The organism is Aliikangiella sp. G2MR2-5 (genome assembly GCF_015687155.1).
In the GTDB taxonomy this organism is placed as follows: domain Bacteria; phylum Pseudomonadota; class Gammaproteobacteria; order Enterobacterales; family Kangiellaceae; genus Aliikangiella.
Genome location: NZ_JADPQF010000004.1, coordinates 288,357 through 403,699, shown reverse-complemented (window position 1 = coordinate 403,699; position 115,343 = coordinate 288,357). Strand labels below are relative to the sequence as shown.

107 protein-coding genes (2 of these 107 cut by a window edge) are annotated in these 115,343 nt (G+C 42.4%); 47 read left to right on the top strand and 60 right to left on the bottom strand.

Annotation, left to right across the window (positions count from 1 at the left end):
- On the top strand, positions 1-1,028 hold the 3' portion of the coding sequence (locus IYN84_RS14830; protein WP_196140019.1) for a hypothetical protein. It extends 40 nt beyond the left edge of the window; only the last 1,028 of its 1,068 coding nucleotides appear in the window; its start codon lies beyond the left edge, outside the window; it ends in the stop codon at positions 1,026-1,028.
- 12 nt (positions 1,029-1,040) lie between these two features.
- Here the strand turns inward: IYN84_RS14830 and IYN84_RS14825 are convergent, their stop codons facing one another.
- Positions 1,041-1,631 (bottom strand): GNAT family N-acetyltransferase, encoded by a 591-nt coding sequence (locus tag IYN84_RS14825; RefSeq protein WP_196140018.1) that lies wholly within the window; start codon positions 1,629-1,631, stop codon positions 1,041-1,043.
- A 58-nt stretch (positions 1,632-1,689) separates the two neighbouring features.
- Here IYN84_RS14825 and IYN84_RS14820 point away from each other — a divergent pair, with 58 nt between their 5' ends.
- The 6 genes from IYN84_RS14820 to accC all read left to right on the top strand — a co-directional run bounded on the left by IYN84_RS14820 (position 1,690) and on the right by accC (position 6,720).
- Positions 1,690-2,268: a TIGR02444 family protein gene (locus IYN84_RS14820; protein ID WP_196140017.1), complete on the top strand. Its 579-nt coding sequence runs from the start codon at positions 1,690-1,692 to the stop codon at positions 2,266-2,268.
- 65 nt (positions 2,269-2,333) lie between these two features.
- Positions 2,334-2,789, top strand: a complete 456-nt coding sequence (gene zntR / locus IYN84_RS14815; RefSeq protein ID WP_246722939.1) for a Zn(2+)-responsive transcriptional regulator — start codon at positions 2,334-2,336, stop codon at positions 2,787-2,789.
- A gap of 32 nt (positions 2,790-2,821) precedes the next feature.
- The gene (locus tag IYN84_RS14810) at positions 2,822-3,997 is read left to right on the top strand and encodes an SO_0444 family Cu/Zn efflux transporter (RefSeq protein WP_196140016.1); all 1,176 of its coding nucleotides are present in this window, start codon (positions 2,822-2,824) and stop codon (positions 3,995-3,997) included.
- Positions 3,998-4,351: 354 nt separating this feature from the next.
- Complete coding sequence (gene aroQ / locus IYN84_RS14805; RefSeq protein ID WP_196140015.1) at positions 4,352-4,789, top strand: type II 3-dehydroquinate dehydratase; 438 nt, start codon at positions 4,352-4,354, stop codon at positions 4,787-4,789.
- Between the two features lie 62 nt (positions 4,790-4,851).
- Positions 4,852-5,310 (top strand): acetyl-CoA carboxylase biotin carboxyl carrier protein, encoded by a 459-nt coding sequence (gene accB, locus IYN84_RS14800; protein WP_196140014.1) that lies wholly within the window; start codon positions 4,852-4,854, stop codon positions 5,308-5,310.
- A gap of 60 nt (positions 5,311-5,370) precedes the next feature.
- The gene (gene accC / locus IYN84_RS14795) at positions 5,371-6,720 is read left to right on the top strand and encodes an acetyl-CoA carboxylase biotin carboxylase subunit (protein WP_196140013.1); all 1,350 of its coding nucleotides are present in this window, start codon (positions 5,371-5,373) and stop codon (positions 6,718-6,720) included.
- A gap of 279 nt (positions 6,721-6,999) precedes the next feature.
- Here accC and IYN84_RS14790 read toward each other — a convergent pair whose 3' ends face one another.
- Both IYN84_RS14790 and glnA read right to left on the bottom strand, forming a co-directional pair.
- Entirely contained in the window at positions 7,000-7,563 is a 564-nt protein-coding gene (locus IYN84_RS14790; RefSeq protein WP_196140012.1) for a DUF4124 domain-containing protein, read from the bottom strand.
- 187 nt (positions 7,564-7,750) lie between these two features.
- Positions 7,751-9,160: a glutamate--ammonia ligase gene (glnA, locus tag IYN84_RS14785; protein WP_196140011.1), complete on the bottom strand. Its 1,410-nt coding sequence runs from the start codon at positions 9,158-9,160 to the stop codon at positions 7,751-7,753.
- A gap of 378 nt (positions 9,161-9,538) precedes the next feature.
- Between glnA and IYN84_RS14780 the strand changes: the two genes are divergently transcribed.
- Positions 9,539-10,597 carry a DMT family transporter gene (locus IYN84_RS14780; RefSeq protein WP_196140010.1) on the top strand — a complete coding sequence of 353 codons (1,059 nt, stop codon included), beginning with the start codon at positions 9,539-9,541 and terminating at the stop codon, positions 10,595-10,597.
- A 67-nt stretch (positions 10,598-10,664) separates the two neighbouring features.
- Here the strand turns inward: IYN84_RS14780 and IYN84_RS14775 are convergent, their stop codons facing one another.
- Positions 10,665-11,474, bottom strand: a complete 810-nt coding sequence (locus tag IYN84_RS14775) for an FKBP-type peptidyl-prolyl cis-trans isomerase (RefSeq protein ID WP_196140009.1) — start codon at positions 11,472-11,474, stop codon at positions 10,665-10,667.
- Between the two features lie 204 nt (positions 11,475-11,678).
- Here IYN84_RS14775 and IYN84_RS14770 point away from each other — a divergent pair, with 204 nt between their 5' ends.
- The 3 genes from IYN84_RS14770 (at position 11,679) to IYN84_RS14760 (ending at position 13,828) form a co-directional block, all read left to right on the top strand.
- A complete protein-coding gene (locus IYN84_RS14770) occupies positions 11,679-12,671 on the top strand; it encodes a WD40 repeat domain-containing protein (RefSeq protein ID WP_196140008.1) in 993 nt (330 codons plus the stop codon).
- A 198-nt stretch (positions 12,672-12,869) separates the two neighbouring features.
- Positions 12,870-13,562 carry an RNA polymerase sigma factor gene (locus tag IYN84_RS14765; protein WP_246722937.1) on the top strand — a complete coding sequence of 231 codons (693 nt, stop codon included), beginning with the start codon at positions 12,870-12,872 and terminating at the stop codon, positions 13,560-13,562.
- Positions 13,562-13,828 carry a hypothetical protein gene (locus IYN84_RS14760; RefSeq protein WP_196140006.1) on the top strand — a complete coding sequence of 89 codons (267 nt, stop codon included), beginning with the start codon at positions 13,562-13,564 and terminating at the stop codon, positions 13,826-13,828. Before IYN84_RS14765 ends, IYN84_RS14760 begins: the two co-directional genes overlap by 1 nt.
- 42 nt (positions 13,829-13,870) lie before the next feature.
- On the opposite strand, the gene IYN84_RS14755 is transcribed toward IYN84_RS14760, so the two are convergent.
- Positions 13,871-14,215, bottom strand: coding sequence for an outer membrane protein assembly factor BamE (locus IYN84_RS14755; RefSeq protein ID WP_196140005.1), 345 nt, complete (start codon positions 14,213-14,215; stop codon positions 13,871-13,873).
- A 234-nt stretch (positions 14,216-14,449) separates the two neighbouring features.
- On the opposite strand from IYN84_RS14755, the gene fur reads away from it, so the two are divergent.
- A complete protein-coding gene (fur, locus tag IYN84_RS14750; protein ID WP_210330546.1) occupies positions 14,450-14,851 on the top strand; it encodes a ferric iron uptake transcriptional regulator in 402 nt (133 codons plus the stop codon).
- 65 nt (positions 14,852-14,916) lie between these two features.
- Here the strand turns inward: fur and IYN84_RS14745 are convergent, their stop codons facing one another.
- On the bottom strand, positions 14,917-15,213 hold the full coding sequence (locus IYN84_RS14745) for an antibiotic biosynthesis monooxygenase (RefSeq protein WP_196140004.1): 297 nt from the start codon (positions 15,211-15,213) through the stop codon (positions 14,917-14,919).
- 108 nt (positions 15,214-15,321) lie between these two features.
- The gene (gene rsd, locus IYN84_RS14740; protein ID WP_196140003.1) at positions 15,322-15,816 is read right to left on the bottom strand and encodes a sigma D regulator; all 495 of its coding nucleotides are present in this window, start codon (positions 15,814-15,816) and stop codon (positions 15,322-15,324) included.
- Positions 15,817-16,053: 237 nt separating this feature from the next.
- Between rsd and IYN84_RS14735 the strand changes: the two genes are divergently transcribed.
- Complete coding sequence (locus IYN84_RS14735) at positions 16,054-18,012, top strand: PAS domain S-box protein (protein WP_196140002.1); 1,959 nt, start codon at positions 16,054-16,056, stop codon at positions 18,010-18,012.
- Here the strand turns inward: IYN84_RS14735 and IYN84_RS14730 are convergent.
- Together IYN84_RS14730 and IYN84_RS14725 are read right to left on the bottom strand one after the other, a co-directional pair.
- Positions 18,009-18,524 carry a disulfide bond formation protein B gene (locus IYN84_RS14730; RefSeq protein WP_196140001.1) on the bottom strand — a complete coding sequence of 172 codons (516 nt, stop codon included), beginning with the start codon at positions 18,522-18,524 and terminating at the stop codon, positions 18,009-18,011. The genes IYN84_RS14735 and IYN84_RS14730 overlap by 4 nt on opposite strands.
- Positions 18,525-18,870: 346 nt before the next feature.
- Complete coding sequence (locus tag IYN84_RS14725; RefSeq protein ID WP_196140000.1) at positions 18,871-21,183, bottom strand: Tex family protein; 2,313 nt, start codon at positions 21,181-21,183, stop codon at positions 18,871-18,873.
- Between the two features lie 425 nt (positions 21,184-21,608).
- On the opposite strand from IYN84_RS14725, the gene ompR reads away from it, so the two are divergent.
- From ompR to IYN84_RS14690, 7 genes are all read left to right on the top strand, one after another.
- Entirely contained in the window at positions 21,609-22,328 is a 720-nt protein-coding gene (ompR, locus tag IYN84_RS14720; RefSeq protein ID WP_196139999.1) for a two-component system response regulator OmpR, read from the top strand.
- A gap of 281 nt (positions 22,329-22,609) precedes the next feature.
- Positions 22,610-23,332 (top strand): DUF1538 domain-containing protein, encoded by a 723-nt coding sequence (locus tag IYN84_RS14715; protein ID WP_196139998.1) that lies wholly within the window; start codon positions 22,610-22,612, stop codon positions 23,330-23,332.
- On the top strand, positions 23,329-24,102 hold the full coding sequence (locus IYN84_RS14710) for a DUF1538 domain-containing protein (protein ID WP_196139997.1): 774 nt from the start codon (positions 23,329-23,331) through the stop codon (positions 24,100-24,102). The genes IYN84_RS14715 and IYN84_RS14710 overlap by 4 nt, the downstream gene beginning before the upstream one ends.
- 34 nt (positions 24,103-24,136) lie before the next feature.
- Complete coding sequence (locus tag IYN84_RS14705) at positions 24,137-24,487, top strand: P-II family nitrogen regulator (protein ID WP_196139996.1); 351 nt, start codon at positions 24,137-24,139, stop codon at positions 24,485-24,487.
- A complete protein-coding gene (locus IYN84_RS14700) occupies positions 24,484-24,891 on the top strand; it encodes a CBS domain-containing protein (protein ID WP_196139995.1) in 408 nt (135 codons plus the stop codon). The genes IYN84_RS14705 and IYN84_RS14700 overlap by 4 nt, the downstream gene beginning before the upstream one ends.
- A 2-nt stretch (positions 24,892-24,893) precedes the next feature.
- Positions 24,894-25,268, top strand: a complete 375-nt coding sequence (locus IYN84_RS14695; RefSeq protein ID WP_196139994.1) for a PH domain-containing protein — start codon at positions 24,894-24,896, stop codon at positions 25,266-25,268.
- A 5-nt stretch (positions 25,269-25,273) separates the two neighbouring features.
- Positions 25,274-26,170: a mechanosensitive ion channel family protein gene (locus tag IYN84_RS14690; RefSeq protein WP_196139993.1), complete on the top strand. Its 897-nt coding sequence runs from the start codon at positions 25,274-25,276 to the stop codon at positions 26,168-26,170.
- An 83-nt stretch (positions 26,171-26,253) separates the two neighbouring features.
- Here IYN84_RS14690 and IYN84_RS14685 read toward each other — a convergent pair whose 3' ends face one another.
- The 3 genes from IYN84_RS14685 to IYN84_RS14675 all read right to left on the bottom strand — a co-directional run bounded on the left by IYN84_RS14685 (position 26,254) and on the right by IYN84_RS14675 (position 27,914).
- A complete protein-coding gene (locus tag IYN84_RS14685; RefSeq protein WP_210330529.1) occupies positions 26,254-26,796 on the bottom strand; it encodes a hypothetical protein in 543 nt (180 codons plus the stop codon).
- 126 nt (positions 26,797-26,922) lie between these two features.
- A complete protein-coding gene (locus IYN84_RS14680) occupies positions 26,923-27,561 on the bottom strand; it encodes a 2-hydroxychromene-2-carboxylate isomerase (protein WP_196139992.1) in 639 nt (212 codons plus the stop codon).
- A gap of 50 nt (positions 27,562-27,611) precedes the next feature.
- A complete protein-coding gene (locus tag IYN84_RS14675; protein WP_196139991.1) occupies positions 27,612-27,914 on the bottom strand; it encodes a DUF1244 domain-containing protein in 303 nt (100 codons plus the stop codon).
- Between the two features lie 188 nt (positions 27,915-28,102).
- On the opposite strand from IYN84_RS14675, the gene ung reads away from it, so the two are divergent.
- Positions 28,103-28,765 (top strand): uracil-DNA glycosylase, encoded by a 663-nt coding sequence (gene ung, locus IYN84_RS14670; protein ID WP_196139990.1) that lies wholly within the window; start codon positions 28,103-28,105, stop codon positions 28,763-28,765.
- 21 nt (positions 28,766-28,786) lie between these two features.
- On the opposite strand, the gene IYN84_RS14665 is transcribed toward ung, so the two are convergent.
- Positions 28,787-31,651, bottom strand: coding sequence for a DUF349 domain-containing protein (locus IYN84_RS14665; RefSeq protein ID WP_196139989.1), 2,865 nt, complete (start codon positions 31,649-31,651; stop codon positions 28,787-28,789).
- A gap of 136 nt (positions 31,652-31,787) precedes the next feature.
- Positions 31,788-32,318 carry a GNAT family N-acetyltransferase gene (locus tag IYN84_RS14660; protein WP_210330520.1) on the bottom strand — a complete coding sequence of 177 codons (531 nt, stop codon included), beginning with the start codon at positions 32,316-32,318 and terminating at the stop codon, positions 31,788-31,790.
- A gap of 172 nt (positions 32,319-32,490) precedes the next feature.
- Here IYN84_RS14660 and IYN84_RS14655 point away from each other — a divergent pair, with 172 nt between their 5' ends.
- The 3 genes from IYN84_RS14655 to IYN84_RS14645 all read left to right on the top strand — a co-directional run bounded on the left by IYN84_RS14655 (position 32,491) and on the right by IYN84_RS14645 (position 36,024).
- Positions 32,491-34,797 carry an RND family transporter gene (locus tag IYN84_RS14655; protein ID WP_196139987.1) on the top strand — a complete coding sequence of 769 codons (2,307 nt, stop codon included), beginning with the start codon at positions 32,491-32,493 and terminating at the stop codon, positions 34,795-34,797.
- A gap of 159 nt (positions 34,798-34,956) precedes the next feature.
- Positions 34,957-35,424: a PAS domain-containing protein gene (locus IYN84_RS14650; protein ID WP_196139986.1), complete on the top strand. Its 468-nt coding sequence runs from the start codon at positions 34,957-34,959 to the stop codon at positions 35,422-35,424.
- A gap of 60 nt (positions 35,425-35,484) precedes the next feature.
- On the top strand, positions 35,485-36,024 hold the full coding sequence (locus IYN84_RS14645; protein ID WP_196139985.1) for a DUF924 family protein: 540 nt from the start codon (positions 35,485-35,487) through the stop codon (positions 36,022-36,024).
- Between the two features lie 76 nt (positions 36,025-36,100).
- Here the strand turns inward: IYN84_RS14645 and maoP are convergent, their stop codons facing one another.
- On the bottom strand, positions 36,101-36,442 hold the full coding sequence (maoP, locus tag IYN84_RS14640) for a DUF413 domain-containing protein (protein ID WP_196139984.1): 342 nt from the start codon (positions 36,440-36,442) through the stop codon (positions 36,101-36,103).
- 287 nt (positions 36,443-36,729) lie between these two features.
- Between maoP and IYN84_RS14635 the strand changes: the two genes are divergently transcribed.
- The 3 genes from IYN84_RS14635 to IYN84_RS14625 all read left to right on the top strand — a co-directional run bounded on the left by IYN84_RS14635 (position 36,730) and on the right by IYN84_RS14625 (position 38,757).
- A complete protein-coding gene (locus IYN84_RS14635) occupies positions 36,730-36,972 on the top strand; it encodes a hypothetical protein (RefSeq protein ID WP_196139983.1) in 243 nt (80 codons plus the stop codon).
- A gap of 247 nt (positions 36,973-37,219) precedes the next feature.
- Entirely contained in the window at positions 37,220-38,080 is an 861-nt protein-coding gene (locus tag IYN84_RS14630) for a LysR family transcriptional regulator (protein ID WP_196139982.1), read from the top strand.
- A 221-nt stretch (positions 38,081-38,301) separates the two neighbouring features.
- Positions 38,302-38,757, top strand: coding sequence for a GNAT family N-acetyltransferase (locus tag IYN84_RS14625; RefSeq protein ID WP_196139981.1), 456 nt, complete (start codon positions 38,302-38,304; stop codon positions 38,755-38,757).
- Between the two features lie 21 nt (positions 38,758-38,778).
- Here IYN84_RS14625 and IYN84_RS14620 read toward each other — a convergent pair whose 3' ends face one another.
- Positions 38,779-39,663 carry a D-hexose-6-phosphate mutarotase gene (locus IYN84_RS14620; RefSeq protein WP_196139980.1) on the bottom strand — a complete coding sequence of 295 codons (885 nt, stop codon included), beginning with the start codon at positions 39,661-39,663 and terminating at the stop codon, positions 38,779-38,781.
- A gap of 170 nt (positions 39,664-39,833) precedes the next feature.
- Between IYN84_RS14620 and IYN84_RS14615 the strand changes: the two genes are divergently transcribed.
- A complete protein-coding gene (locus tag IYN84_RS14615; protein WP_196139979.1) occupies positions 39,834-40,256 on the top strand; it encodes a GNAT family N-acetyltransferase in 423 nt (140 codons plus the stop codon).
- Between the two features lie 67 nt (positions 40,257-40,323).
- Here the strand turns inward: IYN84_RS14615 and IYN84_RS21585 are convergent, their stop codons facing one another.
- The 9 genes from IYN84_RS21585 to rppH form a co-directional block, all read right to left on the bottom strand.
- The gene (locus IYN84_RS21585) at positions 40,324-42,225 is read right to left on the bottom strand and encodes a proprotein convertase P-domain-containing protein (RefSeq protein ID WP_196139978.1); all 1,902 of its coding nucleotides are present in this window, start codon (positions 42,223-42,225) and stop codon (positions 40,324-40,326) included.
- A 347-nt stretch (positions 42,226-42,572) separates the two neighbouring features.
- Entirely contained in the window at positions 42,573-42,767 is a 195-nt protein-coding gene (locus tag IYN84_RS14605) for a hypothetical protein (RefSeq protein WP_196139977.1), read from the bottom strand.
- Positions 42,768-42,912: 145 nt separating this feature from the next.
- Positions 42,913-43,278, bottom strand: coding sequence for a hypothetical protein (locus IYN84_RS14600; RefSeq protein WP_196139976.1), 366 nt, complete (start codon positions 43,276-43,278; stop codon positions 42,913-42,915).
- A gap of 30 nt (positions 43,279-43,308) precedes the next feature.
- On the bottom strand, positions 43,309-43,806 hold the full coding sequence (gene folA / locus IYN84_RS14595) for a type 3 dihydrofolate reductase (protein ID WP_210330518.1): 498 nt from the start codon (positions 43,804-43,806) through the stop codon (positions 43,309-43,311).
- Positions 43,807-43,850: 44 nt separating this feature from the next.
- A complete protein-coding gene (locus IYN84_RS14590; RefSeq protein WP_196139975.1) occupies positions 43,851-44,702 on the bottom strand; it encodes a thymidylate synthase in 852 nt (283 codons plus the stop codon).
- A 21-nt stretch (positions 44,703-44,723) separates the two neighbouring features.
- Complete coding sequence (lgt, locus tag IYN84_RS14585; RefSeq protein WP_196139974.1) at positions 44,724-45,530, bottom strand: prolipoprotein diacylglyceryl transferase; 807 nt, start codon at positions 45,528-45,530, stop codon at positions 44,724-44,726.
- Positions 45,531-45,650: 120 nt separating this feature from the next.
- Positions 45,651-46,412, bottom strand: coding sequence for a sulfite exporter TauE/SafE family protein (locus IYN84_RS14580; protein ID WP_196139973.1), 762 nt, complete (start codon positions 46,410-46,412; stop codon positions 45,651-45,653).
- A gap of 134 nt (positions 46,413-46,546) precedes the next feature.
- Complete coding sequence (gene ptsP / locus IYN84_RS14575) at positions 46,547-48,817, bottom strand: phosphoenolpyruvate--protein phosphotransferase (RefSeq protein ID WP_196139972.1); 2,271 nt, start codon at positions 48,815-48,817, stop codon at positions 46,547-46,549.
- Between the two features lie 67 nt (positions 48,818-48,884).
- Positions 48,885-49,412, bottom strand: a complete 528-nt coding sequence (gene rppH / locus IYN84_RS14570; protein ID WP_196139971.1) for an RNA pyrophosphohydrolase — start codon at positions 49,410-49,412, stop codon at positions 48,885-48,887.
- Positions 49,413-49,547: 135 nt separating this feature from the next.
- On the opposite strand from rppH, the gene mutH reads away from it, so the two are divergent.
- Positions 49,548-50,228: a DNA mismatch repair endonuclease MutH gene (gene mutH, locus IYN84_RS14565; RefSeq protein ID WP_210330516.1), complete on the top strand. Its 681-nt coding sequence runs from the start codon at positions 49,548-49,550 to the stop codon at positions 50,226-50,228.
- Positions 50,229-50,253: 25 nt separating this feature from the next.
- On the opposite strand, the gene IYN84_RS14560 is transcribed toward mutH, so the two are convergent.
- From IYN84_RS14560 to IYN84_RS14545, 4 genes are all read right to left on the bottom strand, one after another.
- On the bottom strand, positions 50,254-51,240 hold the full coding sequence (locus IYN84_RS14560) for a hypothetical protein (RefSeq protein ID WP_196139970.1): 987 nt from the start codon (positions 51,238-51,240) through the stop codon (positions 50,254-50,256).
- Positions 51,233-51,619, bottom strand: coding sequence for a hypothetical protein (locus IYN84_RS14555; protein ID WP_196139969.1), 387 nt, complete (start codon positions 51,617-51,619; stop codon positions 51,233-51,235). Before IYN84_RS14555 ends, IYN84_RS14560 begins: the two co-directional genes overlap by 8 nt.
- Positions 51,612-52,079 (bottom strand): RNA polymerase sigma factor, encoded by a 468-nt coding sequence (locus IYN84_RS14550; RefSeq protein ID WP_196139968.1) that lies wholly within the window; start codon positions 52,077-52,079, stop codon positions 51,612-51,614. Before IYN84_RS14550 ends, IYN84_RS14555 begins: the two co-directional genes overlap by 8 nt.
- A 112-nt stretch (positions 52,080-52,191) precedes the next feature.
- Positions 52,192-53,478 carry a threonine/serine exporter ThrE family protein gene (locus tag IYN84_RS14545; protein WP_196139967.1) on the bottom strand — a complete coding sequence of 429 codons (1,287 nt, stop codon included), beginning with the start codon at positions 53,476-53,478 and terminating at the stop codon, positions 52,192-52,194.
- A gap of 201 nt (positions 53,479-53,679) precedes the next feature.
- On the opposite strand from IYN84_RS14545, the gene IYN84_RS14540 reads away from it, so the two are divergent.
- A complete protein-coding gene (locus IYN84_RS14540) occupies positions 53,680-58,095 on the top strand; it encodes a two-component regulator propeller domain-containing protein (protein WP_196139966.1) in 4,416 nt (1,471 codons plus the stop codon).
- A 78-nt stretch (positions 58,096-58,173) separates the two neighbouring features.
- Entirely contained in the window at positions 58,174-58,719 is a 546-nt protein-coding gene (locus tag IYN84_RS14535; RefSeq protein WP_196139965.1) for a hypothetical protein, read from the top strand.
- A gap of 490 nt (positions 58,720-59,209) precedes the next feature.
- Here the strand turns inward: IYN84_RS14535 and IYN84_RS14530 are convergent, their stop codons facing one another.
- From IYN84_RS14530 to rpe, 5 genes are all read right to left on the bottom strand, one after another.
- Positions 59,210-59,497 (bottom strand): hypothetical protein, encoded by a 288-nt coding sequence (locus IYN84_RS14530; RefSeq protein WP_196139964.1) that lies wholly within the window; start codon positions 59,495-59,497, stop codon positions 59,210-59,212.
- Between the two features lie 32 nt (positions 59,498-59,529).
- Complete coding sequence (locus IYN84_RS14525) at positions 59,530-60,117, bottom strand: hypothetical protein (RefSeq protein WP_196139963.1); 588 nt, start codon at positions 60,115-60,117, stop codon at positions 59,530-59,532.
- Positions 60,118-60,166: 49 nt separating this feature from the next.
- Positions 60,167-64,804 (bottom strand): carboxypeptidase regulatory-like domain-containing protein, encoded by a 4,638-nt coding sequence (locus tag IYN84_RS14520; RefSeq protein WP_196139962.1) that lies wholly within the window; start codon positions 64,802-64,804, stop codon positions 60,167-60,169.
- A gap of 159 nt (positions 64,805-64,963) precedes the next feature.
- A complete protein-coding gene (locus IYN84_RS14515; protein WP_246722936.1) occupies positions 64,964-65,572 on the bottom strand; it encodes an aminodeoxychorismate/anthranilate synthase component II in 609 nt (202 codons plus the stop codon).
- 69 nt (positions 65,573-65,641) lie between these two features.
- A complete protein-coding gene (gene rpe, locus IYN84_RS14510; protein ID WP_196139961.1) occupies positions 65,642-66,316 on the bottom strand; it encodes a ribulose-phosphate 3-epimerase in 675 nt (224 codons plus the stop codon).
- 99 nt (positions 66,317-66,415) lie between these two features.
- Between rpe and IYN84_RS14505 the strand changes: the two genes are divergently transcribed.
- Both IYN84_RS14505 and IYN84_RS14500 read left to right on the top strand, forming a co-directional pair.
- A complete protein-coding gene (locus IYN84_RS14505) occupies positions 66,416-67,177 on the top strand; it encodes a hypothetical protein (RefSeq protein ID WP_210330514.1) in 762 nt (253 codons plus the stop codon).
- 67 nt (positions 67,178-67,244) lie between these two features.
- Complete coding sequence (locus tag IYN84_RS14500) at positions 67,245-67,763, top strand: DoxX family protein (RefSeq protein WP_196139959.1); 519 nt, start codon at positions 67,245-67,247, stop codon at positions 67,761-67,763.
- Positions 67,764-67,845: 82 nt separating this feature from the next.
- On the opposite strand, the gene dapB is transcribed toward IYN84_RS14500, so the two are convergent.
- Genes dapB through IYN84_RS21720 form a run of 4 tightly spaced genes read right to left on the bottom strand, consistent with a single transcriptional unit; the run spans position 67,846 to position 73,357 of the window.
- Positions 67,846-68,637: a 4-hydroxy-tetrahydrodipicolinate reductase gene (gene dapB, locus IYN84_RS14495; RefSeq protein ID WP_196139958.1), complete on the bottom strand. Its 792-nt coding sequence runs from the start codon at positions 68,635-68,637 to the stop codon at positions 67,846-67,848.
- Between the two features lie 32 nt (positions 68,638-68,669).
- Complete coding sequence (locus IYN84_RS14490) at positions 68,670-69,722, bottom strand: 2-oxoacid:ferredoxin oxidoreductase subunit beta (protein ID WP_196139957.1); 1,053 nt, start codon at positions 69,720-69,722, stop codon at positions 68,670-68,672.
- On the bottom strand, positions 69,719-71,584 hold the full coding sequence (locus tag IYN84_RS14485) for a 2-oxoacid:acceptor oxidoreductase subunit alpha (RefSeq protein WP_196139956.1): 1,866 nt from the start codon (positions 71,582-71,584) through the stop codon (positions 69,719-69,721). Before IYN84_RS14485 ends, IYN84_RS14490 begins: the two co-directional genes overlap by 4 nt.
- A 3-nt stretch (positions 71,585-71,587) precedes the next feature.
- Positions 71,588-73,357 (bottom strand): FAD-dependent oxidoreductase, encoded by a 1,770-nt coding sequence (locus tag IYN84_RS21720; protein ID WP_196139955.1) that lies wholly within the window; start codon positions 73,355-73,357, stop codon positions 71,588-71,590.
- Between the two features lie 397 nt (positions 73,358-73,754).
- Here IYN84_RS21720 and IYN84_RS14475 point away from each other — a divergent pair, with 397 nt between their 5' ends.
- Complete coding sequence (locus IYN84_RS14475; RefSeq protein WP_196139954.1) at positions 73,755-74,999, top strand: MFS transporter; 1,245 nt, start codon at positions 73,755-73,757, stop codon at positions 74,997-74,999.
- Between the two features lie 99 nt (positions 75,000-75,098).
- The gene (locus IYN84_RS14470) at positions 75,099-75,728 is read left to right on the top strand and encodes a metalloregulator ArsR/SmtB family transcription factor (protein WP_196139953.1); all 630 of its coding nucleotides are present in this window, start codon (positions 75,099-75,101) and stop codon (positions 75,726-75,728) included.
- A gap of 20 nt (positions 75,729-75,748) precedes the next feature.
- On the opposite strand, the gene IYN84_RS14465 is transcribed toward IYN84_RS14470, so the two are convergent.
- Positions 75,749-76,180 (bottom strand): MarR family winged helix-turn-helix transcriptional regulator, encoded by a 432-nt coding sequence (locus IYN84_RS14465; RefSeq protein WP_196139952.1) that lies wholly within the window; start codon positions 76,178-76,180, stop codon positions 75,749-75,751.
- 143 nt (positions 76,181-76,323) lie between these two features.
- Here IYN84_RS14465 and IYN84_RS14460 point away from each other — a divergent pair, with 143 nt between their 5' ends.
- The 3 genes from IYN84_RS14460 to IYN84_RS14450 all read left to right on the top strand — a co-directional run bounded on the left by IYN84_RS14460 (position 76,324) and on the right by IYN84_RS14450 (position 79,427).
- Complete coding sequence (locus IYN84_RS14460) at positions 76,324-77,127, top strand: SAM-dependent methyltransferase (protein ID WP_196139951.1); 804 nt, start codon at positions 76,324-76,326, stop codon at positions 77,125-77,127.
- 147 nt (positions 77,128-77,274) lie between these two features.
- A complete protein-coding gene (locus tag IYN84_RS14455; RefSeq protein WP_196139950.1) occupies positions 77,275-77,499 on the top strand; it encodes a hypothetical protein in 225 nt (74 codons plus the stop codon).
- A 35-nt stretch (positions 77,500-77,534) separates the two neighbouring features.
- The gene (locus tag IYN84_RS14450) at positions 77,535-79,427 is read left to right on the top strand and encodes an ATP-binding protein (protein WP_196139949.1); all 1,893 of its coding nucleotides are present in this window, start codon (positions 77,535-77,537) and stop codon (positions 79,425-79,427) included.
- Positions 79,428-79,512: 85 nt separating this feature from the next.
- Here IYN84_RS14450 and IYN84_RS14445 read toward each other — a convergent pair whose 3' ends face one another.
- From IYN84_RS14445 to hrcA, 6 genes are all read right to left on the bottom strand, one after another.
- On the bottom strand, positions 79,513-80,016 hold the full coding sequence (locus IYN84_RS14445; protein WP_196139948.1) for a GNAT family N-acetyltransferase: 504 nt from the start codon (positions 80,014-80,016) through the stop codon (positions 79,513-79,515).
- A 90-nt stretch (positions 80,017-80,106) separates the two neighbouring features.
- Positions 80,107-80,565: a MotA/TolQ/ExbB proton channel family protein gene (locus IYN84_RS14440; RefSeq protein WP_196139947.1), complete on the bottom strand. Its 459-nt coding sequence runs from the start codon at positions 80,563-80,565 to the stop codon at positions 80,107-80,109.
- A 184-nt stretch (positions 80,566-80,749) separates the two neighbouring features.
- Positions 80,750-81,886: a molecular chaperone DnaJ gene (gene dnaJ / locus IYN84_RS14435; protein WP_196139946.1), complete on the bottom strand. Its 1,137-nt coding sequence runs from the start codon at positions 81,884-81,886 to the stop codon at positions 80,750-80,752.
- Positions 81,887-82,019: 133 nt separating this feature from the next.
- Complete coding sequence (gene dnaK / locus IYN84_RS14430; protein WP_196139945.1) at positions 82,020-83,954, bottom strand: molecular chaperone DnaK; 1,935 nt, start codon at positions 83,952-83,954, stop codon at positions 82,020-82,022.
- A 162-nt stretch (positions 83,955-84,116) separates the two neighbouring features.
- Positions 84,117-84,710: a nucleotide exchange factor GrpE gene (grpE, locus tag IYN84_RS14425; protein WP_196139944.1), complete on the bottom strand. Its 594-nt coding sequence runs from the start codon at positions 84,708-84,710 to the stop codon at positions 84,117-84,119.
- 218 nt (positions 84,711-84,928) lie between these two features.
- On the bottom strand, positions 84,929-85,966 hold the full coding sequence (gene hrcA / locus IYN84_RS14420) for a heat-inducible transcriptional repressor HrcA (RefSeq protein WP_196139943.1): 1,038 nt from the start codon (positions 85,964-85,966) through the stop codon (positions 84,929-84,931).
- 173 nt (positions 85,967-86,139) lie between these two features.
- Between hrcA and IYN84_RS14415 the strand changes: the two genes are divergently transcribed.
- Positions 86,140-87,033, top strand: a complete 894-nt coding sequence (locus tag IYN84_RS14415) for an NAD(+) kinase (protein ID WP_246722935.1) — start codon at positions 86,140-86,142, stop codon at positions 87,031-87,033.
- Between the two features lie 106 nt (positions 87,034-87,139).
- Complete coding sequence (gene recN, locus IYN84_RS14410) at positions 87,140-88,801, top strand: DNA repair protein RecN (protein ID WP_196139942.1); 1,662 nt, start codon at positions 87,140-87,142, stop codon at positions 88,799-88,801.
- Here the strand turns inward: recN and IYN84_RS14405 are convergent.
- The 8 genes from IYN84_RS14405 to IYN84_RS14370 are packed head-to-tail and all read right to left on the bottom strand — an operon-like array spanning position 88,779 to position 95,479.
- Complete coding sequence (locus IYN84_RS14405; protein ID WP_196139941.1) at positions 88,779-89,348, bottom strand: DUF2878 domain-containing protein; 570 nt, start codon at positions 89,346-89,348, stop codon at positions 88,779-88,781. The two genes, recN and IYN84_RS14405, sit on opposite strands and share 23 nt — an antisense overlap.
- A gap of 10 nt (positions 89,349-89,358) precedes the next feature.
- Positions 89,359-90,654 carry a cyclopropane-fatty-acyl-phospholipid synthase family protein gene (locus IYN84_RS14400; protein WP_196139940.1) on the bottom strand — a complete coding sequence of 432 codons (1,296 nt, stop codon included), beginning with the start codon at positions 90,652-90,654 and terminating at the stop codon, positions 89,359-89,361.
- Positions 90,655-90,681: 27 nt separating this feature from the next.
- A complete protein-coding gene (locus IYN84_RS14395; protein ID WP_196139939.1) occupies positions 90,682-91,440 on the bottom strand; it encodes a DUF1365 domain-containing protein in 759 nt (252 codons plus the stop codon).
- Positions 91,433-92,737 carry an NAD(P)/FAD-dependent oxidoreductase gene (locus IYN84_RS14390; RefSeq protein WP_196139938.1) on the bottom strand — a complete coding sequence of 435 codons (1,305 nt, stop codon included), beginning with the start codon at positions 92,735-92,737 and terminating at the stop codon, positions 91,433-91,435. The genes IYN84_RS14395 and IYN84_RS14390 overlap by 8 nt, the downstream gene beginning before the upstream one ends.
- Positions 92,734-93,495, bottom strand: coding sequence for an SDR family oxidoreductase (locus IYN84_RS14385; protein WP_196139937.1), 762 nt, complete (start codon positions 93,493-93,495; stop codon positions 92,734-92,736). The genes IYN84_RS14390 and IYN84_RS14385 overlap by 4 nt, the downstream gene beginning before the upstream one ends.
- The gene (locus IYN84_RS14380; protein ID WP_196139936.1) at positions 93,495-93,911 is read right to left on the bottom strand and encodes a nuclear transport factor 2 family protein; all 417 of its coding nucleotides are present in this window, start codon (positions 93,909-93,911) and stop codon (positions 93,495-93,497) included. The genes IYN84_RS14385 and IYN84_RS14380 overlap by 1 nt, the downstream gene beginning before the upstream one ends.
- On the bottom strand, positions 93,912-94,904 hold the full coding sequence (locus IYN84_RS14375; protein WP_196139935.1) for an acyl-CoA desaturase: 993 nt from the start codon (positions 94,902-94,904) through the stop codon (positions 93,912-93,914).
- Positions 94,904-95,479, bottom strand: a complete 576-nt coding sequence (locus IYN84_RS14370) for a DUF3833 family protein (RefSeq protein ID WP_196139934.1) — start codon at positions 95,477-95,479, stop codon at positions 94,904-94,906. Before IYN84_RS14370 ends, IYN84_RS14375 begins: the two co-directional genes overlap by 1 nt.
- 279 nt (positions 95,480-95,758) lie before the next feature.
- Here IYN84_RS14370 and IYN84_RS14365 point away from each other — a divergent pair, with 279 nt between their 5' ends.
- Both IYN84_RS14365 and IYN84_RS14360 read left to right on the top strand, forming a co-directional pair.
- Entirely contained in the window at positions 95,759-96,328 is a 570-nt protein-coding gene (locus IYN84_RS14365) for an RNA polymerase sigma factor (RefSeq protein ID WP_210330512.1), read from the top strand.
- The gene (locus tag IYN84_RS14360; protein WP_196139932.1) at positions 96,325-96,990 is read left to right on the top strand and encodes a ChrR family anti-sigma-E factor; all 666 of its coding nucleotides are present in this window, start codon (positions 96,325-96,327) and stop codon (positions 96,988-96,990) included. Before IYN84_RS14365 ends, IYN84_RS14360 begins: the two co-directional genes overlap by 4 nt.
- Before the next feature lie 164 nt (positions 96,991-97,154).
- Here IYN84_RS14360 and IYN84_RS14355 read toward each other — a convergent pair whose 3' ends face one another.
- The 5 genes from IYN84_RS14355 to IYN84_RS14335 all read right to left on the bottom strand — a co-directional run bounded on the left by IYN84_RS14355 (position 97,155) and on the right by IYN84_RS14335 (position 102,295).
- Complete coding sequence (locus tag IYN84_RS14355) at positions 97,155-97,736, bottom strand: lipocalin family protein (RefSeq protein ID WP_196139931.1); 582 nt, start codon at positions 97,734-97,736, stop codon at positions 97,155-97,157.
- Between the two features lie 87 nt (positions 97,737-97,823).
- Positions 97,824-98,252, bottom strand: coding sequence for a GFA family protein (locus tag IYN84_RS14350; protein ID WP_196139930.1), 429 nt, complete (start codon positions 98,250-98,252; stop codon positions 97,824-97,826).
- Between the two features lie 60 nt (positions 98,253-98,312).
- The gene (gene dsbD / locus IYN84_RS14345) at positions 98,313-100,193 is read right to left on the bottom strand and encodes a protein-disulfide reductase DsbD (protein WP_196139929.1); all 1,881 of its coding nucleotides are present in this window, start codon (positions 100,191-100,193) and stop codon (positions 98,313-98,315) included.
- Positions 100,194-100,229: 36 nt separating this feature from the next.
- Positions 100,230-100,571: a divalent-cation tolerance protein CutA gene (gene cutA, locus IYN84_RS14340; RefSeq protein WP_196139928.1), complete on the bottom strand. Its 342-nt coding sequence runs from the start codon at positions 100,569-100,571 to the stop codon at positions 100,230-100,232.
- Positions 100,572-100,609: 38 nt separating this feature from the next.
- Entirely contained in the window at positions 100,610-102,295 is a 1,686-nt protein-coding gene (locus IYN84_RS14335; protein WP_196139927.1) for a response regulator, read from the bottom strand.
- 373 nt (positions 102,296-102,668) lie between these two features.
- Here IYN84_RS14335 and IYN84_RS14330 point away from each other — a divergent pair, with 373 nt between their 5' ends.
- The 3 genes from IYN84_RS14330 (at position 102,669) to IYN84_RS14320 (ending at position 109,439) form a co-directional block, all read left to right on the top strand.
- Positions 102,669-103,166: an FxsA family protein gene (locus IYN84_RS14330; protein ID WP_196139926.1), complete on the top strand. Its 498-nt coding sequence runs from the start codon at positions 102,669-102,671 to the stop codon at positions 103,164-103,166.
- A 206-nt stretch (positions 103,167-103,372) separates the two neighbouring features.
- Positions 103,373-107,812, top strand: a complete 4,440-nt coding sequence (locus IYN84_RS14325; protein WP_196139925.1) for an EAL domain-containing protein — start codon at positions 103,373-103,375, stop codon at positions 107,810-107,812.
- A gap of 43 nt (positions 107,813-107,855) precedes the next feature.
- A complete protein-coding gene (locus tag IYN84_RS14320; RefSeq protein WP_196139924.1) occupies positions 107,856-109,439 on the top strand; it encodes a cation:proton antiporter family protein in 1,584 nt (527 codons plus the stop codon).
- 35 nt (positions 109,440-109,474) lie between these two features.
- Here IYN84_RS14320 and IYN84_RS14315 read toward each other — a convergent pair whose 3' ends face one another.
- Positions 109,475-109,660: a hypothetical protein gene (locus tag IYN84_RS14315; RefSeq protein ID WP_196139923.1), complete on the bottom strand. Its 186-nt coding sequence runs from the start codon at positions 109,658-109,660 to the stop codon at positions 109,475-109,477.
- A gap of 235 nt (positions 109,661-109,895) precedes the next feature.
- Positions 109,896-113,054 (bottom strand): DEAD/DEAH box helicase, encoded by a 3,159-nt coding sequence (locus tag IYN84_RS14310; protein WP_196139922.1) that lies wholly within the window; start codon positions 113,052-113,054, stop codon positions 109,896-109,898.
- Between the two features lie 373 nt (positions 113,055-113,427).
- Here IYN84_RS14310 and groES point away from each other — a divergent pair, with 373 nt between their 5' ends.
- Positions 113,428-113,715: a co-chaperone GroES gene (gene groES / locus IYN84_RS14305; RefSeq protein WP_196139921.1), complete on the top strand. Its 288-nt coding sequence runs from the start codon at positions 113,428-113,430 to the stop codon at positions 113,713-113,715.
- 62 nt (positions 113,716-113,777) lie between these two features.
- Positions 113,778-115,343, top strand: partial view of a chaperonin GroEL gene (gene groL, locus IYN84_RS14300; RefSeq protein WP_196139920.1) — the 5' portion only. 72 nt of this gene lie beyond the right edge of the window; 1,566 of the gene's 1,638 nt are visible here — the first part of the coding sequence; its start codon is at positions 113,778-113,780; the stop codon falls past the right edge of the window.

Sequence of the window (115,343 nt, the reverse complement as noted above, 5' to 3'; positions counted from 1 at the left end):
CTCTTTTTGACTCACAAGACAAGAAAGATGAGTATTTACAAAATGCCATTGACTGGTTATTGAGTGCCGACGTGAATGCAATCAGTGGCGCTTATATCACTTCAGATAACAATAAAGCTCAAATATCTAGTCGCAACAATGCTGTACTTGCCTGTTGGCTGCTTAGCTGTGGTCGAGCGCTTTTCTCAGGCGAGCTAATACAATACGGAAAGCTTTTGATTGAATACCTGGACAAAAATCTGTGGCTATCAGATAAAAACCTTTTCTCTGCAGAAAGAGAACTAGTGGCAGAGTTTGATCAGGTATCTTCCACTCAGGTTATGAAGGTTTTGTCTGAGGACGAAATTCGGTTGCTTGATGGATATTTGTCGATAGGAGATATCAAGACTAAAAAATCTATACCTCTTTATTTTCGATGTTTTTTAAATGAAGCGGCAAGACATGCAGGTGTCCACATTAAACAAGCTCAAGTCATCGACGGTTCCATGCGGCAGAAGTTGGCAAGCATATTTGCAGCAGAAAGCAGCCCCATAAATCGGAGAGCCGCAGAATTGGTTGATCAGGCAATTATTTATTCCTGTATGACCCAGGCTCAACTGTGGCACGGCCGTGAAATTTCAATTCAACATTACCAGCGTCTGGGACAATATCTTTTTGAGCAGTTTACGCTGGCTTTAGACACGAAAACCAATATTTTACTGCTACACGCTTTGCTGGAGTCATTGCAACTCGAGAGCAATGAACAGAAAGAAAAGTCACTGTTGAAAATTGTCTCTCGCAACATGGAAGCACTTACAATTGAACCAATAACATCTCCTGAAGCATTGCTACTCTCAAGATGTAACTCCATCATTCAACAACTGAACAAGTCTATCGATTTGAGTCTTTCAGAAGCAAAATTGGACTCTGAAAACGCATTAAAACCAGTAGAGTTAGTCAGAGTAACAACTGATCCAGAGCAAAACGAAAAAATTAAGCTCAATTTTTTTGAGAAATATCACCTCAATAAAATGCTTATCCCGTACTAGCTTGTTTAACCGCTATTTTGTGAGCGCTTGCCACTCGCTATGCAACATCGCCATGATGATATCATCCACCCATTCACCTTTGAAAAATACCGCCTGTTTCAAGTGCGCCTCTTCACGAAAGCCGATCCTGTGACACAGTTTTCTTGAAGGCCCGTTTTCGGGATCAATTGATACATGAATTCGATGCAGCTCAAAGGTCTCGAACAAATAGGAAACTAGAGCTTTGGTTGCTTCCAGTGCAAATCCTTTTCCCTGCTGACGAGAGTCAAGCGCAATACCCAGTTCAGCCTGCTTCTTCATTTCTGGCTCAATACAAAATGCCATATCACCAATAACTTTACCTTTCTGCTCACCTTCCGGCTTCGATTCCAAAATAACCTGGAACCAATGACCGGGAGCCGCAACCTCCCGCCCAGCCATTTCATTGGCGTAGTCGGCAACCTCTTTTGCGTTTTCCGGAGTCCAGCCCTGAAATAATTTAACATCAGGCTGATTGCGATATTCAAAAACACTATCGGCATCTTCTGGCGTCATTGCACGCAGGATTAATCGTTCAGTTTCGGTTAGAATAGTTGGTGAGTTCTCTACTTTTTTGATGCTCACAGATTACACTCCATTGTTATTTTTAGGGCAGAATTGTTTCAACATAACTAATTTATTTATGGATATTGTGCAAAAACAGCAGCAATTCTGGCAATTCAGCTGCGGATTATATAAAAACCCAGCTTTAAAAGCTCTACTTCACCAGCTGCAGAATGAGAGAAATGCAAATATCAACTGGCTGCTGTTTGCAGCATGGTTGGCAATTGAAAAAAATCGTGCTCTTACTGTCAGTGAAGTTTCTCAAATCAAAATCACGACCAAATTGCTGGAAAGCTGGATCATCAATATTCGCCATATCCGCAATCAAATGAAAACCGACCGGCAAAACTGCGCGCTAAACCCCGATACTTTCGTTAGCTTACGGGAACAAATGATTGACTGCGAATTAGAATTCGAAAAAGAACATCAGAGACTAATCGTAAGTAGATATTTTGGCGCTAAAGATGCCTATAAATCTCGAACAGAATTTGCTCGAAAGTCAACGGCTAGTGAACCACAGAACTCTTGCAACACCAACACCTTTCAAAATCCCCGTTTACTTCTCAAGGCAAACCTTCAATTAGTCCTTGTAAAACTTCCTGCGGAAGTTCTCGAGCAACTTGTAAATATGATTGTGAAGTTGCTCGCACCTGAGTAGCGCCTGTTTTATTGGTTCATGTATACTAAAATCTCTTGACCCTATAGTAAGCTTCAGGGTTTATAATGGTTGCTATGCAAACACATTACTTGAAAATTGGCCAGCTAGCTGCCCGCGCAGGAATCAGTGTTGAATCACTTCGTTATTACGAAAGTGAAGGCTTGATTTCAGCAAATTGTCGAAGTGAAAATGGTTACCGCCTATATAGTGACGAAAGTATCCAGAAGTTAGGGTTCATTCTTCATGCTAAGAAAATTGGCTTTTCCCTTAAGGAAATCAAGCGATTGCTGGGTTTGCGACTCAATAGGGACCAGCACACGTGTGAAGAAGTCAAAGATTATACCGGCGCAAAAATCCGGGAAATTGAGCAGAAAATAGCCGATCTGGTGAAAATGAAATCTGCACTAGTCTCACTACATGAAGCCTGCTGTGGCGGTAATGAAACAGCTGATAATTGCAGCATTTTGCAAACTCTGGAAGCACCATTTACCTTTGAAAAAATCGAGTCCGGCGACTCATAAACATCCATCACCTGAAATAAGTAGAGTCGAAAATGATTGAATTTGCGGTTAACTTCATCGAACTATTCGAAGAATCAGCCCCCTGGTTACTGCTTGGTCTTTTAGTTGCCGGGGCAATGAAGTGGCTTGTGCCTATGTCATTACTAAATAGACATATGGGAAAAAGCGATCTGCTCTCGATAATAAAAGCAGCTTTGATTGGAGCCCCTCTTCCGCTATGCTCCTGCGGCGTTATTCCTGCAGCCGTAGGTTTACGCCGTTCTGGTGCATCAAAACCGGCGACGGTTTCATTTTTGGTTGCTACACCTGAAACTGGAGTCGATTCAATTTCCGTATCCTATGCCCTGTTAGGCCCTTTTTTAGCGATTATCAGACCTTTTTCAGCTATTTTTAGCGCTGTCTATGCCGGACTAATCACTCGATTAGTTCAACAGGATGGAAAGAAGAAAGCCTCAAACAATCAAAATACTGCAGAGAAGGTTTCATCAAGTGAAAATAACAGTTGTTGTGGTACAACTTCATCGCAAACACTGGCGAATAAAGAACAAAGCCGTTGTGATAGCAAGCCGGTGAAAGCTAACTCCAAAACCGAAAACCTATCCTGTTGTGCTGGTGAGAAAAAGCATGAAGTAAACCTTCAAATCAACTGGCTGCAACGAGTACGCGAAATGCTGCAATTTAGTACCGGAAAGCTATTAACTGACATTACCAAGTGGCTACTCATTGGCCTGGTGGTTGCGGCGGCAGTCAAAACCTGGGTTGCTCAGGAGTTTCTGACCCAGTGGGGGAGTGGCTTTGGAGCAATGCTAGTCATGGCGCTTGTGGGGATCCCCATGTATATTTGTGCAACGGCTTCAACGCCGGTGGCAGCAGGCTTCCTTGCGATGGGCGTGTCTCCTGGTGCAGTATTGGTCTTTATGCTAGCTGGACCAGCGACCAATCTATCAACTATGGGAATGATTCGACAGGAAATGGGTAGCAGAGTACTGGCCGGTTATCTGTTTGCAGTTATCAGTGCCAGTATCGGTTTGGGCTATTTCACTAATTGGTCAATTCAGTCTTTCGGCTTTGAAGTTGCGAAGGTCGCCAGCGAGCACCATCAATTAGATGACTCTTTTCTCTATACAGGCAGTGCACTTCTGCTCGCCCTGCTGATGCTAAGAAACGTGATCAACACCACGCGCTCAAGTTTACAGGTGAATGCCTGATAAACACATCATTCAAAAAATCTCCTGCAAACAGGTCTGCAACCAGTTGAAAGTCGACTGGTTGTACCATTAAATTTCAAAATTTGGTTAAAATTCTGCAATCTTGCGCTGAAATTACGTTAAATTGCAAAAAACTCTATTTTTAACACCAATTTGCAGATAAATTCTCAAAAAAGTGATAAAGCAGGGTACAATTTCATTAAAGTTTGCGAGTTTTAAGAAATTAGCGTATTTTAGCGACAATAATTACTTGATAATGATCTCAGCGACACGCACATAGTGCAAGTTACCGGATTGAGCCCGTGTTAGCCTGGTAAAAATGTTAAATGAAATCTCTTGATTGAGCGCTTTTAAATGAAAGTACTGATTCTTAATGGCCCCAACTTGAACCTGTTAGGCACGCGCGAGCCGGAAGTCTACGGCTCTACAACGCTTGCTCAGATTGGGGAAAACGTCAGCCAGTTGCTCGCTGGAGAAGGGATCGGTTGTGAATTCTATCAATCAAACGCCGAGCATGAATTAGTCGATAAGATTCAACAGTCTCGAAATTCGATCGATTTCATTATCATTAACCCGGCGGCATTTACCCATACGAGTGTAGCCATCCGGGATGCGATAGCAGCCGTTGCTATCCCTTTTATTGAAATTCATTTATCCAACCCGCATACACGAGAGCCTTTTCGCCACCATAGTTATTTTTCAGATTTGGCCAAAGGTGTAATTGCGGGTTTTGGTGAAGATAGCTACACAATGGCTGCCAATATGGCAATAAAAGCGCTAAAAACAGCCTGAAAGTAAGATTTGAAATAACAAGAATTATCTAACATTTATAACGATTTTAAGGTGTCTATATTATGGATATTCGCAAGGTAAAAAAACTGATTGAACTACTAGAAGAGTCTGGCGTAGCAGAGATCGAAATTAAAGAAGGTGAAGAGTCGGTTCGAATCAGCCGCGCAACTGCACCAATGGCCGCCGCCGCACCGGTTCATTATACAGCGGCACCCACAGCTGCTCCAACAGCTGCTCCAGGTGCAATCGATGCACAAGCAGCCGATAGCTCGGCGGAAGTAGTTAGCGGCCATCAAGTTAAGTCTCCCATGGTTGGAACTTTCTATCGCTCGCCTTCTCCTGGTGCCAAATCTTTTGTTGAGGTTGGAGATCAAGTTAAAGCCGGGGATACCTTATGTATCGTTGAAGCGATGAAAATGATGAATCAAATCGAAGCGGATACCAGTGGTACCGTAAAAGCTATTTTGATTGAAGATGGCGAGCCAGTCGAATTTGACGAGCCACTATTTGTAATCGAGTAACCAGTGCCCAAGCACTTTTTATCTCGTTTCAATCATTAACTCGTTTATCTGGAAATTAAAATGCTCGATAAAGTTGTCATTGCCAACCGGGGCGAAATTGCACTGAGAATACTCAGAGCTTGCCGTGAGCTTGGCATCAAAACCGTCGCAGTTCATTCGACTGCTGATGAAAATTTAATGCACGTAAAATTAGCCGATGAATCGGTTTGTATAGGCCCAGCCTCTCCCCTCGAGAGCTACCTGAATATTCCTGCGATTATTTCTGCTGCAGAAGTAACTGACGCAGTAGCAATCCACCCAGGCTACGGGTTCCTTGCCGAGAATGCAGATTTCGCTGAGCAGGTTGAAAAGAGCGGCTTCCGATTTATCGGACCAACAGCCGACTCTATTCGCTTGATGGGAGACAAAGTCTCAGCGATTACCGCCATGAAGCGCGCGGGAGTACCTTGCGTTCCTGGTTCAGATGGCCCTTTGGGCGAAGATGACAAGGAAAATCTAGCCATTGCCAAACGCATTGCTTACCCGGTAATAATCAAGGCTTCCGGCGGAGGCGGCGGACGTGGAATGCGTGTTGTACGTAAAGAGGAAGACTTGATTGAATCAATCAAACTTACCAAGGCTGAAGCTAAAGCTGCATTCAACAATGACATGGTTTATATGGAAAAATTCCTGGAAACACCGCGTCACGTTGAAATTCAGGTTTTAGCAGACAATCACGGTAACGCCATATATCTTGGCGAGCGAGATTGCTCAATGCAAAGACGTCATCAGAAAGTTGTAGAAGAGGCTCCTGCTCCTGGCATTACTGAAGAAAAGCGCCGTTTTATTGGTGAGCGCTGTGTCCAGGCTTGTCAGGAGATAGGTTATCGCGGCGCAGGAACCTTTGAGTTTTTGTATGAAAAAGGTGAGTTTTATTTCATCGAAATGAATACCCGTGTTCAGGTAGAACACCCGGTATCAGAGATGATCACCGGCGTTGACATCATTAAAGAACAACTTCGCGTTGCGGAAGGCCAGCCCTTATCTTTCAAACAGGAAGATATTCAGCTACGAGGACACTCTATTGAGTGCAGAATTAATGCTGAAGATCCAAAAACGTTTATACCTTCTCCAGGAACAATCGATCGCTACCATGCACCGGGCGGACCAGGTGTACGCTGGGATTCACATATATATTCTGGTTATCGCGTTCCACCTTATTATGATTCGATGATAGGTAAACTAATTACCTACGGAGAAACTCGTGAAGTTGCAATGGCTAGAATGCAAATGGCACTGGATGAAGTCGTTATCGATGGAATTAAAACCAATATTGAGCTTCAAAGAAGAATAATGGCAGATGAAAATTTTCAGAAAGGTGGAACCAATATCCACTACCTGGAAAAGAAGCTCGAAATCGAAGACAAGTAATCTCTCTCTGATGCGGGCTAAAAAAAGCCCGCAGTATTTTGCGGGCGAATCAGGGGTTGAAAAATCAAGTCATTGGTCGCACTAATCAATCAATAACTGTTAAAAATTTTATAATAACCTTGCGTTCATTTCTGAGACTAATTTAACAATCTTTTTGGTATTTTTGTCACCTTGGGTAAGCTATTTCGCTTATAATCTCAGAAAAGTAATGTCAATTAGCAATCTCCGCTCACCACTTTTCTAAATTAATAACTGCTTGAATAAACTTTTTTTCTCCGATTAATTATTTTTTCGATTTTTCGGATTAATAAAATTCAGTAATGAAAATTTGATCTGCTTTGATGCAATCACCTGTTTTCCCTGTCCATCAACAATAATCGCACTTGCTGTGTGTTCACCGTATGCCTGACCTTCCATTTTTACCGACAACCCATTCACTTCTTCAATGACAGGCCTGCCATCAAGAAAAAATCTCACCTGGTGACCTTGCCTTAGTTCAGGATCAGGTGTAGCGCTCAGTTCAATAAAGCCACCGTTGTTTCTAATCACACCATTATCTTCTGGGGAAGATATTTTAAATGACTTATAGAGAAACTCTGTTTTATCTTTATTCTGAGGAAGGTTTAACTTCAACGGCTTTGGCTTTTCCATTTTGATGGTAGTGAGTTCTTTTAGTTTAACTTCTACGGCCCCTTTTCTGGGTTCATCGCTATAATGAACATTGCCTTGATTATCAACCCATCTATAGAGTTTCTTTTTTTCCTCCTCTGCGCTTGAGGGAAGCAACACGAGCAAGCCAAGAACCAAAGCAACAAGCTTTTGCGTACCAATTGATATTTTCATTTTAATCACTCCCTAAAAGGCCTACTTTTAAATTAACAAACTTTTAGATGAATATCGAATTTTAGCAACGCTAAAATTGAGTCATTTCTCAAGTTGGTCTATTGCAATTCATTTTTTTTGCTCGGTAATTTTAAAAGACAAAAAAAATCCCGGTAAAAACCGGGATTTTTTATCGACTAACCTAAAATTACAGGCTGTAGTACATATCAAACTCAGCAGGGTGAGTCGTCATATTCAGATAAGTAACTTCTTCACGTTTAAGCGCAATGAAAGAGTCAATGTAATCATCACTGAACACTCCGCCTTTGGTTAAGAACTCACGATCACGATCCAAAGCATCAAGTGCTTCTTCAAGTGAGCTTGCAACCTGTGGAATTTCAGCAGCTTCTTCAGCCGGTAAGTCATACAGGTCTTTGTCCATCGCATCACCAGGGTGAATTTTATTCTGGATACCGTCCAGGCCAGCCATTAACATCGCAGTAAACGCAAGGTATGGGTTAGCTGTTGGATCCGGGAAGCGTACCTCGATACGTCGAGCTTTTTCGCTCGCAACGTGAGGAATCCGGATAGAAGCACTTCGGTTTTTAGCAGAATAAGCCAACATAACAGGCGCTTCAAACCCAGGAACAAGACGCTTGTAAGAGTTAGTTGATGGATTAGTTAGTGCATTGATCGCTTTAGCATGCTTGATAATGCCACCGATATAGTAAATCGCTTCTTCAGATAGTCCACCATACTTGTTGCCAGCGAAGATGTTAACACCATCTTTGGAAAGCGACTGGTGAACGTGCATCCCACTTCCATTATCACCAACGACTGGTTTAGGCATAAAAGTAGCTGTTTTGCCATAAGCGTGAGCAACGTTGTGAACAACATATTTCAACACTTGAGTTTCATCAGCCTTTGCGACCAAAGTATTGAACTTTGTTGCAATTTCATTCTGATTAGCGGTGGCCACTTCGTGGTGATGTGCTTCAGTTTTGATACCCATTTCTTCAAGAACCAAACACATTTGTGAGCGGATATCTTGTGAAGAGTCTACTGGTGGAACAGGGAAATAACCACCTTTAACGCGAGGACGATGCCCCATATTACCATCATCATAGCGACGCTCTGAGTTCCAGGCTGCTTCATTGGAATCAATTCTATAAGAAGCTCCTTTCATATCAATGCTGAATCGAACATCATCGAAAAGGAAAAATTCTGGTTCTGGGCCAAAAAAAGCAGTGTCAGCAATACCGGTAGATGTAAGATAAGCTTCAGCGCGTCTCGCTACAGAACGAGGATCACGATCGTAACCCTGCATTGTTGCTGGCTCAAGTATATCGCAACGCAGATTCAGCGTAGCATCTTCACAGAATGGATCTAAAACTGCAGTTGACGCATCTGGCATCAATACCATATCTGACTCGTTGATACCTTTCCAGCCAGAGATAGAAGAACCATCAAACATCTTTCCTTCTTCTAGAAAGTCTTCGTCGATGCAGTGGGCAGGAAGAGTTACGTGTTGTTCTTTACCTTTAGTATCGGTGAATCGTAGATCAACAAAAGAGATGTCATTCTCTTTCATCATAGCCATGATGTCATTAGCACTCATTATTAATTCCTCAAAATCAGAAGTTGATATAGCCAAAAATTCGGGTGTAAATCCCAAGATTGACAACCATAAAGCAATATAGGTGCCAACTTATTAACGTAAGTCAATTAGCCATTTTGCACCTTTAAAAGGCAATTATAGCCGCTACAACCAAAAACAACGAACCAATATGGTGCATTTAGTCATTTTTTACGCACTTATTGGGTGCACTGGTTTTTAATCTCAATTTCAAATAAAAAAAACTAATCCGAAAATCAAGAATATTTCGTTTGTGCTAAAAACCTATGTCTGTAGACTCGATTTTTCTTTGTACGAAATATGAAAGAAGGAATTTTCTATTCAATAGTTAGTTTCCAGCATATGCAGCAGGAGGAAAATATGGCACAAGTTATACGTCAATATTTGCCGGTCATACAAATCGTAACCGCCGTCATTATTTGGGCAGCTTCTTTTATTGCAATGAAGATTGCAGTCGCTGAACTCGGGCCTTTTCTCACTGTATTTTTAAGAATGCTGTTAGCTGTTGCCGTGTTATTGTTTTTTATTCCGACAATGCGTCGCGCAAAACAACAATACCAACAAGGTGACTGGTTGTTGCTCGTAGGACTGGTTCTATGCGAACCCTGCCTGTACTTTGTTTTCGAAGGACTGGCATTGACTTATACCAGCGCATCCGAGGCAGGCATGATTACCGCGCTTCACCCTTTTATGGTTACCATTGCCGCCTGGTACTTTTTAAAGGAGCAAATAAACCAGCGAATGTTGTCTGGAGGTCTGGTAGCCGTAGTTGGTGCAGTGTTACTGTCGATTAGTGGTTCAGGTTCTTCAACTGATGGGAACAATCATTTACTCGGAAATTTCCTGGAATTTATCGCTATTGCCTTTGCAACTGGTTACACCCTATTAGCAAGAAAGCTAAGCGGCCGTTATTCGCCTGTTTTTTTAACTGCAATTCAGGCAGCTTTCGGCACAGTATTCTTTCTTCCGCTAACACTAAGCTTTGAGCAGGGAATACCGGTCGATGTGTCGAGCGAGGTCGTCTATTCGATCCTATTCCTGGCGTGGGGAGTGAATGTCATAGCGTTTATTCTTTACAACGCTTCATTCAAGGCAATGCCTGCCAGTCAGGTTGGTCTATGGTTGAATTTGCTTCCATTGAGCACACTGCTTTTTGGTTGGCTGGTATTGGATGAATCTCTTAACACCACGCAGTATTTTGCAGCCGGGTTAGTGCTTGCTGGACTGATCTATAGTCAGATAAAGCCAAGAAGAAAATCTGTCTTTATCGAACAGTCATTAATCAAACGAGAATATATTGATCAGCTAGTTGGAGAGCAAGAAAAGTTTACAGAAGGTCTTCAGAGCGACAATCTGGCAGAGGACAGTTTGAATAAAGCTGGACTTACAACCGACAAGCCGCTTCAGGAAACCTGTTAACCTGAGCTCCTTAAAGATCCAAAAGGCCTCGCAATACGAGGCCTATTGGGTAGAAACAACTGATAAATTAGCCTTCCTGCCTTTGCGCTTCTTCTTCTGGCGATACGATTTCCAACAACTCGATATCAAACACGAGAATCGAATTTCCGGGCATTCCTGGCCGTCCTACCGGGCCATAAGCCAAATCAGACGGGATAACAAACTGATATTTACTTCCCACTTCCATCAGCTTCACGCCTTCTAGCCAACCCTGGATTACTCCACCAGACAAAGAAAATTCAAATGCCTGTCCTCTGTCTAACGAGCTATCAAACTTTTTACCATCAGTAAAAGTACCGGTGTAATGGACCCGAACTGTATCTGTTTCAGCAGGTTTTGCAGCTCCTTCAGGAGCAGCTTGAACCAATTTATACTGGAGTCCAGACTCAGTAGCAGTAAATCCTTTGTTAAGATTTTCTTCAAGGAACTTTTTATTTTCAGCCAGCTTAGCTTCTTTTTCTTCTTCCGCTGCCTGCTTTTGTGCGAAGTGCAGCTTTTGACCGAAAATTTGCGCTTGCTGCATCATTTCTTCTTCACTCATTTGGCTTTGCTTAGCAATCTGATCGTTAAATCCTTTTTTAACCATCTCCATGTCAATATCTAGCGCTTTATAAGTATCATTGAGGCTCGAAATATTGTTAGCCATACTCGCGCCGACGCCATAAGCAAGCTTATCCTGATCAGACAAACCACTCTCGTCAGTTGTTTGAGTTTTGGTCGCCGCTACAACTTCTTTGCTTTCGCTTTTAGCCTGTGCAGCCGCAGCATCTTCTTTTGCTTCCTCTTTACAACCAGTAAGAGCTAAAGCAATAACCAGCGCAATACTTGTTTTCTTCACAGTTCTACCTCTTTTTTTAATTTTAATTGGCGCGCATATAGCGCTTTTAATTACCCTAAGTAGTCTGGCAGTCTATACTCAAAGAAAGTAAAAAAGAAGGGAAAAAGCTGAGATATAAGGCTATTTATCACTAGATTGGGGTGGTATTCACCGAAAAACCGAGAAAAAGGGACAACTATCATTGGAAATAATCAGAATACGCAAATGAACAACTTTGCTTGCCGGATCTTACTAACTCTCTCAGTCCTATTATTTGCTGCCTGTGAACAGAAGACTCCTTCCATCGCAGAATGGCAGCATGCAGCCGCCGGAGCTTTCGACGCAGCGATATCACAAGATGGTCGTTACTCGTTAGTTGCCTCGGTCAATTTTGGTGCAGCATACTGGGATCTGGAAAAAAACCAGTTACTTTATCAATGGCGACACAATGATAACCCCGAGGACGGGATTGTCGCGGTTGATATCTCTCCGGATGGCTCACGCGCAATCACTGCAGACAAACGCACCTTTGTTATCTGGAATACTAATTCCGGCAAAGCCTATGGATACTGGGAAGCTCCATCCGATATCAGGGCGGTAGCAATTTCCAACAAAGGCCGATATGTCCTTCTAGGGCTGGGCAGTGGTCTAGTCATATTTATAGACATGAATACTGGTCGCAGAATCGAGTTCACTGCACATCGCCAGGAAGCGGTGGCAAGCGTCGACTTATCCCCTAACGGTTTATGGGCCTTTACCGGAGGAAATGATTATCGCGCTATTTTATGGAATACCCAAACCGCAAAGCCTCGTCTTATACTTGAGCATAAAACCCGTGTCTCTCAATTAAAACTTGATCGCAAAGGAAAGCTCGCGTTTACCAGTGGAACCTTAGGCAATGCTTTTATCTGGAGTGTTGAAACAGGCAAACAGGTAAGTCAGCTAAAATTAAAGCCTAGAGAATATGTCGTCAGTAGTGCCGAGTTTTCGAGTGATGGCGACTTACTGATAACCGGGGCTCCAGGGAGAGACATCAGCCTGTGGCAAACCAGCAGTGGTAACCGCGTAGCCAAATATAGAGCCAGAACAAGAGTTAAAGGTCGCCCCAGTGGCGCCATCATTTATGCCGTAGGTTTTACCCAGGACGGATTGCACATCTTAAGCGAAAGCTCAGCAGGCTATGGAGAAAAGTGGCTCATTCCTTCTGTAGACGGTTAAAATTTAGCAATTTTTCTTAAAAATCGACCTTTTTTTCGAGACCGTTATATTTTTGGCCGACACTGATCAGTCCATCGATTATACTTTGACAGCAATTCTCATTTTGGTATGCTAGCCGCGAGGGTCAATGACCTGATCTGCCTTAGTCGATTTTTTTCGCGTAATACTTTTGAAAAAATCGAGAAAAAAGAGTGCGGCTTGCCGCACCTTTTTTACTATCAGGTGAATGAGCCATCCAGCAGCTACCCCCCTAACAATGGCACCCCCATAAATTGCGGAGAACTGCATTTGCCAAATACTGAAGTCTATCTAGTCAAAGAGTTGCTCGCGGGTAACCAAAAAATTTTTGAAAAGGTTTTTTCAGACCTTTATCCGCTAATGCATTCTGTTGCATGCTCTATTGCCGGTAACGCTATTGCCGATGAAATAATACAGGAAGCCTGGGTTTCAGCCATTAAAGCACTCCCAAAATTCGAAGGACGTTCGTCACTCAAAAGCTGGTTGGTCAGAATCGTCGCCAATGAAGCCAAAACGAGACGACGTAAGGAATCACGCTCAGTTTCTCTCGAGTCAATGCAAGAATCGTGGGCAACAGATCCTCGGTTTGATGAACGCTCCCATTGGGTGAACCCCAGTTCTCAATGGCATGGAGATACACCAGAAGAGTTGCTTTCAGCTCAGGAGCTGGAAGACTGTCTTAAAAAAAATATAGATAAGTTACCAGAAAATCAGCAAGTAGCTTTACAGATGAGAGATGCCGGTGGTTTGTCAATGGAGGAGATCTGTAACATTCTCGATGTATCTCCGTCTAACATTAGAGTTTTGCTACACCGTGCCAGAGACAAGGTTTTACAAGTGATCGACCACTTTCAACAAACAGGAGAGTGCTAGTGCTACCCAGCTGCAGACAAGTCGCAGTACAGCTTTCTGAAGATCGTGACGAAAAAATAACCGGCTTCAAACGTTTTGCACTAAAATTACATCTGTCGATGTGTCGCCACTGTCGTCGCTATGGAAAGCAACTAGAGCTGTCCACCAAAACAATCAATTTGCTTGCCCATAAGTCCAGACCCGATCCTCAGTTAAAAGCGGCGCTTATTGACCATTTTACGCAGCTTAGCGTACAAAGGAAGTCAGAAGACGAAAAACCGCAATAACTGCTTTAAAGATTGAACACAAAGCCAAAAATCTAACAGTAGTTATTCCTTAACAGGCTGTGGCCCACCTATTTGTAATGCTGCAGGTATATCGTAGTCACCTGCAGCAGAAACTAGCTTCTCCTCCTTGAAGTGAAGCACCAGTTTCTTGGTAGTTAAAATGTCTTCTTTTGCATTCTTGTAGCTATAAAGATAAATCCACTTATCATCTTTGAATGCATCATTAACCACAGGGGCCCCCAATACAAAAACCACCTGGTCTTTGGTCAAGCCGGGCCTCAACATATCAATATCTTCCTGGTCAAGAATATTTCCTTGCTGAATGTCAATCCGATAAACACAGGCACTGACGAGGAGCAGTAGCAATATCGAGAGTTTCTTTACCATTTCAATTCCAAACCGTTGAATAATTATTCCGCGCTGCCACAAAGTGAAACCTTGCCACTCAATAGGATCAGCCTATATCAATAGCGCTGTATTCTATATGAATTTATGCAAAATGCGGAAAAAAAAGAATATAATGTGCCCATATAGTCTACTTTTAACGAAAAAAATTCCCTATTTTGAAAACAAAAGTGTAAATTTTCAAAAATTAAGGGTAAACAAAGACTGGAGCAAATTTTGAGTAATCGACAATTAAAAGAAGCCGGATTAAAAGTTACCCTACCTCGACTAAAGATTCTCAGTATTCTGGAAAGCGCCCCTAACAAGCATCTTAGCGCTGAAGATGTATATAAGCTGTTACTGGAAGCAGGTGAAGATGTAGGATTAGCTACGGTTTACAGAGTTCTCACTCAATTTGAAGCCGCGGGGCTGGTTTCGCGCCACAACTTTGAGGACGGGCATGCGGTGTTTGAACTAAGTAGCGATGAGCACCACGATCATATGGTTTGCGTCGATAGTGGTGAAGTCATAGAGTTTGTTGATAAGCAAATTGAAAAGCTACAACACGAAATTGCTGAAAAGCATGGATTCGAGCTTATCGACCATAATCTCGTTCTTTATGTAAAGAAGAAGTCCTAGTCTATAAAACTTTACGAGCGGCGCACGCTTTTTAAAGCGCCGCCACTACTGACAAGATAAATTTGCTAGAACATAGCCTGGCTGCTTTCCAGCACAGTGATTTCTTCGTCCCCTTCCAGTAAAGGACGCATTTCATCTAGTACCGACAAACGTTCCTTTGACTCTAGCCAGGTTTTCCAAGATTCAAAATTCTCCCAACTGGAAATAATAACGGCGTGATTGGGATTCTCCTTTTCCTGTAGAAGCTCGCCAGCAATAAATCCTTCAACTCTGTTTGCTTGCTTGCGTGCTTTTCGAATTAACTCCAAATAGTCTTGATAACACCCTTCTCGAATATGTCTTTCGATAATGACTCGTATCATTAATTTTTCCTATTGTTCTACTTCAAACGAGACTTTTCCAACTGACTTTCTATTGAATATAGCTTAGTTCAGTTTGGAATTTATTGCAGATTATATTGCGTTAACTGTCTAGTGTTTAGCCCTTAATGTATCAATTAAGGAATCTTCTAATTCAACACGTTTAGCTAGCGCTTCCCCCAGTAAGGAAAGATCGTTGTCAAAAGAGTTCTCTTCTTCGAAATCATCATTTTTAGAGTACTTGTCATTAAAATCGACAACTATATCGGTAGTTTTAGAAATTTGAGGATAAAGCCTTTCAAGCAACTCCAGGCTAGTTGGCCCATTAACTTCGCACGCACTTACAATTTTTTCATATATCTCAAAGTGTCCTGCAGAAACATAATCGATTAAAATATCACAGAATTGATTCAATTGATTGAGTGCTGGTAAGTTGGGCTGATTACGAGTGCCACTGAGCTTGCAATATTGAACAATCAATTCGTTTCTTTCTGCAAGCCACTCACTAACCACAGAGTTTTTACATAGATCAGGAAGACCTCTGGCCAGATTATTGGAAAGCACTCCCTCAGATACAACGCCTTCAGGTACGACTTCTTCAGCCATTCGATCTTACTCCCGATTTGTTTAGGTGGAATGCTATTTTTTTACCATATTAAATCGCCTGTGCAAAATTTTTTTTTAATCGCAATAATTTGACAATGCTAAAATAAAGAGTACTTCGCTTTATCGAGCCGTTAGTACTAAACAAAACGCCTTTATTTATTAGTAGCTTAGGTTGACGAATTAAAGAAATTGAATACCTGGCTGCCGGTCTTGGTTTTTTCAGTTAAACTAAATGATATGGAAGATACCCCACCAACAAAGCCTAGTGGCAAAAGTCAGTTTGCTCGCTATTGGACCATTCGAGGTCTGACGGCTTCACTTATTGTCGTTGCGGCCTTACTGCCTGTAGTAAGCGCATTGAGTATCAGCTTTTGGCTCGATGGCCAGTATAATTGGCAAGAAGCTTTGCTCGAGTTAGGAGTCGCTTGCCTCACGCTTTCTCTTATTGCTTATCCTGCTTTTTATCTTTTGAACTGGGAATCAGTTCAAGCCCAGATGCTAGATGAAACACACCAGGACTTTCGCTTACTAATTGATCAAGCGGTAGACATGGTTTTTTTGGTCTCTATGGATGGTCAAATCGTTGAAGCAAACCAGAATGCCTGTGATGCTCTAGGGTATTCTAAAGAAGAGCTCAATAGTCTATCGATTTTAGATATTGATATTGACTGTTATCTCCATCGCCACCCATCACTTGTCGAAAAAATCCGCAAAGGGGAGAGCGTGACCTATCAATCTCGATACCGAAGACACAACGGAGAGCGGCTACCAATTGAAAGTAGAGTCCGTCTGGCTAGCTGGATGGAACAACCACATTATATAGAGTTCGTTTCAGATATTTCTCATCGCATAGAAATCGAAAAACAAATGGACGAGTCTCGAGAGGCGCTCGAAAAAACCAGAAATATTCTGGAGCGCCGTATTGAAGAACACTCTAGTGAGCTGGAAAAACAAAAACAGGGGCGAGAGATTGCGGAACGTTACGCCAACTCGATCCAGAATTACCTGGAAAAACTGATTGACTCTATGCCCTCGGCCATTATTGCAGTCGATGAAGACTATCGAGTAATGCAGTGGAATATTGAAGCAGAAAGAATGACCAATATTAAAGCTAAGGAAGCCGTTGGCGAGCAGTTATCCAAAGTTTTTCCCACTCTTCACACTCACATTCATAAGCATAACCAGGATCGGGATCTCATTCATCACAACATCAGTTTTCGTTTCAAAACAAAAATCGAGCAAGAGCGAAAAACACTCGAAGCCATGGTATACCCGATATTTACACTAAGAGAAGAAGAACAGGGAGAAGTTATTCGTATCGACGACATTACCGATAAACTGCGAATAGATGAAACACTGGTACAAACTGAAAAAATGTTATCTCTCGGAGGGCTCGCCGCAGGAATGGCACATGAAATCAATAATCCGCTTGGCGCAATTATGCAAAGCACACAAAATATCAAAAGGCGCCTTTCGGAAACTTTGCCGAGAAACCAAATGGTCGCACAGGAAACCGGAATTGAGTTAAAGGAGTTGAATGACTACCTGGAAAAACAGCGAATTCTGGAATTTCTTGACGGAATTATGGTTTCAGGAGAAAGAGCCGCTCGAATTGTCGGAGATATGCTAAGTTTTGCTCGTCCGGCTAATCAGGAAGCTTCAAAGGTTGCGCTTCAGGATGCGCTCGATGCAGCAGTTCGCTTATCCGCCAAAGACTACAATCAGCGCAAAAAATTCGACTTTAGAGAAATAGAAATTCGCAAAACTTATTCTCCACAAACCATTTTTGTTAAAGCGCAAAAAAATCAACTGGAGCAGGTATTCCTCAACCTGCTTGTCAACGCGGCACAAGCGCTGGCCCAGTTTCATGCTGAACAAGCTTCGCCACTAATTGAGCTGATTATCAGAAGAGAAGGAAATAAAGCCTGTGTTGAAGTGATTGATAATGGTCCGGGGATGGATGAAGCGACTCGTAAAAGGGTGTTCGAACCATTCTTTACCACCAAGGCTGAAAACGTCGGTACCGGACTTGGAATGTCAGTCTCTTACTTCATCGTTTCCGAACAACTCGGCGGTCAGATTTCGGTTGAGTCACAGAAAGGAAAGGGGTGTCGTTTTACCATATTATTACCTTTGCTCGCCACCTCAGACCCAATGGATGACGAGCACGATGAGCAAATTGAGCTACCGCTTTAGGAAAAAATTCTACGATTAGGCTTGAAGTGGCGAAAAAGGTTCCAGATCATAAGACCGGCAACAGCGCAGAAAAAAAGCAATACCCAGCCAGGCATTGAAATTCCCAGAAAATCCCAGGATACCTTTGCACACTCGCCATCACCTGCCAGGACTGTCGATATGACTTCACTCACGGGCAACATTTCTACCAGATAGTCTAGCGCTGGGCCACAGGCGGGGATTTCTCCCTCTGGCAAACTCTGCAAATAAAGATGGCGACCAGAAACGATACCTCCCAATATGGCACTGATTAGTCCCAAAGAGGCATACACAGGTCTCCAGGTACTACCCGGTAAAGGGTTATGTATGCCACGGAGTAAAAACCAGATACCAACAAAGAGTACGCCTATTCTCTGAAATATACATAGCGGGCATGGCTCCATACCTTCTACATATTGAAAATAGTAAGCAGTTACCAACAATTGATAACAAATAAACGCCATAAAAAGATTAAAGCCACGAGACTCTAGCATTGTCGATACCCTAATATTTAGCCCGTACCGGTAAACTCTCTACTCAGACAGACCAAGTCTATAGCTGAAAAGACAGCCGGTAAGAATTGTTTGAATTGTTTTTCGCAAAGTAGACTAGCAGAAATTGGTCAGTGGAAAAAGCTTTGTTACAACAAGGTGATATGAGAAGTGACAGGCAATAAAAAAGCCTCATTCGAGAGGCTTGTAAAAGTTTCCAGTCTGCAGGTCCCAGTGTACTGGGCTTCTTGTATTCGCTAGCGTTGATTATTTATAACAAACTGATATGGCGCTTGCAACATATATTTACAAATAGCGCCATTTTTTTATCTCATCCCAGGATAAACGACTATTTTTTGGCTTTTAATGCGTCTGCCAGCGCCATTCCAAATGCCGAATTAGCCGGTTTTCCCTGAGGCTTGCCACCTCGGGGCTTGAAATGACCTTTTGGCTTGTCAGCTCTTTGTCCTTTTGGCGCAGCATTTTCAGGGTTTGGACCAACCATAGATAAGCTGATCCTTTTGCGTTTAGCATCAACTTCGGTCACGTGAACTTTTACAATATCACCGGTTTTTACAACTTCACGCGGGTTTGAGATAAAGCGGTCACTCATCACTGAAATATGCACCAGACCATCCTGATGAACTCCGATATCCACAAATGCACCAAAATCGGTCACATTGGTCACAGTCCCTTCCAGGGCCATACCGGGGCTCAGATCAGCAATATTTTCGACGCCTTCTTTAAATTTGGCTGCTTTGAAGTCTCCGCGAGGATCTCTTCCAGGCTTTTCCAGTTCACTGAAAATATCATTAATTGTTGGTAATCCAAACTTTTCCTCTACATAGTCGCTCGCATTGAGCTGTCTGAGTTCAATCGAGTTACCCATAATACCGTCGATGCTTTTCCCCAGTTTTGCCAGCATTTTTTCAACAATTGGATAAGTCTCTGGATGAACACCTGAACGGTCAAGAGGGTTTGAACCATCGGTGATTCTCAAGAATCCAGCGGCCTGTTCAAAGGCTTTTGGTCCGAGGCGATCCACCTCGGTTAGTTGTTTGCGATCCGTAAACCGACCATGTTGCTCTCGAAAACGAATAATATTGCCTGCCAGAGTTTTGTTTAACCCGGAAACATAAGTAAGCAAAGGCGCCGAAGCAGTATTCAAATCAACTCCAACGGCGTTTACACAATCTTCAACAACGCTAGCCAGCATCTTGCTCAACTGACTTTGGCTAACATCATGTTGATACTGGCCGACACCAATAGCTTTTGGTTCGATTTTAACCAGCTCAGCCAAAGGATCTTGTAGACGGCGCGCAATTGACACCGCACCACGATAGCTAACATCCAGCTCAGGGAACTCATCAGCAGCCAGCTTCGAAGCCGAATAGACCGATGCCCCAGCTTCACTGACAACAATTTTTTGTAAACCAAGAGAGCTATGTTTTTTCATAAGCTCTGCTACCAGCTTGTCAGTCTCTCGTGACGCAGTACCATTACCGATACTCACAAGTTTAACCTTATACATTTCACACATTTTAGCCAGCTTGGCCAATGACTGATCCCACTGATTTTGGGGTACATGTGGGAAGATCGTAGAATGAGCCAACAGTTTGCCAGTATCATCGACCACCACCGCTTTAACACCAGTCCTTAAACCAGGATCTAGCCCCATTGTGGTGAACTTGCCCGCAGGTGCAGCCATCAGAAGATCTCTCAGATTGCTCGCGAAAACTCCAATCGCATGAGTTTCTGCTTGTTCACGTAGCGCCCCCAGAAGTTCTGTCTCAAAAAAGTTGTGCAGCTTTACTCGCCAGGTCCAAAGGACAACGGTTTGCAGCCAGTTGTCAGCAGGGCGCCCTTGATCAGAGATATTTGCATGTTTAGCAATTAAATATTGAGCATGATTACTGGCCTTATCATCTTTTAGTAAGTTCTCATCAACCACCAGTTCAATAGTCAGAATCCCCTCATTTCTGCCTCGGAATAAAGCCAGAGCTCTATGGCTGGGAATTTTACTGAGCTTCTCACTGTATTCAAAATAATCACTGAACTTATGCCCTTCTCCTTCTTTGCCAGCAACAACTTGCGAACGCACATAGGCATGTTCATTCAGATACTGACGAATTTCCGAAAGCAGGACTGCATTTTCAGCAAAGTTTTCCATCAAAATCTGCTTGGCACCATCAAGCGCCGCTTTACTATCAGCAACTCCTTTATCAGTATCGACAAATTCTGCCGCTAGAGTCTCTGGAGCCAGTTGAGGGTCTTCAAGCAGCTTAACCGCCAAAGGCTCAAGACCTGCCTCTCTGGCAATTTGCGCTTTTGTCCTTCTTTTGGGTTTATAAGGAAGATAAAGATCTTCCAGTTCGCTCTTGGTTTCAGCACTCAGAATACTCACTTTAAGCTCGGGAGAGAGTTTTTCCTGCTCATCGATACTTTTCAAAATCACCTGTCTGCGATCTTCCAGTTCACGCAGATAACCAAGTCGTTCCTCAAGATTACGCAACTGGGTATCATCTAGTCCGCCAGTGACCTCTTTTCGATATCGGGCAATAAATGGAACAGTCGCTCCTTCATCTAGTAAGGTAACGGCGGCAGCCACCTGTGTTTCTTTTACCGCTAATTCCTGGGCTATTCTGTGTGCGATATTAAGCATTAAACTTCCTACAAAAAAACTGAGTTAGTCCCCACGGGAGCAAACTTTAACTGCAAAACTTCCGCTCTGGACATCAAAGGAGACTGTCACTCTACGGTAGCTATACGGGTTGTTGGACTGGCGATTATAAACATTTTGCAGGGAAATTCAGCCGGAATTTCGAGATTTTGTAGCGACCTCAGGCTATCGGTCGCTAAAAATTACCCGCAGATCAAGCTCACAGGTTATACTCTGTAACAAATAGATGAAAAATATCGTTGCCTTTCAAGTGGTTATTCGGACAGAATACTCTTGGATAAAAGTCGGGCTTTGATTCATAGCGAGCATAGAATCGCTAGACAGGTCATAATCAAGTAAACCAGCTGATTAGTTGTAGGCGGGTGAATGTAAACACCGGCGACATGATCAACAGGAGGGGAATACGGATGAGTGAAGAAACGCAAAAAATATTAGTAGTTGATGACGATCTGCGTTTACGGAGTTTATTAGAACGTTACTTCAAAGAGCAGGGATATATAGTTAAGGTTGCTGCTGACTCCGAACAAATGGATCGCTTTCTGGAGCGTGAAAACTATCATCTGATGATCCTCGATTTAATGTTACCGGGAGAAGACGGACTTTCGATTTGTCGCCGCCTTCGCTCAGAAGAAAATAATATCCCTATTATCATGCTAACAGCCAAAGGGGACGATGTTGACCGCATTATAGGTCTGGAGTTAGGTGCAGATGACTATTTGGCCAAGCCCTTTAACCCCAGAGAGTTACTGGCACGTGTCAAAGCAGTACTTCGACGCCGATCTGCAGAATTGCCGGGAGCTCCGAGTGGCGAAGAAAAAATTATCGAGTTCGGACAGTTCAAGCTTAACCTTGCGACTCGTGAAATGACTAAAAATGGCGAGCCTATGACCTTGACCAGTGGAGAATTTGCGGTGCTAAAATCGCTGGTTACCAACCCTCGACAGCCACTTTCCAGAGATAAACTTATGAACCTCGCTAGGGGCCGTGACTATTCTGCTCTGGAGCGCAGCATCGATGTGCAGGTTAGCCGTTTACGACGAATGATAGAGGAAGATCCGGCCAAACCAAGATATTTGCAAACTGTCTGGGGAATTGGCTATGTATTCGTACCGGACAGTGAAGACTAAAGACTTTTAATTCCCCCCCCCCCAATTTTACTACGCCGTCGGCCTCTGACGGCGTTTTCTCTAATCAAATCAGCGACCATACTCCAAAACATCAACTCAACCCTTTGATTTTTTTATTGAATTTGTCATGATGTAAGACAAACAAGAATATCTTACATTAACTATAATAATGGCAAACATCATTCTGCTTGGCACCATGCAGGCTTAACAGCTTTCCCCACTTTAAAAAACATTAAGGAAAGCCGAACAACCCAATATTAAATTAAAGGATTCGCTGCTCAATGAAACAATTGCTTACAGCACTAACAGGAAGCATCAGAGATCTTGCGCCCATAGTGCTGGTAATCCTTTTCTTTCAGGTCGTGGTAATGCAGCAATCTCTGCCTAATGCACTGGATATTCTGTTCGGTACTCTGCTGGTCGTTGCCGGGTTAACGCTTTTCATCCAAGGACTGGAAATGGGGCTCTTTCCAATTGGCGAGGACATGGCTTACGCCTTTGCAAAAAAAGGTAGTATCTCCTGGCTATTAACTTTCGCGTTTGCATTAGGATTCGGTACCACTATAGCGGAACCAGCTCTTATTGCTGTCGGTAGTGAAGCTGCACAGGTGGCCGCCTCCGCTGGCATTATTGAAAATGATGCTGACTCCCAAAAAAGCTACGCTTTAGGCCTTAGGCTTACAGTTGCTTTCAGTGTCGGCGTCGCAATCTTACTCGGTGTATTGAGAATTTTAAGAGGATGGCCTATTCATTATATGATTATAGGCGGCTATGTACTGGTGGTTATCGTTACCAGCTTTGCGCCAGAAGAAATTATCGGAATTGCTTATGATAGCGGGGGCGTCACTACCTCAACTATTACTGTTCCTCTGGTCACCGCTTTAGGAGTGGGACTGGCAAGCGCGATTAAAGGCCGAAACCCAATGATTGACGGCTTCGGCTTGATCGCATTTGCTTCACTGACACCGATGATTTTTGTCATGATATACGGAATGGTGATATGACCTGGACCCAAGAACTTATCCATGTTTTTTTATCTACAATAAAAGATGTATTCCCGATCGCGCTAATTATTTTCGGTTTTCAATTATTTGTTATTCGTCGACCAATTAAGCACCCCAAAAAAGTTTTTACCGGCTTCTTTTTAGTAATTGTCGGTCTGGCACTGTTTTTACTGGGACTGGAAAAGGCACTCTTCCCAATCGGAAAATTGATGGCAGAACAATTAACCGCTACAGAAGGCAGCTACCTTTGGGTGTATATTTTTGCTTTTATGATAGGCGCCAGCACAACCATTGCAGAACCATCACTCATTGCGGTTGCGATTAAGGCCAACCAGGTTTCCGGGGGAGGTATCGGGATCTGGGGATTAAGGATTTCAGTCGCTATTGGTGTCGCCGTAGGCATCGCATTGGGCACCTGGCGGATAGTGACCGGTTGGCCGATTCATTACTTTATTGTGGCGGGTTATATCGTTGTGATTATACAAACCTTTTTTGCACCAAAAACAATTGTACCTTTAGCCTACGACTCTGGCGGTGTTACAACCTCGACAGTTACCGTACCGCTAGTTGCGGCTTTGGGGCTGGGCCTTGCAGAACATATTCCAGGACGAAGTCCGCTTATCGATGGTTTTGGCCTGATAGCTTTTGCCAGTTTGTTCCCGATGATTAGTGTTATGGCCTATGCACAGATTTCTGAGTTTCGTGCCAAACAACCGTTGAGAAAACGTTATTATCAAGAGCTTGAAAAGCTCAAGCAAGAATCAAATTAGTGACCGATTAACCGGTCAAATGAAGGAGAAAATTATGCGCTTTAAATTGTTGCTCGTTTTTGTCGAAGACAGTAAGACAGATGCTATCATCGACTGCGCCAGAGAAAGTGGAGCCACCGGTGCAACCATTATTAACAATGCGCGCGGAGAAGGAATCAATCAGCAGAAAACTTTTTTCGGATTGTCACTGGAAACACAAAGAGACGTTGTCCTGTTTTTAGTTGAGGAACATCTCAGTCGGCATATATTGGAAGCAATATCCAGGGTAGGCGAGTTCGATACTCAGCCAGGAACCGGTATTGCTATCCAGATTGATGTTGAGGATGCGGTTGGCGTTGCTCATCAGGTAAAAGAATTAACCAATAAAATTGGAGAAGAGTTATGACAAATAAGAAACCAATTTATTGCAGAGATGTAATGACCCAAAGCTTTGAAAGACTCGATGGAGTAACAACAGTTGCGGAATCGCTCAAAGTAATGAGGGCAAAAAATATCAGTCAGGTCATCATCAACAAGCGGGATGAACATGATGAATTTGGCCTGGTTCAACTTTCAGATATCGCGAAGCAGGTTATCGCAAAAGACAGGGCACCAGAAAGAGTTAACCTCTATGAAATAATGGCAAAGCCGGTACTATCGGTGCGCGCAGACATGGATATAAAATATTGCGCTCGACTTTTCCAACAATTTGGTTTACAAGTTGCACCAGTGATTGAAAATGAAGAGATCATTGGTATGGTGAGCTATCGAGATATAGTGCTTAGCTGGCTCGATTATTTAGGGGAGTAGAAGTGGGATTATTGAACGGTCTTTTGGGTAATGCTTCAGAAGTCAATATCGACAAGCTTAATCTGGAATTTTCTCCAATAATGGCGGATAATGAATCGATTCAGATTGGCTATAAAGTCATACGCGATCTTTTTATTTTTACCAATAAAAGAATTATTTTAGTCGATAAACAAGGAATAACCGGCAAAAAGACCGAATTTCTTTCCATTCCTTATAAATCAATTACAACTTTTTGTGTCGAGTCAAATGGACACTTTGATATGGAGTCGGAGCTAAAAATCTGGATTTCCGGTCAAAGCACCCCTATTTGCAAAGACTTGAAAAGAGGAACAGATATTGTCGGTATTCAAAAAACAATAGCGACTTTTATGTTATAAAATATATGGAATATTTTGTTCAAGCATACAACATTTTTTCCAACTGGCTTTCAAATAATTTTTGGCGTTGGATTGTCGACGGTTTTACAGTAGGTGAAATTAAAATTGAACCTCTTAGTATTCTAGCGGCAGTCATCGTCTTAGTCGTACTGATTCGAGTGACCAAGTGGATCAAACATAAGCTTGATACAAGATGGTTATCCCGAAAGCGGCTGACCCAAAGTGAAAGAGACACCATCACTTCAATATTCGGTTATATATCGATTACTCTGGCACTTTTAATTTCTCTTTCTGTCGCCGGAATCAATATCGCCAGTTTAGCCATCATTGCCGGAGCACTGTCTTTTGGTATTGGCTTTGGATTGCAAAATATTGTCAGTAACTTTATATCAGGCATCATTTTACTATTTGAGAGACCAATTAAGCGGGGAGACTGGATAAGAGTTGGTGGAACAGAAGGGGTTGTAAAAAGCATTAACATTCGCTCGACCCGATTACAGACCTTTGATCGTTCTGATGTATTAGTTCCTAACTCCGATCTGCTTACCAATCAAGTCACCAATTTGATGCTATCCGACTCAATAGGACGTATAAAAATATCGATAGGAGTCGCTTATGGTAGCGATGTTGAAAAAGTCAGAGATATTCTGGTGGAGATTGCACGCGCTCATCCCAGTGCATTATTAGGTCAGAAAGATATTTCAGATCCACAAGCACTTTTTCTCTGTTTTGGTGATAGCGCCTTGCAATTTGAACTGCGTTTTTTTATCAACAATATTTCTGATGTATTTAAAGTAACCAGTGAAGTTAACTTTGAGATAGACAAGAAGTTTCGTGAGCTGGAGATACAAATTCCATTTCCTCAGAGAGACATTCATATTATTGATAAAAAATCACCTTAGGAAATACTCTTATTATTCCTGAAAAAGGCTCGTCTATTAATATACCCACCCAATAGCAATACGAGCCATTTTTACCGTACAAACTATTTTCTGGGGCCCACCGGAACCATAATGTGTGCATAGGGAGTTCCTTTCCACATGACATAGGGCCCACCATTATTGGGATCCGTTGGCAAGGCATCAAGTAGTTCAGGATCTGGTACGATAATCATTAAATGCGGACCTTCTTTGATCCAGTCATTATCCTTTGTAGGACCTTCAGCGAATGGGTCGATATTGCTGGCGCCACCATCCCCCGCCAACATATAGGAAATTCCAATATTTTTAATCGTCAAGGGCTTTTTATTTGACCAGGCGTCAGCCCATTTCATCCATGGACCATCCATACACATCGGAGCTTTTCCTTTTAGACTTGGTGGCGTTGGAAAACATGTATAACTACCGTCGCCTTTTTTAAGGACATTGTTTTCCCAGTCCACGACAGTTACCTTGTCTTTTAATGTCGGAGGCGCGGCACTTAGAGCGTCAGCAATTAGTTTCTTATTTTTATCACCAGCCTGAATGGAAGACGAATAGATTAACAACAACGCTAATCCAACAAATCCAATTTTCATACCTGTATTCATGAGGCTCTCCTTTGATTCTTTTGCCAAAACGAAATTTGTGGAGAAGCAAGTATAGCTAATGATCCTTACAGGTATCGCCAACAGACAAAAGTTATCTAAGTAGCAACAATTAAAGATAAATTCGAACTAACGTTTACGTTGGATACCTTCCGGTAAACTTTCAATTTTCAACATCTGTTCGTCTTTAAATGCTTTAGGCTCATTCACAAAATCAAGCAACATATCAAACGAATCCAGCCCCCAAAACAATTCGTTTTTGTATTCTTCAACAACAAAGGTAGGTACGCCCCACACACCAATACTAGCAGCCTGCTCGGTGTTTTCTTTTAATTTTTGTTTGATGTCATCATTCGAGACGAGAGAAAGAATGTCGTTATTTTTTAAACTGTTCTGGAGAAACTGGATACACTCCTCGCCTTCCAATGAATACCCCAGTTTCCATATGGCGTCAAATATGCAGGTAATAGCTTGAGAACTGCAATTCATTGCAATCGCCAGTCTCAGAGCCATCAAAGAATTAAATGGATGCGCTGGAGGCATATTAAATTGAATACCCAACGATTTCGCTTTCCAGTAGCAATGTTTATAAGTAAAAATTCTCTTAGGTGCGATTTCTGCCGGGCCCACATTTTGCCAATGGTTCAACAGCCCGGCAAGCAGGATCGGTTTAAACTCTATTTCAACATTTGAAGGAAGCCTTTCAAATTGTTTAAGCTGAATGTAAGCAAACGGTGAAATAAAATCAAAATACCAGCAAAGCTTCATTACGCTACTCTTATAATCTAAATATTTGTCAGACGACCCTATGAATTACATTATTTTGATTTGGCTTTTTGCCTTGCTTCAAAAGCAGCTAGTTGTTCAGCTGTCGCCTTGGTCTGATATTGTTCCTTCCATTCATTATAAGGCATACCATAGATATTTTCCCTTGCTTGGTCGTAGTCCATAGCAACACCTCGCTCCTCTGCCTCAGCCATCATCCATTTAGCTAGACAATTACGACAAAAATCAGCTAGTATCATCAGGTCGATATTTTGGACTTCTTTATGATTATCCAGATGATTTAACAATCGACGAAAAGTAGCTGCTTCTATTTCCTGTTGTTTTTCAAATTCCATTATTGTTAGCCTTCAGTTCTACAAAGAACAATTATATCACTACTTTCATTCTTTGTAAGATGACTCATATAATGTATCTTCTCCCCTGTAAATATAGGGCAATTGCTGTGCTTGACTTCTCGACTTTAAATAAGCCTTCAAGCTTGGCATAATACATTTTTCTTAATAGACCTTAGATACAATTCTCCATGACCAGCTGGACCGATATTTTAGCACCTGAAAAAACACAAGATTATTTCAAGCAAACATTACAATATGTTGCACATAGAAGGGCTGAGGGTATAACTGTTTATCCGCCACAGGAAGATGTCTTTAATGCCTTTAAGTTCACGCCCTTCGATCAGGTTAAAGTCGTAATTCTGGGTCAAGATCCCTACCATGGGCCAGATCAGGCACATGGACTCTGTTTCTCGGTTAAGCATGGCATCAAAGCTCCACCTTCTCTGGTCAATATGTATAAAGAGCTTTCGACTGACATCGAGGATTTTCAGATGCCCGAGCATGGCTATTTGCAAAAATGGGCTGAGCAGGGTGTTCTATTACTAAATACCGTATTAACCGTTGAACAGGGACAGGCACATTCTCACAAACACCTTGGTTGGGAACGTTTTACCGATCAGGTTATCCAGGGAATCAGCGATAATTTACAAGGCGTTGTTTTTTTACTTTGGGGTTCTCACGCCCATAAAAAAGGCGCAAGAATTGATACTCAAAAGCACTTTGTGCTAAAAGCACCGCATCCTTCTCCACTATCGGCTCACCGTGGTTTTTTTGGATGTAAACATTTTTCCAAAGCGAACGAAATTCTCGTCTCTCAAGGAAAAACTCCGATCGACTGGGCTTTAGGCTAAAGCCCAGAAAGACTTTTGCAATCAAATAATTTCGGCGATAATTTTTTGCCATCTTTTGCAAATAGCTATTAGCGTATTTTGATCCACAGGCAAGCCTGAAATTAAGAATTTGGCAAAATCATCATTCCACTTTTTCGGCTTTACAGTCGCTTTTAGACCAATGTTTCCTTTTTCTAAAAGAGCTAACTGCCTAGCCATACGCTTGGCTTTTATTTCTGGTGATGAAGTCAACTCAAAAAGAATTTCTGCATCAAGCAGTCGTGTCTGAACATCCTCAACAAACTCACTAGATGCAACTCTTTTTTCTCCAGACTCTACCAAAGATGCGCCTAGCTCTTCGCAAAGATAATCCGTATCATCACCTTCAATCTGCAATAAAAATCCGTCAATATCTTGAGCTTCTCCAGCCAAATCAGATAATTTAATTTGATTAGCGGCTAACAACAAATCAATAAAATTAACAATCTTTTGCTGCTCAACCTGGCGTTTAGCCAGCTGACAGCTTCTCGAAAAATGCTTACGAGCACTATCAAAAGCATTAATCAGAGCTTTTTCTTCTTTTCTTGGCAGCTTCAAGTTTGTTTGCCACTGCGCACTAAGACGGTCAAACTCCCCCCTGGCAGCCAATATTTCTGGCGCACTTAATTCAGCTAGCTGCTCTATTTTTTTAGTTAGTTCTGAAATTAACTGGCGATTTTCATCCAACTGACTGAGAAATTGTTTTTTCGCCAGATCTCGTCTGGCAAATACCTTATCAAGCTCATTTCGAAATAATTGCCATTGTTTCTTGTCGGCCCTATAAAAAGTCATTCCCAGAGCTTTCCATTGATTTTGAAGGTTTTTAGCCGCATCTACCGCCTGCGAAACCTCTTCTACTTCATTCAAGGATTGTGCCTTTTTAACAAGCCTTTCTCTAGCTTCAAGATTCCCCTGTTTGTAATTATTCAAGGGTATCTTGATTCGTTCAATTAATTGATTAAATCGTTTTTGAATTCTCTTCTGCTCATTAACGGGTATGGGTTGATAGCTCTTCCATTCGACAATCCATTGGCTATATTTTTTGTCAAGTTCTCGCCAGTCTTTATCGGATTTTTCTTGCTCAACATTTTTTTGACTAATAAGAGAGGATTCTTTTATAAATTTTTCAATTAGCAGACAAACGGACTGTCGCTTTCTTAAATTATCGGCTCTAACTTTATCCTGCTCCAAATAGTACTTGTGGCAGGGCTCATAGGCTTTATCTGCAGCTTCCTTAAATTCATCCCATAATATGCTATCAGCATTACTATCGGAAGAAGTTAGTTCGTGCCATTCCTCCTGCAGCTGATGAATTTTTTCTGCAAGCTCCAGCGGTTCCACATCGTTCCTGGTTAAACTTTTCATTGCATCACATAAAGCCTGTTTCTTAGGCTGAGTCGCAAACGCATGCCAGTCTCTTAATTCATCCAAAAGAGGGATCACACCCTCGAGCATTTTATCGATTGGTGAATTTAACGTTTTAGTTAAGTGCGCCTTTTCGTAATTGACATAATTGAAAATCTTGTTGGCCGCAATCAGATTTTTACGCTTTATCTGGTTTTTCAGTTGATTGATCTTGTGCTTCAAATGATTAATTTTTTTCAGCTCTTCTGATAGATACTCATCAACTTCATTTTCTAGTTTTTTTACCTCATTCAACCATAAATTGAGCTGTTCAGGCATTGGAATTTCATCGGGCCAGGCCAGGTCGTGAATTAGCAGGTTCCACTTTTTTAGCCAGTTACTAGCGAACTCAATGAGTTCATCTGCGAGCTCACTATCTTTTTCTATCGCTATTTGCGGAATTAGAGCAAAATGCTGTTTCATTTGTTCGACGTTGTCATCGAATTGATTCCAGACACTTATTATTCTTTCGATATCATGTTCAAGTGAGCCAAATTGTCCCTTTAGCTCTGCATCGAGCTCTACTTGCAAACTCAATTGCAGCCAGGTTTTCTTTAGAAGCTGAAACGCTTCTATCTGAGAATCAATGTTTGCCAATGTTTCGGTTTTCATCTCTTCAAAAATATTGTGAAGCTGATGTATCACCTCCCTGGCATTAACACTCGCTTCTTGTGCCAAAAGCTCTTTCTCGATACGTTCTCGATTTTTCTTCTCACATTTCTGACAAGCACTCAGACTTTGAGAAAAACAAAGTTGTAATGACTCCTGAGTTTTAGGCGAAAGAGAATTCCAACGAGCCTCGAGCAAATGATACTTTGCGTTCGATTGACTATCCCAATGCGAACTAGCCAACTTTTCCAGTTGACTACAAATAGACTGCGCCAGCTCCATTTCTTGTTGTTGCTTTTCTTTAACACTTTTGACTCGGTTGATTTGTGCTTTAATCTGCTTGATAACCTGCTTGTGACTAGATAGCTTCGCCAGTTCCTGTAGTCGCGGCAGTTCCTGAATGTACTCCAGAGCAGCCAGCTTTAACTCAAAAGACTTTGCGCCAGATACTAATGTCACCAGCAAGCCTTCTGCCAAGTTAGGCAATATGGGTTTAATTAAATCGGGATTACCAGTATTGGCAATGAGGAGCAATTTAACTTCATCAAGAGACTCTATAAACTGACGCTGCAGGCGCATGGAAAGCGACTCGCAATATCCCGGATCGATCTCAATTGCGCGGTTTGCAAGCGTGAGCCACTGTTCGACGGTATCAGCTTTCTCCAATAAATTCTTGAGCGGCTGTAGTCGATCGATTTTGGATAAAGCGAGCTTCCGGATTGGCGCACAATCATCCTCTACCGCTACTTGCAGTAATATACTCTCATGCTCTTTCACATTGAGCGCATTCACCGCTGCCTGTCTGACCTGGTGATCCTGATGTTGCCACTTGGGCGTAAATAACTTACTGAACATGAGACCTTCTTAGACTACTGGTGCTTTTGCTGTTGATTAATAGTACAAAACGGCGGATTATATCAACTCACCGCTTCACCAGAAATACCCTGATGATGTTTTCAACCAATCTGCTGAGCGCGACAAGGCGCTCAAATTACCAATTTTGATAACGATAGTGCGGCATTCCAGCATGTTCAAATCGGGCTACACGATTAAAACCCAGGCGCTGAATGATTCGGTTAGACGCGATATTATCAACCGCAGCCATTGCTATAACCTTTTCAAGTCCAAGCTCATTTCGGCCATATGGCATTAACGCGCTGCAAGCCTCACTAACCAACCCCCGATTCCAGTATTTAGGCATGATGCGATAGCCGATATCCGGGTATCCTTCATCGACTTCAAATTTGAACCCACAAAAACCGATAACCTGTTTGTCATGTTTATGAACGAGCGCGTAGCGAGCATACCCATATTGCTGATATTCTCTTAACCAGATATCTTTTATAACCGTCTCTGCCTCTTCTAACGAGCATGTTTTGTCAGCTTCACCAAGATAGCGCAATACCTTCGGGTCGGAATTGAAAGCGAATACGGAGGCTGCATCCTCTATGGTGAAATGCCGCATTGCCAGTCGTGGTGTTTCAATTAACCAAGCTAACTCATTTCTCATATTGTCACTCACCTTCTATACCTTTTGGTTAGCAGGAATCATAGCAAACTCTGATATCATAAACAGCAAAGCTGTCAGCTAAAAAGATCCTGCATAAAATGAAAACCCTGAGAGAGTGTTTCCTTTTCAAGACACTGAAACATCGGGTAGTATTGCAGTAACCTTTCTATTTGACGAGGTGGGGATGTCACCTTTTCTAACAGCCTATATTGAAAAAATAATTCAATATCCCTGGCGAGTGATCGTATTTTTTACTTTATTTGTCATCATACTGTCCAGCGGACTTCCCAATCTGTCAATCAGCAACGACTTTCGAGTCTATCTCAGTAAAAGTAATCCTCAGCTTAAAGCATTTGAAGACTTTGAAGATGACTACGTCAAATCAGACACTGCAACCCTGGTGGTTACGGCTAAAAATGAAGATCTGTTTAACCGTGAAGGCCTGTCTTTAATAGAATCTTTGACCGAGGAAGCCTGGAATATTAATTACGCCTATCGAGTATCATCAATTGCTAACTATACAATATCTCACGCAGATGGCGATGATATCTATTCGGAATACCTGGTTGAAGACGCAGCAAGACTTTCTGATGAAAAAGTTAAAAATATTAAAGTCCGAGCGCTGGCAGAGCAGCGTCTGGTCAAAACATTACTAACTTCAGATGGAAAGCTAAGTATTATTTTTATCACTCTCAACCTTCCTAAAGATAAAAAAAATGCAGCCATCGAAGTTACCACAGAAGTTGAACAGTTACGAGATAAATACCGAATACAATATCCCAACTTTGAGATCGATAACGGAGGCTCGACAGCTTTTAATGCAACTCTCGCCAGAGCGGTTGCCAAAGATCTGACGACCTTACTTCCACTAAGTTACTTGATTATTTTTGGCGGTCTGGTTTTCTTTTTAAGAAGTGCGATTGGCAGCTTGACTATATTCACCTTGATCTCGCTGTGCTTGATTTCAACGTTCGGCTTCTTCGGCTGGATATCTCCTGTTCTTACACCTATAGCAGGATTTACTCCGAGTATTTTGTTATCAATCATGGTTGCAGATAGTGTTCACCTGTTGGTCACCTATTACCGCCATATACAATCGGGGGAGAGTAAAAATAAAGCAATTCTGGAAAGTCTAAAGCTTAACTTTATGCCCGTTTTAATCACTAGTGTCACCACTATAATCGGCTTTTTAAGTTTAAATTTTAGTGCTTCTCCTCCTTATCAGGCACTTGGTAATATGGTGGCTTTTGGCGTACTTGTTGCCTTAATCTTCAGTCTGGTATTGTTGCCAGCCATGCTAAAGGTCATTCCGCCAGGAAAAATAAGACAGGCAAAAGCAATCTATCGCTTCTCTTCATTTTCAAATTTTTTAATCAAATATTATCGGCTCTTTCTTGTATCGATGCTACTACTCACATGTGCGTTAGTCGCGTTCATACCAAGCAATAAGGTGTCTGACAACTGGGCAAACTATTTTGACAATAGCTTTGAGTTGATTCAATTGGTTAATCGTCTGGATGGGTATCTCACTGGTATTAACTCTCTGGAGTATTCACTTAAACCCAAAGCAAGCCATTCAATTTTTTCGCCGGAATATCTGGCTCAACTCGATGAGTTTGAAAGCTGGTTTATAAGTCAGCCCAAAGTCGTCAATGTCAAATCACTGTCTGAGTTAATGAAAGACCTAAATCAGGTAATGAATGCAGACCAACCTGAATTTTATCGCGTACCGGACTCAGCGGAACTTGCTGCTCAATACCTGTTATTTTATGAATTTGGATTGCCACAAGGGCTAGGGTTGAATGATTTGGTAACCATCCATAAAGACGCATCTCGGTTTAGTGTTTCTGTTACCAATTCGGGCTCAGAAGAGTTACTGCAGCTCGACCGGCTAGCACAAAACTGGCTTCAGAAAAATGCCAATGCAATTGAGCCTAGTCAGGCTACCGGTCTGGGAATGGTTTTCGCTCACATAGCACAACGGAATATTTCCAGTTTATTATTTGGTACTTTTATCGCCCTTATCGCTATTTCAATCGTACTCGTACTGGTCTTAAAATCGTTTCGCTTCGGCATCATCAGTTTAATACCGAATCTTGTTCCGGCAGCCATGGCTTACGGTCTTTGGGGTCTTTCATTCGGCTATATTGATATTGCCTTATCGATAGTAGCTTGCTCCACTTTGGGCATAGTGGTAGATGATACCGTCCACTTTCTGCATAAGTATCAACTTGCCCGCGAACAGGGAAAGGATGCCAAAGCAGCGATCAAAGAGACATTTGAGCGAGTCGGTCTGGCACTATTGACAACTTCTCTGGTATTAAGTGGCGGTTTTCTAATTCTCGCTATTTCTTCTATGAATACCTCTGCCACCATAGGTTTGCTAATGGCTATTACATTAACTTTTGCGCTTATTGTGGATTTTCTGCTGCTGCCTACCCTGTTAATACTATTCGACAAATCAAAATTATCAAATAACAACAGGCAGTAAACTCGACTTAATAAAACAATCACGGCGGCACGATATAGCCTGTTAATGCTTTAAGACCAGTCAGCATATTTGACAGTATTGTTGCAAAAGACTAATCTTGAATGAGTTAAGTCCACCGGTGACTTAAGTGATTAACAGGTCTGGCAAAGGTAGCGATTGATGGAAGAGTTATTGGTGAGCAACTTAGAGCTTTCCGAGTTTGATCTGGTAACTCGTTCGCTTGAGCCTTTTGTTAATCTGGAACTCAATCAGCACCTCATTCGGCATTGTATTCAAACATTTCAGCCTTTTGAAAAGTCAGATCAGTTAATGGTCTTGCTCAATTTGAAAGGTGAGATTGTTTATATCAACGGCGCTGGATGCGATCAGCTTGGACTCTCACAACAAGCGCTAATTGGCAGCTGCTGGTTCACCCAGTTTATCCCTTCCGAGCAAAGAACAGAAATACTGATGGTGTTTGATAATATCACCAATGGAACCGGAGAGCTGTATTCAGAATATATAAATGATATTGTTATTCATGATAACCAACAGATAACCTATAGCTGGAAAAATCGCTTTATTACCAATGAAATGACTCAAGTGACAGGCGTTTTTTCAATAGGGCTTGGACTTAAATTTTTCTAGCTTTCGACATGCAATAAGCTTTTCCGAATATCAATCAATTAAGTAATGGATCAACATTAAATGGAATACAGCGACGTTATTCAATTTTGGTTTGAAGACTCAACACCTGCAGACTGGTTTAAAAAAGATGAATCATTTGATCAACTGATCCGCAAACGCTTTTTAAAAACCTACTATGCAGCAACATGCTGTGAACTATTTGACTGGCGGAAAACACCAGAAGGCCGCCTTGCGGAAGTTATTGTACTCGACCAGTTCTCCCGCAATATGTTTCGCGACTCAGCCCAGGCGTTCGCTTTTGACTCGTTAGCGGTGGCCCTGTGTCAGGAAGCTATCATGCAACAAGCAGATCTGGCGCTTCCACTATCAAAGCGAAAGTTTTTGTATATGCCGCTAATGCATTCTGAATCTCTGGTTATTCATCAAGAAGCAATGCGGGTATTTTCTCAGGAAGGTCTGGAGGAGAACTATGTTTACGAAATTAAACATAAAGAAATTATTGAGCGCTTCGGCCGCTATCCGCACCGGAACCAGATTTTGGGGCGAGAGTCCAGTGAAGAAGAGATAGCTTTTTTAAATCAACCCGGTTCTTCATTTTAGCCGGTTCTTCATTTTAGATTGTGAGTCACTCTGGAGCAAAGTGACTCACTTGAATCAACAACCTACTTTAAATGCTTTAATCTAAAGGATCTTCATCTACCCAGTCATCATCAGTATCTTCCTCAGACTTGGCGCTTGAAGAGATCGAAATTTTAGTATGATGTGTTGTAGAGTATTTCAGCCATGTTTGCACAAGCGGACTAAACTGAATATCACCCTTGAGAATTGCATCTTTCAACTGGATATCCTCTTCATTAGGATTCTCCACTTCTCCTTTAAGTAAGGCCTCGATCAGGTTACCATTTCTTTCCAGCATTTCACTTTGAGCGATAGTAAAATCACCTGAACGCGCAATTCCATATGGATAGCGTCTGGGATCCTGGAATCTTCTACTAAGCCAATAATCTCTCGGTTTCATCGCCATGAACTCCTGAAAAAGCTTAAAAATCAAAAGCTTATTAATGAAAACAAGGTAATGCAAATCACCCCCTTCTAATCGGGAATATTAGCTTGCAAACCAGCTGAGAAAAGCGAAATAAATTTATCGTAACCACAAAAATAATTTATTGTCACAGATATGATACGCCTTCCGATGGTTAAAAAACCTGCATCAATTTTTCTCCTCGTAAAGAACAATTTAATTTGTTAGCCGAGCACCAAGGAGGGTGCTAATTTGACACCTCCAACGAATCTGGAGATGTTTAAATGAAACTTAAATCTGCGCTTGTATCAACCTTATCGGCGCTTATATTAATCTCAACCAGTGCCTTCGCCGATGAGCGTCCGGTAGCCCCAAAATCATTGGTCGAGGAAACAGCAACATTGTGCAAAGAATACGCTAAAGAAGACGGCGTTGCTGAAGAGGAGCTAGCGAAGTATTTATTAAGTTGCGTCAATGACGAACTGGAGGAACAGGGCTATCAACCGTTAGAAACCTTGGAAGAATAGCCCTATGCAGTCGCCCAAAAAAACAAAGAAAGGTTTTACTTTCATAGAATAATGGGCTTTTGTTCCACGGGAGCAAAATCTGACTCAGCTCCCGTGGATTACATCTTTAAACCAGATCAAGCTTTGTATAGCAGAGCTAGCTTCTTGTTAACTCCCTCGCTTATTGTTATTTAATGACAAAAATCTAGTAGATCCGCTACTAATTTAACCCTAGAATGCAAACACACTTAGGCAATATCTGGCTGTTATGCTCAATATTGATATCAATTTGTTAAGAACATTTCTAGAAATTGAAAAAACTCGGCATTTTGGTAAAGCCGCGGAAAACCTTTATCTTACCCAGTCGGCGATTAGCGCTCGAATCAAGCTTTTGGAAGATACTTTGGGCCTGGCGCTTTTTGAGCGCTATCGCAACAATATTCAACTAACCAGTCACGGGCAAAAGCTGCTTCCCTATGCGACCCAGATGGTTGAACTCTGGGTCCGCACAACTCAGGATATTCGAGTCCCGGTGGAGTTGAATAATTTGCGGATCGCAGCTCCCAGTTCGATTTGGAGTTCAAAACTAGCGAGTCTTCCTAACTTTTTATTTAGTAACGCGCCCAATTTACAGCTGGAAGTTCAGTCGATTGATAGCAATATTATTAGCAGGCGTTTGCTGGAACACACGACCGATATTGGTTTTTTGTATGATCAGCCCAAAATAGACGAACTGGAATTTCGTCATGCTTTTAGTCTGAAACTGGCTTTCTATTCAAACAGAGAAGAGGCATCTCTGGAAGAAATTAATGACAAGAATTTTGTCAGCATCGACCTTGGACTAACCTTCAGTGAAATTCAGGCTAAGTTGTTACCAAATGTCGGAAGTCCGGTTTTTCAAGCTGCCAATTGGCAAATGGCCATCGAATATGCAATAGAATTTGGTGGATTTACTTTACTTCCAGCATTTCTAGCTAAGAAGCGTAAAAAACTATTCAAGCTCGCCGACTCGCCGACAATCGAACGCGAAGTTTATCTTTGCCGGGCCAAAGATCTTGATAAGAACAGTGCAAAGCGTGAATTTATTGACTTATTCGACTCTTTGGCGGAAAAGGCTTTTCGACTTTAGTTGAGCAGGAGTCCACCGCAATACTCCCCATGACCAGTCCAGCGTATGTGCTCGATTAAAAATACAAGCGAGCATCATTATTTATTTTTGGCTGTTTCGTTCAACCAAAACAGTTTGCCGATAACGTAATAGTATTCTGTACAGTTTATATAACGGCGCTTTTTAATACTGTTTCTCAAATTATCAGTTGCTTTTCATACATCAATGGATACTTATCGACTATGAATCTAGTGGCGGTTATCAACAGCCGGTCCGATATGACCGACAAAGCAGTGGTTTATCATTTTTTATCGACACAAAGTTATTGGGCCAAAGATATTCCTTACGATATTTTTGAAAAATCCCTGAAAAACTCTCTTTGTTTTAATGCGCTGTTCAATGATCAACAAGTTGGCTTTGCGCGAGTCATTACTGATTACGCAACCTATGGTTATCTTGCTGATGTGTTTGTACTTGACGAGTTTAGAGGCAAAGGAATAAGCAAGCAGCTTATGCGAGCCATTATTGAACATCCCGAGCTTCAACGTTTGAGAAGAATCACTCTGGCAACCTCTGACGCTCATGGGCTGTATCGGCAATTCGGATTTACCCAGCTGGAAACACCTGAAATATTTATGGAAAAACGGAACCTTTCGATCTATCAGCAGCTGAAGCAGAATAAAACGAAAATATCCTAGTATAAAGGTGATCAGAATCTGTCAATACCTTGCAATAACCTGTCTAATGTTATGGGTTTCACCGGGGAAAAGGGTAATGCCTTTTCCCGTATTTGCCGCCTCAATGCACACCATCTCCCGATAACCATGATCCGGAAAATCAGCCATTGCTCTTGCTTTACTAATCCATGGATTCCACACAACAGTACTATTAGCATTGAATTGCGATATCGAGATTTTCGGATTACCACTTTCCAGAATTTTAAACTCCTGTTGAGAAGACTTGTAGATTCGATCCGTTTCTCCGACAAATTTTATCGTATTGTGTTGTCTCTCGGTCGAATGACTTAGCTGGTCCAGATACTCACTCTGAGTAAAACCGCTAAGCTCAACTTTTTCAATTTTTTCAACTGAAAAATAACTATGAATAGCCTCAGAGTATGAGAATGGGATTTCACCTGTATTATTTGTTTCCAAGTCCACGATCAATTTGTCAGATAACTTTATTGTCAATGTTAGTCGGAATGAATAAGGCCAAATGGAAAGCGTGCCATTATTTTCGTTTAGATAGAGCTTGATGATTAGCGCTCCGTCATCATCTTCGGCAGTAGATTCCACTTCAAACCTTGAACAACGCGCGAAACCATGCTGCGGTAACTCCGGAAAACTCTCTTTCCTGCCAAACCAGGGCCAGCATAAGGGAATACCGCCGCGAATAGCTTTTGATTCGGTAAACTCTGCCTGGTTGCTTAACCAAAGCAAGTCATTTGCCGCTTGTCGGTAACGGGTAATATGCGCACCATGTAAATAGACCTCGAGATAATCATCATTTCGACAAAGACAAACTTTCGTTAATTCACCATTTCCCTTTTCAAAAAATAGTTTCGATGGAATAGCAAACTGCTTATTCAACTGTTGAATATCCAAATTGGTCTCCTTTGTTCCCGGGTATCGAAATAATTAAAAATTGTTTACCGGTCGCGTCGATGCATTATATCTTAGTTTGCTCCACTGAGAATGATTAGTATGATACGTTTCATTCCATCATGTTCAGAATGCTTTGAATGTGACTTCAACCTAAATTTTCGGGATTTTACATGGATATTCAACTCGCAACTAAAGAATCAGAACTGACTGAGATAGCGCAAGTTATGTTACAGCTCCGTCCTCAATACAGCCTTGAATCTCTTATCAAACAGATAAAAAAGCAAATGAATTCCGGTTATCAGGTCGCCTACCTGGTCGAAAAAGATAAGATTAAGTGTGTCGCAGGATTTGTCATTGCTGAAAAATTTGCCTGGAAGAAGCACCTCTATGTTGATGATCTGGTTACCGATGAGTCCTCGCGTTCAAGCGGTGGGGGTAGAGCCATGCTAGCGTGGCTAAAGAGTTATGCGCGTGATGCCGGCTGTTCTCAGCTTCATCTTGATTCAGGTGTACAAAAATTTGCAGCACACCGGTTTTATTTACGTGAAGGCTTCATTATTGCCAGCCATCACTTTTCAATTACAAACCTCTAAGTAAAAAGGGGGGGGCTGTAAGCCACCCCCTAGAGCAATAAACACTTTTATCAGTTTTAATCAACTTCTAGAAAGTAATCTTCCAGCTGTCGATATAGCCGGTGTCACGGCTTGCTCTGTCTCTTACTCTAAGATTCCAGGTACCGTTTGAATCTTTGCTGCCGACATTTACCGAGTAGGTTTGATTGATATTATCTGCGCTACCACCACTTCGATTATGCAGGTTGTAAACAGTACCGTCAGGGTGAATAAGATCGACAATTAAATCACCGATGTATGTATGAACGATATTGACATCTACGCTAACCGTACCGGAACTCCCTGATCGGGTAACACTAATTGGACTGGTAATACCGGTAGAGTTGTTATCTGGAATACTGTAATTTCCAGTATTCTCAAAGCTTCCGCCTGAACTACCTTCGGTATAAGTACCTGTCAAGGATACCCCGCTAAAACTAGAATAACCATTCAGCATGACATAGTAGGTACCCGACTGAATGTTATCAATATTACAGGTCTCGTTGTTACCATTTTTCCACGGCCGACAATCATAGTTTGAAGTAGTCGGCTTGGCACCAAACTTCACATAAAGATCAGCATCGCCACTTCCACCACTGGTAACAAATGAAAGACTATTCGCTGTTGCTGGTACCTCCAGGGTATAGTGAATCTGGTCACCTTTAGCACCGGACAAATTAGAAACGGCCTGTCCGTTAGTCAATTTATTATCGCCGGGAGGAGGAGTTCCGTCGCCCTTGAAGCTAGCCATAGTTGCAGCCGTCAGATTTAGCACTCTCGCATTATCATTGCTGTGAGTCGTTCCCATGGCTACACCACCGCGAGTCTTATTTGGGTTTGACCACCAGTTAATTCGCGTACAACCGCCAGAACAGTTATAAGCCATTACCGTGCGCCAACCGCCACTACCGTACTGATAACCATGTCCAAATGCATAAGGAGTGTCGGTTGGATCATTTTCTGGATTGTGACGAGCAGCTTGCAGGTGTCCGACTTCGTGACCGAAAGAATAGTAACCAGTTGCGCAACCATGATAAACGGCAGCAAAAGCTGTTGAGGAGCTAGCGCCTATTGCAGACGCCAAGCCGCAATAATCATTCACATTGGTAATGATTACCGCAACATCAGCACCATACTGATCCCGCTTACCGTGAACCTCATCCATAACACCGTCATTGTTATTTCTGAAATAACTCAAATCGGTATCAAAATTTCGTTCGCTATAATTTACCTGATAGGTGTGAACCAAAGTCATGGTTGCATCAACACCAGAGTTTTCGTAACCAGTATTTGTTTCTGCAACCGCAAGTTCGATCAAACCCTGCATATCCGATACCTGGTTTTTCGCAGCTGCTGTATAAGCCACCAGAATTTTAATATCTGGCGCATTCGCGCTTGCCTGCGGAGCAATTGAGTCAAAGTTCAGTTGATTGATTTGAGCTGACTGATCGGCGGTCTGCTCCAGTACTTGCATTTCACCAGGAGGGTGATCTTCTGGCATTTTGGACTCATCGACACGAATAATCTGGTGAAGTCCGTTCTTCTTTGGAAAGATTTTAAAAAGTTGCCCATCAACTCGAACAGAACCGGTGATACCGCTAGCTCGCTGTATCAATACCGCTTCATTTTGTATTCGACTCGAAGGTGTATGAAGACTCCCTTGTAATTCACGCTGACCTTTCCACACAAGGCTGCCCTGGCTATTGGTATGCGCGTTGTTTTTATTGATAGTGATCGTTAATCCGTCCATTAATGGAATTTCGATCTGTTGGGTAGTTGCCGACAAGACTCCACGATTAAGCTGCACATGTTGAATATTGCTTGCTTCAGCCTGAGGTTGACTCGATTGTTGGTGCTGCACTTTATTAAAAAGCGGCTCAGCTGCAAAAGCGGATAAACTCAGACCCGCAAGAGCAAAAGCCGAGACGACTCTGCCTAGTTTTAGTTTCATTAGGTTGCCTCCTGTGAAAACGAATTAATAAATTTTTTGATGTGTTATTAAGTGTTTTTTTTGCACACCAAAGAGAATGAACGCCTGTTTTTATAAGTATGTCTAAAATCCGGAACAAACAATTCTCCAGAAGGTTTTAATCGAATTGTCTGATTGTTGACCAGTTAAAATTCACACAATAAGTGTGAAATTGTCGCTAGAAAATATGGCAAATCGCAAAGCTGAATAAATCAATATTATGAGACTCGTTATAAATATATTTTTATCAGGATTTGGCCATAAATTGTCGGAATTGGAAGAATTCAAATAAGAGATAAATAGAATGATTTTTGACAAAAAAAATCATTCTATTTCGAAAATGCTGTATTGCAGCAAAAAGACTCTACGTTAAACCCTTGTTCGAACCGCAAGGAAAGTTGCCTATCAATAAAAGCAGAGATCATTTCAAAGTCGTTACCAGAAACATAAATCAGGTTTACATTTTTATCCCAGATTGAAAAAGATAGCGCGTCATAGGCATACAGCTTTTCATAACTATGCATTTACTTTATCGACATTGGTGCCAACCATGCCGAGAACAGTTGTTACTTTGAATATTTATGAATCGGGGCAATGGTAGATCTGGATTGCTGCAGAAATATGAAAGCCTTATGTCAGAATTATTAATTGAGATACGGCCAATATCGATTACCGATAAAGGAGATAGGTAAGCTGGCAGGCAAGAATGATAAGTGAAGCGATAAAAAAGATATTCATTCTGGCTTTGTTGTGATGAAATTTTGAGACCCTCTGTAGTATCCAGGTCAACAATAAGGGAATTCCTGCTGAAAGAATAAGCGCCACAAAAAATGAATTCGCCCCTTTGTGAATCAATCTAAGAATGATCATAAAAGAGAATAGAAAATTCAGGATAGCCACAAGTGGCGCTATCACCAACATGGTCGCGGCAGGTAGTTTGCGATCATTTTTCTGATCAACAATCTTACTTTGCGGTGGTGAATAAACCTGTGAAGCATTGAGATCATTTTCTTGCGTTTGTTTTTCGCTGCTCAATGTTGGCTCCGTTATTTATTCACTCATTTTCTATTTGATCACCCTGTAGTCCACAAATTGATAATCATACGGGTTTTTATCATCAGCCCGGTGTTGCACCCGAGATGTTTCTTCCAGTTGCAAATGCGAAAAGTCCGGGAATTGGGTATCTCCCTCAACATCGAGCTCGATAAAAGTCAGATAGAGTTTATCGGCATGATTGATCATTTGTGAATAGAGAAAACCGCCGCCAATAATCATGACTTCTTCGACCGCAGCAACCAGGGCGAGAGCTTCATCAATCGAGGATGCCATATCACAACCATCAAACTTCAAGCTCTCATCCCGACTAATCACGATATTTTGCCTGCCAGGAAGAGGGCGTCCAATCGATTCGAAGGTCTTTCTTCCCATAATAATCGGCTTGGCCATAGTCACTTTCTTAAAGTGCTGCAAATCCGCGGGCATGTGCCACGGCATCTGGTTGTCCTTCCCAATCACTCGATTTTTTGCCATTGCGGCAACCATTGAAATAACAGGTTTATTCATCTGAAGTATCATTCAAAATCTAGTTAGTTGACCAAATATATCTATCACACGGAAAACGGGTACTGAATTGGATCATGATGCTGGTAACCCGTTACGCTAAAGTCGTCCATGCTTACCCAGGTTTCAATATCTTTTAGCGATTTGATATCAGGATTTATATGCAACTGAGGCGGCGCAAAAGGCTCTCGCTTTAACTGCACATCTCGCATCAATTCCAATTGATCTTCGTAAATATGAGCGTTGGTAATTTTATGGTAGGCGACACCAGCCTTATGTCCGGTTATTTGTGCCATCAGAGCAAGTAAGACAAATACCTGAATCTGATTAAAGTTTAACCCTAGAGGAACATCGCAACTTCTTTGGAAGCTGGTTAAATAAAGCGTATCACCTAACAATGAAAAATTATGAGTATGCATGCAAGGTCTTAAACATCCCATGTCAAATTCACCAGGATTGTAAAAAGTCAGGATCTCAGCTCGGTCATCAACTCCATTCGACAGGTTATCAACAATTTTCTGTAACTGGTCAATTGTAGTACCATCCGGCTTGCGCCAACTTCTTCCCTGAACGCCATAAACACGCCCCATATCATCTTCGCCTTTGCGATGAGGGTTATTCAACCAGGCTTCATTTAAATTGGCATTGGCATCCCAGGTTTTGGTGCCAAGTTCGCGAAACTGTGCAGCACTGTCATAGCCTCGCAGGTAACCGATAATTTCTGCAATCGCCGCTTTCCAGTAACTTTTTCGAGTAGTGATTAATGGAAACTGGTTGGCACCTACCTGATATTCCAGGTCTGCATTAATTACTGTCAGGCAACGCTTACCGGTGCGCTTGTTCTCAACCCACTCCCCCTGATCGACGATGCGTTGGCACAGATCTAGATATTGTCTCACTTTAAACTCCTGGTGATCCGTTTAGGCTGCTTTTTCTGCAGGCTTATGATTTTTATAGGCGAAGAAAATCAGCGCAGCACCACCAATAATCATCGGCAAAGACAGTATCTGTCCCATCGACATAAACTCGGCTAACTCGCGTAAATGATCATCTGGTTCCCGCCAATATTCGACTAAAAACCTAAATGCCCCGTAACCCAGAGCAAAAACACCACTAACGGCCATTCTGGGTTTTGCTTTGCGACTGAAAAAGTAAAGAATAACAAACAGCACAATACCTTCCAGAAAACATTCATAAAGCATCGAAGGATGTCGGTAGACATCGCCGGCTCCGGGAAACTTCATTGCCCAGGGAACCTGATTAACATCAGCAACTTTGCCCCATAACTCGCCGTTAATAAAATTACCGAAACGCCCCGTAGCCAGACCAATTGGAACCATCGGCGCAAAGTAGTCAGCAATCTGAAAGAATGTCGTTTGGCTTTTTCTGGCGAAATACCAGAATGCCACTAGCACACCGAGCAAGCCGCCGTGAAAAGACATACCACCTTCATGGATTTTGAAAAGATAAGTGGGATCATCGATAAAAAAGTCGAAGTGATAAAAAAGCACATAACCTATGCGTCCCCCCAGAACGACACCAAGGAAACCATAGAATAGAAAATCACTTACCTGCTCTGCGCTATAAATACTGCCGGGCTGTTTACTGCGTGCGGTCCCCATCCACCAGGCACCTGCAAACCCCAGCAGATACATCAAACCATACCAGTTTAAAGATATCGGACCGTATATATGCCAGATTACCGGATCAAAATTTGGAAATTCCATAGATAATAAATACTTATAGTAGTGTTGTTTAAATTTTGTTATTCACGGCTCGTACTTACATACCTGCGAATAACCACCCCTGCCTGAATGAGTAAAATATCGGTTTCGCTGAAAATGCCGCTAAAACCAGTGACTATAAAGGATTTGAGCGCCGGTGAAAAACAAAAACAGCGCAAATACCTGACGTAGTCTTTTTTCCGGGATCAAATGGGCTACTTTGGCGCCCACAGGTGCAGCAAGACTGGAAAAAATGACAATTCCGAAAAATGCTGGCCAATACAGATATCCGGTTCTGTAATCCAGTTCAATAATCTGCTGCTGTCCGGAAACGGCATACCCTAGCGCACCAAACAAAGCGATTGGAAAACCACAAGCTGCGGCAGTTCCAACTGCTCTCACCACCGGTCTGCCCTTATATACAAGAAAGGGCACCAATACAGAGCCGCCACCGATCCCGATGAGCGATGAGATCATACCGGTAAAGCCTCCATAGGCAAAAAATGGCCACCGAGTTTCAGAAGGGTGCGCCTTTGGTTGATGTCCAGAAACCAGGTATAGCGCGGTTAGCAATGCTCCACTGACAAAAACCGCGATAAGAATTTTGCCTGAGAGAATTGATGCCAGCGCTGCGCCTGACAAAGTTCCGACAACGAGACCAGGCGTTGTAAGCTTGAACACTGTCCACTCAACAGCTTGCCTCTGATGGTGTGCTTTGCTGGAAAAAAGTGAGGTAACGCAAATGCAAAGTAACGAAGTACCAATAGCGATATGAGGAATGTGTTGCGACTCAACGCCTGTTATGGGCAATACCCAGACCAGCACAGGTACCACCACAAAGCCACCACCAATTCCGAGTAGTCCAGCCAGAAATCCAGCGCACAATCCCGCCAGAATAAAAAGAATGACAATGTCGATGACTCTATCTCCGTGTGCCAGGAAACAGACATTGTAACCGATCCAACTTATCAGTCGTTAAGGATAAAAAGTGAAAGAATTTCGGGTTGTCGATAGAACGATTAATTACCGGCACGCACCAGCCCGCCAAGCCCTCGTTGCTCAACAATTTTAAGCAAGTGACTCCTGATGGCGGACGCCGTTTCAAACTGACTGATATCTTCAGCCAGCTGGTTGAGTTCTTCCAGGCTAAAACGCGAAATAGCCCGCTTGACCTTGCCAAGACTTCCAATATTCATACTTAATTCCTTAAACCCCATACCGATCAACAAAATGGCGCCTAAGGGATCCGCAGCCATTTCACCACATATCTGAGGCTTTACTGCTAAGTTTTGGCACTCGCAGGCCACTTGCTTAAGCATCTGAATAACTGCAGGCTGGAAGTGATTATAGAGATTTTTAACCCTTAAATTGTTACGATCGACAGCCATGGTATATTGAATAAGGTCATTGGTACCAACCGAAATAAAATCAATATTTTTTGCCAGAGTTCTTAGCTGGAATACCGCAGCCGGTGTTTCAAGAATAATACCGATGAGCGGTTTTTGCAGACTCGAGCAGTCATCACCCAGCTCTTCTTTGACTTCTTCAAATGCCTGCTGGATTAAACGCAGACTTTCTTTTAATTCTTCATTTGTTGAAACCATAGGCAGCGCCAACTTCAGATTATCAAAGCCTACACTCGCCTTAAAAATAGCTCTTAGCTGAACCAGGAATATTTCGGGGTGATCCAGAGTAACTCGTATCCCTCGCCAACCTAAAAATGGGTTTTCCTCCTCGATTGGAAAATAATCGAGCTGCTTGTCACCACCAATATCCAGCGTTCGAATGGTTACCGGTAAGCCACGAAAATCCTGCAATAAATCACGGTATATGCAAGCCTGTACATCTTCCGAAGGAAATTGCTCAAGTTGCATAAAAGGAATTTCTGTTCGATAAAGTCCAATACCATCAGCGCCGGTCTGTCGCGCTCGATTGGAGTCAGTTCCCAGACTCGAGTTAATCATTAGCGCAATTCGCTGACCATCTTTGGTTTGGCAGGGCAGGTTATCTTCTTTTCTAATATCTTCCAGTAACTGTCGATCTTCTTCCAGCAGCTGCTGATATTGACTGACAAGGGTTTGATTCGGCGAAACATAAAGCTGACCATTATAGCCGTCGAGAATAAGTTGCTTGCCATCCACCCGGGTCAGAGGACAGGCTTCCAGTCCCATAATTGCCGGCACGCCAAGCGCTTTCGCCAGGATCGCCGCATGCGAGGTCGATGATCCCTTAATTGAAACAACTCCCACAACATCCTTTAAAGACAATTCCGCCATCATTGCAGCGGTAAAATTCTCGGCAACAACAATTGTATTAGGTTCAATCACTTTGGGTTTGTATGACGTTTTAAGCAGCTGCGCCAACACTCGGTTGGCCAGATCTTCAATATCATTCGCACGCTCTCGAAGATAAGGATCTTCCATTTGCTTAAACTCATTTAAGTGCTTTTGAATGACTTTTCGCAGCGCAGTAGCCGCCCAATAGCCTTCACGCACGACCATTTCAACTTCAGCCCCGAGGCCTTTTGAGCCGAGGATTTGCTGATAGGCATTAAATAATGACAGTTCCTGCTCGGAAACTTTCCCCTTCATTCGCCTCGACATTTTCTCGAGCTGCCGATGAGTCGCTATAACCGCCTTACCAAGTTTTTCCAGCTCTCCGTCTATGTCATCTGTTTTCCGATCGGGAATACTGTGGATATTTTCCAGCGGGAAAATCACTCTTGCGGTACCAATGGCGACCCCATCCGAAGCAGCAACACCAGGCAAAGTTCGGGAAAAGCGTTCCCCGTTATGCTCATCAAATAAATCGCTGAGCTCGCTTAAAGATAAAATGGAGGAAAGTTGCGCCGCAAGCGTGATCAGGAAAGTCTCCTCATCTCGCTCAAAATCTCTGGCCTCGCACTGCTGGATAATAATAATTCCCAGAACCTTGCGCTGGTGGATGATGGGTACTCCAAGAAAAGCATTGAAAGGATCTTCATTAGCTTCTTCAATATAGCGGAAAGCAGGATGTTCCTTGGCACAGGAAGTGCGGATAGGTTCTTCTCTTTGTCCAACCAGACCAACAATACCCTCATTGAAGCCGAGCCGAATCTGGCCGACCCCGTCCGGATTGAGGCCGCGAGTTGCCATTAATACATACTGATGAAACTGATAGTCGGCAAGATAGATAGAGCAGGACTCTACCTTGAGTGCCTGGCAGACTTGCTGGACGATGACGTCGAGTTTTTGTTGTTGCCCATCGGCCAAACTGACCGCCTGAGTCACACTACGCAACTGCTCCAGCAATAGCCGCCCTCCTCATTATGATTTCTTATCGGGGCGGTATGGCAGGTTTTCGCTATTAACAACCAAGCTAGCTGCCTTTACGACTGCTCTTCCGCCCTCTATTTTTTCTTTGACGCGCCTGAAACTCCATCATACAAGGCATCAATTCCGACAAGGCTTTTCGATAGACATCTTGTTTAAATGAAATTACCTGACGCAAGGGGTACCAGTAGTTGACCCACATAAAATGGTCAAATTCCGGGTGTCCCGTTTCATCAAAATGAATTCGCGATTCATTTGAAACCAATCGCAATAAATACCACTTCTGCTTTTGACCGATACACAAAGGATAGCTGTCTTGCCTGATATAACGATTAGGCAGACGATACTTGAGCCAACTCTTGGTTGAACCAAGAATCCTGACATCCTGTTTTGACAGGCCTATTTCTTCTGTCAGCTCACGGTAAAGTGCCTGTTCGGCAGCCTCTCCTGCATCAACCCCTCCTTGAGGGAATTGCCAGGAGTTTTGTCCTATGCGTCTGGTCCAGAGCAGATTGCCAAAATCGTTGCACACAATGATGCCGATATTGGCTCGAAATCCCTCTGAATCAATCACTTATCGATACCAATTAAATCTGTTATTAAGTTAATATAAACACACATTGCCACATTCGGCAAATTTCTTTGCTATATTGAGCGACCCGATAAGTCGAAACTTTGAATAATCCACAGAAGGATAGAAATCCAGAAAATGCAGTTATTGGTCCCGCCACCGGCAAATGAACAGGAATTAATGCATCGAGCCAGCCGACTGGCGGGGTTAACGATAGGTCAGGTGGCCTCAGCGCTCAATTTCCAGGTTCCGGAAAAGCTCACTCGAGAAAAAGGCTGGCAGGGACAATTTATCGAAGCTTGCCTTGGTGCCGACAGTGGAAGCCTCTCCCAGCCTGACTTTAACCATCTGGGAATTGAGCTGAAAACATTGCCGATAGACCATCGTGGTCGGGTTCTGGAATCAACCTATGTCTGTGTTTTAAGTTTGACCGGACAGAACTTGTTGTCCTGGGAAGACAGCCCTGTTTATAAAAAACTGAATAAGGTCCTCTGGGTGCCGATAGCAAGATGTCCCGAGGACAGCGTAATCGATTATCGAATAGCGACGCCATTTTTATGGCAAGCATCGCCGGATGATCTCGCGGTCATAAAAAACGACTGGGAAGAGGCGATGGATAAAGTCCAGCTCGGGAGGATTGATTCTCTCAATGCCAAGTATGGCGAATACCTGCAAGTCAGGCCCAAAGCGGCTAACTCAAGGGTACTCACTGAAGCAACCAACAGTCGCGGGGAAACCATAGAAACGTTGCCAAGGGGCTTCTATCTGCGCCCTAAATTTACCCAAAGACTGCTGGAGACTTACCTCAAGATCCGTTAGCCAATCAACAATGCTTACCTACAAGTTAACCACATTCTTGTCCATCGAAAAAACTGCCGATCACTTTATCCAGATGATCTGAAACCTTGTTGTCATTGCCTATGGTGAGACGACTGAAACCGACAAAAGGGTTTGTTTTAATGGCATTGATAAACACTGCCTTTTGTTCAGCACTCAAATCTTTTCTCAAAAAACGCTGACTGAATTCAATAGCTTGTTCACGAGTTTTTGAAGGTTTGGAAATCTGACCGTAAACGGTAAAGGGCCCACCCTTTTTAATGCCCGAAGGACCGATACCGACATTTATCAAGGTTAATAGATGCCCATCAGGAAGCTGAATTTCGATCTGGCTTTCGTCAAGTTGTGCAACAGGCTTCCAGTCCCTTAGTGGTTTGAGCGAGAGATCCACATCGGCCAGTCCCGGAATGCCAATGAAAACTCTTTCACCGAATCCTGCAATTTTTCCCAGAAAATAACTTTCATCGACAACGGCAACGGTATTATTAAAACAGAAATGGTTCAGACCAAGTGTATCTGCAGTTAACGAGACTTCTTCATTTTCTTTTTGATTAACGAATGGCGTAATATCCAGTACTAAATTGCCACCTTTAGTTTTTTCACTAATGACCAGTGAGGATGCACCCGGAGGAACGATACTAACCGACTGCCTGAAAACATTTTTTTGTCCGCTTTCCAGCCAATGTTCTCCGCCGCTAACGCCTTCACTTTGCCAATAGTAGGTTTTAAGCTGATTATCTTTAGATAGTCGTAATTCCAGATTCCAGTAGCCGCCGGGGAGTTCTCTTTTTTTGTTTGAGTGAATCTCTATCATTTCTTCGTTAAAAATCTGAAAATTTGCGAGCAACTGTGTTCCTTTTTCTGAATTGGCAGGGACAAAATATAAGTTTGCTTTCGCGTAAAATCCTTCGTTCTTAGTTTCTTTCGCATTAATAGTTGCCGATGAAAAAAAACAAAAATTAATCAGTATTAAACACCACATTTTTTTATTCATTAATTATCTCCATTAGGGTAACTGAATTGGTTTTAAGCATTCCTGGTGCTCTCATTCCATAATAGGTAGATAATTGAGGTTCGGGATTTTGTGCATTAATTGCGTAATTTTTTTTCGTTTGAGCGAACACTTCACTTTTAGAGGAAAGTTCAGACTCAACAAAGCGTTGATTTAAAAACCATACATTGGTGCTCACAGAAAGCATCAATGCAACGGCGAGCCCCCAACGCCAACTGATTCCATGACTTTCTCTACTAGTTGTTCTTTCTAGTTTACGAATTAACTCCATGTTTTTTCGATAATAGTCTTCACTCGGTTCAGCAATTGATAGTAACTGCAGACGTTTTTCAAATTCTGAAAGTGAGTCTTTGTTAGTCATTTTCCAACCTCGCTTTTAATTGCTGAACACCACGACGATAGTGGGAGCTGACGGTATTAATGGACATATCACACAGTTCCGCTATTTCAGCAAAAGTTAATTCTCCAAAGATTTTCATAATAATGATTTGTTGTTGCACCCCCGACAACATATCAATCTCTCTTGCTACATTTCTGGCAAAAAGGCTTGAGTGTTCGTCATCGACCACAGCTTCTAGATATTCCGGCTCAAACTCAACCAGACGCTGCCTTTGCTGTACTTTAAACAGCGCTTTATTGCGAACACTCTTGAATAAATAGGCTTTGAGATCCTGAGGCTCGATTCCAACCTCGGCAACCGCCACCAGCGCATCATGAATCGCATCTTCTGCAGAGGCTCTTTCCTTGGTGATCGATACCGCCAGAGTAAACAGTTGGCGGTGATAGAAATCGAATAATTTTCCTAACTCATTAAAACGCATCTTTGTCGTATTTTTATTTTTTCATTCTTACTAGAGGTTTGAAACGAGTATTTTTGTGCAAAATTTGAAAATTATTTTTAACAGCGTCACTGGTTTGAGCGAATGATAATCTCTAGTACTGATCTTTGGCACCATCTTTGGGCAGTGGCACCATGGAAGAAATGAGAAAGCCTGCCACCAGTGAAATCCCGATCACGGCAACGTCAAATGCGATCTCCAGACCATGGATAATGTCTTTTTCAACCAGAGCCAGAATACTACGATAGCCAACCGAGCCAGGCACCAGAATAATAAACCCGGGCATCATAATCATGGCACCCGGCAAGTTGAATAATCTTCCGGCTAACTTGGCCATCAGGCCGATAGTGATAGCGCCGCAAAAAGCGCCCAGTGACGAGCCGAGCAATTGCGACGCAAAATAAACACTGGTAAATGCCGACAGAGCGGCGATAAGGAACCAGACAGCATCCTTTGCTCTGGCCCTAAATAGAGGGACCAACCCCAGAGCTGCGATCGCTGCGGCCAGCCAGATGGACCATAGCGGTACCGGTTCAACGCTGCCGACTGTAAAGTCAAAACCAAGATAACGCCCAAGTTCAACACCAAGCGCGCTCCCAAAAGCCAGCTGGATAAAGACCGTCGCCGCTCCGGTGAGCCTGGCGGTACCGGAAACCATGTTGTGGGTAGCCAGCTCAGCCATAGCAATTGTCAACGATAGTCCGGGCAATAAGATAATCAGTCCGGAGATGACGACCACAGATACAGCAAGAGGATAGGGCGCAAATAGCTCAATAGCAAAAGCCATCAAAGTGGCTACAAAAGCACAAAATGAAGGCAAAAGGTGATCCAGAAGCGGACGATTTCTCGATGCCTGAGCCAGGCCTCCGACCACCAGCCCAATTCCTGCAGCGGAAAGCATTTCACCGACGCCTCCCGAAAAAATACGTGCGATACAGGCAGAAACCACGGCAAAAGAAAGGACTTCTATCCAGGCAGGGAACGGTGGCTTTGAGTGTGAAACCGCTTTTAATGCTTCTGCTCCTTCTTTACTGGAAAGTTCTCCGTTAATCACTCTTTGAGCAATTTGTGTAGTCTGTGTCAGCTTTTGCAAATCGACTTCTCCCGGCGCGACACGTATCAGATAGGTTTGTGGCTCAGCATCGGGAGGCAATAACGTCATCGAAATCGAAGTCGGAAGTGACATACACTGGATGCCGTAGTCCAGCGCCTGGGCACAACCATTCATAGTATTTTCGAGCTCATAGGCAGGAAGACCATATGTGTGCAGTGCTTTTGAAAGTCGTAGCAGAAAGCCTACCGGTTCGGTACGTTTAGGCGCATGTGGAACCTTGTCCAGAGAGCGCGTTTCGGTGGCTAAAGCGTCGGAAAACTGGGTCATTAATATCGTCTTTTCAAATTGTTGCTGGAATAAATGACGTACTGGATCAAAAAAACTGAAAGTAACGTGGAAATTTAGCCCAACCAGTGTAAAAATTACCTTATTAAACAATGACTTTTTACTTATTATAGGGTACTTTGCCAAGTTGATGTAAGAACATCAACCTTAAGTTCGCTATAGCAATTTACACTCAGGGGATTTGTGGCCTTCAACTCTCGTTTTGCCAGGTTAACCTGCCTACTATTTGTTGCCACCCTATGTTTGTGGTCGGTTAGCCTGTGCGCGACAAGAAGTTCGGTTAACTTTCTGCATGTCGGTACCGAAGAAGGCTTGCCGCAAAGTACAGCCAAAGCCATTTTCCAGGACAGCAAGGGATTTATCTGGATCGGTACTTATGATGGACTGACCCGGTTTGACGGTTACCGTTTTGTCAATTTCAAAAGCGATCCGGCCGATCCCACCTCACTTTCAAACAATATTGTCGTTTCCATTGTTGAGGATCAGCAAGGCTTCCTCTGGGTAGGCACAGCGCAAAATGGCGTCAATCGTTTTGATCCAGCCACCGGAAAGTTCACTCGCTTTGCATCTGAAGCGGATGATTTTGATAGCCTGAGCAGCCCTCAGATCCATGTTGTACACGAAGACTCGCAGGGTCGGATCTGGGTTGGAACCAACCAGGGACTCGACCATTTTCTTCCGGAAAAGCAGGCTTTCTCGCACTTTGTTAATAATCCACTGGATAGTCAGTCTCTACCTGATGGTCCAATTGTCGATATCGTAGACGATGGCAAAGGAAACCTGTGGGTTGCCGGAACAGAAGTGGTTGCTCACTTTAATGTAGAGCAGCAAATATTTACCTACCTGAACGGCCCGGATGCCCCTAGCCAGATTAACAAGCTCTATCTGGACACCGATGGCAGCCTTTGGGTCGGCACTCGGTTCGATGGACTTTATCACCGCAAGGCCGATAGCAAGAACTTTGTTCATTACAAACACAATGAAAAGGATCCCAATAGCCTGAGTAGTAATGATGTACGCGCAATACTACGTGCACAAAATGGTGACCTATGGGTTGGCACTGAAGAGGGAGGACTCAATGTCCGCCGCAAAGGCGATAAGATATTTCAGCACTTCCAGCGTAATTCTGCGGACCGCCACAGTCTTGCTATCAATGATGTCTGGACTTTGATGCAGGACCGTTCCGGTCAAATCTGGGTGGGAACCGCGGGTGGCGGGATTAACCTTACCATGTCTTACGAAAACCGTTTTTCGCGTCTGACTCATTCTCCCGGTGAAGTTGAAGGCTTATCACACCAGTTCGTATGGGATGTGGAAGAAGATAATCAGGGAAATATCTGGTTTGCCACCCTGAACGGAATCGATAACTATGATCCCCTGCTGGATACCTATGAACATTACCGTAAATTTGTAACCGCTGACGGGTTCAAAGTCGGCAACAGAATTCAAGCGATAGCGCTGGATCTTCAGGGACGTATCTGGTTCGGTAATCAACAAGGGCAGGTTGCCGTATTTAACCGAGAAACCGGAACGACTCGATTAATTGAGCGCGATGGCTTTCAGCGGGGCGTCGTCAGCAGCAATCGTATTCGTATGGTTGAAGCCGACAATTTCGGCAATATCTGGATTGGCACCGATGACGGATTAATCAAGATTTCTGCAGAGAGTGGAGAAATCATTGAGGACTATAACCTGACAGGAGAAAGCCAACTGGGTAATACTCTGGTTCGAACCATGTTTCAGGATGAGAATGGCATCATCTGGTTTGGAACCTGGAATAAAGGGATCCAGAGATATGATCCGGAATTTAATACGGTCACCAGCTTCGAAAATAACCCGGAAGATCCTGAGTCTTTAAGTGATAACGTCGTCAGAAGTATCTATCAGGATGGCGAGGGAAATTTATGGATAGGGACTTTTAATGGACTCAATTTACTGAGTAAACAGGAAATTGATGCTCAGACATATCGCTTTAAAAGCTTTCTGGAAAAAGACGGCCTGCCAAATACCACCGTTTACAGTATCGTGGGCGCACCCACAGGAAAGCTCTGGCTCAGCACAAATAAAGGACTTTCAGAGTTTGATCCGATCGAGAATGTATTTCAAAACTTTACCATTGAAGACGGTATCACCAGCAACGAATTTAATGGTGACGCAGCTATTCGAAGCCAAAATGACGAAATCTATTTTGGAAGCGTTAATGGAGTAACCATTGTCAACCCAGCCGCAACCAGCTCTTCCAGTTTTAAGCCTCAGGTTGTGATAACAGGATTTAACATTCAGGACACTCCTTACCTTGGGCAGGGTGTTTCCTACGAAAATCAGGCGCTCAATCTGAACTACAAAGAAAATGATGTAACCATTGAATTTGCTTCACTGGACTTTCGTCACCCCAAGCGTAACCGTTTTCAATTTCGACTATTACCTTACAACGACGAGTGGACTCAAAGTACGGAGATTAATCACGCGGTTTTTACTAACCTCGATCCAAACCAGTATATCTTTGAGTTAAAAGCAACCAACAGTGATGGTATCTGGGTAGATGATACCGTCAGACTAGCTTTTACAATTCACCCTCCTATGTGGAAAACCTGGTGGGCTAAATTTATCTATTTTGCGCTGACAATTTCACTGATCGCTTTTTTCCTCAACCGCCAGGAAAAAAGCCTGCAGGAACAAATGGCCATCAATGAACATTTGCGTAGAGTTGACGAGCTTAAAGACGAGTTTCTTGCGAACACATCTCATGAATTGCGAACACCGCTAAACGGAATTATAGGGATCGCAGAGTCGCTGCGCGAAGGTGTCGCAGGCCTTCAAAACCAAAAGACACTAAATCACTTACAACTAATTATCGACGGCGGGAAGCGTTTGTCACAACTGGTTAATGATATTCTCGATTTTAAAAAGCTTTCCCACCACAACCTGGTGTTACAGCGCAAAGCAGTTGACCTTTCTTCCATAGTGAATGTTGTTCTCAACCTGTTGCAAACACTTGCAGATGACAAAAAGCTTCAAATTAACAATGCTGTTCCTGGTAACCTGCCACTAATTTACGCTGATGAAAATCGAATCCAGCAAGTGCTGCACAATCTAATTGGGAATGCCATTAAATACACTAAAAAAGGTCGAATTGAAATTACCGCGAGTAGTAAAAATAACTTTGTTGAAATTTGCGTAAGCGATACCGGAATGGGGATCGCAGATGAGGATTTACAAAAGATTTTCGAACCTTTCGAACAGGCGGAGCTGAGTGAGACCATTAGCCATAGAGGTACCGGCCTGGGACTTTCTGTTAGCCATCAACTGGTGGAAGAGCATGGAGGTCGCTTGTGGGCAACATCTAAAATTAATGAAGGGTCACAGTTTTATTTTAATATTCCGGTATGGCTTGAAAATATTCATGAAGAAAAAATTATCGAAAGTATTAAGGAAAGCAAACCCAATCAATTGCCACATACCAAACTTTCCGATAGAAAAATTTCCAAGCCAGACAGCGCATCCCTGTTTAAAGGCAAAAAGAAAGGTAAGGTACTTATCGCCGATGATGATCCAATAAACCTGCAGGTACTTTCTGATCTGCTTCATATGAATGGATATCAGGTCGCCAGTGCTGAAAATGGATTAAAGGCAGTTGAACTTGGTGAAAGCGAAAAATTCGATCTTGCTATTCTGGATATCATGATGCCCGGCCTTTCCGGCTATGATGTTTGCAAAAAATTACGCGAGAAATATTCAGCCATAGAACTTCCAATATTACTGTTATCAGCTCGTAACCAGCCTGGAGATATTAGCGCGGGTTTTGAGGTAGGCGCTAACGACTATGTGGCCAAGCCGATTGAAAGAGAAGTACTGTTGAGTCGTATTCATACAATGTCTCTGTTGGGTGGGCTGGTTGAAGCCAAACAGCAAAAAGAACATGCAACAACTTTGCAGCAGGCCTGCGAGAGACTCGGAAGATATTTCCCGAAACAAATGGTGAACCAGATCATCACCAACAATGATGAAAATGTTTTACTTGCTCAACGTCGACTTATCACAGTTGTATTTGCCGATCTGGCGGGCTTTACTGCCATTTCAGATCGCTTCGAACCAGAATCTATTACGGCTATTTTGAATGGTTTTCTCGGAAAAATGGGTCAGCTTATTGAAGATAAGAATGGCATATTAAATGAAATACTGGGAGATGGTCTGGTCGTTTTATTTGGTGCGCTCGATAACATGGATAAGACAACTCAGGCGCAATCTGCAGCCGCTCTTGCACTGGAAATGCAAGCCGCAATGAATGAGCTGTCAGAAGAGTGGCTTGAGCAGGGAATCGATCATAATGTAAAACTCCGAATTGGGATCCATCAGGATTTTGCAACTGTCGGAAACTTTGGCTCAAAAGATATCGTGGCATTTCGCGCAGTAGGCAGTGGTGTCAATCTGGCTGCACGACTTGAGAATTATTCGCCATCAGGAAAAATTACCGTTAGCTATCCAATCTACGCTCAGTGTAAAAACGACTTTGAATTTACTGAACTTGAGGAAGTTCAATTCAAAGGATTTAATCATCCTCACCGTGTGTGTCAACTGGCCGGAAATAAATCTGACTAATCACCTGATAATTCAGCTGTGGTTCATTTAGTTTCGATTAAACTGCTAGTCTGGTAGTGGCATGTCCGGGAGCACCTGATGAAAAGTAAATTGAATTTTGAGCGATCAATCTATAAATCTGTATTTTTATTATCGTTCCCCCTTTATCTAATGGTTTCCCCCGTAGCAATAGGAGGTAACTCCTCGACGGGTATAGCGCCAGGTAATTTTGAAAAAGCGAGTCTCGAATTATTAGGTCCTGTGACCAATGCCGAGAAAACCGTTTTTCGTGTTGAAGGCTATCAATCGCAAGCCTGTGCGCTGAAAGAAAAACTCACTCGTAAGCACCCGAGTTATCTTGGTAATTTTATTCATTCAGAAGAAGTATCAACTCACAAAACGATACGCCCTATTCAAATAAAAGCCGGTAGTCCCATTACCTTAAGTGGACTATTTTCCGAGTTCAGTGACAGGGATAACACCAGTATCTGTTATTACCAGTCACAAAGCTTTACTCCATCCAGTGGCAAGCACTATCAACTGCTTTTTAAACGGGACTGTAGTGTAGAGGCCATTGAAACGAGCAGTGGCATGCCGGAAAAAGTTAAGCTAAAAAATGTTGCCGACATTTGTTTTGGCGAGTGAAATTTTAAGTAGCGCAAGCGGTAAAATTTATCTTGTTCTTCTTAAGGGTTCTTAAGGGACATCCATTATATTTTTTTTAATTCAAACAGAAATAAAAATGAGGATAGTATTTTTCCTTTCCTTATTAAAATCTGGAATATCTCATTTCCCACTCATCTCTCAACTACACCATTAATCTTTTTTTGATTCAAAAAAAGGAAAAATCTTCTTACGGGACATCCATTTTATTTTTTAAGCTTCTTAAGAGCTTCTTAAGGAACATCCATTATATTTTTTTAATAAGTGCAAGCCATAAACTTTATAAAGACATTACTAACCAGCTGATAGCTAATTAAAGCTCTTTCGAAATTCGAAAATACTGTAGTAAGAAGATTGATAGAAAAGATTTTAAACTACAAAGAACGGAAATACTGAAATTTAATCATGCTCACTTCACGAATTAACAACGTATTGTCCAAATTTAAAGTACTACTATAGAAATCACTAACTTTTAACCATAAAGCTGCTTAGCAATACTGTTACCTCGGAGGAACTTCATTCTCTTGTTCTCGATATAATGAACAAGGTTTATCGGCGAGCCGATAATCGATAATCTCGATAAATCGACTTCTTTTTGAATTTGCCTTACAAATGCGTCTCTGTTGAGATTCAATCTTTGCAAAATTAGCGGCGATGCCTCTTCTATATGCCATCGCTTACTCGGAAGTGATGCTTGCCGCTCTTTTATTTTCGAAAAACGAGCTGATTCACCTTGTCTGCTACTAATATGAAACTCCAAATCTCTTCACTTGGAAAGATTGCTACTAGTAACTAATAATCCCAACGAATTCCGACTACTTGCCTGTCGCTTTCTGAACCTTTTTCAAAGTCAGCAAAAATAGAAAAGTCATCAAATATTTTATGATGAAATCCCAACACCATAAAACTTGGACGATAGTAACCAAACTCAGAATCCACCTGATTGGCATCGAGCGCTCTTGCGACAAACTCGACTTCCAGCGATTCGGTTAACTGGCTTTTTATTCCAACACTCCACTGAAAACCTTTTTCGACAAACTCTCCCGCTTCCTGACGACCAAAAGTAATTTCAGCTGCATCCAGCTGTAAGATTAAACGAGTATCTGCGAACAGATGGTAGTGATATCCAATCCCCAAATATTTGTTGATCATATCGATATCTTGATCATCGGTTCTAACGTACTTTGTAAACAAATAGAAGTTATCAGGAAGTTCGTAGCTACCGGTAAATTCAAAACCTTTAAAGTCACCTTCGACAGTTTCATGCTCCATACTTGTCGGACCTAACTCCAGATAATTAAATGATGGGCGCTCTGCTAATGCAGGCAGAGAAATGCCAGTTAACACCCAAAATATCCATTGCCGAAATACAGTTTTCATTAGCTATTTTTTCCTGTCGTTATTTTTATCTTTTTTGCGAATATCTTTCTTAATTTTTTAAAACTAGCTTTTGTCTCAGTCCAAAAGTAGCAACCATCAACATAACCAAAATCCAAACGGGGAGAGAACCACTACCTTTTGGTTTATCCAGAATTTTCACTTCAATAGTAGAGTTTTCACCGAGAGTGACTCCACCTTGAACATTCGATAATTGGATCGAAAAAGTCTTGTGGCTATGAACAGTCTTTAAGTCAAGCTCAATCGATTTCGAATCACTATCCTGGTCTTCCCATTCCAGCGTTCCACTTTCGGCAATAAAATCTGTTCCATTAACCGCGCTTCCTTCAATAATGGTGTATTCGACACTGACACTTGCGTCAGAACCATCAATTCTCTCTACCGAAATATTAATAACCTGCTCTTCTTCTACTTCCTGGTAACTCTGTAAGAACTGCACAGAGCCATTGACGCCATCAACCACCGAAACGGAAACAGGCAGTTCAATTGGCGCATAAGGATCACTACTATCTACCAGAAGCATTGCTTCATAAGTTAAGCCGATTTCGAGTTCACTGGTGTCTACCTGAATGGTTGCAACAGCACTTTGTCCAGCAGCAACTTCACCACCAACATAGCCATTCAGCCATGGAATATCTTCCCAGATACAGGCGTCCTGCTCTTCGACATCAATCCGATACAGTTCCATTTTACTGTAATCCACAACCCACAACATACCATTACATGACAGTGCCAGACCGCCCTGATACCAGTCAGTCATCACATCTTCGGGCACACCATCACCATCGGTATCACGCATCACATCAAAGCCGCCAAGTACATCATAATTATCGGCATCCAGTACAACGATATCCTTTTCTGGAGCTTCCGCACTAACACTCACATATAACTTGTTGCTGATTGGATGATAAGCCAGACCTGCAACCGCGAATCCAACATTAATAGCGCTGACTATTTCACCGTCGCTTTTAAAGCGATATATCAGACCGCCGTTAAAGCTGCCGGAGAAATAGGTATCGGTCACCGGATCGTATGCCAGTCCGTGCTGGCTTGAAGCGAGGCCTTGAGGACATATTGAATTGCCGGTTAACGCTTTGCTCTCCGGATCAACTTCGTGGATACAAAATTCATTATCGACCTCAGTCACCCACAAAGTGCCGGTACGTGCGTTGTAGGCCATATCGCCAAACCAGCCATTCTCGTTATCCAGTATCGACTTCATATCGATAGTATCTTCAGTATGTGTACCGTCAAGCAGGTAACGTTGAAGCTTGTTATTGCCGGAGTTTCCACCTGTAGACAGGCTACCAATCCAGAGAGAGTCGTTGCCCTGATCAAAGCCGACCCCAAATGCAAAACCACTGGCGCTGATATCAATGCTTTCAATCACATCCCCCGGTGCCATTGGTTGCACATAGGGTGGGCGATAATCACGAATATGTTTAGCATTCAGTTTAAGATAGTCTTTTGGTCCTGCATAACGCATCCCTGTTTCAATTCGTCCTTGCATCGGGATTTTGCGCTGCGCCTTGTCAGCATTGATTTCAAAGAAGCGGTAAAGACCATCATGATTTCCTGTATTTAAAACAGTAATGTCAAAATCCCGGACCGCTCCTTGCGGCACAGTCAACTCAAGCGAGTTGCTGGACAAGGAAATCTGAGCTGCCGGAATTTGCAGATCTTCGCGAATCAGTTGATTCGGCTGAACCGCGACTTCAAGTGTTCGCGTTCCATAGTCACTTTTTGTCGCAGAAATCTCCTGATTACTTTCATTAACAAATACATAGTAAAGCGCGCCCAGGCTGCCCGGATCATCGCCCTGTATAAAGCTTAAGGCTTGGTTAACAGCGGTCACTTTGGCTTCACTCAAAGGTAGTTGGGTGTTTTCATCAACAACATATCCCGCCACCAGACTTCCACCTGAAATTGGCGAACAGCTGTGATCCAGTGCAACATTGTCTATTTGAGCAAACCATTCATTGTTGGCATTGTAATAATGCCAGCGAAGCTGAAAACTTGTGCCATCAGTTAAATAGGGAGAAAGATCTACCGAAACTTTTTCGCCAGGTCCATAGAATTCTCCGTGGTTACCGGTCCAGGCCAAAATATTCTGCCAGCGATCACCATCGACACTGATATCCAGATCGAAATTATCGCCGCTACTGTAAGTTTGATAATTCGCAACGTAAGTCAACACAGTGTTTTGTAAATCGCCCACCAGAATTTGTGGCGAAATTAAGGCTGCATCCAGGGTGATACTGCCCGCTGCATCACTGTCAATTAATGCAGCCTCTCCAGTAGCACCGGTGACATTAGCGCGTGCTCCGGCAGTAGTAACCCAGTTAACACCGCTCCCGTTGATATCTTCGGTAAACCAGCCCAGCTCCCAAAGCGGCTTTTCAAAACTCTGAAAAAGACCTTCACTCAGGTACCCGGGTGCAGTGCATTCATCGTCGAGGATAGAGACTGAGAAATCATGCGCAAAGCTGCCATTGTTATCAACCGGCAATATCGAAGTGTCTGTTTCCTGATAGCCAACTACAAGAGGCTCTATTCTGACCGGCACCGCAGTACCAGATACCAGCTCGGTCTCATACTGACCGGTAAAGGGATCGGTAAACAGGGTTATATCTGAAGAGTTTGGTATCAGCAGGGTAACTCGCGCATATAAAGGCCAGTTCTTACCACTACCATCTCTGACCGTACCACTGACACTGGTAGTTTGAGCTCTGGATAAGGCGGCATTTCTTACCACGGTTGAGTCAGCGGTAACCTCGATGCCACTAACCTGGACACTATCATACCAGTAGCCGCCAAAGCTTAAATCATAGCTGCCGACATGCAGCTGTAATGAGTAATTGCCCTGCGCATCGGTGCGAGTAGCGATACCACCCGCCTGAACACGAATATTGGGCAATGCTTCACCGCTACTGGCATCGGTAACCCTACCGGAAATATGTCCTGTTGGAATTGCTTCACACTCAGCAAACTTGAAACTACCAATACGGGTTGACCAGTTTAGCGTATCATCATCATCGACATCATAATATTCGTTGGTATACCAGAAGGTACAATCATCATCCGGATCAACACTCAATGAGGAGTAGTCTGCCCAGCGACTTCTATTCACCACACCTTGAGAGCCACTACCAGCAACAATTATTCCTTCTCCCTGAGATATTTCTCCCGCAGGGTCATCAACCAGTCTGCCGCTATAGTAGACAGATGGGTGAATCGTATCGCTTGTTGCATTATAGCCAAGCGCAATGTTACCGACCGCATCCATTGCAATAGAGCTCATCCAACGATCAACACCATCATTGGGGGCAAAGGTGCCCTGTTGGTTTAAGCGAATGTCACCATTACTGTTATCAATGTCAATCTGGTACCAGCGAATACCTGCTTGTCCCGCACTATCAGCATCGACATTATGGGTCGCAACCAGCGACGCAGTTGCACCAAAGTTTCGATAAGCGAGTCGGTACATGGCATAGCCAAGTAACGAGTCGAGTGAAACGCCATTAGGTTGCAAGATTTCTGAAGTTTCAATATCTAAGTCCATTGCTGCAACTGGAATTTCTGTCGCCAAACTGAAGCTTGCTGCTTGTGGCTGGTTCCAGTCCAGATCAAAACGAAATATCTGAATTGCATCCTGTGGTGCGTCGTGAAACCAGTCATCCTGGATTGAAAAAAAGTAGTTCGGAGAATCCGCCGGAGGCAATAATACTCCATCATGGTCAGCGGGCAGCAAAGAAAATACCGATGGGAAATCACCTGCCAGATCGATCTTAACCTGACGAGCATTGGCGCCAGAAAGCATGGCATTTCTTTCAAAAGCAACCACACCAACGCCGGCGTAATTATCACCGACAAACTGGTTAACACTCATGTAATAAGCATTATCCCAGACGCCGAATTTAGGATAATCATTAAAGTGAGTCGTACTATAAGCAAAATCATAAATATAATATGCCCCGGTCGGATCAGGGGTTTGCGAGACAGCAATACACTGACGGTTGTCGGTGGTTGAATCGTTAAAGGCAAACTGACTAACCAACCAGCGATCAGCCATTTGGTCATAGAGTACTATCGGATCACCACGGTTGGTGCTTTCACATAAACCACCAAGTCCGGTCCAAAGAGAGTTAAGTGCGGTAGGCTCCAGTATCTGATTTCCTTGCTTGTCCCAAACCGCAATTGCAGTATTAACGGTTTGCACATAGTGATTCGGACCGACATCACCATTGGTATCAGGTGGCACCGCTCCCATAACATTCGGCATACCGTCAAAACTGACCGTCGTATCGGGAATACGTTTTCCCGGAAATGCACTCTGACGGACAGCATCTGGCTTGACCTGCGCTTTCTGTTCAGCGGCAGTCCCTCTTTTTTTAAGCTTCAACAGAGGGAAGGTTTTATTGGGAATTTGATAATCGTTGCCATCACCGGGCACCGGTTTACCCGAAGTAGTCATTTTCAGTTTTTTGGAAGGGTTTAACACCGGCACAACTTTGGCCATTTCCGACAACGGCTTTGTCGCCAGTCGCTTACTGGCATACTTTATCTGGTTTTTATCGGTCGCCAGAGAATATTGACCAACACAACAAGCAAGTACAAAGATTAGCAGCTGAGCGCCTGGTTTTAGTGATTTTGGATTAAAAATCCCCATAAGAATCCGCCCTAACAATCAGTATTAAATTAGTTAAACAAACTATTGTTTTTCTTTTCCGGTAATTCGATAGCGCTGAAAGCAAACCTTGTTATTATTTTAAAAATGCATAAATCAGCGTCGATAACACTCGATACTATCATTTGTTCGGTGGAGCAGTTATGAATTATTTACAGATTTTTGCGCCAAAAAGCTGCTTAACAGCAACATTCCGTGCTCGGAAAGGATGGATTCAGGGTGAAACTGTACACCAAACACTGGAAGTTGTTTGTGTTGTATCCCCATGATGTATTCCAGATCTCCCGCTTCTGTTTCAGTCCAGGCAGTAACCTCAAGGCAATCAGGTAGACTTTCAGCCTGAATAACCAGCGAATGGTAGCGAGTTGCCGAAAAAGGCGAAGGCAGCTTAGAAAAAATGCCCATACCATTATGGAATATGGACGATGTTTTGCCGTGCACCACGTTGCTCGCTTTGCCAACGCAGGCGCCAAAAACCTGCCCAATAGCCTGATGTCCGAGACATACGCCCAATATTGGCAGCTTTTGTTTAAATTCCCGAATCACTTGCAAAGACAAGCCGGCCTTATCAGGATCACATGGCCCTGGAGATATCACAATATGGGTCGGCGCAATATCGGTGATCTCGTCAATCGATGTTTGATCATTCCGCTTAACCACGACCTCAACATCTAGCTGCTCCAGATAGTGCACCAGATTAAAGGTAAATGAATCATAATTATCGAGCATTAATATGCGCGATTCTGGCATCGGTTTACTCATCGGATAATTTTGAGAAATGATCACCTGCGACTTACACGGCCGCAGGATATAAAAAGATTAACCGTTTAAACCGGCGATTTGCTTGCGCATCGCACTAATTGTTTGCGCATAATCATCAGTATTAAAAATAGCAGAGCCGGCCACAAAAGCGTCAGCGCCAGCGCCAGCAATTTCAGCGATGTTGTCAACTTTAACACCGCCATCTATTTCCAGTCGAATATCTCTGCCACTTTGATCGATCAGCTGCCTGACCTGTGTTAGCTTGGTGAGCGTCTGCGGTATAAATGACTGTCCACCAAATCCCGGGTTGACCGACATAAGTAATATCACGTCAAGTTTGTCCATAACATGCTCAAGACAATGAACAGGTGTGGCAGGGTTGAGGACCAGTCCAGCCTGACACCCATTATCCCGAATAAGTTGAAGACTGCGATCGACATGCTCGGACGCTTCCGGATGAAAAGTGATAATAGAAGCCCCGGCTTTGGCAAAATCAGGAATAATTCTGTCAACCGGCTTTACCATCAAATGGACATCAATTGGCGCTTGTATACCGTAGTCACGCAACGCCTTGCAAACCATAGGTCCAATTGTCAGATTAGGAACGTAATGATTATCCATTACATCAAAGTGAACCCAGTCAGCCCCGGCATCAATCACATTTTTTACTTCTTCGCCGAGTCGTGCAAAGTCAGCGGAAAGTATGGAGGGGGCAATTATAGGTTGTAGCATGAGATAGTCTCAGTCAGAAATTGATTATTAGGGCAATTTTATAAGATAGATCGCCAGGTTGCACTGAATTTTCTACCAAAGAAGACAGCTGATGATAGAATGTTGGCCACTAACGTGAATTTTCTTATCAAAATGAAAAGACAGTTTTTATCATCAGTCTTGCTAATACTGCAGCTAGGCTTCCTGCTCTTGTCGTCTCCCAGCAATGCTGCGACACTGGCAAAAGATAGGATGTGGCCGCCAGGTAGCATTATTAATGTATTATTCCTGGATGGTAGCCCGGAACAGATGGACCGGGTAAGAGCAGTCGCCCCGTTATGGCTGGTTGAATCGAGTCTGGTATTTCGCTTTTTCGAAAGTCCAAAAGAAGCCCCCGCCCTTACTCACATCCGTATAAGTTTTTTTAATCAATCAGGCTCTCGACTTGGCGCACACGGTGATTATCAATCACTTGATGCCACCATGCAGCTGGCAGAATTAAACCACTATGATCTGGAAAGTAGCCTGGCGCAGCGCTACATCCTGCATGAATTTGGCCACGCGCTGGGGCTGGAACACGAGTACCGTAACCCTCGCTGGCCTTACGGAGAAAAGGCGATAGAAGAACATATAGAACGCTGTATTCCTCGACTGCAAAATAACGCCTTTAACAAAGAAGAAGCGGCCGTCAGATGTAACGAAATCAATACAAAGCTTGACTCATCGAATAGTCATTTCACGGCTTATGACAAGCTGTCTATCATGAATTATCCACAGAGTATTACCCTGGAAGAAGGTCAAAAAGTCCTGATAAAAGCAACAACCAGACTATCGATCCTTGATAAACTGGCAATAAGCCGTTGGTACGGCAAAAAAAATTAGCCCTTGCTGAAACATTTCTCCTGTTAATTCATCTTAGAGTTAGCACAGATTAATAAAAGGTTTAAAAATGCAAAAAGCTTTGGAGTACTGGAATAAAATCACTATCAATCTAAACAAAATCGGCTTATGGATGGCGACTCTGCCGATTCGCCTGATTCTCGCCTGGGAATTTGGCGAAGCCGGATTTAGTAAACTCAATGGAGAAAACTGGTTTAGCCATATTCAGAATAATTTCCCTTTCCCATTTAATATAATCCCGGTCGAGATTAGCTGGTTTATGGCGACCTGGTTTGAAATACTCGGCGCCTTCGGACTTATTCTGGGGTTATTTACCCGCTTCTGGGCATTATCGCTGATGATACTTACAGTTGTGGCTACACTCGGTGTCCATTGGCCGCAAGAATGGAATAGCTTGTCTGAGCTGTGGAAAGGCTACGCCATTTCAAATGATGGCTACGGAAATTACAAACTGCCATTACTGTTTTTAATAATGCTACTGCCGCTGCTGCTTAGAAGCCCGGATAAAATTTCTGCCGACTACTGGCTTGCCAAATTTATTTCCAAGAAAGCCTCGACACTAAATTAACCCGAATCAGTTAACCGGTTTGGTAGCCAGAACAAAAAAGCGGGATAAAACCCGCTTTTTTATTTAGAAAAACATTTGCACACTAATGACTCGAACTAATGAAATCCTGCATGGTATAAAATCCGGGCTGCTGACTGGCTAACCAGGCTGCAGCACTTACCGCACCTTCAGCAAAACACAAACGGTTCTGAGCTTTGTGTTCGATAGAAATAATTTCATTATCAAGGGCAAATAAAACCTTATGCTCTCCAATAATTTCACCGGCGCGAATTACAGACATGCCGATCTCGCCTTTATTGCGTGAACATTTCTGGAAACGGGAATCAGTGACTTTAAGATGATCAAAATCTTCGCCCATCGCTTCTGCGATAGCTTGTCCCATCCGAATAGCCGTGCCCGAAGGCGCATCTACTTTATGCTTATGATGAGCTTCAATAATTTCGATATCCGCTTTCTTACCCAGCATTTTGGCCGCTTGTGTCAACAATGCCAGTGCAGAGTTAACCCCTATACTGGTATTCGGCGCTAATAAAATCGGAATACTTTTAGCTGCATTCTGTATTTTTTCAGTCTGCTCAGAATTAAACCCCGTGGTACCAATCAACAAAGGCGTATTATTCTTGACCGCGGCATCCAACAAAGGAAAAGTCGCTTCAGGTAAGCTAAAGTCAATAACGACTTCGCTTCCGCTAAGCCCACTGTCGAAATCACTGGAGTAAACAATATCCTGAAAACCAACCTTTCGCCCAAGCAAACGATGCCCGACGCGACAAAATGCAGCAGTTAGCTCAGTCTGATTATTGGCAGCAACCTGATGGATTACCTGCTGCCCCATTTTTCCAGAGGCAGCATTAACAGCAATTTTAATGGTCATGGTGTTTTACTTATAAAAGCTTTGCAAACAGATTAACGAAGCGACTCGTTAATAGCCTCAAGCACAGCGCTACCCGGACAAAGCTCTTTTTCCCCAAGAGTATTTAGCGGTGCATCACAGGTATTGATGATTTCATGCGTATTGCTTGAGTCAGTATTTAAATGCAAAAGGCCGGTTAAAACCTGCTTGTTCTGTTTGGCTTCTTCTAACGCTTGTAACACAGACTCGCGACAGCGAACATCCAGAGAACCCGGTTGACGCTGAAGATTGATCACCGAACCATCATGTAAAGTAATGGATTCAGTTTTATCTTTCGGTGCCTGAACAGTGATCTCTTGCTCATGCGGAACCAAATCAAAAGTGCCGGTCGCTTCTTTGTGGTCACGTACCCACTCATAGCTCTTGGTTGAGTTAGGTGTATTGTTGAAAGTGACACAAGGAGAGACCACATCGATTAAGGCAAAGCCATTATGCTTGATAGCGCCTTTGATCAAAGGAACCAATTGTTCTTTATCACCAGAGAAGCTACGAGCAACGTAACCAGATCCCAGAGAAATAGCCAGTTCACAAAGGTCCATAGGCTCGTACATGTTAGGTACGCCCTTCTTACTGGCACTACCCACATCAGCAGTCGCCGAGTCCTGACCTTTAGTCAGACCGTAAACACCGTTGTTCATGACGATATAAACCATATTCAGGTTACGTCGAACCAGATGCATGAATTGTCCCATACCTATCGAAGCGGTGTCACCGTCACCAGAGACGCCGATATAGGTGAGATCACGGTTAGCCATATTAGCACCAGTGGTTACTGACGGCATACGACCGTGAACCGAGTTAAAACCGTGCGAATTTGACAGGAAGTAGGCCGGTGTTTTTGACGAACAGCCGATACCAGACATTTTAGCAATTCTGTGTGGCTCTAAAGATAACTCGAAGCATGCTTTGATGATCGAGTTGCTGATAGAGTCGTGACCACAACCTGCGCAAAGGGTCGATAAAGCGCCTTCATAATTAGCCTGGGTATAACCGAGATCATTTTTCGGTGATTCAGGATGGCGGAAAGTAGACTTTAAATAACTCATGCTTCAACCCCTTCGCCGGAAGAATTCACAGTGGTAAATGGTGATACAGCTTCACCGTTTAACATTCTTTCAATTTTTCGTTTAATGCGACGTGCACGGATAGGCATACCGTCGATATTCAAGATTGAACGCAAACGCTCAGTTCCGGTGTTAAACTCGTTGATTAACAAGGTGCGCATTTGTGCGTCACGATTTTGCTCGATAACAAAAATGGTATCGTGCTCTTCGATAAATTTGCCGATATCCGGGTGGAACGGGAAGGACTTAATACGACAGGTATTAATTTTAGTGCCTTCTTCTTCCAGACCGTCTAAAGCTTCATAACTGGCTTGCGCGCTGGTACCGTAAAAGATAGCAGCGACTTTGGAATCTTTGTCACGGTATTTGATTTGTGGACGAGGCGCGACTTCTTTCGCGGTATCCCACTTCTTCACCAGACGCTCCATATTCGCTTCGTAGACACTGCTGTCTTCAGTGTAAGCAGCATATTCGTCATGCGAAGAACCACGAGTAAAGTAAGAACCTTTAGTCGGGTGAGTACCAGGATAGGTACGGTAGCCGATGCCGTCGCCATCAACGTCTTTATAACGTCCCCAGCGTTCCTGCATATTATCCAGGTCTTCGGCAGTTAGAACCTTTCCGCGGTCATATTTACGGTCATCGTCCCACTTAAATGGACGGCTGACGTGATCATTCATACCTAGATCCAGGTCAGAAAGAACAATTACCGGTGTTTGCAGACGATCGGCAACGTCAAAGGCAGTAGCGGTCATTTCAAAACATTCCGCCGGATCGCACGGGATCAAAAGAACGTGTTTGGTGTCACCGTGTGATGCATAAGCCGCAGAAATAACATCCGATTGCTGAGTACGAGTCGGCATACCGGTACTTGGTCCGCTACGCTGAACGTCAATAAGAACAACCGGGATCTCGGCAAAATAGGCCAGACCGATAAATTCGCTCATAAGAGATAGGCCCGGACCCGAAGTGGCGGTAAAAGAGCGAGCGCCATTCCAGTTACCGCCAATAGCCATACCCATAGCTGACAGTTCATCTTCCGCCTGCAAAATAGCAAACTTGTTTTTACCATTTTCATCTTTACGGAATTTGTTAGCGTACTTCTCATAGGCTTCAACAACCGAAGTCGATGGTGTAATTGGATACCAGCCTGCGAAAGTCGCACCGCCATATACTGCACCAAGACCAGTCGCGCTGTTTCCATCAATCATAATGGAATCGCCAACGTTGTCGCGGCGAGAAACACTTAAACCACACACACCTTCGAAATGTTCTTTGGCATAGTTAAAACCAAGTTCCAATGCACCGATATTTGGCGCGATCAGCTTTTCTTTCTTGGCAAACTGGTCCTTAACCATTCCCGTCAAAACTTCAAATTCCATATCAAATAGATAGGCCAAAGCACCCACGTAGATGATGTTTTTAAACAGTTGGCGTTGTCGCGGGTTGGTGTAGTTATCGATACACATTTGCGTCAACGGAATGCCAATTTCAATCACATCGTCTCGCTTGAATTCTCGAGGCAATGCTTTGGTGGAGTCATACATGAAATAACCACCAGGCATTAAAGTCTCGTAGTCTTGCTTCATGGTTTGGCCATTGATGGCTACTACAAAGTCAACATCACCACGACTACCCATGTAGCCTTTTTCGGTTACGCGAACTTCAAACCAGGTTGGAAGACCCTGAATGTTCGATGGAAAAATGTTTTTTGGGCTAACCGGAACGCCCATACGAAATACCGCTTTGGAGAACATGTTGTTGGCACTGGCAGACCCAGTCCCGTTAACATTGGCAAAGCGAATGACAAAATCATTAACGGCTTCAATTCTTGGTGTTGCCATTTGCTAACCCGCCTTAGTAACTGAATATGAGAATTTCTGCATGTCCCAAGCTGATGTCGGGCATCGCTCGGCACAAAGACCACAGTGAAGACAAACGTTTTCGTCTTTGACCATCACTCGCGCGGTCTTGAGTTCGCCGGAAACGTAAAGGTCTTGCTCTTTATTATTAGATGGAGCATTAAGACGGGTTCTTAATTCATCTTCTTCACCGTTGTCGGTAAAGTTAATACATTGTGTTGGACACACGTCGGTACAGGCATCACACTCGATACACAGATTATCGGTAAATACTGTCTGTACATCACAGTTGAGACAACGCATTGCCTCTTCATAACCAAGCTCCTGATCGAAGCCTTTTTCAACTTCAAGCTTCAGGTTAGCAAGTGCCAACTCTTTATCAACGTGAGGAACCAGGTGACGCTTATCGTGATCGATATGATTGTCGTAAGTCCACTCGTGGAAACCCATTTTCTGGGACAATAAATTTACGCCTGGCTCTGGTCGCTCAGCGACATTTTCACCCAGACAGAACTTATGTATAGAAATAGCAGCCTGATGGCCATGAGCGACTGCGGTAATAATGTTGGATGGACCGAATGCCGCATCACCGCCGAAGAAAACTTTTTCATTGGTCGACTGGAAAGTTTTCTCGTCAACCACCGGCATATCCCACTTGCCAAATTCCAGACCGATATCACGTTCAATCCATGGGAAGGCATTGTCCTGACCGATAGCAATCAGTACATCATCACATTCCATGTGGACCAGATCTTCACCGGTCGGGATCAACGAGCGCTTACCATTTTCATCATATTCGGCGCGCACTTTTTCGAACTTCATGCCCACCAACTTGCCGTTTTCCACAACAAATGAATGCGGCACATGGTTTTCAAAAATTGGAATATCTTCTGCAAGGGCGTCTTCAATTTCCCAAGGAGATGCTTTCATCTCTTTTTGCGGGCTACGCACAACAATACGTACATCTTCACCACCCAGACGACGTGCTGTACGACAGCAGTCCATCGCAGTGTTACCGCCACCAAGAACCAGAACTTTCTTGCCTACGGATTTAGTGTGGCCGAAAGCAACACTTTCCAACCAGTTGATACCAACGGAAATATTTTCGTCACCTTCCTGACGACCAGGCAGTTTCGGCAAGTCGCGACCATTTGGCGCTCCCGAGCCAACGAATATTGCGTCATAATCTTTTTCAAGCAGACCTTTAAGGCTATCAACATAGTGTTTGAAATGAGTGGTCACACCCATATCGATGATATAACCAACTTCTTCATCAAGAACTTCGGCTGGAAGACGGAATGAAGGGATCTGACTGCGCATAAAGCCACCGCCGACTTCTTGCTCATCGTAAAGGTCAATTTCATAACCCAAAGGAGCAAGACCACGGGCAACGGTTAAGCTTGCAGGTCCAGCACCGACTAGCGCTACTTTTTTGCCATTTTTAGGCTTAACTTCTGGTAAACGAGCTTTAATGTCATCTTTATTATCTGCTGCAACACGTTTTAAACGGCAAATAGCAACAGGCTCTTCTTCAACACGGCCGCGACGACATGCAGGTTCACATGGACGGTCACAAACACGTCCTAATACACCCGGGAATACATTCGATTCCCAGTTAATCATGTAAGCATCATCATAACGACCAGCAGCGATAAGGCGAATATACTCCGGAACGGGAGTATGAGCAGGGCAGGCATACTGACAGTCGACTACCTTGTGGAAATATTCAGGATCTTTTATGTTCGTTGGCTTCACACCAATATCCCCTAAGCGTCTGTGAAACTCGAAAAAACCTAGCTATATCAATGGCTTCTTCGATGGTTTATCTACGGATAAAAATAAGCATAGATTATATTTGAAAAATGAGTGCGGATTATACTTGTTTTTCAGGCTTTGTACCGGTTTTTTCGGGAATTTTTCGAGCTTTTTTCACTTTTATTCGATTTAATTCTGACTCCCGTCAAAAATCTAAAATATTTTCTAGAATTTAGACACAAATAGGTTCCTTTAAGACTGATTTTCCAAGCATTTTCCCTTGAATAGACTTGATGAATTGAAACCATATTTTAAAGCTATTGGCTGATTCGGGCATACCACCTTAATATATAAACCATTCACTTTATATATTGTTTTTGTTACGCAGGAAAATGCCATGGAAAAAATTCGAGCTAAAGGTGTTTTGGCTACTATTATGCTACTTTCACTTATGGGGACGGCAGGGATCGCTTTACCTTACCCTCTTTTGTCACCTTACTTTCTTAATTCCAGCGGCGAGCCCCTGACTCAATTCTTGGCACTCGACCCCAAGCTACTATTGGGTATTACCCTGGCGACCTACCCGTTAGGACTATTATTCGGCAGCAACATTATTGGCTCACTTTCAGATCGCTTTGGTCGTAAAAAGGTACTTCTGTATTCTTTGGCTGGGAGTGTGCTTGGTTATCTATTGACCGGCTTTGCTGTATATAAAGGCAGCTTTACCGCTTTCATATTTGCCCGGTTTCTCACCGGATTTTGCGAAGGAAATATGTCAATTGCACGCGCAATTGCAGTTGAGCTTCATCCGGTTATAGACCGTAAAAAGGCATTATCATTACTCTATGCGGCAGTTTATGGTGGCTGGCTTATCGGACCCCTAGCTGGAGGTTACCTGGCCCCTCTGGGCGTCGAAGCGGCCTTCTATGCAGCTGGTGCAGCGGTTCTGTTTTCTACGCTTTTAGTAATTTTGGTACTTCCACAGACGCCCGTGCAAAAGCTATCTCAATCAACCCTGTGGCAGGAAATTATTCAAAACCACTCTGCAACCTTGCTGTTAAGAAAAGATATTCGCCAGTTTTTTGTCTATTACTTTCTGTATACACTTGGCATTAATGCGTTTTATGAATTTTACCCGCTATGGCTTGCCGATATCCAGGAGTTCGGCAGTAAACAAATCGCCTGGATGACGGTGGCAATTACAAGCTTGATGATTTTAGTCAGCACCACCATCGCCGACAAACTCCCCACCAAACTGGGAGAAAAAAGAGCACTGCTGGGTGGTAATTTTATCTTTGCTTTGCTGATAGTCACGAGCACGCTGTCATCTGGAAATAGTGTATACATTTTTCTTGCATTAACCGGAGCGGTTATAGCCGTTATCAATATGGTTTTTCCTGCCATGCTATCGGAATATTTTGGCCATCTTGGGCAGGGAAAAGTAATGGGCCTGCAAATGAGTGTATTTTGCTTTACCAATGTTATTATCGCCCTTGCGGGCAGTCTGGTTGCTATTATCAGTACGACTCTGACCATGTGGCTTGCGGCTGCACTCATACTGGTATCGGTATTCTTTTTTGTACAACCAGAGAGAGAAGAGCAGCCCGAAAATGCTTTGGTTGCAACTGAAAATAGTTACTAACGCCTCATTTATTAACACATTTATGTTTAACAACAGTATGTTTTATATTAGAAAGGACAGGGCTTTGTTTAGTCAGAATAATCGAGAGAGAGCTGCTTTATGAGTGATAGCTTCCAGTCCAGTCAGACCCAAATTCTTCACTTGTTAAAAACTCGTGGAGCACTCAGTGCGGTTGAGCTATCCGACCTGCTACCAATGACCTCAATGGGAGCAAGACAGCATCTGGAACATATGGAAGAACAGGGCCTGGTCATACATGAGTTTGTGAGTGAAGGCAAAGGACGACCTAAGAAACGCTGGAGTCTAACTCCGAAAGCTGATAGCCACTTTCCTGACGGACACTCAGCACTGCTGGTGAATCTGCTTGGACAAATGCAAAAGCAGCTGGGAGGAGAGGCATTCGAGGAGCTTATCAAGTCTCGTGAACAAGAGATGCTTACTGCTTATAAAAAGCGCATGTCCGAAGACAAGTCAGTAGAAGAGAAACTAAACAGGCTCGTACAAATTCGCAATGATGAAGGCTACATGGCACAGGTTATTCGCACAGGCGAAGGCCTTTTCTTTATTGAAAATCATTGTCCGATATGTGCCGCGGCCAGCCAGTGTCAACAATTCTGCCGTTCAGAATTAGCAATTTTTCAAGCGCTGTTAGGCACTCAAATTGAGAGAACTGAGTATATTCTGGAAGGTGCCAGACGCTGTGCTTATCGAATTGTTGGTAACGAATAGGCATTTTGCAAAATAGGCGCTCAGCTTTCACCTTCGAGATGCTTGCTAAGTCCGGAACATAACTGATCAATTTGACTTTCCATCAACTCGAGGTCTTGTTGGCTAAATTCTTTTAGAATTGTCTGCCAGCGTTTTTTGTTTTCTTGTTGTGCCTGCGCAAGTACCTGTAGCCCCTTCTGAGTTGGCACTATCCATCGTTTTCGCGCATCATCTTTCGACTGAGCTCTTATTACTAACTGACCATTTTGAAGCTCGTCCACCAGCTTTGACATAGTCGGCATTTTCACCTGCTGAATATCACAAAGCTGACGTAAAGTTACCGGATTTTTATCTTTGATAATAGCTAACACCTGCATACGAGCACCGCTCAGTCCCCCCGATTGAGCCAGCATATTCAAATACCGGTTTAACCGAATTAGCGCAGATCCAAGATTTCCTTTATCGCTCGACATATTTGCCCTTCAAACTAATTAGCTGAGCTAAATATAACAAAAGCAAGGATGTCATTCATTTTATATTTGTTAGTAAAGATCTTCTCGAAAATTATGATGGTTAGTGGCAATATCGGCACCAATCAGGACAAAGAGAGATATCGATGAAAAATGGAAGTCTGGTTGTTGTTGGCAGCGGAATTATCACGCCAGCTCACTTGTCACAGGAGTCAATTAACCGGATAGTGTCTGCCGACATTGTCCACTTACTGGTACCTGATCCTCTTGGCAAGGCCGCAATTGAACAATTGAATTGCAACATTAAAGATATGGGCGATCTCTATTACGATGATTCGTCCGGCCGAAACGGGAACAACCGAGTTGAAGCTTATGATCGAATGGTCGATTCCATAATGGCAGATCTTAGAAAGGGACTGAAAGTCTGCGCTGTGTTCTACGGCCATCCCGGAGTTTTTGTTTACCCCTCGCATAAATGCATTTCTATAGCCAGAAAGGAAGGCTTTAGCGCGGAGATGCTTCCAGCCATTTCGGCAGAGGACTGCCTGTTTGCCGATCTCGGTATTGACCCTGGAGATCTTGGTTGCCAGTCATACGAAGCAACCCAATACTTGATTTATCATCCGCCAGTTAATCTGGCGTCGCCGCTAATACTCTGGCAAATAGGTGTCGTCGGCGACCTAACCTTCACTCAGATGCACCCTGCTGATAATGGTTTAGCCATGTTAAAGGCGAGGCTACTTGAAAGATACGCTGAAACTCATGAATTAATTCTTTATGAAGCGCCAACGCTACCTCTTATGCCTGTTCGTGCCGAGCCCATAATGCTTGCCAATCTGGACTTTGTGGAAGTTAAAACAATTACAACCCTTTACCTTCCGCCATGTCAAACCCCCAGGGTAGATCTGGACTTTTGCTCACAATGGCATATTGATTTAACGCTGGTCTAATTTGCAAGTCCCGAACCAATAAAGAGTTCTCAACCAAGATAATCAATTAACTATTTGATATTCAATGGCTATCTGAGATAAAGTTTCCCTGCACAGTTAGTTTTTAACTAGCTGATAATAACTATTTCAAAACAAAGGAATCTGGAAATGGCGGATAAACTGGTAGATTTTATGATCCAACTAGCTAAGGACGACGATCTGAAACAGTCTTACATCGGTGATGCAAACAAGACCATGGAAAAGTATGGGGTATCTGATGAAGACAGAAAGCTGATGTTGAGCAAAGACTACGACAAGATTCAAAAACGAATCGGTGGAAACTACAAGATAAGTCACAATACAGTAACTACTGCGGCCAAACTAAAACCGTAGATAATAATCTGGTTATCCGGAGTCTAGTCTACCTGATGAAGAGGCTCAATAAATTCGTCGTTATTGCAACTTGTTTTATATTTGACTTGTTAGCGATAACGTCAATTGCGCAAACAGCAGAAATCGTTGCTGTTGAGAGAGCCTATTCTTCACAATCCGCCGAAAAGCTTAACGAGCAAGCCTACGAGTTATTTAAACAAGGACAATATCAAAAAGGATTTTCTGCTGCGATACAGGCTAGAAGCCTGGCGGAACAATCTAATGACAAGAAACAACTTGCCAGAGCAATTTCAAATGTCGCAAGTACTATTATGTATCTTGGAGACTTTCAACAGGCGCTCAAGCTTTATCAGGAGTCGCTAGAGATTTCTCAGGAAATCGATCACACCGAAAGCATTGAAAGCGCCATTAATAATATTTCCGGCGTCTTTTTACGTCTGGAAAATCCGCAAGAATCACTTCTCTATTTAAAGAAACTCCCTGTTCTTAACGGTATTGAACGTCCCGACTATCAAAAAGCGGTAGCCTACATTGGTATGGTTTCTCGCTACATTGAACTCAACGAGCCAGATTTAGCCAACCAGTACATGGCACTTCTTGACACACTATTTACTCATTACGAAAATCCATTTTTAAATATCTATTATTTGTTTACAAAAGTTGACTGGCTAATCAAACTGCAAAATTATGCTGATGTAATAGAACTGTTAGACCGGGCAAAAGAGTTAGCACGTCAAAATCAATTCGAAGGCCTTGAAGTTATCTCGCTAAAAAAAGCAGGACAATTCTACTATCAGCAAGGGGATCTGGAGAGTGCAACCAAAAGAGCTAACCAGGCTTTAAAGATAGCGCAGAAAATACAACACAATACTCAGTTGTTGCAGCTCAATGAGCTTCTTTTCGATATAGATAAAGCCAATGAAGATTTTCACTCCGCCCTGATTCGTAAAGAAGCGATGGAAACACTGACTGATAGTATTCAAGGTGAGAAAGTATTACTTCAGGCTGAAGTAACAAGAATTGAGCGCGGCATTCAGGAAACAGAAAAGCAACTCAAAGAAAGCCAGCAGCTCCAGAAAATTGCAGAACTAAAATTGGAGGCACATAAACAAACTCAGGTTATCTGGGGAGGCGCACTGCTCGCTTCTAGTGCTTTGATACTTTTCTGGTTTTATCGGCGCTCGACACGATTACAGATAATGCGCCAGAAAAGGTTGAATGAAGAATTGAAAAGACTGGACAAAGTTAAAGATCGAATCCTTACCAATACTTCGCACGAATTAAGGACACCGCTCAACGGTATTGTCGGGTTATCACAAATCTTACAAATGGAAAATGTGGGGCAACTCGATAGCGAAAGTATCGAGCACCTCAAACTTATCGAAAAAAGTGGAATCCAGCTTTCAGAAGTAGTGAATGACATATTGGATCTGGCGAAACTAAAAACCCATTTTATGACCTTTAAACCTGATCAATTCGAACTTTCGCAATTAGTATTGGAGGTAATAAGAATCTGCAAGCCACTGCTCAACAGCCCGGATGTTGAAATATGTTATCAACCTGAAGGCGAAGTATTGCTATTTCATGATCGTGCGAGAATCAAGCAGGTGCTTTTTAACCTTATTGGAAACTCGGTAAAATTTACTGTTCAAGGAAAAATTACAATTTCTCATATGGTCAACAATAATCAGCTACAACTCATTGTCGAAGATACGGGAATAGGTATTCCCAAGAATATGCAGGAGCGGGTATTTGAGGGTTTTGAACAGGTTAATGCAGAAGACAACCGTTCACACAGCGGCTCAGGATTGGGGCTGGCAATTTGTCAGGAGATTGTTCAAGCATTGCACGGTAAGATTTTTTTGAATTCAGAGCTCGGCAAAGGCACTACTATAGAAGTCCATATCCCGCTGGAATACAACCCCTAGAAAACCATCTCTAAACATCTTGTTAAACCTATAAAATAGCGCCTTTGAGTGTAGCAACCTCTCAAAACGATAGCTTTATTATTTATTAGATAGGCTTTACTAAATACCGTTGAACGATTTTACTGCCCAATGACAGCTCAGATTCTAATGAGCCACCATTAGAAATAATAGCCTTAGCCGAAGCCATATTATCCTTGTAACAATGAATATAAATTGTACTAACGCCCAGATCACTAAGCTTTTCGATAGATAACTTCATAAGTTGGCTACCGTACCCCTTGCCGCGAGCAGAAGGTCGAATTCCCAACCCGATGTGTCCACCGCAATACTCAATTTCTTGATTAAGACGATGACGAATATTTGTAACACCGATCAATTCGCCAGAATCGACAAGCCAGAGTGTAGAACTTTGAACATACCCGGGCGGAAGGTTTACCCCCTCTGCGAAATCATTGATTTTTGAGAGCATTTTACTAAAATCACTACAATCAAAATCCATAGGAAATGGATAGCGCTCTTCATCACCGAGCTCTTCGATATATGCCAGGTAGCTATTCTTATATTTTTCTGAAGGTAGAATTAATTCCATTTCAACTCCAATTAATGGAAGCACTAAACACTAAGCAGACTTGGCGGAGGACTTGCGAGACTTGTTATGCAGTCTTTATCAACAACCTATCTATGACGTTCGAATATTGGTTAGGCTTTTTATGTAGATTTTGCGCTTCTTTAATGCAACCACTAAAAGAACCACGCCCAACAGTGTACCTATTGGAAAAACCAAAATCCAAAATATTGATGATGTTATTAGAAACCTAAACAGCCAAGTAGCGCTATATGATGAAATAAGCAAAGCTGTTATGTTCATCAATAGTCCTGGAAAAGCTACAACACAACCTAGAACAACGCTTATCAGAGCCGAACTTACCATCCCCGCCATCACTTTAGGATCGCCTGAGCCATATAAGGTTGTTTCTTGAAACGCAATAACCATATCGACAATAAATATTATTATTCCGAAAACTAATGCCGACTGGAGAATGCACCCAATTAACGAGAGAATTTTTCCCAACTGTTCTCTTTTAACTTGCCGGGCAACTATTTCACTAGTTGGTGGATTGTAAATCGTTTTTTCCATATTTAGCCTACAGCTTATTATCTTCAATAAAACACGGATAATACGGAAATATTTTTAAAGAAGTAATATTATATTTTTGGGTTAAGTTGAATTTTCGCTTTAAGATACCTTGAAACATATCCTTTGCTTCCAACGAAAAAGAAAGCCGCTTAAAAAGCGGCTTTTTTATTCTCCTGGAAAGATACTAGTTAGTCATCTCATCCCAGAAATTTTTCACACCATCCCACCAGTTTTTCGATTTAGGACTGTGTTGCTTTTTGCTTCCGGCAAGATACTCTTCAAACTCTTTTAGCATCTTTTTCTGCTCTTTGTTCAGGTTTACCGGTGTTTCAACCACCACTCGGCAAAGCAGATCTCCACGCATTCCACCGCGCATCGGAGTAATCCCTTTACCACGTAACCGGAACATTCTGCCGGTCTGGGTTTCCTCTGGAATCTTTAATTTAACTTTACCTTCAAGAGTCGGAACTTCCAGCTCTCCACCTAAACAGGCAGTGACAAAACTGATCGGCATTTCACAATAGAGATTGTCACCGTCTCGAACAAAAATAGGGTGCTCTTTGACATGCACCTGAACATATAGATCACCGGCGATTGCGCCCGGCCCACCGGCTTCGCCTTCGCCAGTCAAACGAATTCTGTCTCCGGTATCTACACCTGCCGGTATCTTTACCGACAGAGTTTTTTCTTTTCTGACTCGGCCTTGTCCTGAGCAACTACCGCAAGGATCTTTAATAATGGTCCCCTGACCGTGACAGGACGGACAAGTTTGCTGAACCGAAAAGAAGCCTTGCTGCATTCTAACCTGTCCGGCACCTTTACATGTGTCACAAGTGGCTGGCGAACTACCTTTCTTGGCACCGCTGCCATCACATGTATCACAGTTAACATAGGTTGGGATCTTGATGGTTTTCTTGATGCCTTTTACCGCGTCTTCAAGAGAGAGCTCCAGATTGTATTGCAAATCGGCGCCACGTCTTTGACGTTGACGACCACCGCCGCTGCGACCTCCACCAAAAATATCACCAAATACATCACCAAAAATATCGCTGAAGCTCTCGGCACCACCGCCACCATGGAATCCTCCCTGAGATGGATCCACTCCGGCGTGACCAAAACGGTCATAGGCTTCTCGCTTCTGCTCATTGCCCAGAACCTCATAAGCTTCTTTCGCTTCTTTAAACTTTTCTTCCGCTTCTTTCGAATCAGGATTGCGATCCGGGTGGTACTTCATTGCCAGGCGGCGATAAGCTTTTTTCAGCTCCTGATCAGAGGCGCCTTTGCTTACACCCAGTACTTCGTAATAATCTTTCTTAGACATTGTGTAGAACCTAATTCTCTTTCGAAAACAGCAACGCGGGGAAACTCCCCGCGCTACAAAAGTTTTTCTGAAGCTTTTTAACTTGCGTTAAAAAGCTTGCAAACTATTGAGCGCTACCAACGCTCGTCAAAGATTACTTCTTGTCGTCTTTGACTTCTTCAAACTCAGCATCAACAACGTCGTCGTCGCCTTTGTTACTTTCTTCCTGACCTGCTCCAGCTCCAGGTTGAGCCTGCTGTGCTTCAGCTTGCGCTTGTGCATACAGACGCTCTGCCATTTTTTGTGAAACTTTGGTCAATTCTTCAGTTTTCGCTTCAATAGCAGCTTTGTCGTCACCTTTAAGCACTTCTTCAAGTTCTTTGATAGCAGCTTCGATCGCTTCTTTCTCGCCATCTTCAAAAGTAACTTTTTCATCTTCCATAGTTTTCTTGGTTGCGTGAATCAGCCCGTCAGCTTTGTTGCGCGCTTCAATCAGTTCCTGGAACTTCTTGTCTTCTTCAGCGTGTGCTTCAGCATCGCGTACCATTTGCTCGATCTCTTCATCCGACAAACCGGAAGAAGCTTTAATTACAATTGACTGCTCTTTACCGGTCGCTTTGTCTTTAGCCGATACATTCAAAATACCATTAGCATCAATATCAAAAATTACTTCGATTTGTGGCATACCACGTGGCGCTGGCGGAATGTCAGTTAAGTCGAACTTTCCGAGCGACTTATTTTGAGCCGCCATCTTACGCTCACCCTGAAGAACATGAACGGTTACCGCTGTCTGGTTATCTTCAGCAGTAGAGAACACCTGGTTCGCTTTGGTTGGAATTGTAGTGTTCTTGTCGATCAGGTTAGTCATTACACCACCCATGGTTTCGATACCCAGTGAAAGCGGTGTAACATCAAGTAAAAGAACGTCTGTAACATCACCAGCCAAAACCGCACCCTGAATAGATGCACCCATTGCTACTGCTTCATCAGGGTTTACATCTTTACGTGGCTCTTTGCCAAAGTAGTTAGTAACGGCTTCCTGTACTTTAGGCATACGAGTTTGACCACCGACTAAAATAACATCATCGATATCAGATACATTCAAACCAGCATCTTTAATTGCCATCTTGACAGGCTCTAAGGAGCGCTCAATCAAGTCATCAACTAATGACTCCAGTTTCGCTCGAGTTAATTTAACATTTAAATGCTTAGGACCAGTTGCATCCGCGGTAATATAAGGCAGGTTAACGTCTGTTTGCTGACTTGAAGACAACTCAACTTTTGCTTTTTCACCCGCTTCTTTCAAACGCTGTAGCGCCAGAGGGTCATTGTGTAAATCAATACCTGAATCTTTCTTGAATTCATCAGCCAAGTATTCGATTACGCGCATGTCAAAGTCTTCACCACCAAGGAAAGTATCACCATTGGTCGCTAAAACCTCGAATGTATGCTCGCCTTCAACTTCTGCAATTTCGATGATGGAAATATCGAAAGTACCGCCTCCCAGGTCATAGACAGCAATGGTTTTATCACCTTTACCTTTATCCATACCGTAGGCCAACGCAGCCGCAGTAGGCTCGTTGATAATACGTTTCACTTCAAGTCCGGCAATACGGCCTGCATCTTTGGTCGCTTGACGCTGAGAATCATTAAAATAAGCTGGAACAGTGATAACCGCTTCAGTCACTTTTTCACCAAGAAAATCTTCTGCTGTTTTCTTCATTTTCTTAAGAACTTCAGCACTCACCTGAGGAGGTGCAATTTTTTCGCCCTTAACTTCAACCCAGGCATCACCATTGTCAGCAGCGCTAATTTTGTATGGCACCATCTTGATATCTTTTTGCACGACATCATCTTTGAACTGACGACCAATTAAACGCTTGATAGCAAAAAGGGTATTATCCGGATTAGTTACCGCTTGACGCTTTGCCGACTGGCCAACCAGAATTTCATTGTCATCTGTGTAAGCAACAATCGAAGGGGTTGTTCTCGCGCCTTCTGAATTTTCGATCACTCGAGAGTCTTTTCCGTCCAGAACTGCAACACAAGAGTTAGTTGTGCCTAAGTCGATACCAATAATTTTACCCATTTTAATCTCTCCACATTTTTTGTTTCGCAGCTTTGTATGAAGCTCTTGAACTAGAAGCTCTCTTTAGCTGTTAAAACAAACTACAATTTAATCTTTAGATGCCCTTTATCTGGGGGCTGAAAACTTTAATTCAAGCACTGATTTGTCTTTTTTTTGATCAAATCAGGCTTTTTCGTCAATTTTTGGCGCCTTGCCTTTGGCAACGATTACTCGCGCAGGACGAATCAATCGACCATTGAGCGCATAACCTTGCTGAATGACATGCATTACACTGTTAGGTTCATGCTCTTCACTTTCCTGCATCACCATGGCTTCATGCAACCCAGGATCAAAAGATTCACCAAGCGGTGAGATCTGCTCAATCGAAAACTTATTTAAGGTATCAATCAACAGTTTATAAGTAAGTTGTAGTCCTTCGTGCATTGCAGTCTGGGCCTCACCTTCAACAGGGTGCTCGAGCGCTTTTTCCAGACTATCAACAACTGCCAGGATTTCTTTGGCAAACTTTTCCAGCGCAAATTTGCTGGCGTTGCTAACTTCTCTTTCAGCTCGGCGTCGAATATTTTCGCATTCTGCCTTGGCTCGAATTGCCGTGTCTTTATGACTCTCAACTTCTTCCAGAGCCTTATCCAGCTCTTGTGTCAGTTCCTCGACACGCTGGTCAAAAGAACCCTTTTCATCACTTGTAGCAGCATCAAACTGTTCGGTTTCTGCCCCGTCAGCAACCTGTTCTTGTATATCGTCTTTATTGCTCATAAAAAGCTCCCAAGCTTTATTTTGCCGGCAATTTCAGCCATTTCATTTGTTAAAATTCAATCTGGATGTTGGAATATATACCGCCCTGTAACTAGTCAGGCACCAAAATGGATAGCGGATACATCAATTTGTAGGCAATATGGGGGTTAGAAATGTGGATTCAAGCAAAAATGCGATAAAAAATGGAGAAAAATAAGCTTTTTGTAAAAATCCCCTCACTATTCGTCTTTTATTTTCATGCTCAGCGCGTTCGACAGTAGCTTTGCGGTCACATCCACAATCGGGATCACCTTGTCATAACGCATTCGTGTCGGTCCTACAACTGCAAGTACTCCAATCGACTCGCCATTCAGCTTGTAGGGTGCGGTAACCAGACTACAGTCCGATAGATTTTGGTTTCCACTCTCTTCACCAATGAATATTTTAACTCCGTCGGCAAGTATGGAACGCTCCAGAATTTCAACAATTTGCTGCTTTTGTTTGAATGCCTGAAATATCTGTTCCAGATTTTCTATTTGTCCGTGAGTAGCCATCGACACCAGATTAGTCTGTCCTGAGACATGAAAGTCCTGGTAATGATTAATTGCTTCGTCCAGACCGGCACTGGCGAGCGTCACCGCCTGCTGCATCATGCTGTCGAGACGCTCTTTATCGAAAATCATTTCTTTCAATAGCTGGTTTTTCACGGTTGTCAGATCTTTACCGGAAAAATGTTCATTCAAAAAGTCGGCCATTCGACTTAGCTCTTGCCGAGAATAGTTACGCTCTACAGGTATGATCCGATTTTGGATTTCATCATTTTTAAGCACCAATACTACCAGTAGCTTGCGCTCAGACAGCGGAACAAACTCGATCTGCTCAATCTGCTGGAAGGGTTTACTCGGGAGTTGCACCAAACTTGCCATTTTAGTCATATCTGAAAGTACCGATGAGGCTCTTCCAAGAATAGTATTGGTTTCCAGGTTAGGATCCAGCGTCGACTTTAATTGTGCCAGAGCATCTGTTTCCAGGTTTTTGACCTTAACTAGCTGGTCAACAAATATGCGTAGCCCCTGAGTCGTCGGTATACGCCCCGCAGAAGTATGTGGCGATAGCAGCAGACCCTGACGTTCCAGATCAGACATAATATTGCGCACGGTAGCCGGACTGATAGAAAGATGCGAATGCTTTAGCAGCGCTTTCGAGCCTATTGGATGTCCCTCTCGGACATAGGACTCAATCAGTGATTTCATTAAAATAAGGTCACGATCTTTCATATTCATTCTCAAGTCGGTAAGCAGAAATGAGCCGATAGTTCACTATGACTGGCAGTATTCACCATAATTAATCTTGCTAGTCTCTTGATAATCAATAGAAAACAGCCGATGATTAGGCAATTACCCTAGTCACACTAATATGCTGCCTTCTTACTAAGATTTCAAGGCTGCGAATGTACCCCATGACCCAACTAGCGACATTTGAAAAAATTGGAGTTACCGGCAAGCCAGGTAGCCAGGCTGCAATGGAGACGGTTGAAGCTCTTTGCAGTCAGCTGCTCAGCCTTAATAAAACGGTCTTTGTCCCGGAAAGAAACCATGATCTTGTTTCACAAAAAGAAGTTTCTCTAGTTCCTTTCAAAGAACTTGGCGAAAGATGCGACCTGGTTATCGTCGTCGGCGGGGACGGCAGTATGTTAAAAACCGCTCGCGAACTAGTCGATAGTCGTGTTCCCCTGTTAGGAATTAACCGGGGACATCTGGGTTTTCTAACCGATATTCGTCCGACTGAAATCGATACGCGCGTCCCGCCAATCCTGAAAGGCAATTACACGCTGGAAAATCGTTTCTTGCTGAATGCCGAAGTCTATCGTAAAGACAAGCTGATTGGTCAATCCTGTGCGGTAAACGATGTGGTTCTTTATCCCGGAGAAATTGCGCGAATGATTGCCTTCGAGCTTTATATGGATAAACAGTTCGTTTACAGCCAGCGCTCCGACGGTTTGATTGTTTCTACACCCACAGGCTCTACCGCCTATGCATTGTCTGCTGGTGGCCCTATCGTAGCGCCAGAAACAGATTCTGTGGTTCTTGTCCCTATGTGCCCACACACATTATCCAGTCGGCCTATTTGCGTCGATAGAAAACGTCGAATAGATATTGTGGTTTCGGATACCAATCCACATAACCCCCAATTGAGTTGTGATGGTCAGGAGATTATTTCTCTTGCTCCAGGTGACCGGATCGAGATTAATCAATACCCTATAGAAATACAGCTAGTACATCCTTTGGACTATGACTATTTTGAAGTTCTGAGAAGTAAACTGAGTTGGGGACAAAAGCTGTAGACTGACGACCTGAAAGAAAAAGACTCAGTGAATCTCGAAAAATATGGTCAAAATCTAGCAAGTCGGCTAGAATGCGTACAGAGAAAACAACTACTCATATAAATAGATGTTAAGTAGAATCGAAGTTCGCAATTTTGCTATTATTCAGTCTCTCGCACTAGACTGGTCAAATGGAATGACGGTTATCACAGGTGAAACTGGTGCAGGTAAGTCGATTGTCATAGATGCTTTGGGGCTCGCTCTGGGTGAACGAGCGGATGCCTCCAGTGTTTACCCTGGCGCTTCCCAGGCGGAAGTTGTAGCCAGCTTCGAACTTCAAGAGCAATCGGCCGCTGCAAAGTGGCTTAGCGAAAACGAGCTAGAAGAAGAAGGTGAGTGCATACTTCGCCGAGTCATCGCCAAAGAAGGACGGAGCAAATGCTTCATTAATGGCCGCTCTGCAACTCTTTCCCAGCTCAAAACGATTGGTAGTTTGCTAGTCGACATTCATGGTCAACACGCCCATCAATCATTGTTAAAAAACCGTGAACAGCTAAATCTCCTCGATAGGTTTGCCGGTCATGCCAACCTGCTCGAAAATGTCAAAGAAAAGGCAATGCTCATCAAGCAAATCGAAAAACGTAAACTCTTGCTCGAAGAGCAAAAGCTGGCGCGAGATGCTAAACGGGACTTACTCGTCTACCAGGTTGAAGAGCTCGAAGAAGCAAATCCACAACAAGCGGTGTTGGATAGTCTTGAACAGGAGCATAAAAAGGCCGCGACTAGCCAGGACAGATTGCAGCTTGCGGAAGAAAGCAGGCTCTGGCTTGACGGAGAAGCCAATGAGGCATGTCTGCCCTCATTAGCGCGCACTATTGAAAAAGTCAGTCAGTTAAAATCGCTTGATCCTAAAGTTGAAAATCTGCTTGAAATATTGATTCAGTCCGAAGGATTATTGCAAGAAGCAAGGGATGAACTAAGTCACTACATTGACAGGCTCGAAGTCGATCCTGAAACTCTTTTGCACCTTGACCAGCAACTTGGCCAATTTCATGATTTGGCCCGCAAACATCACGTTTCATTGGCCCAGTTACCGCAGCATTTTGTTTTCCTGAAAGAGGAGTTAGCGCAACTTGAAGCCGATGATTCGGAACTTGAAGCCATAGAAACAGAGCATAAAGCAGCAATTGAAAGCTACCGTGAAACTGCAGCAAAACTTTCCAACAGTCGAAAGAAAATTGCCAAATCATTACAAGATGAAGTATCCGAATCGCTACAGATACTGGCAATGGATGGCGGCCGCTTCGAAATCCAGTTGAGCCCTATCGATGATAGCTTTCCTGCGACAGGCCTTGAATCTATCGAATTTCTAGTTTCAGCTAACCCAGGCCAGCCCTTACAAGCTTTGGGTAAAGTAGCCTCAGGCGGTGAGCTTTCTCGAATTAGCTTAGCGATTGCAGTCATTACTGCCAAGCAACAGTTAGTACCAACACTTATCTTTGACGAAGTTGACGTGGGCATCGGAGGTGGTACCGCTGAAGTGGTTGGACGCTTGCTCGAACAGCTGTCAGCAGATCGTCAGGTCATCTGTGTTACTCATCAACCTCAGGTTGCCTCTTGTGGAAGAAACCATTTAATAGCCAGTAAAACAAAAATGGCCAATAGCACCACAACCCAAATGAAAAATTTGAACTCCGAAGAAAGAGTTCAGGAAATCGGACGAATGCTTGGCGGATTAAATATTTCTGAAAAAACTTTGACTCATGCTAGGGAAATGCTGGGAGTTTAAGTCCAGCTTTGCCTTTCTTGTTAATAGTATTTCCAGCAAAAAGAACTTTGTTGAACGGCGTCACTTTGGTTAAAACAAAAAATAGAGTCGCCCAGAATAAACTGCTAAGAGGATAAAAAATTTCAGGTTGAATGACTTGCGCGACAGAGAGTTGAGTTGCTGCAAAATAAGAGAAAGGTCCGCCCAGAGCACCGACCATCAATACTAGCCAGTATTTTCTGATAATCAACGGATAATAGTTATTAGCGAAAGTCACACTAAATAGAAGCCATAAAAAAGACATCCATACAGGTAAAGTAGCTTCGCCAGCAAATCGAATTAGATCGAGTTTTGCCATCATAAAATCTGCCAGACAACCAACAATTAGTATTCCCAGTATCAATCCAAAATAATTTGCTCTTCGTTCGGAATAGATAAAGTCGGCAATAGAATAGGCTAAAATTCCAGGCAAAACAAACCAGTAAGCTCCATCGTTAACACCAAAAACTATGAGTCCCCATCCAATATCAAATGCCAGCATAGAGACCCAGAATCGTTTATTAAACATAACCAGACTACTAATCTTTAAGTACCGATAACTTCATGGGAACACGCGCCAGCGGTTTAACAAGATGTAACTGTATATCACTGATCACTCTTTCCCTGAAGCCGCCCTCACAATAACAAAAATAGAACTCCCACATGCGTATAAAGTTCTCGCTAAATCCTTGTGCTTTGATCTGGCTGATATTGCTAAAGAAGGTTTCACGCCAACGCTTCAATGTCTCAGCATAGTGAACACCGATATCATCTAGCGCAAGCATCCTCAGGTCAGTATCTCTGGTGACACACTCACTAATGCTATCTATCGAGGGAATACAACTTCCAGGGAAAATATATCGCTTGATAAAATCGATATGCTTTTTAGCGCTGTCAAATCTTTGGTCCTGAATGGTGATTGCCTGAAGCAACATTTCGCCATTATCTTTTAACAGGCTACTACATTTTTCAAAGAAAACAGGAAAATAATGGTGACCAACGGCCTCAATCATTTCAATCGAAACTAGTTTATCAAACTTGCCAGTGAGTTTTCTATAGTCGAAATCAAGTAAAGTAATTTTCTCATCCAGGCCTTCTTCACGAATTCTTTCTCTGGCGTATAAAAACTGTTCGTTGGAAATAGTTGTTGTCGTTACACGACAGCCGTAATTTTTAGCTGCGTAAATTGCAAAACTGCCCCACCCGGTTCCGATCTCCAACACATGATCATTTTCGTTCAATCTTAATCGCTTACATATACGCTCAAGCTTATTAATAGAGGCTTGCTCCATTGATTCATCTAGAGAACAAAAGATTCCGGATGAATACATCATACTGGAGTCGAGAAACTGCTCAAAAAAGTCATTTCCTAAATCATAATGAGCCACTATATTTCTCTTGCTTCCTCGCTGAGTATTTTTATTTAAGTAATGAAAAAACTGCTTTAATGGTGCTGTTACTCTCGCCATTCCATGGTCTACACTGTCCATAACGGCCTGATTAAGCGCAAACAAACGAATCACATTAGTCAGATCATCGGTAGACCAGTAGTTATTTATATAGGCTTCTGCCGCTCCAACACTACCACCAAAAGCAAGGTAGCGGAAAAACTGCTCATGATTTACTTCTATTTTTGCCGTTAAATGCAAATACTCATCGCCTGAAAACTGATAGCTATCTCCCTTATAAAGAATAGTTAGCGAGCCAAATTGTAGTTGCTTCAAACGAGCAAAAATCTTATCTTTCAGAACTCCATTGAGGAAAAGATTTGCAGAATTACTATTTTTTCGTTCTACCCTTTCCGCCAATGCTTTTACCGACGAATAACTTGCCATTAGTGCTCTCCTTATAGTTATTTCTAACTACACCGATTCTTTTTTCGGATGTGAATAAAAAGGTATTTTCTTTAACCAGAGTTTTAAAGCCTGCCAATAAATCGCGGTGGAAACTTTCATTGTCATCAGTGGATAGTTAAAAAGAACTTTCATCAGACTTCGACTAGTAACATCTTCTCTGGCTAAATTCAGTGTTGCGGAAAACAACTTTTCATTGTTTTCCATATTTCTCATATATACGAATAATTTTTCATCCGGGATCATAAATCGCCAAAAACATTTTAATGACATAGGTTGAAATGGTGATACGTGAAAGTCCTTATCAAATTGAAATTCCAAAAAACCTTCCTGCCGACATTGACCCTTGCGATTATCAAAACAATAGCTATAACGTTCATTCCATGGCGTGTTATTAACCTGCGCGACCAGAAAATCGACATTATTAGAATTTTCATTAAAACAATAGTAAAAAGTAACGGGATTAAAACAGTAGCCAAAGTACGATAAATGAGTAAGCATTCTAATAGGCCCTGAATGTACAGCATTAAATTTTTGGAATATTTCGTTATTCACCCCGTCCCTGATAGAGCCATTCAGATTAAGATAATTTTTAACATGAAAAGAAGCTATATTGGTTCGATTTATCGACCAGAAAATATACCTGGAAAAAAGCATCGGAAGCTCATCGATATCGACAAAAAACATAGCAAGCTTATAACTAAACTGATGTTCTCTCGGTAAAAATCGATGATGTTTTACCTCACCAAAATATATTGCACTATTCACAAACACTCTCTTTTTCTTTATAGGTACTTGATTCCTTCTGTCTTTCTTTGTCAAAAGCCAGTACCCGCTCAAAATCTTTTAGCGCATTTATACTACTCACAACACCATCTTCATGAAAACCATTTCGCCAATATGCGCCACAATAAAACGTTCGATATTGACCATTAACCTGACTATGTTTCTTTTGTGCATTGACGCCATTTATAGTAAAAAAGGGATGGGCATAATCAATAACCTTGATTATCTTTTGCGGGTCAATCGAATCTTTATAATTAAGGGATACACAATAGGTGTTTTTACTTTCTATTGATTGCAAAATATTCATATTGTAAGTCAAGGCTACTTTTTCCTTTTGATCTTCTAACAAATGATAGTTCCATGCAGCCCAGGCTCGCTTTCTTTTAGGTAGGACACTGATATCTGTATGCAGTATCGCCTGATTAGATGTGTAAGGTATTGCTCCCAAAACTTCCTTTTCCAGACTCGATGGATTCTCCAACATAGCTAGCGCTTGATCACTATGTGTTGCGATAAAAACATAGTCGAACACTTCTTCATTGTTCTCATACTGAAGATAGACTTCATCAGGTGTTCTGCGAATATTTTTTATCGCAACCCCAGAGCGGATCTTATCTTTATGTCCTGCAATTAATGGCTCTATATAGTTTTTTGACCCACCTTTAATAACATACCACTGAGGTCTTTCATTTACACTTAACATTCCGTGATTGTGAAAAAACTGAACAAAAAATCTCGCTGGGAAATTCATCATACTTTGATGATCAGTCGACCATATTGCGGCGCCCATCGGCACAATATAGTGGTGAATAAATTGCTTCGAATATCTATTTTCTAAAAGATAATCACCTAACAAAATCTGATTATTGATATCTTGTAATAAATCGAGGCTTTCTCGATTAAACTTCAAAATATCCTGAATCATCCGGTAAAAACTTGGTCTAAAAACGTTTCGCCGCTGAGCAAAAAGGCTATTCAAATTGGTGCCGTTATATTCGAGATTATCTGCATATGCTTGAACGCTAAAGCTCATATCACTTGGCTGATAATCGACATTAAGTTCTTCCAGAAGTTTGAGAAAATTCGGATAGGTCTTTTTATTGAATACGATAAACCCGGTATCAATTTGTTGTTCATCTCCTTGATAGCTAATTGAGTGAGTATGAGTATGTCCACCAATATAGCTATTGGATTCAAACACATGAACATCATGTTCCTGACTTAATCGATAGGCTGCATAGTTTCCAGCTATACCAGTTCCAACTACCGCTATTTTCATTTGCTTGTTACCACTCTGGTTAATATTAGTTTTGATAGGTTTGCCGGCAAAACTGCTAACAATTTCATGAGCAAGGTAAATGCTTTCGGAAAATGAATTTCCGCCTTTTGTTTTACTAAACCATTAATGATTTTTTCGGCCGCATCTTCCGCCTCTATACGAAATGGCATAGGAAAATCATTTTTATCCGTTAATGGAGTTCTAACAAAACCGGGACAAATCCAGCTCACCGGAATATTTTCCTTTGCCAGTTCCAATCTAAGACCTTGGCATAAATTTCGAGTTGCCGCTTTGCTTGCCGAGTATGCTTCTCCTCTGGGCAATCCAAGCCATGCTACACTACTACTCATAGCTACAAGATATGGCGAGGATGATTGACGTAAATATGGTAGAGCAACCTCAATAGCTCTGGTTTGCGAAAAAAAGTTAACTTCCATCATCCTTTCAAAGGGCCCTGATCTGAAGTCTTGTATATTGATGTATTCTGCATTCCCCGCATTTAAAATGATGCAATCGAGCTGCCCAAATGTTTCAATAATCATTTCTACTATTCGCTGATTTTCTTCTCGCGATGTTACATCTCCTGATGCCACCAATATGTTCTCATTCAACCCATATAGCGCCTGAAGATCTAATTCGCTTCTAGAAGTTACCGCAATATAAGCACCTTCTTGTTGCAATTTTTTTGCTAGAGACAAGCCTATGCCGCTACTAGCGCCGGTTATCCAAACCACTTTCTGTCTGAAACTGTACCTCATTACACTTTCCTTTTAATCCATCGAATTAGCGCGCTAACTAATGGAATTCTTTCATATAACATTGCACCACAATCAAAGTAGTCACGATGATAAATAATCATATTTTTATCGTTTACTTGTAGATAAGTGATACCATCCAGACCGAATTCTTTCCCTCTATTAAGACCGGAATGTTTAAGTAACATATTCCAGGGAATGGTAATCTGATTTTTGTCTATGACGGGACTATCAAAATCAAAAGATATTTCCTCAACATTGGCGTAGAGTTGAAAAAAATAGTTCTTTAGGTTTTTTAAACCACTGATTTCATGAAATGGGTCGATAAATATAACATCGTTATCGTAGATTTTATCAATAGTCTCAATATTGGTTGCATTGAGCTCTTTGTAGATTTTAGTAAAGTTTTCAACTAGCATTTAAAATTCTCCACGTATTTGTTTCTTTATACGTGCAGGAACGGGTTTTAGATCTGTAACTATTCCAAAAACAGCCAACAATTTTAAAATGTAATAGCTAATGTCAATCTCATACCATGCAAATCCCTGTCGAGCGCAAGTAGCATAATAGTGATGGTTGTTGTGCCACCCTTCTCCAAGTGTTAATAATGCAAGCCAGAAATTATTTCGACTATCATCCTTGGTTTGAAAGCGACGCTTTCCAAAGCGATGCGCCAGAGAATTGATCGTATAGGTAGCATGATACAATATCACTGTCGAGATACAGAATCCCCATACAACCATCTGTAAGCCGCTGGTGGAGGAGCCCTGATAACTGTTAGCCAGATATTCTCCTGTTAGGAACAACATCAGAATTAGAAATGCAGGTGCGACGATTTCAAATCGATCGAGCCATCTCAACTCTGGATAACGAGAAAAATCGCTAATTTTTTCTTCTCTGGTCGCGAAGTTCTCATTGGTCAGAAACCAGAGCATATGACTCCACAATGAACCTTTATGTTTTGGAGAGTGTGGATCCTCTGGCGAGTCAGAGCAAGCATGATGAACTCTGTGGTGAGAAGCCCACCATAGCGGGCCTCTTTGCGCTGACATAGCCCCTATAAAAGCAAAAACAAACTGGAAAAAACGACTGGTCTTGAATGACTTGTGAGAAAAGTATCGATGATAAAATGCGGTAATGGCAAACATCCTTATAAAGTATAATAATGCACACGCTGCTAATGCAATCCAACTAAAGCCAACCCAGAATACTAGTAAAACGGATAAATGTATGGCGATAAATGGAGATATTCTTAACCAGCTGAACCGAGAATTGTCACTCCCCAGATTGGCGCTAGAGTCAAACCAGGCTAGCAATGAGGCTTTATGATTTTCGACTTTAATATTCTGCTGTTCATGCGATAGTTGCAATTCAGGCTTTCTTTGCTCGCGGGTAATTAATTTATTTATCATTAGCGTCGCCCATTTCCAATTCCACAAGATTCTGTCGTCTTTACTCTCTCGATATAGATATCGATCCGTCCTACATCCAAGCCCCATTTACTCATTTTAGTAGTACCCATTAATGTATTTTCATCAATCAGATGTAGCCAGTCATCCATAGAAATGACCCAGCTCTCTCCATCAATGTTAATCGCCAACCGGTACTTGAGATTAAAACTATCTCCAAAGGTATTACCATGCGCTCGACCGACAACATCTCCTGCACTACCGGCATAGCCTTGTTCCTGTTTACTAAATTGCCACAATCGCGTTTGAATTTCTCCATCGTCAAAAACAAAAATCTCATCAAGATATACTAGATCATCTTTTGTGTAGCCATTGATGGCCGCTTTAAATTTTCTGATTAGTGTTTCGTTGCCTTCCTTTACCACTCCTTTGGCACACAGAGGACCACTAAAGAAGTCTTCAAAAACGAACTTCGGAGTGTTTTTCTCATAGGCTTCCGGCTTTAGCTGGCAGCCAGTTAGCAATAGAAGCAAAGCAACTCGCGATGTGAATCTGGTGTAATTTTGAGACATATTCATTAATTTATCGGTGACCATTGTGAACATATACGGAGGCATTGAAAGAACGGATCGAATCTTTTTAGTTTTTTATGATCCATTTGATTCAGCTACACGTAAATAAAACCAGGTAACGTGCGAGAAAGCATCGAGACTAGCCCATAAGCAGTATCACAGCCGATCGCAAAGAAAGAACCAGGACTACTTCGATAAAAAATGCAAAACGCTTTAGAAAAAAGACAAATCACAGCTAATCTTGTATATTGGCCTAAACGAGTCAATAGTATCAAGCAACGACCAATGTCTTCTACGACAAAACCAAAGCCCAATAGTGATGACTGGAAAGTGCATCTTTGTGCGGTAAGCCATAACCAGGACAAAGATGCATTTCGCGCACTTTACCTGCATTTCGCACCGAAAATAAAAGCGTTTTACGCCAGTCATGGGCTGACCAACAAGTCGGAAGAGATGACTCATGAAGTATTTATGAAAATATGGCAAAAGGCTAAAACCTATAATCCTGAAAAAGCAGCAGTAGCTACCTGGATTTTCACCATAGTGAGAAATCTTAGAATTGACTATTTAAGAAAGAAGCGTATAGAGGAAACCAGCGAAGAAGAACCTGTTTTAACCAGCAGCGAGCCTGGACCAGATGAGGAACTCCAGGCCGACAGAAGCCGCTCATCATTACTATCAAATATAGATTTGCTCGATGATGAACAGCGACATGTAATTCAGAAAGTCTATTTCGAGGATAAAAGCCATAGCGATGTCGCTAAAGAGCTGGAAATGACTTTAGGAACTGTTAAATCCAGAGTAAGAAGCGCTCTGAAAATAATGCGCTCCCAAATGGGAGGTAAAGAAATATGAACTACCATCCAGATATTGAATTATTACTTAAATATACCAGCGGAAAAGTAGCTCCCGCTTTATCTATTATCATTGGACTTCATCACCATAGTTGCCGTGAGTGTCAGAAGAAAATCAGTGAACTGGAATCAATAGGAGGTAACACTCTCGAGTCGATTGAAGTTGAGTCGATTGAAGTTGAGTCAATGGGAGTTGATGAACAGTTTGACAAACTCATGCAAGATATTGAGTACCTTTCTGACTCTAATGAATCATCTGCATTTGATGAATGTGCTATTGCACAGATTGATCTTGATATTGTAAATACTATTTACAATAAACAATTTCAAACTTTCGACTGGAAGCGTTTAACATCAAAAATATTTAAAGCTGAAATTGACTTGCAAGATGAAGGAATGACAATCGAGCTATTAAGATTTGCGCCAAATGCCAAAATTCCTAAACACACCCATCAAGGTGAAGAGTTTACGTTAGTTCTTGACGGTAGCTTTAGAGATTCTATGGGTGAGTACAGGGAAGGAGAGTTTGTGGTACAAGACCAAACCACTGAACACCAGCCTATCGCAGGAAAAGACGGTTGTATTTGTCTCGCGGTAACCAATGCTCCTTTAAAATTTACCGGCGTAGCAGGTCCTCTGATAAACTGGTTTATCCGTCAATAGATATTACAAGCAATTTGAAAAAGTCAGGCATTCACTTGGGAATGCCTGAAGATATGCGTGGATAAAAAATTAAAAAACAAGCTACGCTAAAGCATATCATTCAATTTCTAAGAATTTACAAAGCTTATTTAAGGTAGGTTTTAGAGTTTGTCGCCATAGTCAAATCATTTGCTTATATGCGTTGAACTATTATCGGAATACTCCGGTAATTCACCAATGTATTTATCCTGTGAGACAAAAATCAATTCTTTGGTATTAAATTTCTTTTCTTTAGCGAGCTTTAAAAATTTTTCGATTATACTGTCATCAACTACTGGCTCTCTGGCCAATAACCATAAATAATCTTCAGAATCACTTGCTATAAACGCATATTGATAATCAGGATCAATTTCAAACACAATATAATCGGCATAAAATGGCCAGAAAAAGGTTACCTCCAAATGTCCGACAGATTCTTCAATAGCAAACTCTGCGTAACCCTGAGCTTCTTCCCACTCACCGTCCTCAGTGTTGAATCCTTTGTTTTTTACCCCTATGTCACCATTTTTCTTTAACCAGTAAGTAGCAGTAACATTGTCCAGTTCTCTTTCAAAGCTATTATCAATACGCGCTATTTCATACCAGGTACCAAGATAACGGTTGGAATCAAAGTTGGAAACAGGTTGAATAGACCAGTCATTGGCCTGACAGGTAAAATTTAGGAAAAAACAGCTTATGCCAGCAAAGTACTTTAAAGGTTTGTTCATTAGAATTAATCCAGTTAGTGCAATATCTGGATATACGTATACTAATTAAAAACAGATCACCAATCTTTGACAGTTGACTCCCTTCCGCTAGCTATTCCTTGAAACAGGAAGTTCCTCAAAGGACTTTAAATCACTGGCTGGCACATACCATTTTGCGTCAAAAGCACAAAAAATATTTTGCGTCGGTTTGATTCCCGGATCATCATCCAGAGTACCGGCAGGAACAACCATAGTTTTTCCGGTTTGTATCATCCATGGAAGAGACGACCCGCAATTTTGACAAAAACTGGTGGCGAAATATTTAGTATCGGGAAGTTCGAATTTGCCAACAAAATTTTCCCCTTTAACCCAATTGAAATTGTCCGGACTTACAAAAATGTTTGCCGCATGAGCGCTACCGGTAAACTTTCGGCAACGCTCGCAGTGACAGTACTGGAAGATACCGAGACTTTCGGTAAACTCATAGTGCACTTTTCCACACAAGCAGCTTCCATGAACCTTTTTTTTGCTATTCATTATTCCGATTTCTCATCAATGTTCCGGGTTATTACTATGAAAAATTAACAGCTCTTTTCGTTAACTTTCTTTCAAGGCGGCTTTTATTCGTCGAACAAAAGTCTCTGCATCTTCAAAACCAATAGCGCGGTAACGCTTGTCCTCTTTGCCCTCTCGATCAATGAACAGGATGCTGGGCAAACCTACCACTCCATACTTGTTCATTAGCGCTTTATCGATAGTATCATTTTTTGTTACATCAGCCTGTATCAGTACAGTATTATCAAGCGCCTCCAAAACTTTGGGGTCGGAGAAAGTGTAATCGGCAAACTCATAGCAGGCAGTGCAACTTTCAGCAAAAAAATCGAACATCACTGATTTACCTTGAGCATTGGCCGCCAAAATTTCTCGCTCTACATCAGCAATACTCTTAACCAGTTTAAATTGTGCATGTGCGCTTGATTCTCCACGAAAGCTAGCCAGAGGATCGGTGAGTCGATCATTTCCATTTACACCACCGACAATAAGAACTAGCGCATACAGACTCATCACCAGGCGTGCACTGGCCCAAAGTTTTCCACTGATAGTCGCGGTGGAAGATTTTAAGTACACTGCTGCCCCAATCAAAAGCGCTGCCCATAAAAATAAATAGAGAGGGCCAGGGATCAGATGTTTGGAAATATATAGCGCCATTCCCAGCATACCGACACCAAAAGCGCCTTTAACTGCATTCATCCACGCCCCAGCTCTGGGCAATACTTTGTTACCTCCGACGCCAACAACCAATAGCGGGATCCCCATTCCGACAGCTAACGAATAAAGAGCGATCCCCCCAATTAGCTGGTCTCCAGTTTGAGCTATGTACAGAAGCACCCCTGCCAGCGGCACTGTGACACACGGCGAAACAACCAGGGCCGAGATAGCGCCCATAATACCGGCTCCGATATAGGATCCGCTTTGCTGATTATTGGAAATACTATTGAGTCTACTTTGTAACCCGCTGGGTAATTGAAGCTCATAGAAGCCGAACATGGATAGAGACAAAAGCACAAATATACTCGCAGTAATACCGATAAACAGAGGTTCTTGGAAAGTTGCTGTCAGCGACTCTCCTGCTGCACCGGCCAAAACGCCAAAAATAGTATAGGGAATAGCCATTGCCTGAGTGTATGAAAGCGACAGTCCAAATGCTTTTCCAGTTGATATCGACTTGCCCTGGCCAACAATAATACTCGACAAGATGGGTACCATTGGCAAAACACAAGGCGTAAAAGCAAGGCCAATACCTAACAGGACGAAGTAAAACACGATTTCAATCAGGCTTTTGTCACTCAGAAAGTTAACTACCTGCTCCTGTTCTGGTACAAACTCTTCATTCATAGCGCTGTCAGAAGACGTTGAAACCTGACCTGATTTAACTGAGTCAGACGTCTTATTACCATCATCAAGCAAGCTGTTGCTTCCTGAGTCAATTGATGTAACCGCCGTTCTCGGCTCAATTTTGTCAGCAAAAAGCTGAATTCGCTTTTCTTCTGGTGGATAACATAACCCTGCTTCAGCACATCCTTGATACTCAATAACAAAGGTAAACTCTTTTTGATGGGCCTTGAAAGGAACGCTCAATTCAAGAAAGTGATAGTAGACCTCCACATTCCCCAGATATTCATCGACTTTTTTCTTCCCATCAGGAATAAAAGCCTCTCCGAGAGAGGCACCTTCAGCACCAAAAGAGAAGCGACTGCGATACATATAGTACTCATCAGCGATTTCAAACTTTACGATTATTTCCTGATCAACTATTTCAGTCGAAAGTACAAAGGCTTCATCCACCTTGAGAAATTCTGTGCTGGCTTTGAAAAGATCAGCCAAATCGTCGCTTTCAGCAGCCCACACAGCCCCCCCTGCTCCAATACTAATGAGAAAAACCAGGGTCGAGATAAAAATATTCTTTAAGTTATTCATTTGTCTAATCTTTTTGCTTCTAGTCAGGAGACTGCCCTATTTCTCTTCAGCTATCTCAAGAGATGAGTCAATCCACTTAAAATACTCGTTACTGCCGTCAATAATATCCAGAACGATAAACTCGGGGACATCATAAGGATGTATCTTCATCAGGCTATCTTCTAATCGAGTCACTGTCTGCGATCCAGTCTTCATCATCAGTAAATACTCGGCCTCTTCACAGATTTTGCCCTGCCAATAATAGAGAGATAGCTGTTTTGCACTGATATTGACACATGCAACCAGTTTTTGTTTCAGTAAATTTTCAGCAATCTGACGAGCGGTCGACTCAGAATCGACAGTAGTTAAGCAAAGGCGATAATTATTAGTACTAGTCACCAGGGTAAATCCTTCAGCTAAATTTCAAATTTATGGTTTTAACTAAATGATTCACAGGCGATTACCTGATCTCCCCCGTTCGCTAGCGCTTGCGAGAGAAGGTTCACCGATTGCTCAAACCATTTGTGCGCATCAGAGTTGGTCGACAAGGCCGACAAGCCGATACTCACCGTCATTGACTTATCTTCGTGCTGTAGATGGAAGGGAAGTTCCGCAAATTGGAGACGAATTTCATCCATTATACGTCGCCAGTCTTTTTTGGTGCCTGTCGTTAGTATAATCCCGAGCTGTCCGGTTTCAAGGTGTCCAATGATGTCCGTTTTGCGTAATCGCTTTTTAAGTAGCAAAGCAAGTTGCGAAATTGCCACATTGATGAGAGAGAAACTCGCGGCATCGATTAACTCCTGAGTATTGTCCAGCTGAATCACAGCGAGTGCACCATTGCCCGCATTTCGACTCATGCGCGCAGATTCTATGGCGATTTGCTGCTTAAACTGGTGGGCATAGGCAAATCCGGTGTCAGGATTAATTCCTATTTGAGGATTGAGCTCTCTGAACCGCTTCGCATAAAGATTGGCCATAAACATCAGCTGCTCTTTTTGCACGGGTTTGACGATAAAAGCGGTACCTCCCGACAAAAGCGCCTGGTTTTGCTTCTCCAGACTCTCTTCGGCAGAAAGAAAAATAATTGGCAGATAGGCATACCTTGGCATCTGCCTGATTACTCGGGTTAGCTCTATCCCGGAGCAACCTGGCATTTGCATATCCATGAGGATCATTTCTGGCTCAAATCCTCGAAGTGCTTCCAGTAACACGCTTGGATCGTTAACAATTCGAGTCTCGAAATGCCCCTTGCCGAGAACTTTGTCATAGTAGCGAGCCTGTGCCTTGGAGTCTTCCATTACTAGAACACGATACGCAGAATCAGCATGCAAGTCATACTGACGCTCAATAACCTCTAATAAAGCCGAGATTGAAACCGGTTCAACCAAAAAGCCTGTGCCACCACTGCGTAATGATAATAGCCGGTCTTGCTGAGAGTCTTCTTCGGACAAATAGATGAGCGGAATTCGATTGGTTTCTATTTCATTATCTTCCAACTGCTCATTGTTTACCGCCAGGGAAAGGGGTGCAACAATAATGCTACCCGGATTATCTATTGCATGCTCTTTAGCTTCTGAAAGGCTAGTTGTATAGTGTACTTCAACGCCTAGAGAAACAAATTGCTCCCCGAGGCCTTGATACTTATCCGGAGTTTCGCTGGCAAAAATAACAACACCCTTGTCCAGATATATTCCCTGCTCTTCAAGTGAAGAATCAACGCTATCGTCTTCATCGACCTGTGCTTCTTCAACTTTTGGTGTTGGTTTTGTTTCTATAGCAGGAACCTCTTTTTGCGGCTTGACGCCGAGTTCCAGCTTTTCTGAGTGCTCCGCCAGTTTAACCGAAAGCCTCTTTAATAAAGGCTTCTGTGTTGCAAGTGCGTCTTCACTCATTGAAAGTTGTTTATAGACATTATTGAGCAACTTGGCAGTAAGCTCAAAGTTCTGGGCAAGACAAGATTCTCTGGTTTTATTAACCTGAGATAACAGAGCTTTAACCCTGAGCGGATCAATATCCTGACAGGCCATATCATTCAATAACCGTGAAAACTGGCGGAGTTTGACCGGTGTTCGACGGAGGAACTGCTGATTGACTTCGTTACTAATCTGACTTTCTGGCATGAAATATGGGTACTAGCGTTAATCTGGTTTCGGGTTATTCGAGCTACATTAAAAAGACTAATTCTGTAATCGACTGCCAGATGAGAAACATCCTGTCGATTAGAGAAGTAAGCTCGCCTGCTAAATTATGGTTCGTTTCAAATAATAATAGCATGCTTTGATAGCCCGATATTGCTAAATTCGTAACATATAAAGTTAACGGATATTTGATTTAGAAACAATTAGTTACTACTTTAAGTTTGTTATTTTATTTGAGCCGCCCCACATAATGTTAAGAATCACGGTACAATTGAATGGTGAGCAGGGTAGGAATAGATCATTTTTTACTCTTTTCAATTGAATATACTGAAATTTACTACCACAGAGAGTTATTTTGCAGCTTTTACTATTACTTTTTATCATCACCCCGATTATTGAGATCGCCGTTTTTATTCAAGTCGGAGATCTGATGGGATTAGGACCAACTTTGTTAATGGTGCTGGCAACTGCAATATTGGGAGTTCATCTGTTAAAAAAGCAAGGATTGCACACCTGGCAACAAATTCAGACTCAGCTAGCACAGGGACAGGTCCCTGCAATGGCAATGGCCTCTGCCGCACAGTTACTATTTGCCGGCGGCTTGCTGCTAACCCCAGGATTCGTTACCGATACTATTGGTTTTTTATTGTTAATCCCGGCCGTTCGCTATCTGGTTGCAGCACAAATGCTTAAGCGCTGGACTTCAAAAGCGAGTAATTTCCAGGCAACCTACTCGCATACGGCCAATTATTCTTATCACACTCAGAAAAGTCAGCAACAAAGTAGTAAGTACCACTCACATCATTCCGGCAGAACGGTTGAGGGCGATTATGAAGATCAATCTCCTCACTAGGGCTGGCTGGCTTGATGGCATAATTAGTTATATATCAATGAGTTGTGGTCAATAACATTATTTTGATTAAATAGTTTTTTAGAAAATCGCTGCTATACTTTGAGAAACACATAAATAAGTCAAATAACACTCAAAGCATGCCATTTTTCAAAAAGCCACTTCTCTTGACTCTATGCATCAGTTTATTTGTTACCTACGCACAGGCAATGGTAAAACTTAAACAGTTGAGTACTGAAGATGGTCTCAACCAAAGTAATATTTCCGGTCTTTTGGTTGATGATGAAGGCTATTTGTGGATTTCCTCACTTCAGGGACTCAATCGCTATGATGGGTACCGCATTCGAAAAATAAGCAGTCCCGGCGACGTTTTACTCAATAACTTTACTGAATCACCACATCAGGACTCAACCGGTAAAATCTGGGTTGGGGCCGCGCCTCACGAGAATTTTATTCTCGACAAGAAACAAAATAGCCTCAACCCATTTAGCTTTCCGGATCCTCCGGATTTTAAGCTAGAATTTCCAATACTAACCGAGCTGGTTGAAGATAGACATACTAACTTATGGTTGACTACTTACTACGAAGTTTTTTATTACCATCGCAACAGCAATAAGTTTGAGTATATTGATACCATCAACAACTGGTTCGATAATCCGGACAAGCAATTTATCATCAGAGCGTTACTTCTTCTCGAAGATCAACTATTAGTGGGGACTACCGTCGGTCTGTACAGTCTGGATCTTTCCAGCAAAAAAGTTAGAAAGATTATTCACACTCCAGACGAGTCTGATGTCAGAGACCAAAATGATGTCAAAGTTTTAACTTTAGATCGTCTCGGTCGGGTTCTAGTCGGAACAGTAGAAGGTCTTTATGCTATACAACTTACCGATCTTCAGTCGTCAGAACCTAAAAAAGGTCCTTTAGGCAAATCAATAGTCAAAGAAAGAAATATCTGGCAGGTTATAGAAAAGCCGCAATTTTACTGGCTCGCTACCGACTTAGGACTATTTAAGCTCAACAAGACCGGCGAACTAAAGCACCTGTTGCAATTATCTAAAACACCTTTTGCTATCAGCGATGATGACATTAATGTCATGGTTGAAGATAAAGAAGGTGTCTTGTGGATGGGAACTCGTGGAGAAGGTGTTTTTAAATGGAAGCCCAATCCGGCGATAAAGCAATATTATTCCAAAGATGGCCCAGCTTCAAAATCATTGAGCCATGACCAGGTTCTAACCGTCAAAGAAACCGAGAACGGAGAACTTCTGGTAGGTACTCAAAATGGATTGAACCTGGTCGACCTCGAATCCCGGAACGTCGAATCATTTCTGATAAATCCCGATGAAAAACAGGTAGTCAGCTCAAGTACAATTTATGAAATTGCGCTGTCCGAAAATGAAATTTGGTTGAATACCGGAAAAGGATTGAAAGTTGTTAACAGAGAGACTAAAAGTCTCTCCAATAAAATTTTTGATGAAAAAACACAGGAAATATTGAAAAAGCCATTCGGAGGGCTACGTTTTGTCGATGAAAAAACATTATTATTTTCTAATCTCGATGGTACCTACCTGTTAAATACGGAAACAAACCAGGTATCCATGGTTGAATCTAGCAAGACCAATGGAGATAGAACCAAGACACTAGGTCTACTTTTTGATACCGCAACCGGAGAAAGAAGCACCTACTTCGCTTCAGGATATAATCGTCTGGTCAAATATGATCATGATTCTGGACAAATCTCCAGCTTTCACGAATTACCGCCAAGTGAATCGTATATTTCATCTCCTGCCGACGTTTATCGTGAAGGAGATAAACTCTGGGTAACATACACAGGCCTTGGATTATTCATACTCGATGCAAATAACGGCGAAGAACTCAAGTTTTTTAAGGAAGAAGAGCTTGGTGTAAACACGATTATGGATATCTTTCCAGATAATCACGGCAACCTCTGGATTACAACCAATACAGGTCTGCTCAGGATTAATAAACTGAATTACAACGCGAAAGTGGTTGATAAGAATGACGGATTTGCTACAAGCGAGTTTATGGGAGGTGCTAGTACCAGGCTTTCCAATGGGGACATTGCCCTGGGTAGCCTGAAAGGACTTTCCATATTTTCTCCAAATCTGATGACTAGCAGGGTGCAAAGAGAGGTCACCAATAAAATAACCAATTTATCTGTTCTTTCCAAAAAAATGGGCTCTAGATATGGCGACTTTAACAATACAGAACTGACACTTGAGTACAATGATTTTGGAGTAAAAATTGAGCTATCAGCACTATTACTTGATAAACCAGAGCAGATAAAATATCGCTATTGGATTGAAGGTGCGGCAAACATTAAGCCGATATTGACTAAAGAAAGTGAATTATTTTTTCCGTCAATCGCTACTGGTGAAAGCATTCTGTATGTTACCGCAATAGACTACGAAACAGGTGCTGAATCTAAGCCCGCAGTGCTAAAAATTCATAGTAAACCTGCTCCCTGGCTTTCCAGACAGGCTTTTGCCAGTTATATACTACTGTCAATTCTAATATTCTGGTTTAATTATCATCGATACAAGAAGCGAGCAGAGGCAAAGGCTGCAGCTCACCAAAAAATTATGCAAAGCGAAGAGCGTTTAAGTCTTGCGTTACAGGGAAGTAATAGTGGTCTTTGGGACTGGCATGCAATCAGCAATGTTATCTATGAACCTCGGCTGCAAAATGATGGAGATGAGGAAGAAGAGGAAATATCTTTTGAAGAAAGAATTCAGGCAATACATGAAGATGATCGCGAGAAATTCTTAACCGCTTGGGCGACTTTTTTGCTTCAGGATAAATCCCAGTTCGATATCACTTATCGTCTTAAAAATAAGAAAGGCGAGTGGGCCTGGTATCGAGATATGGCAACGGTAACTGAAATTGATGAGCAGAGACGCCCCATTCGTGTAACCGGTACTTACACAGACTTTACCGAGCGCAAAGAAGCGCGAGATAAAATGAGACTTTTCTCGAATGCCTTTGAAAATACCCGCGATATCGTATTTGTACTCAATCATGAAAAGAATGTTATTGCTGCCAATAGTTCTTTCTACAAGCGAACAGAATACGAAAATAGTCTCGTCATAGGAAAACCGATGAAATTCCTCACCGATGAGCAGGGGAATAGAAAAATCATAGCATCACTATTTAAGCAAATCTATTTGCAAAGTCATTGGGAAGGAGAAGGCCTGCTTACCCGAAATTTCAAACGTCCATTACCAGTACTTATCAACGCTACCAGTTTCAAAGACAATGAAGGCAAAGAACATTTCGTATTTGCTCTGACTGATATCAGCAAGCAAAAACAGGCTGAAAATGAACTACGAAAACTAGCTAACTATGATGCGCTTACAGGTCTACCAAACAGAGCCTTGCTTTTGGATCGAATTACTCATGCCATCGAACACTGTCGACGCCGTTCTCAAAAACTAGCACTTTTCTTTATCGATCTTGATCGATTTAAGCAAATCAACGATACACTAGGACACGATGTGGGAGATTTATTGTTAATTAATGTTGCCCAAATATTGCGTAAAGCAATACGTCAAGACGACACTGTAGCGCGTTTAGGAGGCGATGAATTTGTAGTAATGCTTGAAGATATTGACCATATAGACTCTATTAATCGTATTGCACAAAACATCATTGAAAAAATGCAAGAGCCTATGTTATTGCGAGAAAACCAAATTTCTGTATCCCCGAGCATAGGAATTTCTACTTACCCGACCGATGGTGATGATGCTCAGCAATTATTGAAAAATGCAGACATTGCAATGTACCACGCTAAAAATGCTGGCCGAAATAATTTTCAGTATTTCGAAAACTCTATGAACCATGCTGCAAAGGAAAGATTAAGCTTGGAGAATCAAATTCGAACGGGCGTATCTAACCATGAATTTTACCTGGTCTATCAGCCACAAATTTGTCTTAAAACCAGGAAGATTATTGGAATGGAAGCGCTGGCTCGCTGGAAAAACTCTGAGGGTCAATATATTGCGCCATCAGAATTTATTCCGATTGCAGAAGAAATAGGCTTGATTATTCCGATAACGGAATATCTTCTTGACAAAGCATTTACTGACCTCGCCAAGTGGCATCAAAAAGGTTTAAAAATAGGTATGGCATTTAATCTTTCTGCCAGACATTTACACCATTACGATTTCAATAGTTTTATTGAGCTTTTGATAAAAAAGCATTCTGTAAAAACCGAGCTCATTGAATTTGAACTAACAGAAAGTATCCTAATGAAAGATATGGAAAAGGCTAACCGAATTTTTGGAAAGTTATCCGAAAAGGGGATCGATCTTGCTCTGGATGACTTTGGAACAGGTTACTCTTCGCTCAAATACCTTAACCAGCTTCCAATTAAAAAACTAAAAATTGATCGCAGCTTCGTACAAAAAGTTGGCTTGAGTCAAGAAAACAATGCGATAATAAATACCATTGTTTCTCTGGCGAAGTCGTTGAACCTGAAAACTGTCGCGGAGGGAATAGAAACTCAGGAACAACTCAAATTCATGCACAATGCAGGGGTTGAGCACGCTCAAGGATTCCTGTTTGCCAAACCAATGCCGATTGAGGAAGTTGAAAAGCTTCTTAACAAGACCTTCGAAATTATTTAGCATAACACTAAGCGTAGCGATACAACATTAATAAGAATTAATTATGGATTTCATCTGGATTTTTTTCGCCTTTGCCTGCGGCATGCTATTCTGGCTGGCAAAGCTACCTCCGCTGATAGGCTATCTGTTTGCGGGCTTTATTCTACATGTTCTTGGATATCAACCAGATGCCAGTATCGACCTCATCGCGGATATGGGCATCACTTTAATGCTATTTACAATTGGTCTTAAGTTAAATACCAATGATTTATTGAAAAGAGAAGTTTGGGGTACTGGCATAGGCCATATGCTTCTCTGGTCTGCTGTTGCTTTCGCTTTGCTCTTGATTCTCTCCGCCTTCGGTTTTTCATCTTATCTTAATCTTGATGACTCGAGTGCAGCTATTCTAGCATTTGCTCTTAGCTTCAGTAGTACAGTCTGTGTCGTTAAACTGTTGCAAGATAGCGGAGAACTCACAACCAGGCATGGAAGAGTTGCCATCGGTATCCTGGTTTTACAAGATATTGCTGCGGTCATTTATCTGGTCATAGCAACCAAACAGGTTCCTTCTCTTTGGGCCCTGTGTCTGATTCCAGCATGGTGGTTACGGCCATTCTTCATTAAGCTAGTAGAAAAAGCCGGACACAGTGAACTACTACCTTTGGCAGGTATATTTCTGGCCCTAGGCTCATATCAAATATTTGAATTTGTCGGTATTAAAGGCGATCTGGGAGCGCTTATCGCAGGCCTACTACTCAGCGGCTCTTTAAAATCAGCAGAGCTGGCAAAAGCTTTACTCAGTTTTAAAGATATTTTTCTGATTGGCTTTTTTGTTTCTATTGGCTTTACCGCTTTGCCGGATTGGTCAATGCTTCTGTCGGCGCTAATTTTGGCGACGCTATTATCACTTAAATTTGCCCTGTTCTTTTTTATTTGTTGCGCGATTCGGTTAAGAGGGAGAACCGCCTTTTTAACAGCTCTTTTGATGTCAAACTTTAGTGAATTTGGATTAATCGTTTTATCACTCAGCAGTGAGATGGGGTTAATTGGCAAAAACTGGCTTGTCATTCTGGCGCTGGCAGTTTCTATATCTTTTATTTTTACCAGTATTACTTACCGACTCGCGCATAAAATTTATGCTCGATTCAAGCATAAAATCAAACGTTATGAAACAAAGCTGAGATTGAGAGAGGATATTTATATATTGCCCGATAGCGCGGAGATACTCGTGGTAGGAATGGGCCGAGTAGGGCGGGGCGCCTACAAAGCGTTAAATCTGCTTGCTGGAGAAAGAGTCTGGGGGGTCGATGCTAATCGTGATAGAGTTAAAAAGCAAAAGCGAGACGGAACCCGAGTATTTCCTGGAGATGCGGAAGATCCCGATCTCTGGGACAATCTGAAACTTGACCAGGTAAAGCTTGTGCTTCTCGCACTACCATCAATCCGTGATAGTCATAATATTACCGAACGCTTAAGAGCAGCTAATTACCATGGTAAAATCGCCGCTATTGCTCGTTATGAAGACGAAAAGCGCTATTTGCTACACGCAGGTATCGACAAGGTATTTAACTTCTTCACAGAAGCCGGTACCGGATTTGCTGAAGAAAGCCTGGAACTAGTCGAATCATCTGCAGACTATGTCGACTAGCGGTCGGGATTACAAACGCCCTACTTTTGATAGACTTAAGACGCTTTCGAAAGAGGTTCCGTTTGATACCCGGCTTTAACCAATAAGCTCTCTGACAAATCTTTCTTTTCACAGTCTGTATTTTGAGCGGCAGCAAAATTAATGTTTCCACAATTAATGCACGCTTTTACTTTCATCTTACCTTTGTAAAAATATTGCCACTGATGATTAGAAATAGACATACTACACCTTTCAATAAACGTTGATTATTCCACTTGCAATTCAGTGTCTGAATCATAGTCCATTGATTTAAAGTAAGTAGAGATAATTTCTCCATCGAAACGAGACTTAATTCACATTTACCGGGGCTGCTTGCTTTAACAGCCGCCATTATCTCGTGGCCAGATAATATTTTCTCTATTGGTTATGATAAAAGTCATATTTTTTTTAACACAAGAATTAATTTTGTCTAAAAAATTAATCAATAACTAACGGTGATAATAGCGTTTCCCAATCTGCTTTATCGATGGATTGAATCAAATCATTTGTTTGATAAAGCTCCCTGGCCAACTCTGTTTTGTGCTGCTGCAACTGGTGGATTTTTTCTTCAACAGTACCTTTGGCAATTAAGCGATAAACAAATACCGGCTTGGTTTGGCCAATGCGGTGAGCGCGATCGCTAGCCTGAGATTCTGCAGCAGGATTCCACCAGGGATCAAAATGAATTACCGTATCTGCGGCAGTTAAATTTAATCCGGCACCACCTGCTTTTAAACTGATAAGAAATACCGGTATGGTGCCGCTCTGAAATTGCTCAATCAAACGACTTCTTTCCTTAGATTTTCCGGTTAATTTTAGAAAAGCCAAATCCATTTCTGTTAATTCTTTTTCAATAATATCAAGCATAGACGTAAACGAAGAAAAAATAAGAACTCGACTGCCTGTATCAACAAGTTCAGGCAGTACAGTTCGCAGCCATGTTAATTTTGACGATTCATATTCTTTATCTTTCGCAAACTTAACCAATTTTGGATGGCAGCAAATTTGCCTTAACCTCAGCAGTGCATTGCCAATAACGAGTTGATTCCCTTTACCTGCATGCTCGTTAATAGCCTTCTGAACTTCTTCAAGCATACTAATCCGAACGGACTCATACAGGTCTGCTTGCGACTCTGTAAGTTCTATAAATTCAGCTATCTCGGTTTTAGAGGGAAGATCAGCTGCTACTTTATCCTTGGTTCGACGTAACATAAATGGACTAACGCGGAGTGAAAGTTGCTTCTGTACTTGTCGATCATTCTCTTTTTCTACAGGATTTTGGAAAAGACGCTTAAATATTGCTTTTTCTCCAAGCAGCCCAGGCATAAGAAAATGAAACAACGACCAAAGCTCTCCAAGATGATTTTCCATTGGAGTACCAGTTATACACAACCGATGTTTTGAGCTCATGGAAAATGCGATTTTACTAATTTTTGAGCTAGAGTTTTTTATCGCCTGCGCTTCATCCAATATCAACATATATAATGATAACTGATTCAATAACGCTGCATCCCTGAGTAGGATGCCATAACTGGTCACTATCAGATCACTATCTTTTAACCGTTCCAGGTTTTGGTGGCGCTGACTTCCTGACCAACGCATACAATTTAATTCCGGAGTAAATTTGGCAGCTTCAGTGATCCAGTTTCCGATAAGACTGGTGGGTGCTACAACCATAGCTGGCGTTGTCATTCTTCCTGAAGCTTTTTCAATTTGAACATGAACCAGGGTTTGAAGAGTTTTTCCTAACCCCATATCATCTGCGAGAACTCCGCCGATATTGTTTTTAGTCAGGAACTGTAACCAGGATACGCCATATTTTTGATACTCTCTAAGTTGCGCGCGAACGCTCTGAGGAATTTTTGGCTTAGTGAGCCCTTCTGAATGACTTAATGCCTTTGCCTTGTCCTGTAAGTGTTGGGCATCACTCCAATTGGTTCTTGCTCCAATAAGAGATTCTATCTGTTGTATCAAGTTGAGCTTGGAAGTCGACAAGCGAAGCTTCTCTTTTTTTAATGTGCGGACTTCTCTTAGTTCGAGTAATGTCGAGACTATGGATTCAATTCTTTCCCTAGCAATAGAAACGATAGAGTCATTTGGTAATTTGAGCAATACCGATTCCTCTGAACCAGACAGGTCTAATTGACCGCTGTGTAACATTTCTACGATCATCGGTAAAATATTAATGGGTGTCCCATCGATCTTTACACCAACTTCAAACTCAAACCAATCCTGACTTTTACTCTCACCTGAAATATTCGGCTGCTCCATCGCAACTTTTGCATACCAATCATCAGCCTTCTTTTGATTGAAGCGGAATCCAGCGGCAAAAGTAATCTCCCAACCTTCCTGTTTCAAACCTCTTAGAAGTGGTAACCAGTGGCTAAAGTCTCCCTTGAGATAACGGTCAGCTACACTTAATTCAGCGACAACCGGAGGTTCAAAACAGGCTTGAACCGATTCAAGATAGTACAGCTGGTAAAGATAGGCGGCTACATCGCTGTACAGATTTTCACTCGCATGATCATCTCTTGTACCAAGCAAATGCTCAATTTCTTCCAGAGAAAAATCGTCTTCACCAACAGCAAATTTTACTCTGGCAATATCAAAGTCAAAAATGGCACCTTTGCGCCATGCAGGAAAAAACTGATGGCTTGTAACCTCAATCTTAGGGATAACCAAATCTTTCGAACCAGAAGACACACTAAGTCTTTTCAATAGTTCTAGCTGTTTTCTTGTATAAGCCTGTTCAACATATAAATAGCTTTCGGATGGGCTGATCCAAAGCTTTGTACCGATATTTACCCAGTTATCAGAAGCTGATACACATAGCCGACTATCAAGCGGCTTTCTGTGGCAAGCTTTCCAGAAAAGACGGCCCGTTTTTGCGATTTTCGGAAGTATCGAATGTTTAACCCGATCATCAAGCAGAAGATTATTTTCAGACAGCAATATGTCAGTTTTTTGTTGCCAGACTTTTTTAAGTTCTAACAAAATTTCCTGGTCTGTCAAACTAACAAACTTCGGAAGTTTATCGGAGACATTAAGACTTAAATCTAACGGGCTTTTGATTTGATATTCATGCTGCTGAGTTAAATAGGCTTTGTGAACCGACAATGTGGTGTTTTCGTTTTCTTTTTTTAAGACATACACGACTCTATGCCTGGCCATATTGGGGAAAGGATCATAGTGCTGGTTGCTTCGCCATCGGTTGAAGTAGTCCCTCTCATTAATATAACTTTCCTGCTGCTTTAATGAAAACGGCAGCCTGTCAATCTGAACTTTACTTTCTATCGCTAAAGCAGCCAAATGGACACAGTCTTGAATATTAGCCTCCAAAACAGAGGACTTCTCAAATGTATTGCAGTTACAAAAGTTTTCCGCGTGTCCTTTTGCAAGAGGCCAGGAAAGCTGAGCCTTGACCAGCTTTTCTTCATAAAGAAAGACTCCTTGCACTTTATCTTCAGCTTTGATGCAGCGCCAGTCCATCAACATATCATCAAATAATAGCTTTATTCCGGCGAAGAGAAGATCGAGGGAAAATAGCTGAGACAGGTGATCGTTTGGGCCTTTGTAGGCAAGCGGCTTGGTTAGCAAGTCGAATTCCGTAATCGTTTAGTTTTAAATACAAACGAGAAACTATATCAAGGAAAGAGTGCAGTAGGAATAGACAGCTTATAAATTCTGTAGCTATCTCTGTATTAAAGGCTTAGCTGCCTTTTTTATTACACATGCCAAAGACTGGCGTACAGCAACTCCTTCAAATACCAAATAACCAATTGATTTATATGATTTTTTTCATTATTTTTCGATTTTTTAAAAAAAATTAGCACTCAAGGGGGTTGAGTGCTAAAAATTTGCCCCCATATTATCGCGGAGTTTAATTTTTAACCTGTATTTTTTGGATTCATCCAAAGAAATTTTATTCTAAACCACTCAAATTAAAGACAATTTGATTAGGAGATACTAAATGAGCATTCGTCCTTTACATGACCGCGTACTAGTCAGACGTATGGAAGATGAAACCACTACTGCTGGTGGCATCGTAATTCCAGACAACGCAAAAGAAAAGCCGAGCCGTGGCGAAGTATTGGCCGTTGGCAATGGAAAACATTTGGACAATGGTGATGTACGTTCATTAGACGTTAAAGTTGGCGACAAAGTATTGTTCGGTAAATACGCTGGCAACGAAGTAAAAGTAGACGGTGAAGAGCTACTAATTATGCGTGAAGACGACATCATGGGAATTATCGAGTAAGTAATAACTTGCTGATTCCATTAAAAATTATCAAGATTTAAAGAATTTAGAGGAAAATACCAATGGCAAAAGACGTAAGATTTGGTGATGACGCTCGCTCACAAATGGTAGCAGGCGTTAACACTTTAGCAAATGCAGTAAAAGTTACTTTGGGTCCTAAGGGGCGCAATGTTGTTCTGGAAAAATCATTCGGTGCACCTACAGTCACTAAAGACGGTGTTTCTGTTGCTAAAGAAATCGAACTTGAAAACAAATTCGAAAACATGGGCGCGCAAATGGTTAAAGAAGTTGCGTCACAAACTTCTGACGTTGCAGGTGACGGTACAACAACCGCTACCGTTCTTTCTCAATCTGTACTTAACGAAGGTTTGAAATCTGTTGCCGCAGGCATGAATCCTATGGACCTTAAACGCGGTATCGACCAGGCAGTTAAGGCAATTGTTGCTGAATTAAAAGCTATTTCTGTTCCTTGTGAAGATAGTAAAGCGATCGCTCAGGTTGGAACTATTTCAGCTAACTCTGACGCAAACGTTGGTGAAATCATCGCAACTGCTATGGAAAAAGTTGGTAAAGAAGGTGTTATCACTGTTGAAGAAGGTAGCGGCTTAGAAAACGAACTGGACGTTGTAGAAGGTATGCAGTTTGACCGTGGTTATCTGTCTCCTTACTTCATCAACAATCAGGACAGCATGTCTGTAGAGTTGGAAAGCCCATACCTGTTAGTTGTCGACAAGAAAATCTCTAACATCCGTGATCTTCTTCCTGTATTGGAAGCGGTTGCGAAAGCTGGTAAACCACTACTGATCATCGCTGAAGATGTTGAAGGTGAAGCACTAGCGACTCTGGTTGTCAACAACATGCGCGGTATCGTTAAAGTAGCTGCGGTTAAAGCTCCTGGTTTCGGCGACCGTCGTAAAGCTATGTTGGAAGACATCGCAATCCTGACTGGTGCAACCGTAATCTCTGAAGAAGTTGGTTTAAACCTTGAAGGTGCAACTTTGGATGATTTAGGTACTGCCAAGAAAATTTCTATCACTAAAGAAAACACAACTATTATCGATGGTGCTGGTGAAGCAGCAAACATTGAAGCTCGTGTTGAGCAAATCCGTCGTCAAATCGAAGAAACTTCTTCTGACTACGATCGTGAAAAGCTACAGGAGCGTGTTGCTAAATTGGCGGGCGGTGTTGCAGTAATCAAGGTTGGTGCAGCAACTGAAGTTGAAATGAAAGAGAAGAAGGCTCGCGTAGAAGACGCACTTCACGCAACTCGCGCAGCAGTTGAAGAAGGTGTTGTACCTGGCGGTGGCGTTGCTCTGGTTCGTGCAGCGGCAAAAGTTGGTGAATTAAAAGGCGCTAACGATGACCAAACTGCTGGTATCCATATTCTACTTCGCGCAGTAACCGCTCCACTTCGTCAAATTGTAAACAACGCAGGCGACGAAGCTTCTGTTGTTCTTAACAACGTTGCGGCAGGAGAAGGTAACTACGGTTACAACGCAGCAAACGGCGAGTATGGAGACATGATCGAAATGGGTATCCTTGACCCAACTAAAGTAACTCGTAGCGCGCTTCAACATGCAGCTTCAGTTTCTGGATTGATGATCACTACCGAAGCCATGGTTGCAGAA

Bases quoted from the DNA above. Each gene is read 5' to 3' on its own strand.
- IYN84_RS14715 (WP_196139998.1), top strand. From the start codon at position 22,610: ATGAAACAATTGCTTACAGCACTAACAGGAAGCATCAGAGATCTTGCG.
- IYN84_RS14705 (WP_196139996.1), top strand. From the start codon at position 24,137: ATGCGCTTTAAATTGTTGCTCGTTTTTGTCGAAGACAGTAAGACAGAT.
- IYN84_RS14820 (WP_196140017.1), top strand. From the start codon at position 1,690: ATGGATATTGTGCAAAAACAGCAGCAATTCTGGCAATTCAGCTGCGGA.
- IYN84_RS14745 (WP_196140004.1), bottom strand. From the start codon at position 15,213: ATGATACGAGTCATTATCGAAAGACATATTCGAGAAGGGTGTTATCAA.
- IYN84_RS14390 (WP_196139938.1), bottom strand. From the start codon at position 92,737: ATGAAAATAGCGGTAGTTGGAACTGGTATAGCTGGAAACTATGCAGCC.
- IYN84_RS14500 (WP_196139959.1), top strand. From the start codon at position 67,245: ATGCAAAAAGCTTTGGAGTACTGGAATAAAATCACTATCAATCTAAAC.
- IYN84_RS14505 (WP_210330514.1), top strand. From the start codon at position 66,416: ATGTTGGCCACTAACGTGAATTTTCTTATCAAAATGAAAAGACAGTTT.
- IYN84_RS14370 (WP_196139934.1), bottom strand. From the start codon at position 95,479: ATGAATATGTCTCAAAATTACACCAGATTCACATCGCGAGTTGCTTTG.
- zntR (WP_246722939.1), top strand. From the start codon at position 2,334: ATGGTTGCTATGCAAACACATTACTTGAAAATTGGCCAGCTAGCTGCC.
- IYN84_RS14350 (WP_196139930.1), bottom strand. From the start codon at position 98,252: ATGAATAGCAAAAAAAAGGTTCATGGAAGCTGCTTGTGTGGAAAAGTG.
- ompR (WP_196139999.1), top strand. From the start codon at position 21,609: ATGAGTGAAGAAACGCAAAAAATATTAGTAGTTGATGACGATCTGCGT.
- folA (WP_210330518.1), bottom strand. From the start codon at position 43,806: ATGAATAAACCTGTTATTTCAATGGTTGCCGCAATGGCAAAAAATCGA.
- IYN84_RS14360 (WP_196139932.1), top strand. From the start codon at position 96,325: ATGAACTACCATCCAGATATTGAATTATTACTTAAATATACCAGCGGA.
- IYN84_RS14655 (WP_196139987.1), top strand. From the start codon at position 32,491: ATGTCACCTTTTCTAACAGCCTATATTGAAAAAATAATTCAATATCCC.
- IYN84_RS14380 (WP_196139936.1), bottom strand. From the start codon at position 93,911: ATGCTAGTTGAAAACTTTACTAAAATCTACAAAGAGCTCAATGCAACC.
- lgt (WP_196139974.1), bottom strand. From the start codon at position 45,530: ATGGAATTTCCAAATTTTGATCCGGTAATCTGGCATATATACGGTCCG.
- IYN84_RS14315 (WP_196139923.1), bottom strand. From the start codon at position 109,660: ATGTCTATTTCTAATCATCAGTGGCAATATTTTTACAAAGGTAAGATG.
- rpe (WP_196139961.1), bottom strand. From the start codon at position 66,316: ATGCTACAACCTATAATTGCCCCCTCCATACTTTCCGCTGACTTTGCA.
- grpE (WP_196139944.1), bottom strand. From the start codon at position 84,710: ATGAGCAATAAAGACGATATACAAGAACAGGTTGCTGACGGGGCAGAA.
- IYN84_RS14700 (WP_196139995.1), top strand. From the start codon at position 24,484: ATGACAAATAAGAAACCAATTTATTGCAGAGATGTAATGACCCAAAGC.
- IYN84_RS14485 (WP_196139956.1), bottom strand. From the start codon at position 71,584: ATGGCAACACCAAGAATTGAAGCCGTTAATGATTTTGTCATTCGCTTT.
- dapB (WP_196139958.1), bottom strand. From the start codon at position 68,637: ATGACCATTAAAATTGCTGTTAATGCTGCCTCTGGAAAAATGGGGCAG.
- IYN84_RS14710 (WP_196139997.1), top strand. From the start codon at position 23,329: ATGACCTGGACCCAAGAACTTATCCATGTTTTTTTATCTACAATAAAA.
- IYN84_RS14755 (WP_196140005.1), bottom strand. From the start codon at position 14,215: ATGGTAAAGAAACTCTCGATATTGCTACTGCTCCTCGTCAGTGCCTGT.
- IYN84_RS14645 (WP_196139985.1), top strand. From the start codon at position 35,485: ATGGAATACAGCGACGTTATTCAATTTTGGTTTGAAGACTCAACACCT.
- IYN84_RS14490 (WP_196139957.1), bottom strand. From the start codon at position 69,722: ATGAGTTATTTAAAGTCTACTTTCCGCCATCCTGAATCACCGAAAAAT.
- IYN84_RS14455 (WP_196139950.1), top strand. From the start codon at position 77,275: ATGGCGGATAAACTGGTAGATTTTATGATCCAACTAGCTAAGGACGAC.
- IYN84_RS14650 (WP_196139986.1), top strand. From the start codon at position 34,957: ATGGAAGAGTTATTGGTGAGCAACTTAGAGCTTTCCGAGTTTGATCTG.
- IYN84_RS14635 (WP_196139983.1), top strand. From the start codon at position 36,730: ATGAAACTTAAATCTGCGCTTGTATCAACCTTATCGGCGCTTATATTA.
- IYN84_RS14520 (WP_196139962.1), bottom strand. From the start codon at position 64,804: ATGGGGATTTTTAATCCAAAATCACTAAAACCAGGCGCTCAGCTGCTA.
- IYN84_RS14365 (WP_210330512.1), top strand. From the start codon at position 95,759: ATGTCTTCTACGACAAAACCAAAGCCCAATAGTGATGACTGGAAAGTG.
- IYN84_RS14460 (WP_196139951.1), top strand. From the start codon at position 76,324: ATGAAAAATGGAAGTCTGGTTGTTGTTGGCAGCGGAATTATCACGCCA.
- IYN84_RS14535 (WP_196139965.1), top strand. From the start codon at position 58,174: ATGAAAAGTAAATTGAATTTTGAGCGATCAATCTATAAATCTGTATTT.
- hrcA (WP_196139943.1), bottom strand. From the start codon at position 85,966: ATGAAAGATCGTGACCTTATTTTAATGAAATCACTGATTGAGTCCTAT.
- IYN84_RS14665 (WP_196139989.1), bottom strand. From the start codon at position 31,651: ATGTTCAGTAAGTTATTTACGCCCAAGTGGCAACATCAGGATCACCAG.
- IYN84_RS14550 (WP_196139968.1), bottom strand. From the start codon at position 52,079: ATGCGTTTTAATGAGTTAGGAAAATTATTCGATTTCTATCACCGCCAA.
- IYN84_RS14515 (WP_246722936.1), bottom strand. From the start codon at position 65,572: ATGCCAGAATCGCGCATATTAATGCTCGATAATTATGATTCATTTACC.
- dnaJ (WP_196139946.1), bottom strand. From the start codon at position 81,886: ATGTCTAAGAAAGATTATTACGAAGTACTGGGTGTAAGCAAAGGCGCC.
- IYN84_RS14320 (WP_196139924.1), top strand. From the start codon at position 107,856: ATGGATTTCATCTGGATTTTTTTCGCCTTTGCCTGCGGCATGCTATTC.
- maoP (WP_196139984.1), bottom strand. From the start codon at position 36,442: ATGAAACCGAGAGATTATTGGCTTAGTAGAAGATTCCAGGATCCCAGA.
- IYN84_RS14615 (WP_196139979.1), top strand. From the start codon at position 39,834: ATGGATATTCAACTCGCAACTAAAGAATCAGAACTGACTGAGATAGCG.
- IYN84_RS14770 (WP_196140008.1), top strand. From the start codon at position 11,679: ATGAACAACTTTGCTTGCCGGATCTTACTAACTCTCTCAGTCCTATTA.
- accC (WP_196140013.1), top strand. From the start codon at position 5,371: ATGCTCGATAAAGTTGTCATTGCCAACCGGGGCGAAATTGCACTGAGA.
- IYN84_RS14335 (WP_196139927.1), bottom strand. From the start codon at position 102,295: ATGCCAGAAAGTCAGATTAGTAACGAAGTCAATCAGCAGTTCCTCCGT.
- IYN84_RS14415 (WP_246722935.1), top strand. From the start codon at position 86,140: ATGTACCCCATGACCCAACTAGCGACATTTGAAAAAATTGGAGTTACC.
- aroQ (WP_196140015.1), top strand. From the start codon at position 4,352: ATGAAAGTACTGATTCTTAATGGCCCCAACTTGAACCTGTTAGGCACG.
- IYN84_RS14730 (WP_196140001.1), bottom strand. From the start codon at position 18,524: ATGCTAGAGTCTCGTGGCTTTAATCTTTTTATGGCGTTTATTTGTTAT.
- IYN84_RS14560 (WP_196139970.1), bottom strand. From the start codon at position 51,240: ATGAATAAAAAAATGTGGTGTTTAATACTGATTAATTTTTGTTTTTTT.
- IYN84_RS14690 (WP_196139993.1), top strand. From the start codon at position 25,274: ATGGAATATTTTGTTCAAGCATACAACATTTTTTCCAACTGGCTTTCA.
- IYN84_RS14405 (WP_196139941.1), bottom strand. From the start codon at position 89,348: ATGTTTAATAAACGATTCTGGGTCTCTATGCTGGCATTTGATATTGGA.
- IYN84_RS14680 (WP_196139992.1), bottom strand. From the start codon at position 27,561: ATGAAGCTTTGCTGGTATTTTGATTTTATTTCACCGTTTGCTTACATT.
- dnaK (WP_196139945.1), bottom strand. From the start codon at position 83,954: ATGGGTAAAATTATTGGTATCGACTTAGGCACAACTAACTCTTGTGTT.
- IYN84_RS14545 (WP_196139967.1), bottom strand. From the start codon at position 53,478: ATGACCCAGTTTTCCGACGCTTTAGCCACCGAAACGCGCTCTCTGGAC.
- IYN84_RS14525 (WP_196139963.1), bottom strand. From the start codon at position 60,117: ATGAAAACTGTATTTCGGCAATGGATATTTTGGGTGTTAACTGGCATT.
- recN (WP_196139942.1), top strand. From the start codon at position 87,140: ATGTTAAGTAGAATCGAAGTTCGCAATTTTGCTATTATTCAGTCTCTC.
- accB (WP_196140014.1), top strand. From the start codon at position 4,852: ATGGATATTCGCAAGGTAAAAAAACTGATTGAACTACTAGAAGAGTCT.
- IYN84_RS14475 (WP_196139954.1), top strand. From the start codon at position 73,755: ATGGAAAAAATTCGAGCTAAAGGTGTTTTGGCTACTATTATGCTACTT.
- IYN84_RS14450 (WP_196139949.1), top strand. From the start codon at position 77,535: ATGAAGAGGCTCAATAAATTCGTCGTTATTGCAACTTGTTTTATATTT.
- IYN84_RS14465 (WP_196139952.1), bottom strand. From the start codon at position 76,180: ATGTCGAGCGATAAAGGAAATCTTGGATCTGCGCTAATTCGGTTAAAC.
- IYN84_RS14685 (WP_210330529.1), bottom strand. From the start codon at position 26,796: ATGAATACAGGTATGAAAATTGGATTTGTTGGATTAGCGTTGTTGTTA.
- IYN84_RS14675 (WP_196139991.1), bottom strand. From the start codon at position 27,914: ATGGAATTTGAAAAACAACAGGAAATAGAAGCAGCTACTTTTCGTCGA.
- IYN84_RS21585 (WP_196139978.1), bottom strand. From the start codon at position 42,225: ATGAAACTAAAACTAGGCAGAGTCGTCTCGGCTTTTGCTCTTGCGGGT.
- groES (WP_196139921.1), top strand. From the start codon at position 113,428: ATGAGCATTCGTCCTTTACATGACCGCGTACTAGTCAGACGTATGGAA.
- IYN84_RS14625 (WP_196139981.1), top strand. From the start codon at position 38,302: ATGAATCTAGTGGCGGTTATCAACAGCCGGTCCGATATGACCGACAAA.
- IYN84_RS14735 (WP_196140002.1), top strand. From the start codon at position 16,054: ATGGAAGATACCCCACCAACAAAGCCTAGTGGCAAAAGTCAGTTTGCT.
- glnA (WP_196140011.1), bottom strand. From the start codon at position 9,160: ATGAGTGCTAATGACATCATGGCTATGATGAAAGAGAATGACATCTCT.
- mutH (WP_210330516.1), top strand. From the start codon at position 49,548: ATGCAGTTATTGGTCCCGCCACCGGCAAATGAACAGGAATTAATGCAT.
- ung (WP_196139990.1), top strand. From the start codon at position 28,103: ATGACCAGCTGGACCGATATTTTAGCACCTGAAAAAACACAAGATTAT.
- IYN84_RS14790 (WP_196140012.1), bottom strand. From the start codon at position 7,563: ATGAAAATATCAATTGGTACGCAAAAGCTTGTTGCTTTGGTTCTTGGC.
- IYN84_RS14325 (WP_196139925.1), top strand. From the start codon at position 103,373: ATGGTAAAACTTAAACAGTTGAGTACTGAAGATGGTCTCAACCAAAGT.
- IYN84_RS14470 (WP_196139953.1), top strand. From the start codon at position 75,099: ATGAGTGATAGCTTCCAGTCCAGTCAGACCCAAATTCTTCACTTGTTA.
- IYN84_RS14375 (WP_196139935.1), bottom strand. From the start codon at position 94,904: ATGATAAATAAATTAATTACCCGCGAGCAAAGAAAGCCTGAATTGCAA.
- IYN84_RS14725 (WP_196140000.1), bottom strand. From the start codon at position 21,183: ATGCTTAATATCGCACACAGAATAGCCCAGGAATTAGCGGTAAAAGAA.
- IYN84_RS14440 (WP_196139947.1), bottom strand. From the start codon at position 80,565: ATGGAAAAAACGATTTACAATCCACCAACTAGTGAAATAGTTGCCCGG.
- IYN84_RS14780 (WP_196140010.1), top strand. From the start codon at position 9,539: ATGGCACAAGTTATACGTCAATATTTGCCGGTCATACAAATCGTAACC.
- IYN84_RS14810 (WP_196140016.1), top strand. From the start codon at position 2,822: ATGATTGAATTTGCGGTTAACTTCATCGAACTATTCGAAGAATCAGCC.
- dsbD (WP_196139929.1), bottom strand. From the start codon at position 100,193: ATGAATAACTTAAAGAATATTTTTATCTCGACCCTGGTTTTTCTCATT.
- IYN84_RS14605 (WP_196139977.1), bottom strand. From the start codon at position 42,767: ATGCATAGTTATGAAAAGCTGTATGCCTATGACGCGCTATCTTTTTCA.
- IYN84_RS14555 (WP_196139969.1), bottom strand. From the start codon at position 51,619: ATGACTAACAAAGACTCACTTTCAGAATTTGAAAAACGTCTGCAGTTA.
- IYN84_RS14355 (WP_196139931.1), bottom strand. From the start codon at position 97,736: ATGAACAAACCTTTAAAGTACTTTGCTGGCATAAGCTGTTTTTTCCTA.
- IYN84_RS14400 (WP_196139940.1), bottom strand. From the start codon at position 90,654: ATGGCAAGTTATTCGTCGGTAAAAGCATTGGCGGAAAGGGTAGAACGA.
- IYN84_RS14630 (WP_196139982.1), top strand. From the start codon at position 37,220: ATGCTCAATATTGATATCAATTTGTTAAGAACATTTCTAGAAATTGAA.
- IYN84_RS14445 (WP_196139948.1), bottom strand. From the start codon at position 80,016: ATGGAATTAATTCTACCTTCAGAAAAATATAAGAATAGCTACCTGGCA.
- rsd (WP_196140003.1), bottom strand. From the start codon at position 15,816: ATGGCTGAAGAAGTCGTACCTGAAGGCGTTGTATCTGAGGGAGTGCTT.
- IYN84_RS14385 (WP_196139937.1), bottom strand. From the start codon at position 93,495: ATGAGGTACAGTTTCAGACAGAAAGTGGTTTGGATAACCGGCGCTAGT.